We start from the raw sequence: 93666 nt of genomic DNA on the forward strand, positions 1-93666 counted from the left end.
CCCCAAATTTCCACCATGTATTTTAGCAGTTGAAAAGGAGTATTGTTGCTCATATAACTCTTATGTTCAAACAAAAAATAGAGGTAGCCTTTTTCTTCTGAGAACGTGCATTGAAATAATAAATCGGAAAATTTCTCTTGGAGGTCTGAATTGATGAAGCTGTCTTTTAGTGGCTCAATGGAGTTCAAATCGATGAGGTTGACAATCGCTTGCGGAACGTAATGAATAATGAAATCCTGTACCACTTCGACATGGGAAAACGTTTCTTTGAAAAACTTATCATGAGGTTTGGATATTTTAATAGAAAACACCTACTTTCTATTTTTAGGAACAAACGTTCTATTTAAAGATACCATAATTCTTATTGATAGGCAACTACATGTCGGAAAATAAATAGAAATAGATTTTTTTGAGGATTCAAGGATAGTTTATTGTTATTATAAAAATGGTTAACACGATTGGTGATGCGCTTCGGGGGGAAATGTGGTGCTGTTCACTGGAAAAGTAGTGCGCTTCACGGGAAATGTGCTGCTGTTCACTGGATAAGTTGCTCGCTTCACTGGAAATATCACTTTATCCAGTGAAGAAGAGGTTTTTTTCCGTGAAGAAGGGGACATTTCCCGTCAACAGAACAACATTTCCAGTGAAGCAGTCACTGATACTACTGATTCCGAAAATATCCCCCCCTAATTTAAAAAGAACAATGTACATAAAAGAATTACAATTGGATATCTCGTATCTTTGTGTAATAAGAATAGAATATGTAACGAATTGATGGTACTCTATAAATCATAGGTGCTGTCTTTTTTATAATGTTTAGAGGAGGTATACGAATGATCAATAATGATATATTAATTAGATTAAGATATGCGCTAGATATTAAGGACAAATATATGTTAAAGATTTTTGAGCTTGGTGGAATAAATTTAACGATAGAAGAGGTACAAAGCATACTCACGAAACCGAAAAGCATCTCTTATGATGATGAGTTAGATGAAACGGAAGACGATGGGGGGGAAGTACATATAAATAACCGAGAGATAGAACATTTCTTAAACGGATTAATTATTTACAAAAGAGGAAAACAGGAACAAAAGCCAGGACAACCTGAAAGACCACCGCTGACCTATGATCCAGTTAATAATAGCTTGCTCAAAAAAATAAAAATAGCATTACAATTGACTAGTGAGGATGTCATTGACATATTTGAAAATGCGGGAATAACAGTTACTAAAGGTGAACTAAGCGCTCTACTAAGAAAAAAAGATCATAAAAACTTTAAAGAGTGTGGAGATAAATATGCCAGGAACTTTCTGAAAGGCTTGACTGTTAGATACAGAGGATAAATTAGCATCTTTTTAACAAAAATAATATCTTAACAGCAGCTTATACGCATATAGGCTGCTGTTTTGAATGATTAAAAGAAAGCGAAGACGATTTCAATAGTAATTATTTGATTTTGCAAATATATGAAACTAAAATAAACTTTTAAAATGTGTTTGATAAAAACTACAGAAGCATGGTATAAATGTAGAAGTGAAAATAAGTATGACATGGTTACTTTTTAATTTTGGGATAAGGATTTGACTTGATATCCCATAGTGAGAGGATTTGGATTTAAATGAAAGATAATTTTTGGCGTGATTTACCACGACCGTTTTTTATATTAGCACCAATGGAAGATGTGACAGATGTTGTTTTTCGCCATGTAGTGAGCGAAGCAGGCAGACCTGATGTGTTTTTTACTGAGTTTACCAACACGGAAAGCTATTGTCACCCACAAGGGCAGCAAAGTGTGCGTGGACGCTTGACATATACAGAGGATGAACAACCGATCGTTGCTCATATCTGGGGAGATAAACCCGAATTATTCCGGCAGATGAGTATTGGCATGGCGGAAGAAGGTTTTCGCGGTGTGGATATCAATATGGGCTGTCCTGTCCACAATGTGGCAGCAAATGGCAAGGGATGCGGACTTATTCGTCGCCCAGAAGTGGCTGCAGAGCTCATTCAAGCAGCAAAAGCAGGGGGATTACCTGTTAGTGTGAAGACAAGACTTGGTTACACAGATGTAGACGAATGGCGTGACTGGCTTACACACTTATTGCAACAAGACATTGTTAACCTTTCTATTCATTTGCGTACGAAAAAGGAAATGAGTAAGGTGGACGCACATTGGGAACTGATTCCAGAAATTAAGAAGCTTCGTGATGAAGTTGCATCAGATACGCTTTTGACGATCAATGGGGATATTCCGGATCGTCAGACTGGTATGGAACTTGTTCAAAAGTACGGTGTGGATGGGGGGGTTATGATTGGTCGTGGAATCTTTACTAATCCATTTGCTTTTGAAAAAGAGCATAAAGAACCCAACAGTAAGGAAATGCTCGATCTTTTAAGACTGCATCTTGATCTTTTTGACCAATACTCAACAGAAGATGAACGACGTCCATTCAAGCCGCTTCGCCGTTTTTTAAGATCTATATCCGGGGGTTTCGAGGGGCAAGTGAATTGAGAAACCAATTGATGGAGACAGAGTCAACCGATGACGTTCGAACATTGTTAACTAAGTTTGAAGTGCAGAATGAGACATTAGTATAGTGCAGATAATTAGACATCCAATATTAGTCTGGTACTGACCAAAATATTCCTATGAAAAACAATCTCCACATAAGAGATTGTTTTTGTCATTATATATTCGCTTTATGGAAGATGAACTAAGCGCAAGGGAAGTACCGTAATTTATCACTGGTTATTTGTTATCTTTAAGTTGCAAAAGTTTATGCTTTAAATCATTTTCCATCGTGCTAATTTCCTGTTCTGCTTCCAGGCGTTTTCTTCGCCCGTCGTCCTGTATCTTTAGTACTTCTTCCAATGTTGAAACCAGACTATCTTGAGTCGTTTTTAATGTTTCAATATCGACAATGCCCTGCTCGTTTAGTTTTGCCGTTTCGACGGTATTTGTTTTTAACATTTCCGCATTTTTCAGTAACAGGTCATTCGTTGTTTTTGAAACCTGCTTTTGAGCGTTTACCGCACTTTGTTGCCTGAGCATCGTGAGAGCTATTGCAATCTGATTTTTCCATAATGGAATGGCTGTGAGAATAGAGGACTGAATCTTCTCTACCAGCACCTGATTCGTATTTTGAATTAATCGTATTTGCGGTGCGCTCTGTGTAGTGATTTGGCGACTCAGTTTGAGATCATGAAGCCGTTTTTCCAAACGATCAGCAAATTGAAGCATATCATTCACTTCCTGAAACTTCATTTGATCATCGGTAGCTTCGGCTGCTTTTCTTAGAGCAGGAAGTTCTTTCTCCTGAATCTCTTCAAGCTTGAGTTCACCAGCTGCAATGAAGACATTTAGCCCTTTGAAATATTCCTTATTGTGCTCATAGAGTTTTTCCAGCATGGCGATGTCAGATAACAGACCATCCTTATTACGCTCTAGCTTTACAGTGATCTTGTCAATTTGCGCACCGGTTTTTTGATACTTCGATAATGTCTCCTGTACCGAGCTGGACAGTTTTCCGAATAAGCGTTTTAGACCCTTTTGTTTTTCTGGGTTTAAGTCATCTGGGTTGATATCATTAAATTTCTTCATTAGATCACTGATCACTTGGCCGACTTCACCAACATCTTTATTTTGAACATGTTCAAGCATCGTATGGGAAAAATCCAATAACTTTGTCTGTGCTTGTGTACCATATGAAATGATCGCTTTGTGATTTTTTGGATCAATTTGAGTTGCAAGCGAACGTGCTCTTTCCTGATCTTCTTCCGGAATCACATCGATCAGCTTCTTATCCTTTTCCTCACTTATTTGTATATTATTTGAATTTTTTTGTTCATCAAATGGATTTGCCAGCAAGTCATCGACTAGATTACTATCATTGTTAGGATTCATTTATCTTCCAACCTTCCTTTTGGTTTTGTCTTGTATTTAGCAAAATCTACTTCAAACTGAAGCTCTTCCATATCATCAGAAAGAATATGATACAAGTCTTTTTCAATACTAGTTTTAATATCTTTCATGGTATGACGTGTCTGATGAAGCACTTGTTCCATTTCTTCATTTTTCTTAGGCTGAGTGGAAAGAAGGCGTATTTTTCAGTTAATTCAACCGCAGAATCCAAATGGGAAAAATAGAATCTCTCCCCCCCTTGAAAGAATCGCATTGGCTTCTTCTTTGTCACCCGATGTATCTTCTTAATCACACGTAATAACTCCATGTTCTCTTTTAGAAACAATAGGTGGCGAATGGAAAATAACGCTTTTTGCAAACGTCGAATTTTATGATTCGCTTCCGCTAAATTTTTACGGATATAGCGATAATCCTTCATGCTTAGCTGATGCTTTTTCAGGAAACGGACATAAATAGAAACAGATATCAGCGAGTAGGTTAGCCCGGCTCCTATCAATGATATTAATGATGATAGCAAAAAGGTTAGATCTATCGCGAAGAAACTAACCAGCCATATAGTTGACATCACAGGAATAGTGATGATGATTCCTGTGACTATTGATAGAAACTTATACATCTTAATCGACTCCTAACTTTATACCTATCTTTATTTACGATTTCAAAGGGATGGAAGTTTCAAAATATATGTAGAATCGGCATATTTTTTATTATTGCAAGGGCAAGATTACAAACTATCGATTTGACTATTATATCATTAAAATAATCGCTTCAGGTGGTCCGTTTATTGTTTATAAGAATTGGAGGGCGTATAATAATAGTTAAGAATAAATCTTTGTAAAAGACTAGCCTCTAGAAAAAGGAGTGATAGAATTTGGTTAATTATAAATTAAAGGCTCAATTGCTTGGAGTTGTAGATAACCAATTACGTGATAATGATCCTAAAACTACCAAAAAACCTTACATCGATTAATAGATCTTGGTTATGGAGAGATTGAATCAAAGGAAATGATTGCTGCTGTTTTAGTAGAAGAAATGTATGGTATTATGAAAAATAATGAAGTATTTAATGAAAAACGATACTGCAAAAAATTAGATAAACTTCCAGAGTACTATATAGAGAACTATACTGATTTAGAATCAGATGAGGATAAACAAGGTACGGTGGTAAATGAACAGAAAATCGGTAGAAACGATCCTTGTCCATGTGGTAGCGGAAAGAAATATAAGAAATGTTGCGGTTAAAGCAGCCAACTAATATGTTTTTTTGAGATACTAAATCCCGATAGACAATAAAGTAAGGTAGCGGTCAGCAAACCCACTACCTTATTTCATAATTATTATCTATTGTCGTCTGCATTTTCTTTTTTCTTTTCACCAATATTATCTTGAACTTTGCCTTTTGCTTTATCCAGCTTGCCTTCTGCTTGCATGCTGGAATTGTCTGTTGCATTTCCAACCTGGTCTTTTGTTTCACCCTTAACTTTATTTACCGCACCTTTTACCTTTTCACTCATACCTTTATTGTTACTCATCTGTAAGTCACTCCTTTTTTATACTCTTTGTCTGAAAAAGAATTCCCACCATCTGCTTCACAATCTGATCGATGAGGGTCTTGTGATTAGGGGGGGTGTTTATCTGTTATTAGAATCTCAATATCCCCCTACATTTCTCTTATTCCTTTCCCACACTTCATTAAACCTCTTTTTTTACTTAATTATGAAAAAGAGCGGGATTACATGAAATCAGTCGATATTCAGTTAAAGATTTTATGCTATTCGTTATAATAGGATGAAATCTTATCTGTTTTATTTGGAGATTTCATGCAATAATAACCTATTAGATGAAATCTGTGTTATACAACATGTCGATTTCATCTAATAAATAATTTAATTATACAATTAACACGATCAGGAATACCCCCCCAATAGTATATAGCTTTAAAATAAGATTATTTTTGACTAATTTTCCTCTCTAACATATAATTAATTTTCTGTGTTTAAATTGGTTCATTTCATCTTTCTTATTTTAATATAATCTATTTATGGATAATGGACATGACTAATACATGACATAAAAAAGTTATGTGGTTTACTATAGGAGGAAAATAATGGACGACCGTGCAAAAAAGAAGAAACAGGTGGATTGGGTGACGTTTATTATAAGTGGAGGACTGCTTGTTCTATTCGTCATCGCTTCTGTTTTTAATGAAAAATTAGTTGGAAAATGGATTAGTGAATCCTTTACTTTTACAGCCAAATATTTTGGCGCATTCTGGCAAGTCTTACTACTCGTAATGTTTGTCATCGGATTAATTTTAGCTTTTAGCAAGTATGGACAAGTTCGACTTGGCAAAATCGAGCGTCCAGAGAATGGTAATTTTCGATGGATAGCTATGATTTTGTGTACACTTTTAGCAAGTGGGGGGGGAGTTTTTTGGGCAGCTGCTGGACCAATGTATCATTATTTGACCACGCCGCCACTATTTACAGGAATTGAAGAGGGAACAATGGCAGCAGCATTTCCTGCAATGGCACAAAGTTATCTGCATTGGGGGCTTCACGGCGTGGGCTAGTTTGGGTACTTTAACTACAATTGTGTTAATGTATGCCCATTATCACAAGGGCTATCCACTTAAGCAAGAACCTTTTTATATCCGATGTTTGGTAAGAAAATATTTAAAAATAGTTTTATTGGCTCATTAGCTGATATAGTCTCAATCGTAGCAACAGCGGCTGGAACAATCGGACCAATCGGTTTTCTAGGACTTCAAGTTGGTTATGGATTGGAAGCCGTATGGGGGTGTTCCGAATACTTTTCTTACACAATCTTTGATCATTATCTTTTTAGTTGTTATTGCTTCGATTTCGGCGGCAACAGGTATTGAGCACGGGATCCAATGGCTCAGCAGAATAAATGTCAGTTTGGTCATTGTTTTAATGGGTGTAATGTTGATTCTTGGACCTACGTTGTTTATCATTGATTTATTTCTTGGGTCACAGGCTTTTTATCTTCAAAACTTTTTGTCTATGAGTTTATATCGTGTTGATCAGGCTTGGCTAGGGTCATGGACGATTTTTTTCTGGGGTTGGTTTATTGGTTATGGTCCGATGATGGCAATGTTTATCAGCAGAATATCTCGAGGAAGAACAATACGAGAATTGATTATCGCCGTTTCCATTATTGCACCGATTGTCAGTAACTTTTGGTTTACGGTTGTTGGTGGTACAGGAATCTTTTATGAAATGGAAAACCCGGGTGCCGTGTCAACCGCACTGAATGAAAGTGGCATGCCGGCTACTGTGATGGCCATCATGGACCAAATTCCATTGGGTCTGGCACTGGCGATTGGATTCATCATTGTATCTGTCGTATTTGTCGCGACAACAGCCGATTCTATGTCCTACACTGTTGCTGTGACATTAAGTGGTACCGACGAACCTAATCGTTTAAATCGGGTCTTTTGGGCACTGATGTTTGGGGGGGCTGTAGCTGTTTCCTTGTTAGCAATTGGTGAAGAGACAGTTGGTACACTGCAAAACTTTATTGTTGTAACTGCTGCTCCGGTTTCCTTACTCCTCCTTCCATCATTATGGGATGCACCAAGGATTGCGAAGAAAATGGCAAAGGAACAAAACATAATTGGAAAGAAATAATTTAAAGAAAGCTGCCTGTTTGATTTTGGGCAGTTTTTCTTATGAATTAAGATTTCTTCACTGGAATTAACTCTCTCTTGACGGGAAATCCTTTTCGCTTCACGGGAAAAGTTTCTCTGTTGACGGGAAAAGACAGTATTTCCAGTGAAGCCATATACATTTCCCGTGAAGAGCACAGTATTTCCAGTGAAGCCAACAACATTTCCCGTCAAGAGCACAGTATTTCCAGTGAAGCTAAATCCAATGATTCGTCAATTATAGTTTCACCGGTTTATTCAAGAATATTTTCAATCTTTTCTACAATCTGATCAGATAATTCAACGTCAATTGCTTTGACATTGTCTTCGATTTGGCTGGGTCTGCTGGCACCAACTAGTGTGCTGGAAATATTCGGCAGCCTTAAAATCCAGGCAAGCGCCAGACTAGGTAGCTTACATTTAATTCCTTCGCTATACTTCCTAATTGCTCTACTTTATTCAAAGTATCCTCTTGTAAAAATCCTTGAATATATTGATTAATAGAATCATTAGCTGCACGGCTGTCTTCTGGTATTTTGTTTCCTTTATATTTACCAGTCAAAACGCCTTGTGCTAATGGAGAAAATACTACTTGTCCCACCCCATATTTTTCGCTGACTGGTATGACTTCGTTCTCGATATAACGATGGAGCATATTGTATTGCGGTTGATTAACGACGATGCGGTCCAGTAAATATTGATCTGCAACGCGCATTGCTTCTTCGATTTGGGCAGCGCTCCATTCACTGACACCAGCATATAAAATTTTGCCTTGGCGTATTAAATCATCGATCGTTCTTAACGTTTCTTCAACAGGTGTTTCCGGATCGTAGCGATGACAGTAAAAAACATCGACATAATCTAAATTCATTCGTTTTAAGCTTGCTTCCACTTGCTCTGTGACGTGTTTTCTTGATAGTCCGCGATCATTTGGACCATCTCCCATTGGCCAAAATGCTTTGGTCGTGATTACGTAGGACTCACGTGGATATGCTTTTAACGCTTTTCCCATAACGCGTTCTGCTGCACCACGTCCATACATATTAGCAGAATCAAAGAAATTAATTCCTAATTCATAGGCTTTATGAATAATATCTTCTGCTGTTTTATCTTGTACCGACTCTCCATATGTTAACCAGCTGCCTAAGCTAATTTCACTAACCTTTAAACCACTTCTACCTAAATTCCTGTACTTCATACTAAAACCTCTCCTTTAAATGTTTATTAACGCTTAACTTTATCAAACAGAAACAGTTCGCATCATGGGTTTTAAAGCGATTCATTATTAGATCATAATCTGTTCTGTTTTCGCATCTTTTGTTAATGTGAAGTTTACTTTTTTATCATCATATTTTAAATCATAGTCACCGAGAATTCCTTCAAATGAAATAATTCCGTTGGTATCTGTCGTACCTGTTACCATCGTATGCCAGTCTTCTTTAATCAATTTTTTTAATGCCTGATACGAAGGTTTTGGACTATTGTCTTTTCTGATGAATCCGGCAGGAGCTCCAAGCCATGCACCATCATCACTAAAGGACCAGTTGGAAATTGCCTCAACCAGCGGGTGTTCAAATAATATCGTATACATTTCTTCGACTTCGTTTGCCTGTCTTTCTTCGAATTCTGGAGTAGATGGCCAGTCAGAAATCTGATAATCATTGAGATCTTCTATTTCTGGTGGCATAATATGACCCGATGTTAACGTGTTTTCGGTAAAATGAATCGGCAGACCAAACTGTGAGAAGCGCTCTAATACTTCTTCTAACTTCTCACGCCCCCCCAATAGCCCTGATGCTGATGAGATTGAATTCCGATCGCATCAATTGAGACACCTGCATGCAGACAGCCATCTATTAAAATTTCATAATTAATCGATGTATTAAAATCATTTAATAATAAGGTCGCGTCAGGATGGAATTCACGCGTCTTGGCAAACATTTCTTTGACGATGCCAATACGTCCGAGATCTTTACTGATTCTTGTAATGCCATTGTCGTACTTGTCAAAAATAGGCATGATCACCACTTCATTGATCACATCCCACATATCTATTACACCTTTGAAGTCGGATACTTCACGTTCAATTCTATTAAACTGAGCTTTTAAAATTTCATCATTACTCATCTCCAGCAGCCAGGGAGCGGTGACGGTATGCCAGCAAAGAGGATGCCCTTTCACTGTGACATTTCTATCCTTCAGCCACTTTGCCGCAGCCATTAATTTGTTTGTTTGTGGTTTTCCTTGTTCAGGCTCGAATCTTCCCCCCCAATAGAAGGGTAAGGTTCCAAAGTTAAATATATCCAAGAATCGGTCCAGTTTTTCTTCCAAAAACGCATGTTTATCCGCTGATGAATTTTGGTTGGCTACATCGATAGCGTCAAAAATTCCACTGCCAAATAAAAAGTGATGATTTGTCAGTTCCAGTATTACTTCTTTTCCTGTAACGGGATTTCCTGATGCATCAACAAGTCTGATTGTCTTATTGGCCTTACGGTGTGATATGGCATTTGTTTTCCCCCCCACTAAATTACCTCCATTTTTTAACGTATTTCTATAGAACTAATCGTGAATATCGGAAACACTTCAGGTTGAAAGCAATTAGCGAAGCTAGTAATAAAAAATCAAAAGACTCATCATTACAAGAAATCGCTTTCAATCTGCTCAATAAATCTTATCATAACTTTGTTCATTCGACAAACTAATTAGACTTATTCTATTAAAAAGGGGGGGTAAAGTTAATATCTATAAGTAAATATAAATAGCTCTACGTGCATCCAAAAATGTTATGATAAACATAGAAAAAAAGAATAGGATAGGTGAAACCAAACATGGAAAAAATTATGATTGTAGAAGATGATCGTAAAATCGCAGAATATTTAGGTTCTTTTGTTGAAAAGTATGGATATCGGGCCATCATTGCCGATGATTTTGGAAATATTTTAAAAACCTTCCGTGAGGCACAACCTAAACTACTTTTACTGGATATTAATCTCCCTAGTTTTGACGGATATTATTGGTGCAGACAGATTAGAAAAGAGTCGATTTGCCCAGTTATTTTCATTTCAGCACATACAGGTGAAATGGATCAGGTGATGGCATTGGAAAATGGTGGAGATGATTTCATTACCAAACCGTTTCATCCTGATATTGTTATGGCGAAAATAAGAAGTCAGTTGCGACGAGCATACGGAGAATATGCAGCAAAAGTTGAGGAACGAGTGCTTATTCAGGAAGGATTAAGCTTATACCCTGAACGATTAGAGCTACGGTTTAAAGACAGGACAACTGCATTAACTAAAAATGAAACGGATATTATGGAAAGTTTGTTGGAGCGTTATCCACGTGTTGCTGGCCGTCAGGATTTATTGGAGAAAATCTGGGATGATCAGGCATACGTTGATGAAAATACCTTGAATGTCAATATGGCCCGTGTGCGAAAAAGGTTCCAGGAATTAGGGTTAAAGGATGCGGTTGAAACAGTTAGAGGAGCAGGATATCGTCTACATATTACTTGGAAAGGGGGGGAAGAGATATGAAGTTATTTCTTCGAGAAAACGTATTGTATATTTTTACGTATCTCTTCTCTTGTATAGGCATTCCTGCACTGTTTTTCTTGGATGGCTATCGAAATCTGCATGTAATTACATATGCTATATTTTTATCGATCATAGTTCTTATTGTATTTCTCCTTTATCGTTACCTTAGCAGAAGAAAATTTTATCAAAAATTGCAGGATCCAATGGCAGCTCTTGATCAATCTCTTGAGACGACGGAGCAGGCACCAATATCTGAAGCACTGGACCAGTTACTTAGCAGTCAGTATCGACTGTACCACGAAGAGTTGCAAACAGCGGAAGACAGACAAGAGGAGCACTTGTTATTTATGGACAGGTGGGTACATCAAATGAAAACGCCACTTTCGGTGATCGAACTAACGGCACAATCACTCGATGAGCCTGAATCAACCAGTCTTAGAGAAGAAACCGAGCGAATGCGAAATGGGTTGAATACCGTTCTCTACATGGCAAGGCTCCGTGCAATTGTTGAAGATTTTCAGATTAAGCCTGTTATCCTTTCCAAGCTTTTTCATGAAGTAAATCGGGAAAATAAGCGCTTTTACATTCGTCATGATGTCTATCCACAATTACAGGAATCAAAACCTGAGATAACTGTGGAGACCGATGAGAAGTGGCTGTTCTTCTTAGTCACACAACTCGTACATAATGCTGTTAAATACTCTGCTGGACATGCAAAACAATTGGTGGTTTCGATATATCAAAAAGCTGGGGCAGCAGTAGTAGAAGTCAAAGACTTTGGAATTGGTATTCCCTTAGCAGACCAAAGACGCGTTTTTACTAAATTTTATACTGGAGAAAATGGACGTAAATTTCGTGAATCTACAGGTATGGGATTATATTTGGTGAATGAAGTCGCTGAAAGATTGGAGCATCGCATCGAACTCGAATCACAAGTTGGTGAAGGTACAACAGTCCGTATTATTTTCTCTAAAACACAAAACCTTACATCAATGTAAGATTCGTGAAAGCATAATCGATAGTTACGAGCTATAGTTGTTGGCTATACTTTTACTATAAGATATGAAAAGGAGAATGATGATGCTACCTCTGACTTTAGATGGTACCAGTGTGAAAGAAATGAAAGATAAGGCATATAAAATTGCGGTTAAACTGGGAATTACTGAGATCATGAGTAAACGGACATCTGAAATTTCTGGAGGCCAGACACAACGGGCAGCCATAGCTAGGGCGATGATTCATAACCCTAAGTTAATTCTGGCAGATGAACCAACAGGAAATCTCGATTCGAAGTCGGCAAAAGATGTCATGAATATGCTGGTAGAGATCAATCAGCAGGAGAAAGCGAGCTTGTTGATGGTAACTCATGACCCTCAGGCGGCAAGCTATTCAGATCGGGTAATCTTTATTCGCGATGGAAAGCTCCATTCCGAAATACACCGAGGGGGGGATAGTAAACAAGCCTTTTTCCAACAAATTATTGATATGCTTTCATTGATGGGAGGCAATGGTAATGACCTTTCGTCAGTTCGCGTTTAATAATGATCTTCGTAACAAACGAATGTATATTGCATATTTCCTAAGCAGTATGTTTTCGGTGATGGTATTCTTCACCTTTGCCATCTTTGCTTTTCATCCAACGTTTTCAAGTGGAACGATCAATCAGAATGCATTACATGGCATGGGTGTTTCTGGTGGAATCATTTATGTGTTTTCTTTCTTTTTTGTACTCTATTCCATGAGTTCTTTCTTACAATCAAGAAAGAAAGAGTTTGGTTTATTGATGATGATGGGTGCCTCCGATAAGCAAATTCGTCTGATGGTTTTTCTGGAAAATATCCTAATAGGATTTTTTGCAACGTTGGGGGGTATTTTATCTGGCCTATTGTTCACTAAAGTGATCCTTTTAATTGCAGAGAATGTTTTAATTATCAATGAATCTCTCAATTTCTACTTTCCTATACTAGCAATTATGGTCACATTCCTAAGCTTTATTTTTCTGTTTTTCTGTATATCAATTTTTGTTTCGTTTATATTGCGTACCAATAAACTAATTGATTTGATAAAAGGCGATAAACAATCTAAAGGAGAACCGAAAGCGTCTGTTTTCCTATCGATCTTTGCAGCGCTTTTACTTATTGCTGGCTATGGTACCGCACTTTATGTAAAGGGTACTACTGTTGTCTATGCGATGATTCCCGTTATTTTAGTGGTCACCCTTGGCACCTATCTTTTATTTACGCAACTAAGTGTCTTTATCATTCATCTGTTGAAGAAAAATAAATCTGTCTTTTGGCGGGAAACCAATATGCTTCTGTTTTCTGATCTATCCTTTCGAATGAAAGACAATGCAAGAACGTTTTTCCTAGTGGCTATTATCTCAACGGTTGCTTTTAGTGCGATTGGATCGTTATATGGGTTTCAATCCTATCTTACAAAAGCGTTAGAAGATTCCAGTCCATATACCATACATTATACGCCATGGCTTGATGATAGTGAGTCTGTGGTTGAGCAAGACATCAATAAAGTGAACGCTATTCTGAAAGAGGAAAATGTAGAAGCAGAAAGGGCAAAATTTGAATTGACCTATTTTGCTCATTCTGAATGGAAAAATGACGTTCTGATTGTACGGGAATCTGAGTACAACTGGCTTGCGGAAATGATAGGCGAAAAGAAAGTACAACCTGACCAGAAAGAAGCTATCGTTGTAGGCTTCATTCCTGGTGGTCTTGGAGAAAAACCGTCAGAAGATGATGTATTAATGGATTTTCCTCTATCATTAGAGAATGAAGAAGCCGTTCAGCCTGTAAAGGTCATACATAGCCAGGTTTATCCTGTATACCATAGTTTTTATGTTGTCGATGATCAGACGTATGAGAAGCTCGGTACACCGATAAGAACAGAGACGAACGCAGTATGGCAAGCACAAGAGGGACAGACAGACCAGGTACTTGAAGCAGGTAGAAAATTAAGTGAACAATTGGAACATAGAGCCTATGCGATTGATTATAACATGTACGAGATCAATAAAGCTTATGGGCCGATTTTATTCATTGGGTTATTTATTGGGATTGTTTTCTTTGTTTCGGCAGGAAGTTTCCTATACTTCCGTTTGTTTACTGATTTAGATGAAGAGAAGCAGAAATTCCGTTCCATTGCGAAAATCGGTTTGAAAGAATCAGAGTTGAAAAAAGTAGTGAACCGACAAGTTGCATTGCTGTTTTTCTCGCCAATCGTCGTCGCTTTAATACATGGAGCGGTTGCATTGACAGCTCTATCTCATTTTTTTGATTATAATTTAACAATAGAGGCATTGCTTGTTTTAGGAAGTTTTGCTGTGATACAACTCGTTTATTTCACAATTGTTCGCTTCTTCTATGTGAAACAAGTGAAAAGAGCCATATTGTGATTGGAATTTAGATGAACGGTCTCAATGGATTAAAAAGAGTTAGGCGCTAAACATTTAAGAAAAAAGCAGAACTTAAATTGTTCTGCTTTTTAGTATGTAATTAAACCAATTAGTTAATTTCAGTGGTTAGATTTTTAAAAAAAGTGTAACCACTTGGTAGAATCAAACGTATATGTATCACTTCAATAAAAAAATAACGAGATGGAGTGAACAAATAAACATGAAAGAAAACTATCGTGGCAGCTCATTAGAAAAAGAGCTGCCTTTACGTATGATATGCATCCTACATATAAGCTTTCAATAAAGTTTTCCCCTTGTAAGGACAAGATTGGATATGATAAAAAATATGGATTTATTTTTAAAAAATACGCTTAATATCCTTGAACTCCGATGAGAGTCAAACGTAAAAGGAGAAGAGAATGCATGAAAAATCAATCAGTTAAAGCCTTTTTATCACTCATTTTTTCATTAAATATATCGAAATCTGTATTAATTCTAGGTCTGACAGGTAGTATATTAACTACCTTAGTTGGTTTAATCATTCCATTGCTGACAAGGGAATTGGTAGATGGCTTCTCTATTGCCTCTATTAGTTTTGGATTTATAGCCCTTATTGTGGGGATCTTTGTGTTGCATGCATTAATAGATGGTTTTTCTGCCTACGCTCTGTCTTATGTTGGGCAAAAAGTGGTTGCTGGCTTACGAGAAGTTATCTGGTCGAAGCTGATTAGCTTGCCAGTCCGTTATTTTGATCAGCAGCCAAGTGGTGAATCAGTTAGTCGTGTAATTAATGATACCGGTATTGTCAAAAATCTGGTGGCACAGCATTTCCCCCAATTTATATCTGGGCTCATTTCGATTTTCGGTGCTGTCATTATTTTATTGATTATGGATTGGCGTATGACGCTGATGATGTTAATTGCAGTACCATTAACGGTGCTAGTGATGATTCCACTAGGTTCGCGCATGTCCAAGGTGTCCAGGAATTTGCAGGATCAGACTGCTACATTCCAAGGGGGGGAGATCCAGCAAACTGTCAGTGAAATTAAATTAATGAAATCTTCAACAGCTGAGAAGGTAGAGTTGAATAAAGGGAAGAAAGGCATCCATGCGTTATTGAACACAGGACTAAAGGAAGCCCGAATATTCTCCGTAGTTGGCCCTTTTATGTATATGATCGTAATGTTAGTTATTGTGGTTATCATTGCTTATGGAGGGATTCGAGTCGAGGAAGGAACGATGACAACAGGATCATTAGTAGCCTTTCTGCTTTATTTGTTTCAAATAGTCTTTCCGATTACAAGCTTTGCGATGTTCTTCACGGAGCTTCAAAAAGCAAAAGGTGCTACAGGCCGCATTATCGAAATTCTTGATGAAGAGGTAGAAGAGGAGCAGCAAGGTTTTGAACGGTCGATTGAAGACTTGCCAATTACCTTTGATCACGTAGATTTCTCATATGAGGAAGGTGATCCTATCATCAAAAACATGTCTTTTTCCGTGGCTTCAGGCGAAATGATTGCTTTTGCTGGACCGAGTGGTGGAGGAAAAACCACAGTGTTTGGTCTATTGGAGCGCTATTACAATCCGACAAATGGGCAAGTATTGATTGGCGAAGAGCCGATTAGTGATTTATCATTACGATCCTGGCGTTCACAGCTCGGTTATGTCTCACAGGAAAGTTCAATGATGTCTGGGACGATTCGTGAGAATTTAACCTATGGCCTGGTGAATGCTAATCAGGTATCAAATGAGCAGCTTTGGACTGTTGCCAAAATGGCATATGCTGAGCAGTTTATTCGGGAACTTCCCAAAGGATTAGATACAGAGGTTGGGGGGAAAGGGGGGGTACAAAGCTGTCAGGTGGACAACGTCAGCGCATCAATATTGCACGCGCCTTTCTGCGTAATCCCAAACTGTTATTATTGGACGAGGCAACGGCCAGTTTGGACAGTCAATCCGAGCAGGTCGTACAAAAAGCACTGCATCGATTAATGGAAGGAAGAACTACCTTCGTCATTGCCCATCGTCTGGCAACGATTGTCCATGCAGACCAAATAATTTTTATCGAGAATGGTGAAATTACGGGACAAGGAACACATCAAGAGCTCATTAAGAATCATGCATTGTACCGATCCTTTGCAGAACAGCAACTCACTTAAATGTGTTACTGTGAAATCACTTGTAGCATGTCAACGAAGAGAAAATACCAGAAAAACATATGATTAAATTATAGCCACCAATTAGGTTCTCAGAAGAAAACTATTTGGTGGTTTTTAACGTGAAAGCAGATAGCTTGCTCGAGTTATATAAATGAAATAGGATATGTGTGAAAGGAAATAAAAGACCATTTTAGGTTAATCATAAAAAAAATAATCGATCCAAAAGAGAAAGGATGATTCAAGATGGCAGATACATTTAAAGCATTAGTAGTCAATAAACAAAATGACGAGTTTTCTGTGAAAGTAAATGAACTAAACTTTGGAGATTTACAAGAGGGAGAAGTATTAATCCAAGTTCATTACTCAGGAGTAAACTATAAAGATAGTCTTGCTGCACATCCAGACGGCAAAATAATAAAAGAGTATCCAGCCGTTCCTGGCATTGATTTGGCAGGTGTTGTTGTTTCATCTGATGATTCACAGTTTAAGGAAGGCGACGAGGTGATTGCAACTAGCTATGATATTGGTGTGTCGCATTTTGGTGGATATAGTGAGTACGCACGTATACCTAGTAAGTGGATTGTTCGGCTCCCAGAAGGTTTATCGCTAAAAGAGGCGATGATCATTGGAACAGCTGGCTTTACGGCAGCTTTATCTGTTCAACGTCTGGAAGAAAACAATTTGACTCCTGAAAAAGGTAAGGTACTTGTGACAGGAGCAACGGGTGGTGTTGGCAGCTTTGCTGTATCCATACTTGCAAAACTAGGTTATCAGGTGGAAGCAAGTACGGGTAAAGAATCGGAACATGATTATTTAAGAAGGTTAGGAGCAGATACCATTATTTCTCGTGAAGAGGTATTTGACGGAGAAATAAAACCGATAAGACAACCAAAATGGGCTGCAGCTGTAGACCCTGTAGGTGGTGAACCACTGGCATCTCTATTAACACAAATTCAATATGGTGGCTCTGCTGCAATTAGTGGTTTAACTGCCGGAACAGACCTTCCAACAAGTGTCATTCCATTTATTTTAAGAAGTGTTAACCTGTTAGGAATTGATTCTGTCAATTGTCCGATGGAAACAAGGGTAAAAACATGGCACCGTCTAGCGACTGATATTAAACCAGCTAATATGGAAGAGTTTATAGCAGAAGAAGTTAGCTTGGAACAGCTTCCTGATGTGCTTCCAAAGTTATTAAAAGGGGGGGAAGTAAGAGGGAGAATGATCGTGAAATTAATATAAGGCATATCTGATTTTATAAAAACTTGTTATCTAAATATCACATAGATTGTTTAACTTCAATAAGCATTAATATGTTTAGGATTTGCAAGCAAATAAAAGCCGGTTTTCATTTATTTGAAAATCGGCTTTATTTTAATTTGTGGAAATATTTACATACTAAGTAGTGGAATTTGTTATATAATATACTTATGAAGTTTTCGGTTTCAGTTAATGAAGATGGAGGTTTTAAGCTGCTAATTCAAGGTAGTTTGTTTTAAAATTAGATTAGGTTGTCTAATTTATGAGAAGCCCGGAAAAATGGTTGTTTACAAAAAGTTATTTTAAAGCCTACAGCAAATAATAATAATAGGGTGTGTATGCATGAGATATATCATTGCTTTTTTGATCAGTTTAGTAGCATTTTTTGTGTTGGATTATTTTGATATAAACAATATTTTAATGATAGGTTTAATGTTTATTATTATATTAATAATTATCTTAGCCCCCCCAATACTCTATACGACTCTCCTGCAAACGGATGAGGATAAGCTGGAGCGTTTTCTGTTAAAAAATAAGAAAAATCCTCACTTTTACATCATATATGCCTTGGCAAATGAGTTGGATGAAGAAGTAAATGATATAACTGAAGCACTCTTACATAAGTATAAGCAAGCATCACGTCAGGCGACATATAGTGTAGTACGAGCTTTATATTTTAAAAATTTACAAGAAGCTAAAGTACATGTTAATCAAATTAAACCTTTGAAATATAAATTATATTATCAATCTATAATCTTAATTGAAGAAGATGATCTGGATGGTGCAGAAATTTTAATCGAGCAAATGAAGACAAATTGGATGAGATATGCCTTATTAGCTGAGATTGAACAAAAACGTAACCATTTATCGAACGCGAGAAACTATGCACATCAAGCAAGATCTAAATCACGAGGACTGCAAAGATATATACTACATAAAACATATGAGCGGGAATTTGGTTTCTAAACATTTTAATTTGTAAAATAAAAATATACGTTCATAGTACTGTTTGGATTTGGTACCTTCTTGATTGCATTACTCGCATTGATCATATCACTGATTAATAAAAAATAGACCTCCCTATTTGCCCAACAAGTAAACTAGGAGAGGTCTATCAACAACTTGATAGCCGAATACATTGAAGTATTTTTTTTAGTGATTTTGACAAACATTTTTAAATATTATTAATTGATGTTCTAACCGAATCCATAATTTTTAAAAAAGCTTCAGAGGCTTTAGCAGGATTTTTATCTTTGATTGCTTCTAACATATCTTCATGATATGGATAGCTCTGATCAAAGATATCCTCTATACCAAATGGCTCATTCCAAAATTGATGAAAGGTATCCCAAACGGAATCGATAATACTTTTTAGCATTTCATTATTGGCTGCTTCGTAAATAGTCTGATGGAATAAGGAGTCAGAAAGATTTGCTTTATCTCTTTCATTGTTTTTAATACATCTAGTATATTCTTTTAAGTGGTATTCCAATCTCTCAATATCAGATTTTGTAGCTTTTTTTGCAGCTAAATCTACCGCTTTTCCTTCTAAAGCAATTCTCACTTCTAAAGCCTCTAATAAGAAATTACGTTCATTTTCAATATCGAATGATGTCTGTATATGAAAAGGTTTAGCATCTTTTACGTAGGTGCCTTTTCCATTTAAAATTTCCAGATATCCCTGCGTCTCTAAGAGTTGCAACGCCTCTCTCAATGATGATCTTCCAATGCCTAACGTTTCAATCAGTGAGGAAATGGGAGGGAGCTTGTCGCCTTCTTTAAGATCTTGTTTCTTAATATAATTCTTTATTTCATCCGCAACTAATTCTGAAAGTCGTTTCTTTTTTAATATTTTCATACTATTCACCTCTAATAAATCCTATTTTAAGTGTATACTATCAACACTTATTTATCCAATAATTAAAATATCAGATAATTCTAACCTTTCATACAGGTTGAAAGTATGGTAGACTATAAAAAATTAAATAAATGTATAGCACAACAATGGAAAGAAGGCTGACAAACTTATGACATACACAGATGAAGAGATTTGTACACACTTTGGGGAAGATCCACAGATTTATAATGGGGCAATTTCTCCACCAATATATCAAACCAGTCTTTTTGCCTTTAGAAATTTTAAGGAATTTATAGATGCACAAAAACTGGAAAGAGAAAACTATGTTTATTCTAGAGGAGTTAATCCAACTGTAAACATTTTAGAAAAGAAATTAGCAGCTCTTGAAAAAGGGGAGAAGTGCAAATGCTTTAGCTCGGGGGGGATGGGAGCGATTAGTGCCGTATTTTTCACGCTTCTAAATAGCGGAGATCATGTTGTATTAATTAATAATATTTATGGGCCTACTACACAGTTAATAAATTATCTATCAAAGTTCAACATAACGTATAGTTTTGTAGATCATCATCTAACTGATATCCACGAGGTGATTAAAGACAATACCAAACTGATATATGTAGAAAGTCCGGGAACCATGTTAATGAAAGTGGTTGATCTTCAAGCAATTACGCAATTAGCCAAAACGAAAGGCATTATTACTGCAATTGATAATACGTGGTCCACTCCAATTTTTCAAAAACCGCTAACGTTAGGATTCGATTTGTCCATCCACTCGTTAACGAAGTATATAGGAGGTCATAGTGATGTAATAGGTGGTGCAGTTGTAGGAAATCATGCTTTAGTTGACGAAATTTTTGAATATGGATATCAACTTAATGGAGCTGTACTGGGAGCTCATGATGCATTTTTAATTAATCGAGGTTTACGTACTTTACCATTACGCCTTAAACAACATCAAAAGAATGCACTGAAAGTTATTGATTATTTAAGCTCTAAACAGGAAATTGCTAATATTTATCATCCTAGCTTAGTAAAAGAAGATTATCCATTTTTAGAGAAACAGATGAAAGGGTATTCAGGATTACTTAGTTTTGAATTAAGAAATGCTCATTTTGAAAGTGTGTCTCGATTTATCGATGCATTGTCTCTTTTTGAAATCGGTGTTAGCTGGGGGGGAGGATATGAAAGTTTAGTAACAGCCCCTGTGAAGGATGATAACGAAGAGCAACTCATAGAAAATGGAATATCTCCAGGACTGATTCGGCTGTCAATTGGACTAGAAGGAGCAGAATTACAGATAAATGATTTAGAACAAGCATTTCATCAAATAAAATAAAAAATATAAGGGAGAGTTGTTTTATGAAAAATGATACTACAAATAGACCTTCTGTTGGGAGTGCATTAGTACCGATAGCTATGGCATTAGCAATTTTAATAATAGGCATTGGTATATTAAAGTATCCAGCCGAATTGATGTTGTTATTTGCTGGGATTGTATTTGCGATTTTTTCAGTATTATATGGTCATAAATGGGAAAGTATTATTGAGACAATGGGATCTAAAATCAAAAAAGCATTACCAGCAATTTTAATATTATTTTGTATTGGTTTATTAATTGGAACTTGGATGATTTCAGGGACCATTCCTCTCTTTGTTTATTATGGTCTTGAGATCATTAATCCGAATTATCTATATCTAATTGCTTTTCTAGTAACTGCAATTGTATCCACTTGTGTGGGAACCTCGTGGGGATCAGCCGGAACCATAGGTGTAGCTATTATGAGTATTGCTCAAACAATGGATTTATCGTTAGCCATCACAGCTGGTGCAGTAGTATCTGGTGCGTATTTTGGTGATAAATTATCACCTTTATCAGATACGACTAATATGAGTTCAATAGCTGCAGGATCGAATTTGTATGAACACATAAAACATATGCTCTATACAGCGGTTCCATCTTCTATACTCGCAATCATTGTTTTTACGGTTGTAGGCTTTGGAATGGAGACTGATTCATCACAATTATCGAATATTCAGGAAATGAGTGCAGGACTTGATCAATTATTTAATTTGAACCTGTTACTTTTATTACCAGCAGTGGTGGTTATAGTTGGTTCATTAATGAAAAAGCCTCCATTAATCGTGTTATTTAGTTCTTCTGTTATTGCTATGATTCTTGGGTTAGTAACACAAGGTGCATCTTTTGCGAATATATTTGCGTCAGCTGTTTCTGGGTTTAACGTTGATATGTTAGGAGCGGGAGCAAATGTTATTAGTGAAGATTTGCAATCACTGTTAAATCGTGGTGGCCTCTATTCTATGTATAATGCAACGTTTTTTGTTTTTGTGGCCTTTTTCTTTGCATCAGCTTTAGAAATATCTCAAGCATTAAATATCATATTGGAAAGTATTTTAGCACATTTAAAAACAATTGGAAGTATTACACTTTCATCACTTATTACAGGATTTGCTGTAATCAATTGTACATCAAATGCTCTTGTATCATATTTTCTTGTTCAAGATATATATGGAAAGGTATACAAAAAGAAGAATTTACACCCTGTAAATCTATCACGAAACATGGAGGATTCTATCACAATTACTGAAGTATTAATGCCTTGGCAGTCTCAGGGGTTTTCATGGCAACTACACTGGGTGTTGGCAACTTCGAATTTTTACCATGGGCAATTTTTAACCTTGGCGGATTTCTATTTTCAGCTTTATATGGGTTTCTTGCTCCGCTTACTGGGGGGGGATTTGGAATTCGCAAATTGGAATCTGACCAGGTAGAAGATTCTAGAACAAAGAAAATAATATAGATGTAAATTGATTAAGGATAAAAATGATGGTTGAAAAGATTTCAATAATAAAGAAGAACCATTCTGATGTCACGAAAAATCACAGTGGCATTACTGTAAATAGCACGCTATTAATGAACTGGAATATAATTTCGTTTTAGCAGTTACAGTTCTATAAAACTTTTGAAATTTCATGAAGATTATCATGGAAAGGCAGATCGTGTGCGTTTGGATATTACTCCTGTTATTTTTAGGAAGAAGATACTTTTTTAAATAATAGGAGTGATAGGAATGACTATAAACAAGTAAATTCTCTTAGCAAAACGACCAGAAGGTACACCAGATAAAGATTGGACCACGTATTCAATCCACACTCATTAAGAAGAGTGCATTAATGCAAGGTTTTACAGTCGGAGATTTTGCCGATCGATTTGTGAAAGGATCAGAGGCACTTGCTAAATGGCTTCAAGAGGGCAAACTTAAATATGATGAAACAATAAAAGAAGGCTTTGATAATATACCTAATGCCTTTCTCAATCTATTTGAAGGCAATAACATTGGGAAGCTTTTAGTGAAAGTGAATGATTAACCTTAAAATATGGGGACAGAAGGTTCAATTGCTTCATTAATGCTGTACTGAATTCGTTATTTCTATTTCGTTAGTAAGTTTTAAATTATGTAAATTTATTAGGCATGAAGAAGATCTCCATCATATAAACAGATGGAGATCTTCTAATTTCTCTTTATTTTGTGAAATCTACTGCCACTGGAGTATCTATATTATTATCATTTAATACTTTGATTTCAGTTGGACGAATTTTCAGCACCGTTAAGTTCGGATCTTCTTTTGATTCAAAAAAGCTTTTGTCCTGCTTATTCCATAACCAGTCTATTGTTTCCGGGTCTTCTACGATTTCTGCCTTTCCTGCAAATTCAACATAACTTCGATTCTTTGTTTCTTCATATCCTAATAAAATATACACATGCGGATTTCTTTCAATTTCCTCAACTTTAAATGAATCCTTATTTGTCTTCGTGTATAAGATTTCTTCGTCATGGTAAAAGGTCATATAGCGACTTTTTGGAAGATTATTATGAGCAGTCGATAGCACTCCCACCATAGAAACATCTAAAATATTTTTAATCTCATCTATAACTTGTTCCTTATTCATCCAATCACCTCTCTACAGCATTTTCCCTTTAAAATCAAACTGAAACATGGGGGGGACGGAGCTAATGTTTCGTTTAATCAATGTATAGTACCAGTATTCCCATCATAACTATAACTATTTTCTTTTTTTTAAAATTAAGCACGTAAATCTTGCTCTCGAAAATAGGATGAGTTTTTAAATCATAAAATATTCGTATAACCTATATAAAAAGTATAATCTCACAAAAACTAGCTAAAATATAAAGAAATTTCATCAGTCATACACCAAATATAGAAATATCTATTCTATCTGAACCAATTATCAATTGTTTGGGATATGTTTAAAACTAGAAAAATAGGAAATATTACAATTCGCGTACCCTATAATGTTATAATGAACATGAACGTTCATGGTAGTCCAATGAGTTCTAAATTAATTGAAGGAGTGACAAGTAATGAATCAAATAGATGTTGAAAAAATGAGAAACGGTAAAGGTTTTATCGCAGCACTAGATCAAAGTGGTGGAAGTACTCCAAAAGCTCTTGCAGCATACGGTGTAACTGAAAGTGAATTTTCTAATGAAGCAGAAATGTATGATCTTGTCCATGAAATGAGAACACGGATTATTACTGCTCCAGCATTTAATTCGGAGCATATTCTTGGATCTATTTTATTTGAACAAACAATGGATCGTGAAATTGAAGGCAAGTATACCGGAGATTATTTAAGAGAAGTAAAAGGAGTTTTACCATTTCTTAAAATAGACAAAGGACTTGCAGATCTTTCTAATGGTGTTCAAAAGATGAAACCTAATGATGATCTTGATGAAACATTAAAAAGAGCTAACGAACGTAATATGTTTGGTACAAAAATGCGTTCTGTGATTCAAGAAGCAAATAAAGATGGTATTAAAGAAGTGGTTGATCAACAATTCGAAATCGGCAAAAAGATTATTGCAGCTGGACTAGTTCCAATTATTGAGCCAGAAGTAGATATTCATAGTACGGATAAAGAACAATCAGAAGAGATACTAAAACAGGAAATTAAACAGCATCTGGATCAGCTACAATCAAACGAACTTGTGATATTAAAGCTTACCATCCTACGGTTGCCAATCATTATAAAGAGTTTAACGATCATCCTAATGTTGTACGAGTAGTAGCCTTGTCAGGTGGGTACTCTAAAGTTGATGCCAATGCAAAACTTAAAAATAACGAAGGATTAATCGCCAGCTTCTCAAGAGCATTAAGCGAAAATTTAAATGTAAAACAATCTGACCAGGAATTAATGCAGCATTAAAAGAAGCAGTGGAATCCATTTATGATGCATCTGTAAATAAAGCCTGAAACATGGGGACGGAGCAAGTGTTTCAGTAATGATTCTATAGAAATCATTATTTTCGCTACATGCTTTAAAATATTATAATGTACACAAAAAACCTTCATCATATAATAGATGAAGGTTTTTTGTATGGTAAAACAGGAGGGACGGAGCATGCGTTTCATTTTTTTGCCAATTTAATTCTTTCTTAAGGCATGGTGAAGATTTCCATGCTAAACTAGAAGGGAAGTAAAAGTAGTTAAACAGTAAAAAAACAGCTGAAACAAGTTTGAGGAGGAAAATCCCTGTGAATTTCAAAAAAGTCCGGTGGGGGGGTATTATTGGATGTGGTGATGTAACAGAGGTAAAAAGTGGTCCTGCTTTTCAAAAAGTTGAAAATTCAGAACTCGTCGCTGTCATGCGGAGAACAGGGGGGGCATTAGCAAAAGATTATGCAGAAAGACATGCTGTTCCAACATGGTATGACGACGCAGATGCACTGATAAATGATCCAAATGTTGATGCAGTCTATATTGCGACACCACCAGATATGCATAAGGAATATACATTGAAGGTGGCAAAAGCAGGAAAACCTGTATACGTAGAAAAGCCGATGGCACTTAACTGGGCAGAATGTAATGAAATGATTTCTGCTTGTAACCATGCTGGTATTCCATTATATGTCGCCTACTATCGAAGAGCTCAACCTAAATTTGTTAAAATTAAGGAACTATTGGATAATAATGAAATTGGTGATGTTCGGTTTGTATCTACTACACAGTATCAACGACCAGGAAAGGATGTCACAAGTTCAGGTAATCTTCCTTGGCGACTAAATCCAGATATGTCAGGAGGAGGACTGTTTTTTGACCTGGCGAGCCATACTCTCGATATTTTAGACTACTTGTTAGGGCCAATGAAAGAAGTGCAAGGTTTGGCAGCTAATCAAGCAGGTAATTACCAGGCAGAAGATATTGTGACAGGTAATTATCGGTTTGAATCAGGTGTGCATGGGATAGGTAGTTGGTGTTTTTCTGCATATGATGATGTAGATATAAACGAAATTGTCGGAAGTAAAGGAAAAATCACATTCCCCACTTTCGGTAATGGTCTGGTTAGTCTCACGAGGATAAAAAGTAAAGAACAATGGAGCTTTAAGCCGCCAACACATGTACATCAGCCTCTCATTGAGACTATCGTGGCAGAATTAACAGGAAAAAAAGTCATCTGTCCCAGTATAGGGATGACCGGGGGGGCACGAACGAATTGGGTGATGGAAGAGATGACGAGATCATTTAAGTCTTATCTATAAAAAAGAAACAACGAATGCATCAAAAATTTGATGAAATAAAAGTAAAAAACCACAAATTATCAGGTAGAAGAGAGATAGGATATTGACTAAGATAATACTGACGACAGAAAGCGGAGCAGATATATCGAAAGATATTGCAGAGAGATTTTCAATTCAAGTTGTTCCGATGCACATTATTATGGATGGGAAAGATTATTTGGATGGTTCGTTGCCAGTGGAGGACATTTATGACTTTTATGAACGGACCAAAAAAATACCTTCTACAACGGCTACGAATATCCATGAGTATGAACAATTTTTTGCTCAGATTAAAGCAAATAATCCTCAAAGCGTGATTGTGCATATTGGCTATACGTCAAAAGCTTCATCTTCCTTCCAAAATGCTATAGTCGCGACGGAATAGATGGATAATATTTATCTGATTGATGCGTTAAATGTAACCGGGGGATTATTAGCGATAGTTTTGTATGCTGTAGATGTATTAGAAAAAGAACCTGCTATTGACCCGAAAGAACTAGTGGAAAAAATTCAAACTATGGTACCAAAATCGAGATTGGCTTTTGTTCCAGGCAGTTTAGAATTTTTAAAAGCGGGTGGAAGAGTTAGTAATATGGCCTATTTAGGAGGAGCTCTGTTAAAGATAAAGCCTGCATTGAATTAAAAGACGGGAAGCTTATTTCCACTAAAAAATATCGTGGCAAAATGAGAATGGTTACAGAGAAATTGATGCATGACTACTTTGATCAATATAATCTGGATAGAGGTCAACTCTATCTTATTTATTCGATTGGCTTGGATGAGAAAATCAAGGAGATGGCGACAAAGATTGCAAAAGAAAAAGGATTCACAAAAATTAAGTGGATTCAGGCTGGTGCGATGATTTCTACCCACGCTGGACCAGGTGGGTTTGGAGTTGCCGGGTTAGAAAGGGAGTAATGTCTTGTAGTTTTTAACCTTCAGCTTTTATATAATTCCTATCAACTAATAAAGATTACAGCCATTAGTCGATAGGAATTTTTCTCTCTACGAAGCTTTTCTGCTTAGATGTAAAAAGTATCCTATTATTCCCCCCTGCAATAGCTGGAATGATCCATCCCAATCCTACAGTGTATAAAGGAAGGATAGACTCAAACAGATTATCAATGATTTCCACGTTAATTCCTCCTGCGCGTAATCCATCAAATAAAGCTACTATAAAAGTAAATAAAATACTGGCTTGATAAACTTCTTTGCTCCCTCTGAAAAACGAATGTAAAAATGTTAAGATCATCAAGCACATTGCCATTGGATAAAGTATAGATAAGATAGGCACAGAAAATTCAATAATCGTCGCCAGACCAAAGTTTGAAATAACCGCACTAAATAAAGTGAAAATAATCGCCCATACCTTGTAGGATATGGATGGGATAATTTGCTGAAAATAAGCGGAACATGAGGTAACTAATCCGATACTAGTAGTTAAACATGCTGCTACCACAATTATTCCCAAGAAAAGTTTTCCATAGGATCCGAAGTAATAGTCAGAGGAAGCTGCCAGGATTGCTCCACCATTTTCCATATATCCAATGCCTTCTACACTGATGGCACCCAAATAGGCAAGAGAGGAATATACGATTGCTAACAGCCCTGCTGCAATAAGAGCAACTTTCATGGTTGAAATTACCAGCTGTTTTCTTGTGGTAAATCCACTGTCTTTCATCGCATTAATAATGATTATCCCAAAAACAAATGCAGCCAGTACATCCATTGTTAAATACCCTTCTTGAAATCCTTTAAAGAAACTGTTTATCATATAGGTATCAGTTGGCTCCTGGATAGCACCAATAGGACGAAAAATCGCAGCAGCAATTAATATACCAATAGCAATTAAGAGCAATGGTGTTAGTACTTTACCGATAATATCTATTAATTTTTTGCCTGCAAAGAGAAATAGAGAGTTAATCCGAAAAAAAGGACAGTAAAAATCAGTAATGTCCAATTAGATGAGAAGTTCTTAAAAAACGGTGCAATTCCTATTTCGTAAGCAACTGTATTTGTTCTTGGCAGTGCAAATAATGGACCAATTGTTAAATAGAGCACGATTGTAAAGATAAGGCCGTACACGGGGGGGCTAACTTGACTTGCTAATGATTGTAAATTGCTTTTTCCAGAAACGGCTAATGCTAAGACAGCAAGAACGGGCAATCCAACTCCAGTAAAAATAAAACCTAAATTAGCAAAGAGTAAATGATCTCCAGATGCTTGTCCAAGTAATGGTGGAAAAATTAAATTCCCTGCACCGAAAAACAGGGCAAATAACATAAAACCGACTGTTATTGTGCTGATGGATTTCTTAGATGACATAATAAACCTCCGATAATGTTGTGCGGAATGCTTGTTATACAAGCTATTCTGTATGTATCTTTTCAAAACATATACAGAATAGCACGCGGCATTTGGAAAAGCAATCATAGAATTTGGCATTGATGTGAAATTCATTTTCATATGCAGTCTTATAAATTTTGATAAAGTTCACAGAGAATCGGAATGGATTCCTAAATTATTATCTAGTAACAAAAAAATCAGATGGAAAGGGGAAAACTATGAGAATCAACCATATCTTATTTCTAAGTCCGATGAACAATGAATTACAACGATTAATAAAGAAGTTAAGTTTAGCAAAAGATATTCGTTTTTTGTCAGAAGAGCAACTGATTGACACAGACTTAGATTGGGCAGATGCATTTGTCACGTTCAAGACAAGAGCAGGCTATGATTACAGCAGAGTGAAATGGTTCATTCGTTAGGGGCGGGAGTTGATCATTTTTTGCATGATAATAAATGGCCCGAGGACGTAATACTAACGAGAATGATCTGTTCCTTTGGTGAAAGGATCAGTGAATATTGTTTAAGTTATATCTTGAAAGATCTGCAATCTCATGATCAGTTTCAGGCATTGCAATCTCATAAAGAATGGCAATCGATCACACCTAAAATGTTATCGGAAAGTAAGATATTAATTTATGGAACAGGAGAAATTGGACAAAAAATTGCCCAGGCAATATCATTTTTTGGGGGGGTAAATGTCTACGGTGTATCGTTAAGTGGCAAACAAAAGGATTTCTTTAAGAAGGTGTTTAGCTTAGATGACCATTATCCTCTTTTAGAAGAAATGGATTTTATTATCAATACCTTACCGTTAACTTCGGACACAGAGAATATGCTAAACAAAGATATTTTCAGTTATTTATCGGATGCCGTTTTGATCAATGTTGGCAGGGGGGGAAAGTCTCTATCTGAGGGAGATTTAATCCATGCAATCAAAAACGGGAAGATTAGATTGGCTGTTTTAGATGTTTTAGCGGAAGAACCTTTGCCGAAATATCACGAACTATGGAATCATCCTCAGGTAATAATCACACCTCACATATCTGCAGTTACTACAGCAGAGGAAGCAGTAGAATCTTTTGTGGACACATTAAGTAGGATTGAAAAGAATCAACCATTATATAATAGAGTAGATATTGAAAAAGGCTATTAATTTCTTTCAAAGGTAAGTTTTGTGTAACTCACTTCTTTTCAGGAGTAAGTATATACAAAGCTTTTTTATACTTAAAAAGAAATGATTTCCAAAAAAGTTCTTGACGATAACAAGATGTATCTATATAATTATAAAACGTAATGATTACGATTTGAAAAGGAGAGTTAAAGCGATAAAAAATGTAGTATTAAAAGGATTTATTGTATTAGTTTTTGGTTTATTGGTTGCAGGGTGTCAGGCTTCGGATTCTTCCCAGGAAAACATGAAAGTAAACGCAAATGAGACCAATACATCATCAGAAAACAGCTCGAACGAAGAGGAAGAAAGTGCTGAAAATAACACAGTTGAAGAGGAGCATGAACATGAAGAAGAACATGACCACGATCATGCGCATGATGAAGATACAGAAGACATATATGCTGGTTATTTTGAAGATAGTCAAATTAAGGATCGCGAGCTTTCTGATTGGAAAGGAGATTGGCAATCAGTCTATCCGTATTTGCAGGATGGTACACTTGACGAAGTATTTGAATACAAAGCAGAAAATAGTGAGGATATGAACGCGGAAGAGTACAAGGAATATTATCAAATAGGTTATCAGACAGATGTAGAAAGAGTCGTTATAGAAGAGAATACCGTTTCATTTTTTAAAGATGGTGAAGAAAGTACTGGGGAGTACAGCTATGATGGCTATGAGATCTTAACCTATGAAGCTGGTAATAGAGGTGTCAGATACATATTTAAACTGGCAGACGATGTGGAAGAATTGCCTCAATATATTCAATTTAGTGATCATAGTATTTACCCGACAGTCGCTGATCACTACCATCTTTATTGGGGGGGTGATGATCGTGAAGCCCTGCTAGAAGAGGTTACAAATTGGCCAACATACTATCCTTCCGAAATGGATGGTCACGATATTGCCCATGAGATGATGGCACATTAATAAAATAGAATAAAAGTAACATTAGTAAGGTCTTCAATGCAAAAAGAGCAATACTTTATATTTTTGAGAATTGCTCTTTTTGTATGGCTATAGTTACAGTGAACGATAAAAGAATATTTCTCAATCTTTTAAGGAAAAATAAAATTATAATTCATTATATTTTGTATCTTTAACAATCATTTCCTTCCTTTAAAAATTATAAATTCAACATTTACAGGTTACTCTTCATCTCCATGCAGCAATTCGTTTATCTGCATTTGGTGGTACTATACATGGTGTGCTAGATGAATAAGAACATCTCTCCTGCAAAAATAAGCTTATATTATACATAAAAATAGTGTACCAGCTTAAAATAATAAATAAGTATAGCTGATCAACTTACAAAAAATCCGGTCAGATTGTAAAAAATATTAAAGTCTATAAAGGTTGACACATTTTCATTATAAATATTAATTTTTTGTTACAAAATGATGAATTTTGTAAAATCTTTTTTAATATTTTTATTTATAAAATAAGCTTTTAATGGTACTATTGAGTTCAATCTTTCAAGTAAAATATGGATTTGAAAGAAGCATGTAAGGAGGGCACTTTTGAGTCATATGGGTTTTCTTACATAATATAGAAAAAAACAGGAGGGACACGATGAAAAATCGTAAATTTTTATTGTTCATGTTAGTTTTAACATTAGGTTTGTTGTTAGCCGCTTGTGGTACGCAAACAGATGAAGAAGGCGCTGAAGAAAATACAGAAAAAGAAACAAATGAAGGTGCTGCTGAGGAAAATACAGACGATGCAACAAATGAGGAAGCCGCTGCTGGTGATTATAAAGTAGCAATGGTTACAGATATCGGTGGAGTAGATGATAAATCATTTAACCAATCTGCATGGGAAGGTATTAAAGCATGGGGAGAAGAAAATGGTTTAGCTAAAGGTGAAGGATTCGATTATGCACAATCAAACGAAAAAGCAGATTATATGCCAAACATCACTCGTTTTGTACGGGATGAATATAACCTGATTTTTGGAATTGGTTTTGAACTGAAAGAAGATATTCAAACAGCATCAGATCAATACCCAGAAACTAATTTTGCTATTGTTGATGATGTAGTAGAAGCTCCGAATGCAGCTAGTATTACATTTAAAGAAAATCAAGGTAGCTTTTTAGTAGGTGTTGCAGCAGCAATGAAAACGAAGTCAAATAAAATTGGTTTCGTAGGTGGCGTTGATTCTCCACTAATCAAAAAATTCGAATCTGGTTTCATTGCTGGTGCTAAATCAGTCAATCCTGATATCGAAGTGGATGTTCAATATGCGGAATCTTTCGCAGATGCAGCAAAAGGTAAGCTGATTGCTACTAATATGTACGATAGTGGTGTAGATGTAATTTATCATGCATCTGGTGCGACTGGAAATGGTGTATTTAACCAGGCAAAAGATATGAAACAAAATAACCCTGAAAAAGAAATTTGGGTCATCGGTGTAGACCGTGACCAGCATGATGAAGGTCAAATCAATGATCATAATGTAACGTTAACGTCAATGGTGAAACGTGTAGATGTAGCGGTACAAGACGTTGCTACACGTGGTATGAATGGCGAATTTCCTGGTGGCGAATTGCTGCAATATGGTCTAGAGGAAGATGGTATTTCTTATGCTAAAACAAATGAAGAAGCAATGACAGAAGAAATTATTTCTGCTGTTGACGAATGGAAAGAGAAGCTTCTAAGCGGAGAAGTAAAAGCACCTCAAACGATTGAAGAATTAGAAACATACGAAAAATCTCTATAATATTAAGTAGAGAAGGCTTAGATTGAAGCCTTCTCTACAATTATGTGTAAGCTTCTATTTCGAAAAATCTTCAATGAAAGAGGACTTTTAAGGGACAAGTCCTTTTTCATTGCTTATTTTTCATAAGTAATTGTATTATGCTTGATTGGCAGTTTTATATAGAGGGGTGAAACGTGTGGATTATGCAATAGAAATGCTCAATATAAGGAAGGAATTCCCCCCCGGTATCGTAGCAAATGATGATATTACCATCCAACTTAGAAAAGGAGAAATACATGCCTTATTAGGTGAAAATGGGGCAGGGAAGTCAACCTTAATGAATGTACTGTTTGGTTTGTATCAGCCTGAAAAAGGGGGAAATTCGTGTTAATGGGAAGAAAGTTAATCTAACGAATCCTAACATCGCAAATGACCTTGGGATTGGAATGGTACACCAGCACTTTATGTTAGTGGAACCTTTCACGGTAACCCAAAACATTGTATTGGGAAGTGAGCCAAAAACTAAATTTGGTAAGATTGATCTTGCCAAAGCACGGAAAGAAATACAAGAACTATCTGATCGCTATGGATTACAAGTAAATCCTGACGCTAAAATAAGTGAAATTTCTGTTGGTATGCAGCAACGCGTGGAAATTCTGAAAACCCTTTACCGCGGAGCAGAAGTCCTTATATTTGATGAACCAACAGCTGTTTTAACACCACAGGAAATTGGAGAACTAATCGAAATTATGCGTTCTTTAATTAAAGAAGATAAATCGATTATATTAATTACGCATAAATTGAAGGAAATCATGCAGGTATGTGATCGTTGTACCGTGATACGTAAAGGTAAAGGGATAGGAACAGTTGATGTTGCAGACACGAATACAAATGAACTTGCATCTCTAATGGTGGGTCGGGAAGTTAACTTTAAAACAGAAAAAACAATCGCCCAGCCAAAAGACACGGTGCTTGAAATTAGGGATCTATTTGTAAGAGACCTGCGAAAAGTGGATTTAGTAAAGGGTCTCGATTTAGTAGTTCGGGCTGGAGAAATAGTAGGGGTTGCTGGAGTTGACGGCAATGGACAGTCAGAGTTAGTCGAAGCCATTACCGGATTAACGAAAGCAAGGTCAGGCTCGATTAAATTACTTAACAAGGAGATTTCAAACCTTTCTCCTCGTAAAATTACCGAAAGTGGGGGGGTAGGACATATCCCGCAAGATCGTCATAAACATGGACTTGTGTTAGATTATTCCGTTGGTGAAAATATTGTATTACAAACCTATTATCAGAAACCTTTCTCAAAAGCAAAAGTGTTAAGTTACAAAGAAATATTTGATAAAGCGAACAAAATCGTTAAAGAATATGATGTGAGAACACCTAATGTATATACAAAAGCACGCGCTTTATCGGGTGGAAATCAACAAAAGGCTATCATTGGTCGTGAAGTAGATCGTTCGCCTAAATTATTAATCGCTACCCAGCCGACAAGGGGATTAGATGTTGGCGCTATCGAGTTTATTCATAAAAAGCTGATTGAAGAACGAGATAAAGGCAGAGCCATTCTTCTTGTATCATTTGAGCTTGACGAAATTATGAATATAAGTGATCGAATTGCAGTGATGTTTGATGGTAAAATTGTGGCAGATTTAAAACCAGAGGAAACAAATGAACAGGAGCTTGGATTACTGATGGCAGGCAGCCAAGTGAATAAGGCGGGTGAAACAAGTCAATGACCTCTAACAACAAATTGTTTGGAATTTTAGTTCCTGTAATATCTGTTATCATTGGATTATTAGCTGGTGCTGTCATCATGCTGTTATCGGGCCATAACCCAATAGAAGGATATGCAGCGTTATGGGCAGGTGCATTTGGTGACGCGTACACGATAGGAGAGACAATAAGAAGATCGACACCGTTAATTTTAACCGGTCTTGCTGTTGCTTTTGCTTTTAAATCAGGGTTGTTTAATATTGGTGCCGAAGGTCAAGTGATTGTAGGGTGGCTTGCAGCTGTCTGGGTTGGCCTTGCAATGGATGCACCGATGATTATTCATCTTCCTCTCGCGATATTGGCAGGGGCAGTAGCTGGTGGTATTTGGGGGGGATTTTTACCTGGATTTCTGAAAGCAAAGCTAGGAGTACACGAAGTAATTATTACGATTATGATGAATTATATTGCCTTATTCGTCACAAATGAAATTATTCGAAGTGTCTTAACTGATCAGGCGACCTCAACGGAAGCAATCGCAGGAACCGCTTCATTAGCTTCTCCATGGTTACAGAGTATTACGTTTTATTCAAGAATGCACTATGGGATTCTAATCGCTTTGTTTGCAGCGTTTGTGATGTGGTTTATTATTGAAAGGACTACTTATGGTTATGAATTAAAAGCAGTTGGCTATAATCGTCATGCTTCGAATTATTCAGGTATGAATGTAAGTAAGAATATCATTTTGTCAATGGTGATTGGTGGCGCATTTGCTGGTCTTGCAGGAGCGATGGAAGGCCTTGGAACATACGGCTCCATTTCCGTTATGTCTGGCTTTACCAATCTTGGGTTTGACGGGATTGCCGTTGCACTGCTTGGCTCGAATAATGCTCTCGGAGTAGTCTTAGCAGGACTTCTTTTTGGGGTATTAAAAGAAGGTGCTGGGGGGGAAATGCCTACTGGTGCAGGTGTTCCTACTGAACTTGTTGATATTATTATTGCACTTATTATTTTCTTTGTAGCATCTAGTTATATTATTCGCTGGGTTCTACTTCGCTTTAAAAAGGAGGAAAAATAGATGTTTGAAGTTCTTCAATCCATTATTCCAACTGTATTATTCTATTCAGCACCTCTGATATTAACTGCTTTAGGCGGAGTATTTAGCGAAAGATCCGGCGTTGTAAACATTGGCTTAGAAGGTCTAATGGTAATGGGTGCGTTTGTTGGTATTGTATTTAATTTAACGTTTGCAGATGTTTTTGGTATGTGGACACCTTGGATATCTATTTTGGTTGCTACGGCAATTGGAGCCATTTTCTCGATCATTCATGCTGTTGCATCCGTTACCTTTTATGCGAATCAGGTAGTCAGTGGAGTGGCTATTAATATGCTTGCCTTAGGTATTGGCGTGTATTTAACAAAAGTCTGGTATGACAAAGGACAGACAGATATGGTGACTCAGCCTTTTTATACGACAAACATTCCAGTATTATCTGATATACCTTTTATTGGACCGATTTTCTTTCAAGGGGTCTATATTACTTCCTATCTAGCTATCGTCTTAGCTTTTGTCGCGTGGTATGTGTTATATAAGACACCATTTGGTCTCCGTTTACGAGCCGTTGGAGAACATCCAATGGCAGCAGATACGAACGGTATCAAGGTAGAAAAAATGCGCTACATTGCTGTGATCCTGTCAGGTGTATTGGGTGGATTAGGTGGTTCGGTTTTCGCGTTAACGATTGCTTCTAACTTTTCACATTCCACAATTGTCGGACAAGGGTTTATGGCACTGGCAGCTGTCATTTTTGGAAAGTGGCATCCACTTGGAGCGATGGGAGCAGCGTTATTCTTTGGTCTCGCGCAAAGTTTAAGTGTCGTAAGTGCTGGTATTCCGTTGTTATCGGATATTCCACAGGTGTTATTATTGATTGCACCTTATGTACTGACGATTCTGGCTTTAGCAGGCTTCATAGGACGCGCGGAAGCACCAAGGGCAAATGGTGTACCATATATTAAAGGTGGAAGATAATTAATTGAAGAAAACAGACTTGTGTAGGTTGCAAGTCTGTTTTTTTGTATTATTATTGTTCGGTGGTTCAGAATAGATATGATCCATTCTTTCTTTTTACACAATTATACGGACTTAATCTTTTTTGGCGTAAGCCTATCTAAAAAGGAGATATAAACTAAATTACAAGAAAGGAATCGGTATTGGGCTATTTTTAAAAAGTATTTCTCTTTCTATATTAATAAATAATACAACATAAATATAAAAAAATTGATATAATTAGCATAATACTGTACGTTTTATAAATATAATGTATAATATATATCAAGTATTACATCTGAAAGGGGGGGCTAATATTTGTGAAAAGTAAATTTTTGGAGCTGTTAAGTCAGAAATATGATTGTGAAGAAAAAGTCGTAACAGAAATTATTAATCTCGAAGCAATTCTAAATCTGCCGAAGGGGGGGACAGAACATTTTGTCAGCGATTTACACGGGGGGGAATATCAAGCCTTTCAGCATGTATTGCGCAATGGATCTGGTAACGTAAAAGAGAAAATAAGAGATGTTTTCAGTGAAGAGTTATCGAAAGAAGAGATAAATGACTTTGCAGCATTAGTATATTATCCAGAAGATAAACTAAAATTGATCAAAAATTCCTTTGATAATAAAGAGGATTTGAATAATTGGTATAAAGTAAAAATAGCACATATGATTAGACTTATTGCTTACGCTTCTTCAAAGTACACTCGGTCTAAGCTGCGGAAAGCATTGCCAGCGCAGTTTGTCTATGTGGTAGAAGAGCTGTTTTATAAAACAGATGAATTTACTAATAAAAAAACGTATTATCAAAAAATTGTCAATGAAATTATTTCACTTGGTCAAGCGGACAAGTTGATTACTGGTCTTGCATATACCACACAACAACTGGTGGTCGATCATCTGCATGTGGTGGGGGGGGATATATACGATCGGGGCCCAGAGCCGGATAAAATTATGGAAACATTAATTAACTATCATTCCCTTGATATTCAATGGGGGGGAAATCATGATGTATTATGGATTGGTGCATTTGCCGGTTCAAAAGTGTGTCTTGCCAATATTATTCGAATCTGTGCACGGTATGATAACTTGGATATATTTGAAGATGTATACGGAATCAATCTTCGACCACTTCTCAATCTGGCAGAAAAGTATTATGAGGATAATCCGGCTTTTAGACCGAAACTACATGCTGATAAACAATCGACAGCGGAAGAACAACTGCAAATCACCAAAATTCATCAGGCTATTGCAATGATTCAATTTAAATTAGAAAGTCCTATTATAAAAAAGACGACCATACTTTAATATGAAAGAGCGATTACTACTTGAAAAAGTAGATTATGCTCAAAATGTAGTACACATAAATGGAAAAGACTACCCACTAAATAACCCTTGTTTTGCAACCGTAAATCCGGAGCAGCCTGATCAAATGTTAGAAGAAGAAATACAAGTGATCAATAAATTATTGTTTTCTGTTCAGCATTCAGAGAAACTAGCCCGTCATATGAAGTTTCTTATGAAAAAAGGTAGTCTTTATCTGAGATATAACGGGAATTTGTTAATACATGGCTGTATGCCACTAGATAAGCAAGGTAATATGGAAACCATGAAAATTGAAGATAAAAGCTATGCAGGTCGTGACTTGCTTGATGTTTTCGAGAAATATTTACGCGAAGCATTTTCTAATCGCGATGTGACCGATGATCTGGCGACAGATATGATCTGGTATTTATGGACAGGTCAATACTCTTCCCTTTTCGGTAAAAGAGCGATGACAACTTTTGAAAGATATTTTGTTGAAGACAAGGAAACACATACGGAAAAAAAGAATCCTTATTATTATCTGCGGGAAGAAGAAGATACCTGCAGAAGAATTTTAGAAGAATTTGAATTGGATCCAGATCAGGGACATATTATTAACGGACACACGCCAGTGAAAGAAATTGACGGAGAAAATCCGATCAAAGCTAATAACAAGATGATCGTGATCGATGGTGGTTTTTCAAAACCTTATCAATCGACAACAGGGATTGCGGGTTATACGTTATTGTACAATTCTTATGGCATGCAACTCGTTGCCCATCAGCAGTTTAAATCAAAAGAAGATGTGTTACAAACTGGTACTGATGTACTATCAGTGAGAAGAGTAGTAGATAAAGAGCTGGAGAGGAAAAAGGTATTGGAAACAAATATCGGACAAGAACTACTAGAGGAAATAAATATGTTGAAAAGCTTGATGGAATATCGATATATGAATTGATTTAAAAAGATTAATGATTATTTCCTGTTAGAACGAGCAATAACTAATATGCAGCAATTAGAAAATAATGTATCTCCTTAAGGATTGATATGGTGATCCCCCCCTTGAATCTGTCCTAGAGGAGAAATATACAAAAAAAGTAACAGACCCAATCGCATATAATTGGTCTGTTATTTTTTGTAGGGTATTATTTTAAAGACATTTCTATTTTTGATGTTGATGGATCAGTTTCTCAAGTTTCTCTAAATGAAATGAATAATCAATAATCGAAGAAGCGATGATCATATGACGTAGTTGTTGCTCTTTATTCAGCTGATAAAATTCTAAAACTTGGTCATAGAATTTATTCTTTTCTTTTAAAATGTCGTTCTCTTTTTTTTCATGCTCCAGTTTTATCCTACCTGAGTGTTTTAATAACAAATATTCGTGATATTTAATTAGTTCTTCTAGTTGATGATCAAATATATTATTCTCATTTTTTACAGATTTATTTTGCATATAATGTTCCTTAATATTATCTATAAGCTGATTACCTTCCTGTAAGACCTTAAGCATTTGTCTGAATAAAACGACTTCTCTTGTATTCAATCGTTTTGTTTTTCCAAACTTTTCTCTTTCTTCATTAAATATTTTAAATTGGTCTTCTAATTTTATCAGATCCTTTTTAAACTTTTTGTCGATTTCCTGATAGGAAGTTTCTTTCAATTCATTTGAAATGCCAGTCCTCATGAGTAGTGACATATTCTGAAAAGCTGTGTTAACATCCTGAATAAATTTCTTTTTGTATTTGGGAGGAAATATTAATATATTTACCAATATTGCTGTGCATGTTCCAATAAAAATAGCGAGAAATCTTTCTAAAGCAAAATAATAGTTTTCGCTACCCGTAGCAGTCATAATCGCTAACACAGTAACAAGTGTTAAAGGTATTGTATTTTCCATCTTCAACTTAATATTCAAAGCAATCATTAACGAAATAACAAATCCGATACTGATAGGATTTACTCCAAAGAAATAAATGAAAAACAAAGCAATGGAAGCACCTAATGAATTTGTAATGATTTGATCTAATAATTGTTTCCATGTTCGATAAACGGATGGTTGAACCGTCAGGATAGCAGCAACGCCTGAAAAAAGAAAGTTTTCCATACTGAAAATCATACAAATATATATCGATATTGTAACGGCTAAGCCAGTTTTTAGAATTCTAGGGCCAAAAGTAATATGGATCTCCCCCTTCTGCATATGGTGAATGCTGTTGAATTTTTTACGGTGTTAACTGCCTGTACGATCCCCCCCACTGGTCATAGTCTCCCTTTTTTAAAAATAAGAAATTGATATAATTAAGATCGTATAAAGGATATCCAGTATGTATGAAAAATATAAATAGAGACATAACTTTATAGTACGTAACAATGTTAAAAATATCAAATACATTACTGGTTTTTCTTCTTTTATATAAGTAATACTTTTTACTTTTGACTTCGTTTTTTCTGCAATTCTCTATGTTTATCATTAGTACTTAAGGGAAAAATATCGGTAAATGACAAGGTAATGGAGGAATGTCCATGACAAAGCGTAGTATTGCCAAAGATAAAGGTATAGATCACACGATTCAGTTCTTAAAGAAGGATATTATTTCATCATGAATCGATCAGATAAATATAACTCGCGTATCTTTCAGACAAAGCTGTTAGGAGAAAAAGCGATCTGCTTAATAGGCAAGGAAGAAGCAACATTATTTTATGATAATGAAAAAATTTCTCGAAAGAACGCTGCACCTGGAAGGATTCAAAAAAACTTTTTGATCAAGGTGATGTACAAGGATTAGATGGTGAAGAGCATCATCAGCGAAAGACGATATTCATGACCTTAATGACAAAGGACAATTTGAAAGAGTTAATTAAAGACGTTCGAGATCAAAAATTAACGGTTAATGAAAATCGTGCATTATTTCAATTCGCATGGCAACAAAATAGAGGAGGAGAATTTTAATGAGTGATAAAAGAAAAAGTGAAGAGATAAAAAATAGGGAGCAGGTTGATAATCAACGAAAGACTGTGCATGATGAAAAACATCCAGAATTGTATTAATTTAAAGAAGAATAACTTGTGGATGACATTCCGTTAAAAGATTTAGAGATTGAAGAAAAGAACAATAAGAAAAAGAAAAATAGCCAAAGCACCTCTCAATCAGAGGAGAAATATAAAGGATAGTGGCTCAGGGCACTATCCTTTACTGTTTTATCTTGTTAACAGGTAAGGACACGATAATTCAACATACCTAAAAAACTATCAGCTATTCTTAAAACTCCTCATATACGGCTGGATCCTGATCATTTATCCTGCCATCTGGGCGAGTCAGTTTGTCTATTGACTCCATATCTTCATAATCTAAGGCAAAGTCAAATACAGATATATTTTCTAATTGGCGCGGTGGAGATGATGACCTGGGAATGCTTATTGCTCCCAGTTGATAATGCCAACGCAGAATCACTTGTGGAATCGTTTTTTTATATTTGTTAGCAATCGACTGAAGCACTTCATTTTTGAATATGTCACCAGCACGATATAGAGGACTCCAGGATTCTGTGATAATATCATGTTCTTCATGGTATTTTCGTTGCTCTTTCTGGTTGAAAAAAGGATGGAGTTCAACTTGGTTAACAGTTGGAAGTACTCCTGTATCCTTTTTCAGACGTTCCAAATATTCTGGTAAAAAGTTGCTCACACCTATTGAACGGATTAATCCCCCCCACTTCTGGGCGTCTATTAATGCTTGCCATGCCTCAACATACTGATCCTGTTTTGGATTGGGCTAGTGTATTAAATATAAATCATAATAGTCAAGATTTGCTCTGTATAATGACTCCTGAATTGTCTTAACCGCATTTTGGTACGTATGATAGCGACCAGGCAGTTTGGAAGTAATACGTAACGCTTGTCTTGAGATAGAAGTTTTGCGAATTGCCTCGCCTACCGCTCCTTCATTTTCATAATTGTAGGCTGAGTCAATTAGTCGGTAACCGTTTTCAATAGCGTTTGAAATAGCGGAAACACCGTCAATACCTCTAAGTGTTGCTGTACCAATGCCAATACTAGGAATGCGCAATCCGTCATGTAATGTCACTTCAGGGATTTGTTGATTCATAATGATCCTCCTTATTATTAACATATATCTATTTATTACCACTAAATAGATAGTTTATAAACATTCATTCAGGAAAATATAAAACTTTTACTTTCAAGATTTTTCAATATTTGGTAATCTGTAAATAAGTAATTATTTGGAGGTTATGGTATGAAAGGAAAGCTGCTGGGTATGGTTGGGTGGATTGTTGCGCTTGGATTAGGAGTGGCTGTGCTTGGATTAGCTATCTTTGTTGGATTTGCTCTGCTTTCAGAAAATGATGTGGAAGAAACTAGGCAAGCAGAATTAACAGAGACAGAGTCAGCAGCTGAGCAGGAGTCAAAAAAAACAGAGGAGGAAGCTAGTATCGAAGAAGAGGTTCAGGAAGTAAATGCTGAAAAGATTTTAAGTGAGTCTGCTTATATGGATACGCTTCATCAAATGACACATCAGAAAATTTATGCCGATCAAAAATGGGGAGCTGTTGAAATTACGGAAGAACGTATGGAACTGATGTTAAATATTGCGGAAGAATCTAACTTTACACATCGAGACTTCTATATCGAAACATTAACATCCTGGCAGAATGACAATTTTAGTAACGCTGTTGAAGTACACAATTATATATGGGAACAACAAAATGGAACAATTGGTCGCGCGACAAGAATGTTAACAGATGAAGAGCAGCAACAATATATTGAGAAATATTTTGAGTGAGATTTATCTGATTGCAAAATCGTATTACGAAAAGTATAGTTAAAAGGGAACAAACATAGTCACAAGTCTAACAAAAAGCAGGTGAAATCATGTTTTTAAAAGGAATAACGTTGCAAAAGGAAAAGATCTCCTCTTATCAGTCATATCCTTTTTCAATACCCGTCATAAAAAGTTTAGTTCAGCTGCATATAAATAGTAATGTTACCTTTTTTGTAGGGGGGGAAAATGGTTCAGGAAAATCAACGTTGCTGGAAGCTATTGCAGATAAATGCGGATTCCATACTGCTGGGGGTGGACGAAATAATGCCTATCATGTTGATGCTTCTGAATCGCCTTTAGCGGATTATATTAGATTATCATGGCTGCCTAAAGTAACAAATGGTTTCTTTCTGCGTGCTGAAACGTTTTACCAATTCGCTTCCCATATTGATCAAGTGGGGGGGGCAAATGCTGCTTATGGAGGAATGTCACTGCATCATCAATCGCATGGGGGGGAATCCTTTCTATCCTTATTTCAGCATCGTTTTCATAAAAAAGCCGTCTATCTGTTAGATGAACCAGAAGCAGCACTATCTCCGCAGCGTCAATTAGCATTTTTGCGAATATTACATAATTTAACAGAAGACGGCAACAGTCAATTCATCATTGCTACCCATTCACCAATATTGCTGGGCTTTCCTGAAGCAACGATTTTCAGCTTCGATAACAGTAACATTCACGAAGTGGCATATGAGGATACCGATCATTATCAAATTACAAGAGGCTTCCTTGAAAATCGAGAACGTTTTCTTTATGAAATATTTAAGGAAGATGATGAGTAACATAGATATTAATACTTTCTCATTATAATTAGGTCACTTTATTTAAGTTTTAGGTCACTTTTCAGCGTAATTAGGTCACTTTTTAGAACATTTAGGTCACTTTTTCAAATAATCAGGTCACTTTAAAGCATAATTAGGTCACTTTTCCATTTATGAAATATGTTACGCATGTGCATGTTTAAAGCTTACCGTTGCAATTGCTACAAATAAAATCGCAAAGCCTAAAATAAATAAAATCTCTTCAAGAACAGAAACCTGTCGACCGAATACAGTCAGATTCAGTCCCATTGTTTCACGAACTGTTGATGATAAGCTTTCGACATCAATCATTATTTTTTTCATCACATCGACACCGTATGTAACAGGGTTTAATTTAACAATCACATTTAACCAGCCTGGCATATTATTAATTGGAAATAAGGCACCAGATAAAAATATCATTGGCATGACAAGAATTTGGACAATTAATTGAAACCCCCCCTGTGTCGACTTAATCATACTCGCAAATAGCAGGCCCACACCTGATAAAGCTGCCCCCAGTAAAAACATAAATGGGATGACGAGTAGAAGTGATACTATACTGTAGGATAATCCTAAAAAGGGAATCAGCAGAAATAAAATAACACCTTGAATAGTCGAAACAGTTGCAGCACCTGACATTTTTCCAACCGCAATGCTAACTCTGGAAATAGGTGAAACGAGAATTTCCTTCATATAACCAAAGTTTTTATCCTCGATGATTGACATCGCAGAAAAAATAGCGGTCATTAATAAGGTCATCGATACAATTCCCGGAAATATAAATTCAACATAGTTAAAGTTTTCTGAACCTTCTCCTAAGTTTCCGGTCATCATTGATTCCATTGTACCACTTAAGCCACCACCAAAAATTAATAAGAATAAAATCGGCATGGTGAAGGAACCGAATAATCGTGCACGATCTCTAAAAAACTTTTTTAAGTCTCTTTGCCAAATGGCGAAAATACCCTCCATTTCAACAACACCTCCTATTCTTTAATTTTTCTTCCTGTAAATGCTAAAAATACATCGTTTAACGTCGGTTTTCTGATGTTTAATTTAGTAATAGGAATTTCTAATGTTTTAATAAAAGAAGAAATGAATGCATCGCTGCTGGCAACCTTTAAATGAATCGTATCGCCTTCAACTTTCACTTCTGCCCCCCCTTGAATTTTTTCTTCGATTTCTCGTAATGCTGTTTGATTATCCTCTGTAGACAGTTCGATAATATCTCCACCTAATTGATCCTTCAATGCTGTTGGTGAATCGATCGTGATGATTTCTCCCTGATCCATGATTGCCACACGATCACTGATTTCTGCTTCATCTAAATAATGTGTGGTGAGGAACATGGTAATCCCTTCTTTTTCTTTTAACTTCAAAATATATTCCCATAAATGTGCTCTTGTATTTGGATCCAGTCCCACAGTTGGTTCATCTAAAAATAATACCTTCGGATAATGTAGTAAGCCTCTGGCTATTTCCAAGCGCCTTTTCATTCCGCCTGAATACTCTTCGATGCGTTGGTTTTGTTCATCCACTAAATCGACAATTTCCAATACTTCCTGAATACGGGGTTCACGTTTTTGTTTCGGAACTTTATAAAATCGGCAGTGTAATTGCAGGTTTTCTTTAGCTGTTAGCTTTTCATCCAAAGTATTCTCTTGAAATATAATGCCAATACTTCCACGAACCTCGTCTTTTTGGTTGTTTGCATTATACCGTTAATCATAATCTCACCTGAGGTCGGTTTTAACATCGTACATATCATATTAATCGTTGTACTTTTACCAGCACCATTAGGACCTAAGAAGCCGAAAATTTCGCCTTCTTTTACGTCAAAACTAATGCCTTTCACAGCATCTACTTTTTTATAAGTCTTTGTTAAGTTTTTAACTGAAATAACAGATTCCAATATGTAACCTCCTTACCGTTATAAAAGTTATGTTATAATAACTATTATCCGTTGAAAAAAATATAAAGTCAATGTTAAGAAAGGAGCGAATTAAATGAAAGACGAAGAATTACTTACGAATGAACTGGTAGAACAGGTGCTGACGGTGCTGCCAATGCTTCCGAAAAAAATATTTGGAGCAACGCCATGGGTGAAAAATGAAGATCTTCATCCTTCTCATTTTCACGTTTTGCATATAGTAGAACATGGCAGTTCGATCCAAATGGCTGATATTTCGAATAAATTAGGGATCACTAAATCTAATTTAACCCCCCCATTAATCCAAAAACTTATCGAAAAGAATTATATATATAAAACAAAAGATGAAAGGGATCGTCGTGTTACGTACATTGATTTAACTGAGAAAGGTAAACAATTTTCCAAAGAAAACAAAGCGGTTTTGTATAAAAAAGTGAGAGATCGTTTTGCTGTTTTATCACCAGAAGATAAGAATGATCTTAACGATGCCTTTACTAAAATTAATTTGATTCTTTCTAATATAGAAGATTAAAAGAATGTTTAAATTTTCCATTTATTCCACTAAAATAGTCATATAGTATCTATTAAACTTGTTATAATGTAGATAAATGGATCGTGGAGAGGGTATTATGAATAAAAGAAAGCGCTTTATTATATTATTAGTTTTTATCTTCTATAAAACAAGTTAAAAAAGCAAAGATTCCAATCCTCTATTTTCATGGAAAGGCAGATACGTTTGTACCCACAGAAATGCCTTCCAGTTATATTCCGAAACACCGACGACCTCGGATATTATGCTGTTTGATAATGCAGGACATGGTGAAGGATATGTACTGCACAGTAAAAATATCAAGAAAAATCCAAAAAATTTTTAGACCAAATATTCCTTAAATAATAGATATCTCTAAAAAGTTGCAATTAGACATTAAGTTACGATCTCCCAATAATATATGCGCTTGGCTATCTTTTGAGTATAAAGGCTTATAGGAGAGTGAGGAATCGTTTGGTATTATAGTTTAAAGGGTATATTTTAAGTATAAATTATGAAGATAAATTGGGGGATGATCAATTTGAAAATGAAAATAACATTTTTTGCATTGTTCTTTTTACTTTTATTAGTTGCGTGCTCACAAAATGCTACAAATCAGCAGGAGACAGAAGAACCTGTTAAAGAGGCTGAAGAAACGGCTGAAACCGAAGAAGAATCAGACGAAAAATCAATGGAGGAAGAAACAACTCCAACATTAACAGATGACGAAGCTGTTAAAACTCTTAATGAATACCGAGATACTTTTATGAGAATGGTAGAAAATACAGAAGATGACGGGTCATTAAGAGATTATGCAACGAAAGAAGAAGTGAAAACAGAGCTGCAGATGATTATGTCAGAACAGTTAGCAGAATCTTATGTTTCTCATTATTTTGAAGAAGATAATGGTAAATTATATATCGTTCCGACAGAAGCACCGGTATGGTTTGAAGAAGAACAGGAATTTATGTTTGAAGAAGTAAGTGAAACGGAATATGAAGTATCACAGGAACAGTCAGACGAATTAATCGGTATTGTTCGTATGAACTATATGCTGACTTTAGATGGCGAAGGTTGGATTGTTTCTGAAATACGATCTGAGGAGATAGCTTCTGAAAACAATAACAGGGAAGAGCAGAATCAGAATTCCTCTGAAAATGACAGTAATACCAATGGTGAAATTACCGCTGCGAAGGCAGAAGCTATTGTACGTGAACAACAAAATATTGGAGATAATAGTCCCTTTAAAGTGGTGATGGATCACAAAAATGAAGATGGTAACTTTGTTGTGCATGTTTATGAAGTAGTTAAAAATGGTGACACAGGCCACACGGCCACAATGGTTGGTATGTTGTTGATAAAGAAGATGGTTCAGTGGAAGAAATGATGTAGAAAGGAAACATTTTCTTACAATTAGTTTGATTTAGAGTTTTGCTTGCACCATTTATGAGAAATACTATTGAAGTTAGTTAATATAGTAAGAGATTAAAGAGGCTGGGATAAAAGTAAAATCCGATCGATAATGCGAATTCTCAATTAGAATTTGCTATCGCTCGGATTTTTTAATTGCATAACAGGAGGATAATGGGTGTTTACCTACCTGATTTTCTATAGAAAATCATTTTTCTTTATATTAGAAAATACTTCTTCTAATGATTTGTGAAAGGAAATTGCCTCATGAATTTTATGTGTGATAAGTTGTTTCTGATCACTAGGATAGTGATCTAAATCCTCTTGTATCCCAGCTAGGTTGTTAATCTGGAGGTTAAGCGATTCCAACCAACGATTGACATACGTCTTCATGAATTTTTTATATAAATCTTGTCTTGCTTCATATAAATCTTTGCGAACCCCTTTCTGCCAAACACGTTCCACTAAGTTAAATTCCTGCAATCGTCTAATGGCATAGCTCATTGCTGTTTTACTCTTCCCCAATGCATCTTTCATTTGATCCAATGTCATCGGAGCTTCGTGTAAATATAGGGTAACGAATAATTGGGCCTCTGTTTTATTTAAGGAAAACATTTCCAATGTTTTTGAAAACTCTGAAACAATTTGATTATTCGTTTTTTCTAACTGTACTTTATCAGCTTCTGATGCCATAAAAGATCCAATCCCCCCTTCCAACCACTTTATGTTTATAACTTTACACCACATAATTATAAAATCAATGGAATAATAAAGTTATAGTAATGGAAAGGCGCACAATTTGTAAAGTTAAAACTTTATAAACAGATAAAACAGTGTATAACGCTTGAAATTTATAATTAAAACCGTTAGCATTGTAGAAGTGATAAAAAAACGAGCGAAAAAAAGTCGAAAAATGAGGTGATATGAATTCATGTCTGTTATAAAAGTGAATAACTTATCAAAGATATTTGGTAAGAAGACCAAGGAAGCATCCTCGTTATTAGATGAGGGTTATTCAAAAGAAGAAGTATTAGAAAAGACAGGGTGTACCGTTGGTGTTAATCGTGCCACATTTGAAGTGGAAGAAGGGGGGGAAGTTTTTGTAATTATGGGACTTTCTGGTAGTGGTAAATCAACACTAGTACGACTTTTAAATCGATTGATTGATCCAACAGATGGGGATATCGAAGTTGGAGGACAAAAGCTTGCAAAGGTTGGTAAAGAAAAGTTAAGAAAAGTCCGTCGTGAAAAAATGAGTATGGTTTTTCAAAAGTTTGGATTATTTCCTTTTCGTACGGTTCTTGAAAATGCAGAATTTGGACTTGAAATTCAAGGAATGAAAAAAGAGGAAAGAGCTAAAAAAGCCAAAGAAGCTTTAGAATTAGTTGGATTAGGAAGTTTTATACACCAGTATCCAGATCAATTGTCAGGTGGTATGCAACAGCGTGTTGGTTTAGCACGAGCGCTAGCAAATGATCCTGAAGTACTTTTAATGGATGAAGCTTTTTCTGCACTGGATCCTTTGATCAGAAAGGATATGCAGGATGAATTATTAGATCTTCAGGAAAAGATGAAAAAACGATTATTTTCATTACACACGATTTAGATGAAGCCTTAAGAATCGGAGATCGTATTGCCTTGATGAAGGATGGAATGATTGTCCAAATCGGCACACCTGAGGAAATATTAATGAATCCAGCTAATGACTATGTCGAACGCTTTGTGGAAGATGTTGATCGATCTAAAGTGTTAACAGCTAGTCACATTATGAAACGACCAGAAACAGTTGATATTGAAAAACATGGTCCACGAGTGGCATTAGAAAGAATGCGTGAACAAGGTTTATCAAGTCTTTATGTAGTGGACCGCGCGAGACAATTAAAAGGCTATGTGACTGCTGACGACGTTAAGAATGCTCGAGAAAATGATAAAAAAGATTTAAACGCCATCTTACGTACAGATATGCCAACCGCAAATATGGATACTTCTGTTCATGATATATTTGAAATTATCCATAATGCACCAGTTCCGGTAGCTGTTGTTGAGGACGGTAAATTGAAAGGTATTATTGTTCGTGGTGCTGTCATTGCTGCACTAGCGAATGGAAGTGGGGTGACTACAGATGCTTAATTTTATACCTGAGATACCATTAGCAGATTGGATAAATGCAGCTGTAGAATGGACCCAAAAAACGTTTGAATTTATATTTGATCCAATTAAAAATGATTTTGGAGATTTTGTGGAATCTACTGCTGAATGGTTAAGTCAGGTACCACCTCTAATTGTTATATTGATTGTTGCAATTATTGCATTCTTTGTATCTGGAAAAAGATTTGGATTAGTGGCATTTTCTGTAGTTGGTCTATGGTTTGTCTATAATCAAGTGCTATGGGAAGAGCTAATGTTTACATTCACATTAGTTGTTTTTGCTAGTGTGATATCGATTATTATAGGTATTCCTACTGGTATATGGATGTCAAAAAGTAAATGGGCACAAACAATTATTACGCCCATTTTGGATTTTATGCAAACCATGCCAGCGTTTGTTTATTTAATACCTGCTGTTGTATTTTTTGGTATTGGAATGGTTCCAGGTATCTTTGCTTCGGTTATATTTGCAACGCCACCTGTTGTTCGCTTTACTAATTTAGGTATCCGACAAGTTTCGGCCGAATTAGTGGAAGCTGCTGAAGCGTTTGGTACAACAGGCTCACAGAAACTTTTTAAAGTAGAGTTACCGATGGCTCGAAAAACGATTATGGCTGGGGTTAATCAAACCGTTATGCTTGCATTGTCCATGGTTGTTATTGCATCGATGATTGGTGCACCTGGATTAGGTAACGAGGTATTAACAGCATTGCAACGTTCACAAGAAGGACCTGGATTTGTAGCAGGTTTAGGTATAGTAATTTTAGCAATTATTATTGACCGAGTTTCACAAAACTTGAACAAAGGATAAGGATCTAAACTTTTCCAGTATTACTGGAAGGTTTAAATATAAATTATAAAGAAAAGGGGAGATCTATTCATGTTGAAAACATGGAAGTCTTTAGGATTAATAATGATACTAGCTCTTGTATTAGTACTAGCAGCATGTGGTGGTTCAGATAATGAAGACACTACAGAAGAAACCGATGGTGGAGAAACTGCAGCAGTTGGCGAAGATAAAGAAATTGAATTAGTGTATGTTAACTGGGATACAGAAATCGCCTCTACACATGTTGTTGGCGAAGTATTGAAAAATTTAGGTTATGACGTGAAACTTACTGCTATTGAAAATACAGCAATGTGGGAAGCAGTTGCGAATGAAGAAGCAGATGGTATGGTAGCAGCATGGTTACCAGCGACACACGAAGCACAATTTAGTGAATTTGGTGATCAATTAGAACAATTAGGACCAAATCTTGAAGGTGCAAAAATAGGTTTTGTAGTTCCATCGTATATGGATGCAAATTCAATTGAAGACTTAAAAGATCAAGCAGATCAAAAGATTACTGGTATTGAGCCTGGTGCAGGTGTTGTAGATGCAGCAGAAACTGCAGTTGAAAAATACGAAAACCTGGCTGATTGGAATGTGCAAACTTCTTCTAGTGGTGCAATGACAACTGCACTAGGTGAAGCCATCGATAATGAAGAACCAATTATTGTAACTGGTTGGTCTCCGCACTGGATGTTCTCTCAATACGATCTTAAGTATTTAGAAGATCCTAAAGGTGTATTTGGTGCAGAAGAAAATATTGAAACAATGGTTCGCCAAGGACTTGAAGAAGACCTTCCAAATGCTTATAAAGTTTTAGATCAATTTAATTGGACCCAAGAAGACATTAACTCCGTAATGGTTGACATAGTTGTTAATGAAGAAGATCCAGAAGCAGCAGCACAAGCTTGGATAGAAGAAAACCAAGATAAAGTGGATGAATGGACAGAAGGCGTAGAATAAGTTACTAGAAACTACCTCTCTTATGCGGAGAGGTAGTTTTTTATTTGTGAAATATAATTTTTTCGTATGCTTTTTTGTCCTTCATCGGTAATGGAAGCAGATGAATGATTAGAACCCCCGACGAGAGTGCAACTCATCGAGGTTTGAAGCAGATGTATGGATGAAAACCCCGACGATAGAGTATCTCATCGGGGGGGTTTAAAGCAGATATATGGATGAAAACCTCGACGATAGAGTATCTCATCGAGGTTTAAAGCAGATATATGGATGAAAACCCCCGACGATAGTGTATCTCATCGGTATTTCAAACAGAAGAATGGATAGAACCCCCCGACAAGAGTGCACATCGCTTACGAGAGACACACCTGAAGTGAATCCACTAATGAAAAATTTCTTATTTCGCTAATTAAATAACTCAACAATTAATGAAATTAAGCAATGCTACCAAGTTTTTCTTAAATAAAGAATTAAAAGTAAAATTATGTTAAGATATGGGTGGAGGTGACCATATGAATCAATTTGAAGAATCAGTGCTCTCTTTACGTAATGTTTCCAAGTCCTATGGCGCAACAGAAGTATTAAAATCTATTAATCTTGAAGTATATAAAGGACAAATAATTGGCTACATAGGTCCTAACGGGGGCTGGAAAGAGTACCACTGTTAAGATGATGTTAGGCCTTATTACAGATTTTAATGGAGAAATAGAAATATTTGGTCAGAATATTAAAAATGACAATATAGCATTTAAGAGAAAAATAGGATACGTTCCTGAAAATGGCGAAATTTATGATAGTTTAACACCGATGGAATACTTATCTTTTGTTGGTGGATTGTATGGAATGGAACAAAACGAGATCATCTATAAAGCGGAAGAATTAATGGATTTATTCGAATTAAGAGATGTACTGCATACCAGAATATCCTCTTTTTCCAAAGGGATGCGCCAAAAAGTATTACTGATTGCAAGTTTGATACATAATCCTGATTTACTTTTTTGGATGAGCCGCTTAGTGGGCTGGATGCTAATAGTATGATGATTGTTAAAGAGATTTTAGATCAGTTTGCAAAGCAAGGTAAAACGATTTTTTATTCCTCTCATATTATGGACACATAGTGGAGAAAATAAGTAATCGTATCATTCTACTGACAAATGGTGAAATTGTTGCAGATGGAAGTTTTGAGCAATTACAACAACAAAATAAGGAAGGATCTTTAGAGGAGATATTTAATCAATTAACCGGTTTTGATCAGCATGTACAAATTGCTAGTAAGTTTGTGTCGATTGTAGAAGATGGTGATATTAATGACTAATTTTATGTCATTAAAAATATTGGATAAGTTCCGTTTTTTATTTCAAAAAACGGGCGTGGATTATGTGATGATGAGACATATTTTGCAAGTGAAATTAACGATGGATGCCAGAAGAGTTCCTACCATTTTTAATGAGACACAATCTAAATCAGGCAATCAATTTCTGAAATCATTATGGGTTTATGCGCTAATGGGATTAATTTTGATCGCTTTTTTATTTGGAGAGCAATATATTTTTCAAATGAGTATTCTTTTTTCAATTGTAATGTTCATTATTATGACGTCGATGATTTCAGATTTTTCGAACGTTATGTTAGATGTAAGGGATAAAATGATTCTTGGCACTAAACCAATCGACGCCAGAACTATAAATGCAGCAAAAGTAGTGCACGTCACCATTTATTTAGTAATTTTAACGATTGCGTTTGTCGGATTACCGATGATTATTGGTCTGTTTATCCACGGTATAGTCTTTTTTTTATTGAGTCTTATCGTGCTTATCTTTATTAATCTGCTTGTTCTGATTATGACAGCAGTAGTATATATCACTATTCTTCGCTTTTTTGATGGCGAGAAATTAAAAGACATCATTAATTATATTCAAATTTTGTTAAGTATTTCAATGATTGTTGGCTATCAATTAGTAGCAAGATCGTTTCAAGTAGTTGATCTTAATATCAGTTTTTCCTTTGAATGGTGGCACCTTTTTATGCCTCCGTTCTGGTATGGTGCAATCTATGAAATCGTGATGAATGGCACCGTCAATTCAGAGAATATGATACTAGCAATCTTAGGGATTGTTGTACCATTTCTATCGATATGCTTGTATATAAAATTAATACCCTCCTTTGAACGGAATTTAGAAAAATTGTTAACTCATAGTGGAAAGCATAAGCAATCGAAGGAATGGTGGATGAATGGTTTTTCTAAGATACTAACCAGAAACAAGGAGGAAAAAGTATTCTTTACGTTTGCTAGTCGCATGATAAAAACAGAACGAGATTACAAATTAAAGGTTTATCCTTCGATTGGTATGGCTCTCGCTTTTCCGTTCATATTTATCATTAATAGCTTGGTTATAAGTAGTCTTGATCAGTTGAGAAATGGTAATACGTATTTTTTTATGTATGTTGGGTTTATGATGATACCTGCGGGTGTACAAATGCTGCAATTTTCCAATAGCGAAAAAGGCGCTTGGGTTTATCGGGCAGCTCCTATTAACGATATAAATGCTTGTCATCGAGCAACTTTAAAAGCTTTTCTGGCTAAATTGTTTGTACCTATTTATCTTATTCTGAGTGTGATTTTTATTATTATTTTCACAGAAAGAATCATACCGTTTTTGATTGGATTGCTGTTAGCTGCTTTTATATATGGACGGATATGTTATAAAGTCTTTTTTAAAGATCATTTACCTTTTTCCGAATCTTTCAAAATGATTCAAAATAAACAGACAGGTGAAACTCTTGGAATGCTGGCACTGCTTGTCTTATTTGGCCTTGTCCACTATGTAGCTCGTTTATTTCCCTATGGCATGTTTGTCTATATCGGTATCTTATTAGCTGTTAATATATTGATTTGGAGAAAATAAAAACCCCCCTATTCAGGGGGGGGTTCACTTAAATTAGTTGTTCAATTTCAGCATTTTCTCTTAATTCTTCAAATTTAGCCATAATTTCTTCTTGTTTTTCTTGTTGTTTTTGGGTAGTTAATTGTTGTTTGACTTGTGCTTCAACTTCTTCTAGTGGTGGTACCTCTTCTTCTGTTTGTTCCTTCATTTGATTATAATAGTCTTCTACTTCCTCTTCAGTTACTTTAATGCCAATAACAGTTTCCATATATTGATCTCTTAACAAACTCTTTTCCATTTGTGATTTATATTCTTCCTCTGTTAAACCTTGACTTTCTAGAGCGGCTGCATATTCATCACCATATTGATCTTTTAGGCCGTTAATTTGATTTTCCACTTCTTCTGAATCTACCTCTAATCCTTCATCACGGGCATCCTGGAGAATAAGTTCCTGTGTTATTAATTCATTCAGTACTTGCTCTTTTATAGCTTCTGTATCTGATACATCTTGACCAGTCTGTTGAATCATATTTTTAAGCTGTGGGTAGATACTATTATATTGAGCACCTAGAATTTCTTCACCATTTACAGTCGCAACTGTTTGATCTTCCTCTGCAAGTTCATCTTCACTCACTGCTTCCCCCCCTTGTGTTTCTTCTGCTGGAGCAGTCTCTTCTTCAGCATCCTCGTTATCAGCTTCCGTTTCTTCAGAAGCAGGTTCTTCTGTATTTTCCTCTTCAGCTGTATCATTATTGCTACAAGCAACTGTAACGATAGCTAAAGTCATTGTCATTAAAAGCATTACTATTTTTTTCATTGATTTACGACCTCCATATAAATTTGATTGTCTGTTCATTGAAACACAAAATAGTCAGCAAATGCAAATATGTATTTTTAAAATATTTAGTCTAAACCTTGTCTTACTAATGTTTATCGTGCAATATTACATTTAAATAACAAAAAAGCGTATCTTTCCACAATTTTTCCACAATATTGTTTTGGATTTTATGAATAGGGAAAACTGGTTACAGGAGTGAGGATAATGAGAATAAAAGATGTTTCAAAAGCTGCTTTAATCACTTTTATTATTGGATTTTTAACTATTATAACAATGATGACAGTATTTGTGGAATTAGCAGAAGATGTATTAGAAAAGGAAAAATTCGAGATGGATCACTATTTTCTAAACATTTTGGTGTTTGAACAAAATAGCTTGGTTTATCAAACGATGGAATTCTTAACGGAAGCGGGTTCTGTTTTGTTTTTAACGATTGCATCCGTATTGATTGTACTTTTTTTACTGATCACCAGGCAAAACAAATGGTACATTATCTTTTTTATAATAAATATGATAGGGATTAGTGCCTTCACTAAAGTATTAAAGTTAATTTTTGAACGGGATCGCCCGGAATTAATTGCCCAGTATGATGGAACTGGCTTTAGTTTTCCTAGTGGTCATTCCACTGGATCGATCGCCTTTTATGGTTTTCTCATCTATTTACTGTGGAAAAAAGTATCGCATGGATGGATGAGATCGACGATGATTATAATTGTTGGCTTATTTGCAGTTTTAATACCGTTCAGTCGTGTAGTATTAGGAGTACATTATTTCACAGATATTCTAGCAGGAATTTTATTAGGACTAACATGGCTTATAACTTGTATCATTTTGTTAGAATATTTGATTTGGAGAAGAAATATTAAGAAAGTAAGATAATCAGCTTAATATAAAATCTTATTTTAAATAATATATAGAAAAGTGACCTAAATAGTAGAAAAATGACCTAATAATATTTTGATAGGAGGATGCGCATATTTTTTACTTTGTTTCCTTCTTCGGTTCAATTATGTGCTCCCTGTTTTGTTTCTTGATATACTTATTTAGAAATAGAATTAAGGGGGGGGAAGTAATCAAATGAATCCATTATTTAGATCATTTAAAATAAAGAATTTAGAATTAAAAAATCGTGTAGTCATGCCGCCGATGTGTCAGTACTCCGTCACAAAAGAAGATGGGACACCAAATGATTGGCATTATACACATTATGTAAGTAGAGCAATTGGCGGTACAGGTCTAATTATCGTTGAGATGACAAATGTAGAACCGGATGGTCGCATTACTAATAACTGCTTAGGGTTATGGCTGATGATCAAATTCCTGCCTATAAACGGATAGTGGATAGTGTCCACGAACATGGTTCCAAAATAGCGATTCAGATTGCACATGCTGGTCGAAAGGCTGAAGATGCAGAGACACCTGTTGCTCCTTCGGCGATTCGTTTCAGTGAAAAATATAAAGAGCCACGTGCTTTAACAACGGAAGAAGTAAAAGAAATGGTCGATAAGTATCGATTAGCAGCTCGTCGCGCAGTCAACGCTGGATTTGATGCGATTGAATTACATGGCGCACATGGCTATTTAATTCATCAATTCCATTCTGAATACACAAATAAGCGTGAAGATGAATATAGCGAGCTAACGCGTTTCGGCAGTGAAGTAATTCAGGCTGTCAGAGAAGAAATGCCAAAAGAGATGCCATTAATCATGCGAATTTCTGCAACAGAGTTTGTTGAAGAAGGATACGTATTAGAGGATGGCATAGACTTAGCAAAAGCGTACAAACAAGCAGGAGTGGATATGTTTCATATTAGTGCTGGTGGCGAAGGGGCAATGGCGCCGAGTCGCAATCCTGGTGCACATGCAGGTTATATGGTTCCTTTTGCCAGAGCAATGCGTAAGGCATTAGATGTACCAGTAATCGCTGTAGGACGTTTGGAAGATCCTCATCTGGCAAACGCAACTGTTGGAAATCAGGATGCTGATTTAATAGCAGTTGGTCGTGGCATGCTTCGTGATCCTTACTGGGCAATTCATGCAGCCCATGAATTAGGTGATGAGATTTCCTTGCCAATACAATATCAGAGAGCATTTTAACTGGAAAAGAAAGACGTTGATGTGACGTCTTTCTTTTTTGTGTAAATTAATCTAAAATAAAACTATTAACCCAATAATCATCGAGAGGTATGTGATAAAATGGAATTTCGACCGTGTATTGATATACATCAAGGAAAAGTGAAGCAAATAGTTGGGGCCACATTAAATCAGGAAAATAAAGAAGTCATCGAAAATTATGTTTCTACATATGATAGCAGCTATTACGCAGACATGTTTAAAAAGGATGAATTACGTGGTGGGCATGTTATCATGCTTGGTGATGGTAATAGGGATGCAGCTATTAAGGCTTTACAAACCTATCCAGGTGGTTTGCAAGTAGGTGGAGGAATTAATGTCGATAATGCAGAGGAATTTTTAGCTGCTGGTGCTTCCCATGTTATTGTGACTTCCTATATTTTTCAAGATGGGGAGTTACATATGGATCGGTTGCGAGGCTTGGTCGACAAAATCGGAAAAGACCGACTTGTAATCGATTTAAGCTGTAAACAAAAAAATGGGAAATGGTATGTCGTCACAGATAAATGGACTAAGTTCAGTAATATTGAAATATCGCAATCAACCATTAGGGATATGGAACAATATTGTGATGAATTCCTGATCCATGCAGCAGATGTGGAAGGTAAGCGAGGTGGCATCGCTGGAAAATTAGTTGAATTGTTAGCTGATTATGTGATGATACCAACAACCTATGCTGGTGGTGTACGTTCAATGGAAGACCTTCAACTATTTGAACAGTTATCGGAAGGGAAGTTGAACGTCACCGTAGGAAGTGCCTTAGATATTTTTGGAGGAGATCTTTCTTATCAAAAGGTAGTAGAGTACTGTAAATGAGTTTCTATTATGTAAATATAGTGAAAAATTGGCTGGAACATATCAATTGTTCTCCACTATAAAGCTGAATGAATATAAGGAAGATAATGCGACATAATTTCGATATACGGAGTAGTAAAGTAATGTTCAAGAGGGTGATAAGTGTAACCACCGCTCCGGCTTGCCCGCTTTCCTTTCCGCGGGTTTCCTCTCAGCTAACTTTCGCAAGCCAAAGTGGATCTTCGAGGAAACATCCCGCAGGAGTGAAAGCGGACGCCTGCGCTATAGGAATATTCTACAACGCAAGCAAGAATGGGCATGAAGATATTTCAAACTGATAGAGCAGCATTTTATGAGAAGATACAAATTGATACGATCCTATTTCAGAAGAATGATCCTTGTTACTTAAAGGATCATTTTTATCAATTTCTTTTGTCTGAGCCACTTTTTGCTGTTCTGTAATAAATATTATTGGTACCGTTCACTGCTTGTTAGCTATTTGCCATGTGAAAATTATTTTTGCCATTATTTTTAGCGGCATACATTGCCTGATCAGCTGCTCTGATTAACGTTTCCATATCTAAGCCATCATCTGGATAAAGACTAACCCCCCCAATACTAAAACTAGAAGCAATGTTGTGACCATCTATTCTGATTGGTAACTGAAATTCCTCTCTAATTTCTTCTGCAAGTTGTAAGGCTGTTTGTTTATCTGTTTTCTTTGCTAAAACCACAAATTCATCACCACCATGTCGACAAATAATGGCTCTCTCTTCTAAAATCAATGTCAATGTTTCGGCAATCTGTTGTAAAAATAAATCGCCAATTTCATGGCCGTAAGAATCGTTTACATGTTTGAAATTATCAAGGTCTAAAAATAATACAGCAAACGTTTCCGTCTTTTCCTTGCTTTTTTGCAATGTTTTATGAAAATGATGATCTAATAAATAGCGATTAGGTAAGGCTGTTAAAGGATCATGAAAAGCCATTTCGTACATCTGATATTGAATGCGTTTATTTCTTAATGTGATCGTATAGGTTATGGTAAAAATAATAGCATAACTCACAATTAAAGAATTGATCATTAGATTTGAATCAATAGAAAATGTAAGGTCATAAAATATTGATGTATGTAGGTGTGGTTTATTATACAAGGTGTAAGAAGCCATAGCGACATAATGCATCGAACTTATTGTCATACCTAAAATAAGAGCAATCGGAAGTTGATAAATGTATAAATTTTTGTGACTCACTCTACTAAAAATAGTCAATGCAATGAGTGATCCTATGATAGCCATAAGAATAGATAATAGGAAAATGGACAAATGATGGTCCATATATAGGTTATATTCCACTGCATACATTCCAATATAATGCATGGAAGCAATACTTAAGCCCATGATAATACCGGCTAATAATAGAGAGGAAATTCTCACCTTATTATGAATAATAAAGCGAAAAGCTATAAGGGACCCTATAACTGCCACAATTAATGAGATAACGGTCGCAATCACATTAAGTTGTAGATCCATATCACCAATACCACTGGCTATCATTCCTGTGAAATGCATAGCCCATATGCCGATTCCCATCGTACCGGCTCCTGCAAACAGCCATTTAGATTTTTTTGTTTTAACGGCATTTCTAGCGATGCTGACTAGTTCTATTGTTGTATATGAGGCAAATATTGCGATTAAAATAGATAAAGCCACAATGGAATAGTTGTATTGAATTGGTATACTTGTCATAGTTTTCTCCTTGATTGATTTTTTTTGAAAATACGATACTTTATACCCTCTTTTAGGTAACTGTTAAACATCATAATACAATAACGAATCCAATAAAACTAGTATTATCAATTCATTATATGAAGATTTAACCTCCTAGGCAATAATTCCTTTGACCTGTTTATGTAGAAAGATTTATCTTTAGATTCTTAAATAAAATAGTAAAATTAAACTAATAAAGTGTGGCTATGTTCATTGGGTAAAAACCTTAATGATCATAGCCTCACATAATATGGATCAGATGAATGTTCCATACTTTTTATTACCTGTATTTTATCTTTCAAACGAAGGGTTATAATCAACATGAGGGTTTTTGAATTCTGTATTTTTCAATTTGTGAGTTTCCATATAACAAACGTCAGAGCACTTATTCGCTAATCTTAATGTTATGTTTTACAATGGGAGAAAGAGAATCTAGTAGAGGTGAGATATGTGAACTATTTGATTTATCAAATGGATGTTGTCGTAGCAAATCCGGAAGCAAACAGATTAAAAATAGAAAAATGGATGGAAAATGAAGTATCTGATACTAATATAGATACCGTTATCCTTCCGGAAATGTGGAATGCCGGTTATGCGCTTGATCGGTTAGAAGAACTAGCAGATCAGGATGGGAGAGACAGTCTTCCATTTCTCCGCGAGCTTGCGATGAAGTTTCAGGTTAATATAATTGCAGGTTCCATCGCCATTAAAAAAAAGGGAGCTATTTATAATACGAGCTACATTATTAATCGTCACGGAGATGTAGTTTACGTATATGATAAGATTCATCTTGTGCCGATGTTAGATGAACCAAAATTTTTAAATGGTGGAGAAGAAAGAGGGAAAATCTTCGAGTTAGATGGGATTAAAATGGGAGTCATTATTTGTTATGATTTACGTTTTCCAGAATTAATGCGATCCTTAGTATTACAGGGGGGGCGGAAGTGATTCATATCGTTGCACAATGGCCGACAGCACGTAAAGACCATTGGAAATATTTGCAGTATGCACGTGCTATTGAAAATCAATGCTATGTTCTATCGGCAAATAGCAGTGGAACCTGTAATGGTACCAATTTTGCTGGCGAATCACTTGTAATTGATCCCTTCGGAGAGCTTGTAAAAGCAGGACCAGCAGAGAAAGAAGCAACAATTACAGCGACCATAGATTTAATGAAAGTAAAAGAAATCCGCCAAAACATTCCTGTATTTACGAGTCGGGTACCACATTTATATGGAGAGTGATCAATCATGGAATTTGAATATTCACAGGCACTAAAACGTTTACCAGAACAATTTTTTGCGAAATTAGTCAAGAAGACTCAAGCACTTATGGAAGCAGGACATGATGTTATTAATCTGGGACAGGGTAATCCTGATCAACCAACCCCCCCAGCCTTTATTGTGGAAGAATTACAGGAAGCGAGTAATAATCCAAAGTTTCACAAATATCCACCATTTCAAGGATTTCCTTTTCTAAAAGAATCTATCGCGAATTTTTACCAAAGTCAATATCAGGTCGATCTAGATCCAAACTCTGAAGTTGCGATATTATTCGGAGCAAAAACAGGTCTTGTTGAAATAAGTCAGTGTCTATTGAACGAAAATGATAAAGTGTTACTCCCTGATCCTGGTTATCCGGACTATATGTCAGGAATTGCTCTAGCAAATGCTTCACCGATTCATATGCCATTATTAGAGGAAAATCTATTTTTACCAGACTATGATAATCTATCTCATGAGGATCTGAATGATGCAAAATTAATGTTTTTAAATTATCCTAACAATCCGACCGCAGCTACAGCGACGAAAGCGTTTTTTGATGAAACGGTTCAAGTGGCAAATGAACATCACATTTGTGTTGTCCATGATTTTGCATATGGAGCGATTGGAAATTCTGATGAACCGCCACAGAGCTTCTTACAGTCGAAAGGCGCTAAAGAGATAGGTATTGAGGTCTATACTCTTTCGAAGACCTTTAATATGGCGGGATGGCGTGTAGCTTTTGCAGTGGGAAACCCTTCGATTATTAAAGCATTAGAGTTAATACAGGATCATTATTATGTGAGTATTTTCGGAGCGATCCAAAAAGCTGCAAAGAAAGCTTTGGACGATGGGCAGGAATCGGTTGAACAATTAAATCAACTTTATCAGAAAAGAAGAGAGACCTTTCTACAACAGTCAGAAAAGATTGGCTGGCATGGTGGAACAGCAAGTGGCTCCTTTTTTGTTTGGATGCCAACTCCTGAAGGATATACGTCAGAGGAGTTTGCTAATCTATTATTAGAAAAAGCACACGTGGTAGTGGCACCTGGTAATGGGTTTGGTAAAGCAGGAGAAGGATTTGTTCGAATTGGATTATTAGACAGCGAGGAACGTTTACAAGAGGCGTGTGTACGAATTGAGAAACTCTCCCTCTTTTAGTAACAAATTTTTATCAATGCAGCTTAATCGAAAAAACCGGTTGAAAGCCATTCGGTCCTTGTTAGTAGATAAAGATTCATTTATTATACTTTAAGAAGATTATGCGACAGAACTTCGATTTACTGAGTAGTAATTTTGAAATTTATATCAGGTGTAACAACCGCTCTGGCTTGCCCACTTCGCTTTCGGGGGGGAAGTACTCTTCAACTAACTTTATAAAAAAAGAGACGGTTCATTTTAAAGAACCGTCTCTTTACTTTGAAACATTTTACCTTATTTTAAGATCGTGGAGGTTGCTTTAGTTCTTCACCATTCTTACCTTGAAAACGCAGTCCCCCCCATCCTGTCAGGGCGGCTACTAGCATAACAATGACCAGGAACCAGCCTTGGAATACAAATGGGAAAACAGCTGTAGGTGCTACAATTGGCAACCATTCGTATGTTTCCTGCATCATCGATATCGTCGACCAGCCGAGCAATACCGGTGCACCCCCCCAAGGAAAAATATAACCAAGTGCTGAGGTGATCGCGTCAAGCATATTTGCTCGTCGATAACTATGGATCTTATATTTTTCTCCAATTTCCTTCACAAAAGGTGCTGCTGCAATTTCTGCCGCTGTGTTAATGGTAATTGCACTATTTAATAGGGCAACAATCGCCCAAATAGCGAGTTCAGCTTTTCGAACAGAATTTTTAATCCATTTTACTAATGCATTAGTAATAGCTTGCATTGTCCCACCTAAACGCAACAGATGTGCTGATGCAACGATTAACAGAATCAGGATTGCCATATTCATATAACCGACAATACCATTGACCAAGGCACCTTCGACAATGCTATCAGAGTCGGGATTAAAGCGGATCACATCACTGAATGCTCCAATTGGAAAAATTATCAGCATCACAACTGCAGTGAGAATTCCCCATGTCAGAGAAGTAATAATATGATGACCTGAGATAGCAAGAATTAATACAATCACAAATGGGATTAACATTAAAAGGCCATTTGGACTTGTGGCTGTTTCAATGTTTGCTTGTTGATTAGCAGAACCGCCACCGCCAAAGACAATAAATAAAATAAGACTTGGAATCGCCGCCATAATAGCATATTTAAAACGACTGCGTACAACACCAGGAACATCTGCATCTTGTGTGGTAGCAGAAACAATGGTGGTATCTGACACAGGAGCTAAGTTATCACCAAATACTGCACCTGCCAGAATCGCTGCAAAGAGAATGGTAGGATCTGCTCCAGTTGCTACGCCGGCAGGGAACATTAATGTACAGAAAGCAACAGTTGTTCCATATCCGGTACCGACTGCTGTGGAAAAAGTAGCAGCTAATATAAAAGTCAGACCAACGAAAAGCCCGCCTGTAAATCCAGTTACGGTTCCAACCCATACGAGCCCTTCCACTAATCCGCCAACCTGTAAAACCTGTGCAAACATACCAGCATAAAACCATGCGACCATCGCAACGACACCGATCGGCTGAGCGAGGCCTTCGAACAACCCTTGTGCATAGTCTGCCCATTTACTTTTAGAGAAAAACAACCCTAAAGTAATACCAAAAATCGCACCTAACACAAGACCAATTTCAGAAGAAAGCTGCAATACACTCGTGGTAATTGCCCAGACCACAAAGAATAATAAAGGAATCATGCACCAAAAGCACCAAATCGAAATTCTAAGTTATTTATTTTTGCTTGACCAGTAGCGCGTGATAATTGTTTATCTTGTTGCATAAAAAATCCTCCTTTAAACTATTAAAAAGACCTTTCATATTGTATCATATTTTGTTCATATATAACGGGGGGGTAAAGTTTAGTAATATCTAAGATTTTGCTGACAATAATTCAAAAAATCAGTGCATTATCGAAAGACCCTTTTTATTTAAATAATTCTACAAGCTAGTGACTATGTTTTCGCAACGAAACTTCCTTTTTGAAATATCAGAAAATTAAATTATTGTGTAAAAGAATATGACATAGTGTGAGAAGGTCCTGTTCGATTATGCTAGTCTACTCCTATAAACAAAATAATATTGAGATGGGGGGTAAGGAAATGAGAATGCAAAATCTATTTTATTTATTGATTGTAGGATTGCTGACAAGCTTTATGGTGGCATGTTCAGCAGTAGATAATGCAGCGAATGCTGATCAACCAGAAGAAACAGAAGAAAATGCAGTGACGGATAACATTGAAGGTAGTTCAGAAGATGAGGGAGATACGATTAAAGTTGGTATCTTACATTCATTAAGTGGAACAATGGCCATTAGTGAGACATCTGTCCAGCAAGCAGAGTTACTTGCAATTAAAGAAATAAATGAAAATGGAGGGGTACTCGGCAAGCAACTAGAACCAGTAATAGAGGATGGAGCTTCTGATTGGCCGACATTTGCAGAAAAGGCTAAAAAATTATTACAACAGGATAACGTAGCTACCATTTTTGGTGGGTGGACCTCTGCAAGTCGTAAAGCAATGTTACCAGTAGTTGAAGAAAACAATGGCTTGTTATTTTATCCAGTTCAATATGAAGGAATGGAAGCTTCACCAAATATTTTTTATACAGGTGCAGCCCCAAATCAACAAATTGTGCCAGCAGTTAATTGGTTACTAGAGAATAGGGGGGATTCGTTCTTCCTTTTAGGATCTGACTATGTTTTCCCAAGAACAGCGAACGCAGCTATTAAAGCACAATTAAATGCAGAAGGTGCAGAGATAGTTGGAGAAGAATATACACCACTAGGACATACTGACTACAACACAGTGATTGCAAAAATCAAAAGTGAAAATCCAGATGTTATTTTCAATACATTAAATGGTGATAGTAATGTTGCATTCTTTAAACAGCTGAAGGATGCGGGTGTTTCATCAGAAAATATAATCGTATTATCTGTAAGTGTCGCTGAAGAGGAAATTAAAGGAATTGGTGCAGATGTTATTGAAGGACATTTAACTAGTTGGAATTATTACCAAACAACAGATACACCAGCGAACGAAGAATTTGTAGCTAATTATAAAGCAGAATACGGTGAAGATGCTGTAACAGCAGACCCAATTGAAGCAGGCTATTTTGGTGTCTATTTATGGGCGAAAGCAGTAGAAAAAGCAGGAACTACAGAGGTGGATAAAGTGAAAGAGGCTGCAAAAGGAATTACGTTCGAAGCACCTAATGGAACTGTGATAATAGATGGTGATAATCAACACGTATATAAAACAGTGAGAATTGGTGAAGTGCAAAGTGATGGAATGATTTCAGAATTGTGGCATTCAGACGAAGCAATAAAACCTGATCCATATTTAAAAGAATACGAGTGGGCTAAGGATTTAAGTGAATCTTTAGCGGAATAAAATTTAGCGGAATAAAATAAATGACGTGCAAGCGACCCACTAGAAACTTAGTGACTTTCACATCAAATGAGATTCAGGAGTCATTTTAAGCAGAATGATCACTTAATTTCACAAGATGTGTAAAGTCTCCAAGTTTCTAAGCGCTTGAACGTACTTATAAACTACTAAACTGACAAAATATAATAAAGTAGAAACATTTTTTTGATGTTTTATTCACATGAAATGTTAGTAAAATAAACATAAAATGATAAGTGATTTGAGTATAAAAAAAGAAAACATGGGCGCTGTCAACTTTCTACTTCATTCAGGAAAGAAAGGACTGATTGGATTGAATGAAATCATATTAACCTTATTTAATGGAATAAGTCTAGGTTCGATCCTGTTATTAATTGCTTTAGGACTTGCGATAACATTTGGTTTAATGAATGTAATTAATATGGCACATGGAGAATTAATAATGGCTGGAGCGTATATCACTTACGTAATTCAACATATTTTTATGGATTACGTCCCCCCCACCCAATACTATGATTTGTATTTTATTGTATCCATTCCAGTGGCACTAGTAGTTGCAGCAGGAATTGGTGTTTTATTAGAAATAACATTAATCCGACATTTATATAAGCGTCCACTTGATAGCTTATTAGCTACGTGGGGGGGAGTTGGTCTGATTTTACAACAAACGGCTAGATCTATTTTTGGTGCGCCAAATGTTGGTGTTATAAGTCCATCATTTTTATCTGGAGGACTGGAAGTAGGCTCTCTTATATTTCCGTATTCGCGACTGTTTATTTTAGGGCTGGCGATAGTTTGTCTTATCAGTATTTATTATTATTTTTACCGAACTGCAAGTGGGAGAAGAGTCCGTGCTGTCATGCAGAACCGTCAAATGGCAGAGTGTCTAGGTGTTTCAACTAGAAAAGTAGATATGATGACATTTGCAATAGGTTCAGGATTTACTGGTGTTGCCGGCTGCGCATTAACATTATTAGGAGCAATAGGCCCAACTATAGGAACAAGTTATATTATTGACGCCTTTATGGTGGTGGTTGTTGGTGGAGTTGGTGCACTATTTGGAGCAGTTGCTGGTGCATTTGGAATTGGTATATTTAATACCATTTTTGAATATGTGACTGATGCAACGATTGGAAAAGTATTAATATTCCTTTTAATCATCGCTTTTTTGCAATGGCGTCCATCAGGACTTGTTATGTTTCGTTCAAGATCACTAGATTAAAAATTAGGAGCGTTTAAATATGCAAAATACGATCTATCAAAAACTGTTGAGTAATAAAGTCATATTTAGTTTAATTTTCCTCATTTTATTAGTAGCTCCAATGTTATTGTCAGACTTTCGCTTGAATTTACTTGGAAAATTTTTAGCGTTTGCTATCTTAGCAATTGGTTTAGATTTATTGTGGGGGGGTTATACAGGGGGGGTGTTAAGTTTAGGACATGGGATTTACTTTGGATTAGGTGCCTACTGTATGGCGATGTATTTAAAATTAGAAGCAACTGGAGGAGCTATTCCTGACTTTATGGCATGGAGTGGAATGAGTGAACTACCACTTATTTGGATACCATTCCAATATCCGATACTTGCTATTTTACTTGGTGTCATTATTCCAGCGGTTGTTGCTTTTTTTCTAGGGTACTTGACTTTTCGTAATCGAATCAGTGGTGTTTATTTTACAATCCTCTCACAAGCTCTAGTGATAGTCGTTGTTACCTTATTTATCGGAAGTCAGAATTTAACAGGTGGTACTAGTGGATTAACTAATTTTGAAACATTATTTGGATTCCACATCAATGCTTCCTCTACACAGACAGCTTTTTACTGGATTACAGTTTTTATATTGGGTGCAGTGTTTTTCTTTAGTAGAATGCTAGTGAAAGGGAGATTTGGAAAAGTGTTGATCGGGATTCGTGATGGAGAAAACCGGATGCGATTTCTTGGTTATAATCCTTCAGCATATAAAACATTTATTTATACATTATCAGCTGCAATAGCCGGTCTTGCAGGTATGCTCTTTGTCTTACAAGTTGGGATTATTTCACCAACTATGATTGGCATTATTCCCTCTATAGAAATGGTATTATGGGTTGCATTAGGGGGGGGACGCGGAACATTAATTGGCCCAATCATTGGCGCAGTATTTGTTAATACAGCTAAAACGGGATTTAGCGAATCTTATCCTGAATATTGGACTTACTTTTTAGGTATATTGTTTGTCCTTGTTGTTGTTTTCTTACCAAATGGTTTAACGGGATTGTTTGAAAAATGGAACGAAAGGAGGAAGAATAAGAATGTCTCAAACAGTATTAGAGTTGAAAAAAGTGTTAGTTGACTTTAATGGATTCAAAGCAATTAATAAGTTGTATTTCACGGTAAATTCGAACTCTGTTCATTTTGTAATTGGACCTAATGGAGCAGGAAAAACAACATTATTAGACGTGATCTGTGGTAAAACAAAAGCTACTGATGGACAAATCACCTTACAAAAACAAAGGGAGTTAACTAAATTACGTGAAGATCAAATTGTACACCAAGGAATCTCAAGAAAGTTTCAGACACCATCTATTTTTCAAGAATTGACTGTCTTAGAAAATTTAGAAGTGGCGATGAAACAAAAGAAAAACCTTTTTTCGATGATCAAAGCAAAATGGACCAATGAGCAAGAATCAAGAATAAATGAAATGCTTCATTTGATTGGCTTGTATCTGGCGAAAGATCAACCAGCTGGATCACTTGCGCACGGACAAAAACAATGGTTAGAGATAGCGATGGTGTTAATGCAAGAACCGGATATAATCTTACTCGATGAACCAATAGCGGGTATGTCTAAAAAAGAACGAAACAAAACTGGAGAATTAATTACGAAAATAGCTAAGAATCGTGCCGTATTGATTGTTGAACACGATATGGACTTTGTCAAGAAATATGCTGATATTGTTTCAGTGATGCATGAAGGTCAATTACTTTTCGAAGGTACGATGGAACAGGTTCAAAGTGATCCAAAAGTAAGAGAAGTTTATCTAGGTAGAAAGGTTGATTGAAATGTTAACAATCAATGGACTCGAAGCTGGCTATGAAGAGAGTATGGTAATTCATAAAATAGAAATGGAGGTGAAAGATAATCAAGTTATCTGTGTAATGGGAAGAAATGGGGGGGTAGGTAAGACGACATTATTAAAGACGATTATTGGTATTCTCACTCCAAAGCAAGGCTCCATTCACTATCAATCAGAAGATATCACTAATACACGGCCTTCTCAGAGAGCGCGAAAGGGGATTGGTTATGTCCCGCAAGGAAGAGAGATCTTTCCTAAACTAACAGTCTATGAGAATTTACTAATTGGATTAGAGGCAGGAAAGCAAAAAAAATTGATGAAAAGGTTTATGATTATTTCCCAATATTAAAAGAATTCACCAAACGAAATGGAGGAGATTTAAGTGGGGGGGTCAGCAACAACAATTAGCAATTGCCCGAGCGCTTGTATCGAACCCGTCGTTTTTATTATTAGATGAACCAACTGAAGGAATTCAACCTAATATTGTAGAGGAAATTCAAAATGTTTTAATAGATATCAAACAAACCGCCTATACCTCCATGATTTTAGTGGAACAAAATTTAGATTTTGTCAAAAGTGTAGCCGACTATTTATATGTAATTGATCATGGCTCAATTGTTTATCAAAATGATATTGATCAAGTGAAGGATGAAGAAGTCTTTCGTTATTTAAGTGTATAAAAAGGAAAGATAGAATGAAATTATCAACAAAAGCACCAAATCGAAATTCTAGTTTATTTATTTTGACTGGACTAGCAGCGCGTGATCATTGTTTATCTTGTTGCATAAAAAATCATGTCAGAAAACCTGACAATGTAATCGCGTTCGTTTATATTGTTATGCTAGGGTTAACAATGAAGAGAAACAAATGAGACCATACTTAACTAGTAGATGTCCTTGAATGACATTGGATCTGGTTATCTATTACTTTATTGTAAGATTGGAGGAACGATTTTGAAATTATCACCAGTAGAACAAGAAAAATTGTTACTTCATGTAGCAGGTGAACTCGCAGAAAAAAGAAAAAATAAAGGAATCCTGCTTAATTATCCTGAGTCAATTGCTCTTATCAGCAGTTATTTATTAGAAGGAGCACGTGAAGGAAAAACCGTAGCCCAACTGATGCAGGAAGGTAAACACGTATTGACGGCAGATGAGGTAATGGAAGGTGTGCCTGAAATGGTTGAAAGTGTGCAGGTTGAAGCAACTTTTCCAGATGGTACGAAGCTAGTTACTGTTCATCAGCCGATTATGTAACGGGGGGGAGGTGGTTTGATGATTCCAGGTGAATATAAATTAGCAAAACAAGCAATTGAAATTAATAAAGGAAGAAATACGAAAAAGATAAACGTAGCTAATCTAGGAGATCGACCAATTCAAGTTGGCTCACATTTTCATTTTTTAGAGGTGAATCGTGAATTACAGTTTGATAGAGAAGCAACGATTGGATTTCGTTTGAACGTAGCTGCAGGTACAGCTGTACGTTTTGAACCTGGTGAAGAAAAAGAAGTGGAACTCGTGGAAATTGCCGGAAATCGTAAAGTCTATGGATTAAATAATCTTACAAATGGTGATGTTTCCGACCATCAGTCGATAGCCAAGAAACTAAAACAAGGTGGATTCTAGGAAGGGGGGGCGGTGTAAATGAAACTATCCAGACAGCAATATGCATCACTGTATGGACCCACAACGGGTGACCAAGTGCGATTAGCTGATACAGATCTATGGATCGAAGTCGAAAAAGATTATACGACATACGGTGATGAAAGTGTGTTCGGTGGTGGGAAAGTATTGCGTGATGGTATGGGTCAAAGCAGTACAAGAACAAGAGAGGAAAATGTTCTTGATTTAATTTTGACCAATGCCTTAATTTTAGATTATACAGGCATAGTAAAAGCGGATATTGGTGTGAAGGATGGAAGAATTGTAGCGATTGGAAAAGGCGGAAATCCGGATGTGATGGAAGGTGTTACTGAAAATATGGTGGTTGGTGCCTCGACGGAAGTGATCGCATGTGAAGGAAAGATCGTAACAACAGGCGCGATTGATGCTCATATCCATTTTGTCAGCCCACAACAAATTGAAGTGGCATTAGCGGCAGGTTATACAACGATGATTGGTGGTGGCACAGGGCCTGCAACAGGAACCAATGCGACTACATGTACACCAGGTAAATGGAATATTCAGCGCATGCTGGAAGCCGCAGAAGAGTATCCGATCAATGTAGGCTTTTTTGGTAAAGGAAATGCGTCATCAGCAGCACCCCCCCAACGTGAACAAGTAAAAGCAGGAGCAATTGGTTTGAAGCTACATGAAGATTGGGGGGACGACACCAGCAGCGATAAACCAATGTTTGGCCGTTGCAGATGAAATGGATGTGCAGGTAGCAATTCACACCGATACATTAAATGAAGCTGGTTTCGTAGAGGACACCATCCATGCAATCGGTGACCGTGTCATCCACACCTATCATACGGAAGGTGCTGGTGGTGGACATGCACCGGATATTATGAAGGTTGCTTCCTACCCAAATGTATTGCCTTCATCCACCAATCCGACACGACCATACACTGTGAATACTATTGATGAGCATTTGGATATGTTAATGGTATGTCATCATTTAGATCATAATGTGCCAGAGGATGTAGCGTTTGCCGATTCCAGGATTCGTCCAGAAACGATTGCGGCTGAAGATATACTGCATGACCTAGGTGTCATTAGCATGATTGCTTCTGATTCTCAAGCGATGGGACGTGTTGGCGAAAGTGTGACAAGAACATGGCAAACAGCAGATAAAATGAAAAAACAACGGGGGGGATTTTTACCTGAGGATCAACAAGCAGAGAATGATAATTTCCGTGCGAAGCGTTATGTTGCCAAATATACCATTAATCAAGCGATTACTCATGGCATTAGTGAAGAGGTCGGCTCATTGGAACCGGGTAAGTTAGCAGATATTGTTATTTGGGATCCGAAATTTTTTGGAACAAAACCTGAAACAGTAGTTAAAGGTGGAATGATTGCTTACGCACAAATGGGTGATCCGAATGCATCGATTCCAACACCACAGCCCGTCATGATGCGACCGATGTTTGGTGCCTTAGGACGTGCGAAGTATCGTACATCGATTACTTTCATCTCACAAATCGCCTTTCAAGAAAAGGTCCATGAACAACTGGGATTGCAAAAAATCATTGTGCCCGTCAAAAATTGTCGGAATATTAGCAAAATGGATCTGCCACTGAATGGAGCAACTCCGAAAATTGATGTGAATCCAGAAACATATGAGGTTAAAGTAGATGGAGAATTGATTACATGTGAGCCATTTAAAGAAGTCGCAATGGCACAGCGTTATTATTTATTTTAAGGGGGGGGAAGCGTCATTGTTAACTAAAGAAATAGTAAGGAATATTGAAGAACAGCCAAAAGACCATCCGAATCGAGAATGGATTGAACTAGATTGGGAGGAGCTAAATAAACGTATTTTAAGAAAGAAAACCGATAAAGGAACAGATGTAGCGATATCTTTAGAGGAAAAAGCTCCATTAAAGGTAGGCGATGTCGTGTTTGAAGATTCGGATCAGCAAATCGTGATTCGTACAAAAAAGGAAAAAGTATATGTGGCATATCCTGAGAATATTATCCAGATGGGAAAGACCGCATTTGAATTGGGTAACAGGCATACACCATGTCTGATATCAGAAACAGAAATTGTCGTTCGATATGATGAAACATTAGAACGTCTATTTAAAGAAGTAGGTGTACGATATGAAGCTACCGAAAGAAGATTCACAGAACCATTTAAATACAGAGGGCATCAGCACTAAATTTCTTTATTTAATGCATATTCATGATTCTGCGTTCCCGATTGGAACTTACACGCATTCATTCGGTATGGAGACATTTATTCAAGCTGATCTTATTGCAACAAAAGAAGACTTATTTTCCTTTTGTTGTATGTATCTACATGAAAACGTAGCGTATACAGATGGTATTTTTGTCAAAGAAGCTTTTATAACAGAACCCTTATCTGATTTAATGCGTTTGGATAAGATTTGTGATGCAAGTAAAAACGCATTAGAAACAAGGGAAGCGAGCAGTATGATTGGTAAGCAGTTTTTAAAAGCTGTCTTACCGGTAAGTGATACGGCTTCATTGGAAAATTGGCAACAACTTCTAGATCAGAAACAGGTCTACAGTCATTTTCCAATTGTCTATAGTTTATATGCAAAAGATATGGGATTCGATCTTTATACCACCGTGTTAACCTTTTTATATTCTTCGATTGTTGGGTTGGTTCATAATGCGGTTCGAGCCATTCCATTAGGACAAAAGGCGGGTATTGAAGTGATTCATTGCTTAATACCCGAAATGGAAAAAGCAACAAAGCACGTGCTAGATCGATCATTAATGGATGTTTCCAACCATGCTGTCGGTTTGGAATTAGCATCAATGAAGCATCAATATTTAACTTCGAGATTGTTATATCATAAGAAAGGGGGGGAAATCAAAATGAAACCAGTAATTGTAGGAGTAGGTGGACCTGTTGGGTCAGGGAAAACCTCTTTAGTTGAAAAACTATCAAAAGAAATGGTCAAGAATTATAGTGTCGCAGTAATCACTAACGATATTTACACGAAAGAAGATGCGCAATTTTTAATCAAGCAAGGTATTTTACCGGAAGATCGAATCATTGGGGGGGTGGAGACAGGAGGATGTCCGCATACCGCAATTCGTGAAGATGCATCGATGAATTTTGAAGCGATTGATGAATTGAAGCGTCGGTTTGACGATTTGGATATTATATTATTAGAAAGTGGTGGAGATAATCTATCAGCAACCTTCAGTCCTGAATTAGTTGATGGTTATATCTATGTGATTGATGTGGCAGAAGGTGGCGATATTCCGAGAAAAGGTGGACCAGGGGGGGTAACAAGGTCTGATCTATTATTAGTAAATAAAATTGATTTAGCACCATATGTGGAAGTAGATTTAGATTTAATGAAACAGGATGCCAAAAAAGCACGAAAAGAACGACCATTTTTATTTACTAATGTTAAAAAAGGGGGGGAAGGTATCCCAGAAGTAATCGAGTGGATTAAGCATGCGATGTTACTTGAAGGAAGCGAAGTTTCTTAAATGGAGGGGAAACTCGATCTTGTCTTTGGATTAAGAAATAATAGAACGATCATCAAAGATGTTTATTATCAACCACCTTTAAAAGCAAGCAGGGGCTTGTATGTGACGAATCCACATGATGTAACCGTTTATTTAATGGAATCTTCTGGAGGACTAGTTGCAGGGGATACGAATCGGTATGCGATGCAGCTGGAAGCGGGAACACATGTAACCCTTCATCCGCAAGCGGCAACTAAAGTCTATCCAGCGTTTAATGGTCATCCGAGTACACAACAGGTACAGGTTACGTTAGAAGAAGCTGCTTCGTTAATCTGGAAGCGGGAAGAAGTGATTCCCTTTGCAGAGAGTTCATTCCGAAGTCATACACGGGTCGACATGAAGGATAACAGCAGTTTTTATTGGGAAGAAATTTTATACCCGGGAAGAGAAAAACGTGGTGAAACCTTTACGTTTGATAACTGTCATACGATGTTAGAAGTTTGGGTGGAAGACGATTGTGTGGTATATGACGGATTACGGTTTGAGCCTGTTAAACAAACGTTAAAGCACATAGGCGTGATGGGTCATTACCACTATATTGCTAGTATCTGGATGATAGATCAAGCGAAGGAATTGGATCCGGAAAAATGGAATTACACGGAAAATGACCATCAGGTGAGTACAACGAGACTCCGTAATGCTGGCTATTTGGTACGGTTTCTTTCCAATGATTTACCGCGAACAAAAAATGAAATGGAAGCAATCTATCAAAGTATCTTTACTAAGCAGGAAGAGAATTTATAATGGTAAAAAATCCGAACGATACACATTCGTTCGGATTTTTAAAAAAGTTCAATAAATTTTTAGTGCATTCATCACTTATTATACCGTGTAACAAGAATATCGATGCATGCAGTTAATCTTCATTAACCACTACATAGTTTGATTTTCCTTTTTCTTTTGCTTGGTATAAAGCCTGATCCGCAACGTTTAGCAAGGTTGTGAGGGCTTCGTCTGTATATTGAACAATACCCAGACTAGCGGATAAAGTAATTGGCAGGGTATACTCAGACCAATTACCAAGAGACGCTAAGATTCTTTCTGCGATACCACGAATTTCCTGTTGATCTGCATGAGGAAGGATTAGTATAAATTCATCTCCTCCTAAACGGATTAGTGCATCTCCCTTACGAATGATATGTTTGATTCGATTGGTTGATTCCAGCAATACCTGATCCCCCCCGACAGAGTGCCCATACGTATCATTTACCTGCTTAAAGCCATCTAAGTCAATAGCCATTAGTATCCCATATTTTCCCCCCCAACCATAAAAATGATCAAATAAATAATTGCGATTGTATGTGTTGGTTAATTTGTCAATAGTAGCTTGCCGTTCCAATTCAATTACATATGAAAAAAGCCGCGAGAATTTTTTTAACAGTTCTACTGTCTGATACGAGAAATTATCTTTATTAGGATTAATAGCGCATAACGTACCATACATGTCGCCATCTTTATAAAAGACAGGAACCCCCCCAACGTAGGAACGGATATTTTGTTCAGAAGTAACTGCGAGTTCTTTTGTTAGACTATTTTCTAAAGCATCATTAATAATAACTGGTTTTTGCTGGTTTGAAAAAATTTGTTGGCAATAAGTTTCATTTAAATCAACTGTCTGGTTATTATGAAGTTCTATTCCTGTTTGCTCTTTATCAATTGTATGAATAATGGTAAACGTATTTTCTGTAGTTCGACCTAAAAATAACCGATTACCAGGTATCGCATTGTTCACCAATTCAAGTAGGTCATTTAATATAGCGCTATCCATAATTACCACCTCGTTGTTAAAAATTACAATAATGACTTATTTACTATTATATTAGATTAAAAACTCTACGACAAGTTATCAGAGCAATAAAAACCAGCTAGTTTCATAGAACGATTAACTCCTTTTTTAAAAACGATGTCAGCTTTTCTTACATGATAATTGTTTAGGAAGATAATCATAGGTAACCTAAGAGTTGTTAAATAATCTAACTATTCAAAAAGCTTTCCGGAGAGCTTCTATAACAAAAAAATGGAGGGGGGGAAGTTATGTTAACATCCACAACAGGTTATCTTATATTACTAATATTTGGCATATTTTTCACAGGTTTGACAATTGTCATGCAGCGCCGTCGTAAAGAGAAAATGACAGCAGAACAATTTAGTACTGCAGGCAGAAGTGTAGGAGTTGGATTAGCAAGTGCTCCATCATTGCAGCATGGACATGGGCCGCAACTTTGATGATGTCATCTTCGACAGGTTTCCAATACGGGATAAGTGGACCATACTGGTATGCGGCAGGTGCATGTATTCAAGTACTATTATTTGCAATTGTGGCAATACATTTAAAACGTAAAGCACCATTAGCACATACATTTCTTGAATTTGTGGGCAAACGATTTGATGAAAAAATCATAAATTAATGATGGGTTTTGGCTTAATGACAAACATTATTGTAACATCTATGGTTATTTTAGGTGGTGCGATTGCACTTCATTCATTAACAGGTATGAACGTTTATATTGCTGCATTTTTAATACCTTTAACCTTTACCATCTACACGATGATTGGCGGTCTAAAAGCTTCATTCATTGCAGATTATTTAAATACTGTCATGATTTTTGTTATATTAGCAATTTTTGCGACAGTGGTATATGTAAAATTTGGTGTGACTTCTATATACGAAGGATTACAGGCAATTCCCGAGCAAAGCCAGATGCTTACAATGGCCTCCATTCCAGGTTTATTCTTCGGAATGATCAATATAATAGGAAACTTTGGTACAGTATTCGTTGACCAATCCTATTGGCAGCGTGCAATCGCAAGTAAGGATAGTGCCGCATCCAAAGCATATATCTACGGTGGGATCGCCTGGTTTGCTATTCCATTTGCGATTGCAACGTTCCTAGGTGTGAGTGCAGCAGGGCTTGGGTTGAATATCGGTGACCCTGACGCGTCCGCTCCACTGATGGCACAATATTTATTAGGTTCTGTTGGTTCTATTCTATTTTTAGTCATGTTATTTATGGCAGTAATGTCAACAGGTGCTGCCGAGCTTACCGCAATCACAAATATTATTGTGACAGATATTTATCGAAAATCGATTAATCCTCATGCATCAGGGGAAAAAACATTAAAAGTATCGCGTATTGTTACACTAAGCTTCGGTTTAGCAATGGGATTATTCTCTATTTTACTATTCAAAGTGGGGATTGGTTTAAGTTTCGTTTATATGGCAATGGGGATTTTCGTTAGTGGGGCTGTTATTCCGTTAACGTTAGGTCTGATGTGGAAAAAAGCAACAAGCACAGGAAACTTTTATGGTGCCTTATAGATGATTACAGGTATTACCGTGTGGGTGATTACAGCTCAATTACGTTACGGCGAGATTTCTGTTTCTTCATTAGGTGAATTACATTCGATGTTATTTGGTAATGTAACAGTGTTCTTAGTAAGTGGTGTGATTGCTATCGGTCATGGGCTAATTAGTAATCAGGAATTTGATTTTAATTCATTAAAAGATAAATTCCGCAGCTTTGATTTTGATGATGAGAAAGTAGAAGCTGATAGAAAAGTCATAAAACAGAAAGTGGTGTAATCAATGGAAGATAAACAATTAATAAAAGATGGGAAGCTTTGTACACGCTGGGCATTCGGTTTAACCTTTGTATTTATCATTGTTTTCCCGGGTATTATGTTTATTACTGGTTATGAATATAGCTTAGCCTTTTTCAAAGGCTGGACCTATTTAGCATTTACATGGTTGATCGTTGCAGGTTTATATACTGCAATTCGCCCATGGGTCGAAATGTACTTAGAAAGAAAACAAACAAACTAGCGAAAGAGACTCGCCCAAAAATTAGTTGATATTTCTGATTAACTGAATAGTAATTTTGAAATTTATATTAGGTGTAACAGCCGCTGCGGCTTGTCCACTTCGCTTTCCGGGGGGGCGATGCTCTTCAGCTAACTTCGTAAAGAAGACCACTTTACAAAGTGGATCTTCAGATCACGCTGATCCCCCCAGGAGTCGAAGTGGACGCCTGCGCTGTATAACATCTACAATGGATGTAAATGGTAGAATTCCGTCATTTAGATTTCAGGAGAGAAATTCCCTACCTCTTCATACTTTAGAATGGCTTTGTAATCATAAGGAAAATTACAATTAATAATAATGTGTTTTCGAGATATTCTACACGTAATAATTTTTGAATATGCTCTTGATAGCCTGCAGGTACCTGAACCTTCTCTTCATCCCTGATCATTTCCTTAATCGGTGATGAGTATTTTTTTAAGAAAGTTGGTCCTAGCGATAGCGCGATAAAATATAAGATCATACTTGTGATATACCAGCCCTGTTGAAAAAGCATTGGCTGCAGAAGTCCCATACACACTCCTGTAATTAAGACGAGTATGCCACCAATCATTACAAAAATATGTATGTTACGTTTCATTGCAAAGGCTTGCCGAATTTCAGGCATTGTTTTGGCGGATTTTACAATGGTTGTCAGGATAAAGCCAGGACCAATTCCAACAATAGCAGAAAAGATATGGATAATAATCAGCCATGTATATAATGAGTGCATGCAATCACCTTTTTGTTTTAATCAAGTCACCTTTTATTATAACGTATTTACTCGAATGAAATAAGAACTATTTTGTAAAAAGGGAAATTGTCTAAGAAAATCAGCAATCTTTGTATGCATCAATGAAAATAAAAATTGTTATGACAGCAGAATAGTAATATTCATCAAATGTAACAGATTGCGTGAGCATTTTGATCGTTAATTCGTTCTGTTTTTAGTATAGTTAAAAAGAAGAGTAATGAAAGCGTTATTATAGATCGTTGGATTACAAACTTTATATAATAGTTTGTCCAAAGCGATTAATAATTTTGTGGAAGGAGAGATTGACATGTTAAAAAGAAAAATTGGCAGAATCGATTATCAAGGATCTGCCGTTATGTTTGGTGCGGCAAGCTTAGGAGATGTAACACAAGAGGAGGCTGATCAATCGATTAAACATGCCTTAGCACATGGTGTAAATCACTTTGATGTAGCAGCTGATTATGGTAATGCAGAACTTCGTCTAGCTCCCATCATTAGTGAAATTCAAAATGATATATTTTTAGCAACTAAAACAGGAAAAAGAACGAAGGACGAAGCAAAAACAGAGATTTATCGTTCTCTAGAAAGAATGAAAGTGGATTCAGTAGACTTGTTGCAATTGCATGCGGTAGGAACAATCGAAGAGCTTGATAAATGTACAGCTAAAGGTGGAGCATTAGAAGCGTTGATAGAGGCAAAAGAAGAAGGCGTAATTAGAGAAATTGGGATTACCGGCCATGGCCATCAAGCACCGGTTACTCATTTAGAAGCACTAAGAAGATTTCCATTCGCAACCGTTTTGTTACCTCTTAATTATTATATGTATTCGTTACCAGAATATAGACAAGCTTTTGATGCATTGATGGAGGAAGCAAATAAACAAGAAACGGCTGTACGTGTTATTAAAGCAGTTGCGAAGGCTCCTTGGATAGAGGGAGAAGAGCGCCCATATGCCACATGGTATAAGCCATTTGATCGACAGGAAATCATAGATGCCTGTGTTCATTTTGTTTTATCTTTTCCAGGGATTGCAGGTTTTGCAAGTGCTGGTGATATTCATCTCTTCCCAAAAATAGTTGACGCAGTGGAACGATATGGTTCTATGTCAGATGAAGAAGCAGAACGAATTCTCAGTTCCATTAGTGGCTATACCACTATTTTTGGTGCGCCAACCTCCATTGATTAATAACGCTACAATACATCTGGCATTTTTACGCTGACTGGCATCTTTTTTGTTGTTGAATGAGATTTATTGACGAACAAAAAATCAAAGCCTAATGCTGTAAAAACACCAAAAATTAGCGACCAGAATGCAAGACTGAAGGTAGACCAGATAAGTGTTGCTCTCTTGGTTGCGCCTAATGTCATACCAATAAAGGCAGCGATATGGGATCCGATGAAGATGGGCTAACATAACCATTCCGGGAAGGCCGTATTTATTCCACATTGTTCTTGCTCTTTCTTGTCTTTTTGATTTTTTGTTTTCTTGTCTATTAGCGAGCCATGTTTTGAATTTATCATAGCCAATTATCAATGCTAATATCGTTACCATGTTTCCGATAAAAGCGATCAAAGTGACGGCGATCGGATTTAAACCGGAGATAATACCAAGTGGTATAACCAGAGCGATTTCAAACCAGGGAATGGCAGCTCCTAAAAAGACAAGTGAATATTCGATAATCATATACATTCTCCTCACATTATTCATGAAAAAAGTTGATGTTTAAAGAACATCAACTTTTTCTATGAGACAACGGCTAGTTCCCTCACTAATCGATCGCAAAATTTATCACAGCGAGTTAAATCGTCATCTTGAGGCATTAACTCTACTTTTAACGTTACAGCTAAATGAGTATGGACAAAAAGCATATCCTTAAGTAAGTCAACAGCCCCCACAAAAATAAGGATAGAAGCTGTCCCCCAGTTCCAAAGACTCCTGTAGTAACATGATCTACATCTTCTGTTTCAAATTGTTCAAACAGCTCTTCCATTTCGAGTGGAAGATCTCCATTATCCCATGAATAGGTTCCCACTGCAATAATATCATAGTCTTTTAAGGAATGATTTTGAAACTGATCTATGGTAAATAAATCTGTTTTAATATCCCGTTGTTCCATTTTTTCATGAATTATTTCCGCAAGGGTAGAGGTATTACCAGTGACAGAACTATAAATAATAGCGGCTTTCATTGGATATCTCCTCCTTTTGAAGTTCCCTTTTATCACGGCGCTAACCGTCCGTAAAACCCCCCCCACTGATTGAAGTCTCACTTTATAACTCATCAAAACCGTTAGATGAAGATACTTTTGTATATGTTCGAGATTTTTGTTCAAAGAAATCGGATTTCGTTTCGTTCATCATTTCATCACTAAAGACATGAATCCATTCCATCGGATTATCCCGTTCTGAATAATAATTATCGAGACCAATTTGACGGAATCGTTTATTTGCCAAATACTCGACATAGCCATGGAACTCATCAAGATCAATGCCCTCGATATCTTTTAAAATGTAATCTGCCCACTCTTTTTCTAATTGAACGGCTTGATCGATTGTTTTATATGCGAATTCAATGTTTTCATCTGTATTTAGATCAGGATTTTCTGTTAAAAGAATTCGTACAAATTGGGATACGAAATAAGCATGTTGCATTTCATCGCGTTGGATATAGCTGATCATCGTACTAGTCTTTAACATTTTTTGCTGACGTGCTAAATGATAGAAGAAAGCAAAGCCGGCATAGAAATAGATGCCTTCGAGATTGATCGAATTAATGGCTAGTTCAAATAACTTTTGTGGCGTTGGATTGTCACGAAATGATTCATAACTATCTAAAATAAGCTGGTTGCGTTTGCGTACAATCGGATCTTCTTTCGCCTGAGTAAAACGCTCATTTTGTTCACGTAATGGAACTAATGAACTTAGAATGTAGGAATAAGATTCATTGTGTACTGCTTCTTGTTGTGCAATTACGGCGAATATTGCTTTAAAACTAGAATCTGTCACATAATCCATCACATGTGTCATCGTCGGTGTCTGCAGACTATCCAGTGATGCTAACTGAGTATTAATGCGTAAGAAGATATCCTTTTCCGTTTCGGATAAGTTATCCCATTGTTTGATATCGTCTTGCATATTAATCTCTTGAGCCTTCCAAAAATTAGCAAGTAATGTTTGATAAAAATCATACATTTGTGGATAGGCAATGTCGTTCCAATTAAGTAAACCAGAAGATTGTCCATTAATAATGCCTGTTGCTTTATTTGGATAAGTAGGATTTAATAGTTTAATTTTTTTTAAAGGTTGATCTACTTCTGTCATAATACTCGTCCTCCATCAGTAAAAGTTGAAAATTGCTGCGCATCAATAATAAATGTTTTTTAGCTATGGCATGCTTCACATTCTTCAATTTCGGTTTGAGATGTGCTGCGAACGTAATAGGTCGTTTTTAAACGGTTTTCCCATGCAGCAACATGTAAATTCAGTAAATCTTTTGCTTTGATATCGTGGCGTACATAAAAGTTAAAACTAATACCCTGATCAATATGACGTTGTCGTTTTGCATTTTGTTTAATACTCCATACTTGATCTAATTCGTGACGTGCACGGCGATAATAGTTGTATGTCACATGATCTAAGTCAGGTGCTGTTACCTTAAATTTAAAGTTTTTCTTTTCTTCCGCATATTCCACTGCATATAGTGGATCAATTCCATCTGTTGACCCGCCAATTTTAGCTGTGGAAGAGTTTGGTGCAACAGCCATTAACCAGCCATTTCGAATACCATATGTTGCAACATCTTGGCGCAACTGATTCCAGCGATCTGAGTGATAGTCCCGTCTGTCAAAATAAGTGCCTGTTTGCCATTCTGATCCTTCAAATTCGGAGTAGGATCCTTTTTCTTTTGAAAGTTTCATCGAAGCTTTAATGGTGTAATAAGCAATATCTTCATATACTTTGTCTGCAAATTCGACAGCTTCATCTGATTCCCAATGGATATTTTCTAAAGCAAGTAAGTGGTGCCAGCCAAATGTACCAAGGCCTACAGCACGATATTTTTTGTTGGTAACTTCAGCTTGTCCAACACTGATGGTATTTAAATCAATAACATTATCGAGCATCCTAACTTGGATAGAAATTAAACGATCTAATACCTCAGATCTTATGGCATTTGGTAAATTAACAGAGGATAAGTTACAAACTACAAAATCACCAGGTTTACGAACAATTACGATATTACCGTCCTCGTCTTGATATTCTTTCGTAATGGTAGTTGGTGACATGTTTTGTGCAATTTCCGTACACAGATTACTACAATAGATCGATGTTTTTCCAATGCCACGTTTATGTTTATTTGGATTTTGACGATTTACTTCATCACGGTAAAACATATATGGTGTACCTGTTTCTAATTGTGCAACCATCACACGAGCCATAATATCCATGGCACGATACGTTTTTCTTGGCAATAAGGGATGATGAACAGCTTCCCAATATTTTTCTGTGAAATATCTATGATCATTTTCATCATAAAAATCTTCTAAACCAAGAGGATTGCCATGTTCATCTTTCCAATCCATTATTTGTTTCACCTGATGAGGACAGAAAGTATGCCATTCACCGACACTTTTGCCATTCGCATCTTTTTCCTGTAATTGCTCCATAAATAAATCAGGAATCGATACACCTGTGAAAATATCATGTGCTTTGCGCCGTTCATCACCATTATTTGTTTTTAGATCTAAAAGCCATTCATAATATCTTTATGGAATACATCTAAATAAATAGCAACTGCACCCTGGCGCTGACCTAACTGATCCACGCTTACGGCAGTGTCATTCAATAAACGAATCCATGGCACAACACCTGAAGAATTACCTTTAAATTTCTTAATATCCGAGCCTAATGCACGAACTTTACCGTAATAGATGCCAATTCCACCGCCATCTTTACTTAGACGAGCGATATCCCAGTTATTTAAGTAGATCCCATCTAACGAATCGTCCACTGTATCGATAAAGCAGGAAGATAATTGTCCATAGCTTTTACCTGCATTAGAAAGCGTAGGTGTAGCGACTGTCATATATAAATGGCTCAAAGCCAGTATGCTTCTTTGACCAGTTCTTGTCTTTTTTCAGGTGCTTCATTTTGCATTAAGGTCATGGCGATCACCATAAATCGTTCTTGTGGTAACTCATATAGATTACGATCATGGTCTCTGGCTAAATATCTGTCAGCTAATAAAAATAATCCTATGTAGTTAAAAAGGTTATCCCGTTCTGGTTGGATCGCCAACTGAAGGTCGTCTATTTCATCTTTACTATAGTGTGTTAAAATGTCTTTGTTATAAATCCCTATATTAGTTAAGCTTTCAATCAGGTGGTAAAATTCGCCATACTGTTGATCAGCCTTATATCCTCTGTTTTGTGCAGCTGTTTCATAGAGTTGTTGAAGAAGAAACTGTGCTGCAACAAATGTCCAGTTGGGTTGATCCATCGCGATCCGATTTAAAGAATAAAACAGAGCTTCTTGTGTTGTGTCTTTGTCTAATTTCGTCGATGCTTCGATCCGTTTTTGGATATCTGTTGTATCTAGACCGTACTTTTCCTCCGCCTCTTGTAAAGCCTGTATGACCGATTGTTTAATAGATTTAACTTCTGTTGTCATCAAAATTCCTCCATTTACATAATAAAAGCGCTCAACAAGGAGCGGATTTCCATTTATAATAGATATTAACTTTTGTCTTTGATAGAAAGCCATACTTTAGAATGTTGGCCTTTGAATACAATATATTGTTGTTTGGATTTTCGTGATTACTATATGTTGTATTCTAAATCATATTCCTCTATTTTTCAATCAAAACATTCGACTTCCATTCTATCTTGAATCGAAGAAAAGTTGATTTATAAGCTTTTTGCTATATAGGACTTTTGAATTATTTTTATCAGTGATTTCAATTACTATAGCTGAATTGCAAAATTTTGTGGATAGAACTTAAGAAAACGTATAATTAAAAATTAATTTCTATAAGGAGTGAAATATTAAGAATGGCAACTTTTGATGATTTTTCAAAATTGGATCTCCGTATTGGAACGATTATTGATGCGGAGGATTTTCCTGAAGCTAGAAAGCCTGCAATAAAGTTAAAAATTGATTTTGGTGATTTAGGAGTCAAACAATCTTCTGCACAAATTACCAAAAGATATCATGCTGATGTTTTGTTAGGTAGACAAATTGCAGCAGTGGTCAATTTCCCTCCGATGCGAATAGCCGGATTTAAATCAGAAGTGCTCGTATTGGGGGGGATATCGGGTGAGGAGGATGTCGTGTTGTTACGACTGATGAAAAAGTGAAAAATGGAACGAAAATATCTTAAAATAAAAGTAGCAAGGGTGGAGCATGATTTGTCACAGGAAGAGCTTGCAAAGAAGGTAGGTGTGACAAGACAAACAATTGGATTAATAGAACAAGGCAAGTACAACCCAAGTTTACAGTTATGTATATCGATCTGTAAGACGTTGGATAAAACATTGGATGATTTATTTTGGGAAGATAAGTAGGAGTTTTTAACACGGCGTTAACCGATTAATTTTTTATAAATGTGGGGGAAGGACAAATAATAAAAATGTCCTCCACCACTATAAATCTTAATTCTGTTGATATTGTATGTTATGCAATCGGGCGAATACCCCCCCATCTTTAGCGAGTAATTCCTGATAACTTCCTTGTTCAGCAATGCCCTCTGTGGTAACTACAATAACTTGGTCTGCATCCCGAATAGTAGCTAAGCGGTGAGCGATCACCAGGGTGGTACGATTTTCAGCTAACTGGTCGAGTGAACTTTGGATCATTCGTTCCGTTTCTGTATCTAAAGCAGAAGTTGCTTCATCTAAAATTAAAATAGGTGGATTTTTCAAAAAGGTTCTAGCTATTGCCATTCGCTGTTTCTGCCCACCAGATAATTTCAAGCCTCGTTCACCGATTTGGGTATCATAGCCATCCGGTAAATCGGCTATTACATCATGTAAATGTGCTTTCTTAGCAGCTTCGATTATTTCTTTTTCTGATGCTTGATGATTACCATACGCAATGTTTTCGCGAACGGTTCCAGTAAAAAGAAATACATCTTGTTGAACAATTCCGATTTGGTCCCGAAGTGATTTTTTGGTCATGTCACGAATATCGATACCATCTATTGTAATGGCTCCACCGTTCACATCATAAAATCTTGGAATCAAGGAACATATGGTTGTTTTTCCTGCACCTGAAGGGCCTACAAAAGCGACCGTTTCACCAGGTGTTATTTCCAAATCAATATTTTTAAGTACTTGCATCTGATCATCATAAGAAAAATCGACCTTATCAAATTTAATGTTACCGTATAGTCTGTCCACATATTTAGCATTGGGATGATCTTTAATTTCAGGTTCTTTGGATAGAATTTCTCTGAACCGTCTGAACCCAGCCATCCCTTTAGGATATAGCTCAAGTAATGCACTGATTTTATCGATTGGTTTAATCAGTACATTGGTATATAAAACGAAACTGACTAATTCTCCATAAGTAAGTTTTCCATTAATACTTAACCATGCCCCCCCTACAATTAACACAATTAACGTAAGAAAGCGAGTCATCATGTAAATGATTGAATGGGTAGCTGCCATTACTTTATATGCCTTGATTTTTGCCTTGCGAAATCGCCCGTTGTCTCCTTTAAAACGACTTAATTCAAAATCCTCATTTGTAAAGGATTGGACAACTCTAACACCAGATACCGCATCTTCTACACGAGCATTGACGTCTGCGATATTATGATACATTTGATGCCAGGCTTTATTCATTGCCATATTACAGTAAGTCACTAATGCGACAAGAAGCGGCACCATCACTAAAGCGATTAAGGCAAGTGTTGGATTAATCGTGAACATGATCCAGAAGGCTCCGGTAAATGTCATGATCGCAATAAAAAAGTCTTCAGGACCATGATGGGCAAGTTCGCCAATGTCAAATAGATCATTAGTAATGCGGCTCATGATATGACCAGTTTTGGTATTGTCAAAGAAACGGAAGGATTGCCGTTGGACATGGGTAAACAATTCCTCCCGCATATCTGTCTCAATATTAATTCCTAGCTTATGTCCCAGATAACTAACGACATATTGTAAAAATGTACTTAATAAATACACTGCGAATAATAAAATAATGACGGTTACAATCAGGTTCCAATTTTCATCCCCCAGTAAGTCATCAATTAGCCATTGCACAGCGATCGGAAAAGCAAGCTCCAAAATGGCTACAATCACAGCACTTGTAAAGTCGATGATAAATAATCGTCTGTGTGGCTTATAATAAGAAAAAAATTGCTTTAACATGTTAGTCGGTGCTCCTTTGATAGTTTTAACTAACATATTATAACAGAATTCGGCTGATAAGCTTACAATATTACTTTATTTGTCATTAATTCGAAGAAGAAAAAATGATTGTTAAAATATGTAAAAATAAAAATGTATAATCCAGCATTATTACAGTAATTAAAAGAATCAACAATAAACGTGAGAATCCTTAGTCACTGTCAGAGAGATTTCCTTGTAAGGAGCGAATAACGAGGAAAACTAGGATCAGCGCAGGGAGATTTCCCTGTAAGAAGCAAATAACGGAATAAATAAAACTAACTAATATCCACTGATCATAGTTTCGCTTTATAAATTACCCCCATTATAAAAAGTTTTTCCTAATGCCCGATCTGCTCTCTGCTGTATAATACTGAGCAATACGACTGGTTTTCTCCAATTCCAAAGTAGTTTGAAACTCTGCTGCTTTAAAAACTCGGTATAATATCCATAATCCGAATAGTAGTTGTATGATAAACAAGTAAAGAAAGAAAACAGCAGGAATCAAATATATTGTTATTAAAGCAAAAGCAATTTGTGCTACCAGCAATCCTGCATGCATTAATAAAATGATGAGACTGGCTGTTAGGATTACGAGTATCCAAAATCCTTCCATTATATATTTCACCTCCTCTTCAACATAGGATAGTGATAGTCTGCCCAATTATATACGACTTATTAGACTAGAGCCGTTTTGTTTGGAGGAATTGGAGCATTTTGATAAAAACAAAAGATAAAGGATATATTAAGCTATTTCATTATGCTAAAATAAATTATGAAAATGAAACAAACGATTAAGGAAATTCGACTTAGAGACATGAATGACAATCCATTGTCATCACAAAAGATATGGGGAGGTTATTGCAATGAAACTTGGTGCAATTGAAGCGGGTGGAACAAAATTTGTTTTAGCGGTAGGCAACGATCAAGGAGAAATATTAGAAAAAGAAGTGATTCCTACAGAACATCCTGATATTACGGTTCCAAAAGTAATATCTTTCTTTAAGGATAAGGGTATCGAACGGTTAGGACTTGGTGGATTTGGCCCGATTGATATCAACGAAACAAGTAAAACATATGGGCAGTTACAAAAAACACCGAAAACAGATTGGGTAGATTATCCATTAGGTGCAGCCTTAAAGGAAGGATTAGGTGTTCCAGTAAAAATTGATACAGATGTCAATGTTGCAGCAATGTCTGAAGCGAAATGGGGGGGCAATGCTACAGATGTAGATACTTGTTTATATATTACAGTAGGAACAGGTATTGGAGCAGGTGCTTATTTTCACGGTCAAACATTAAAAGGATTGTCACATTCAGAAATGGGGCATATTAAAGTTCGTCGTCATCCAGATGATACATATGAAGGAACTTGCCCATATCACGGTGATTGCTTAGAAGGTATTGCAGCCGGTCCTTCACTGGAAAAACGTTGGGGGGGTAAAAAAGGCCATGAACTAGCAGAAGATGACCAGGTATGGGAAATGGAAGCTTTTTATTTGGCCCAAGCATTAACAAGTTATATCTATATCCTTTCTCCTGAACGTATTATTATGGGTGGAGGTGTCATGAAACAAAAGCAGCTGTTTCCTCTGATTCGACGCAAAGTCCTTGAAATGTTAAACGGTTATGTAAGTTCACCTTATTTAACAGAACAAGAAATTGATAATTATATCGTTTTCCCAGGATTAACAGATGAAGCAGGCGTTAAAGGTGCATTGTATTTAGCGATGAAAGAATAGTTTTGTTCCTACCTTATTTGGTAACGATGTGTGAGAAAAGCATAATATATGGACAAGCAATTTAATCGCTTACAAAAGCTCACTGTGCTAAAATGATGCTGAGGTGATAGAGATGAATAAACTAGAACTTGGTAAGAGCGGATTACATGTCAGTGAAATTGCACTAGGTTGTATGCGAATGAACAAGCTATCGAAACAGGATGCAAATCGAGTCATTGAGAATGCACTTGAATTAGGAATTGATATGTTCGATCATGCAGATATTTATGGTGGTGGGAAATCAGAAGAAATTTTCGCTGATGCCATCAATATGAAGCCCACAATTCGTGAAAAAATGGTTATTCAAACTAAATGTGGTATTCGGAATGGTTTTTTTGATTTCTCTAAAGAGCATATTCTTGCTTCTGTTGAAGGAAGTCTAAAAAGATTACATACAGATTACATTGACATTTTATTATTACACAGACCAGATACTTTAGTAGAGCCTGAAGAAGTAGCAGAGGCTTTCAATGAGTTAAAAAGAAGTGGGAAAGTTCGCCATTTTGGTGTAAGTAATCATAATCCAACGCAAATTGAGTTATTAAAGAAAAATGTTGAGCAAGAGTTAATTGCGAATCAATTACAATTGAGTATGATGTTTACCCCCCCAATGATTGATGCAGGACTTAACGTAAATATGGAGAACGACCCGGCAATTGTTCGTGCTGGTGGAATTTTAGACTATAGTCGCCTGCACGATATGACCATTCAGCATGGTCTCCATTCCAACATGGATTTTTTGAAGGGGGGGTTTTTGTAGATAATGAAGAGTTCCCTGTATTAAATGAAAAGCTACAAGAATTTGCTGATAAAAAGGCGCAAACAAATCCGCTATTGCCATCGCCTGGCTTCTGCGTCATCCTGCACGTATGCAACCCATTGTTGGGACAATGAATCCTGAACGCTTACAGGACATTGCAAAAGCATCCGAAGTGAAGTTGACTCGTGAAGAATGGTATGAGCTTTATCGAGTAGCGGGGGGGAATAAATTGCCATAAATGGTTGACAAAAGTACTGGAAAATGATAAATTGTAATTGTCTCAAATATAACCGACGGGTTGTATTACTACCAAAAAACGCAGAACCTACTAAAATAAGGCTTAATGCCGGAATTGACTCAGTAGGGTCTAAAAAGAACACTTACATATAATTGTAAGTGTTCTTTTTTGTATTTTTTTCAAAAAACATAGAAAAATTAATTAATTTTGGTTATAATGGACTAAATATATTTAGGAGGTTTGATCTATGAATCAACCATATGTGTTAGGTTTAGATATTGGAATTGGTTCGGTAGGATGGGGAGTAATTGACCCAAATCAAAATATTATAGATGCAGGAGTGCGTTTGTTTCCTGAAGCCGATAAAAGTTTTAATGAAAATAGACGTAGCTACCGAGGTACCAGACGATTATTAAGAAGAAGACATCATCGTTTGGAAAGAATGTATCAACTACTACATGAATTTGACATATGGAAGGAGGGTGAGCAAGTTAATTATGAAAACTATAAGATGACTCCATATCATATACGTGCAAAAGGCATAAAGAAAACGCTTACAAATGAGGAGTTAACCATAGCGTTAACCCATTTGATAAAAAGAAGAGGGATACATAATGTAGAAGTTGCAGATGATGATAGTACTACTAATAATGAACTTTCAACTTATGAACAAATTAAGCGTAATAAAAAACTTCTTGATAATAAATACGTTTGTGAAGTTCAAGTAGATAGGTTGAATGAAGATGGTCAAATACGTGGTCATCAAAATCGCTTTCAGACATCTGATTATATAAAAGAAGCAAATAAAATATTGGAAAATCAGCAATTACATAATCACAAGGTTACCAATCAATTTATTGAGAAGTATCTAGAACTATTGAGTAATAGACGTGAATATTATGACGGACCTGGTTACGGCAGTGAATACGGTTGGGATCAAGATATCAAAAAATGGTATGAAAATATGATGGGGGGGAAATGTAGTTATTTTCCGGATCAATTAAGAGCTGTGAAAGAATCTCATTCTGCACAACTTTTTAACTTATTAAATGATTTAAATAATCTGACACTAAATAGGGAAGAAAATACAAAAATAACTCAAATAGAAAAAGAACAAATAATAGATGAGTTATTTAAGGAAAATAAATCTATTTCATTAAAAAAGATTGCAAAAAATTAAACGTTGATGAGCATGATATCAAAGGATTTCGTGTCGATGCGAAAGGAAAACCTTTATTTACTACTTTAACTTCTTTTCACGATATAAAAAAAATCACTAGCAAACCCAGTATCTTAGATTCTCCTAAAGTCCTCGATAAAATAGCAGAAGTAGCAACTATTTATCAAACTAAAAAAGATATAAAAAAGGAATTGGCAAATATTGATCTTCCTTTAAATGAAGAGGAAATGGATCGAATCAGTGATCTTAGTTATACTGGAACGCATTCCTTAAGCTTAAAAATGATCCATCAAATATTACCTGATCTTTGGCATACTTCTAAGAATCAAATGCAATTAATAACAGAACGGGGGTTTTAAGCCAAAAGACGTTGATTATCAAAATAAAAAATACATTCCATATCAACAAATTGATGATTTTATCCTTTCACCAGTTGTGAAAAGGTCATTTAAGCAAACAGTGCGAATAATTAATGCGATCATCAAAAAATATGGAATGCCGAGTGAAATTGTCATAGAGTTAGCTCGTGAGAAAAATAGTGATGATAAAAAGAAGTTTCTAAGGGACATGAATAAAAGAAACGAGGCAATTAATAAACAGGTGCGTGACAAACTAGAATCAAAGGACTTAAATCCATCAAAAGGATTATTCAATAAGCTAAGATTATGGCATTTACAAGATGGTATGTGTATGTATTCTTTAAAATCTATTCCAATAGAAGATTTAATCAATCAACCGCAAAACTATGAAATTGATCATATTATCCCTAGATCGGTATCATTTGATGACTCACAAAGTAATAAGGTTTTAGTTAGAAATGAAGAGAACCAAAAGAAAGGTAATGTAACCCCTTTTCAATATTTTCAATCTAATAAAACTACTGTTAGTTATGACAAGTTTAAAGCTCATGTCTTACAGCTAGCTAAGTCATCACAAAAACTATCACGCAAAAAGAAAGAGTATTTACTAGAAGAACGTGATATTAATAAATTCACAGTTCAAAAAGATTTTATCAATCGGAATTTAGTGGATACAAGGTATGCAACCAGAGAAATATTGAATACACTACAACAATTTTTCGCAGCAAATGATCAAGTTGTGAAAGTGAAATCCATTAATGGTGCATTCACAAATTATCTTCGAAAATTATGGGATTTTAAAAAAGATCGAGGAGCCGACTATAAACACCATGCAGAAGATGCCCTTATAGTAGCAATGGCTAATCATATTTTTGAATATAAGAGAGCATTTAAAGCAGATCATCTTATCTATGCAAATGATAAGATGATTGATTCAGAAACAGGTGAAATATTGTCTGAAGATCAATTCAGTGCAGCCTTTACAGAAAAAATGAATAAAATTGTAGCTGTAAAAAATTATAACAACTACAAGTATTCTCATAAGATAGATATGAAACCGAATAGACAATTAATGAATGATACCTTATTCTCTACCCGAATAAAAGATGATCAGGAATATGTAATAAATAAAGTTAAAGATATCTATGACAAAGATAATGATAAGTTGGAAAAAATTATAAGTAAACATCCTGAAAATCTTTTAATGTATCATCATGATCCACAAACTTTTGAAAAGTTACGTCAGGTATTTGATCAATATAGTGAGGTAAAAAATCCTTTACATCAATTTTATAAAGAGACTGGTGATTATTTACGTAAATATAGTAAGAAAGGGAATGGACCTGTTATAAAATCCATAAAGTATTATGCCAAAAATTGAGCGAATATCATGATCTATCAGATAAGTTCAAAGTCAAGAATAAAAAAGTAGTAAATCTATCCATTAAACCATTTAGAATGGATGTTTATCTAGATAATAATGCATATAAATTTGTAACAGTACGTTATAACGACCTTAAAGAAGGGAAAAACGAATATTATTTCGGCAAAGAAGCATATGAAAAAAATTTAAATGAAAAGAATATTAGTTCTATAGCAACGTTTAAATTCAGCCTATATAAAAATGATTTATTGATTTTAAATAGTGAAAAATTCAGGCTGATTGGAGTAAATAATGACAAGCTTAATCGTATCGAATTAAATACAGTTGAATTCGATTATAAAGAATATTGCGATAAGCATAGTATTGCAAATAAACGAATTGTAAAAACAATTTCAAGAAATACCAATGATTTTAATAAATTATCAACCGATACATTAGGAAATCAGTATATTGTTAGTAATGAAAAATGGAAGAATACTTTTCAAAAATAAACTGAGAGGTGATTAAATGGGTTGGCGAATCATTCATATTACCAATGTTGATCAGTTATCGTTGCAATTAGATAATTTGAAGGTTAGAAAATCTGATGACGAATTAAAAATCCCCCCCTTACGTGATATTTTTGCTATTGTCATAGAGGATCTCACTTGTAAATTGACAAGTCGTCTGATGATTGAGTTGTCAAAACATAATATTCTAGTATTATTATGTAATCAGAAGTACTTGCCAGAATGTGTAATTCAACCTGTTACGGGTCACGTACTTCAGTATCGACAAATGTTAAAACAGTTGAATTGGACAAAAGAATACAAAGGTATATTATGGCAGAAAATTATTCAAGGAAAAATACGCAATCAGGCAGAAGTAATGAGACGAGACCATATTGAAAAACATCGAATTGCCAAAATGAACGAACTTGCTAGTCAAGTTAGGTCTGGAGATAAAAATAATATAGAAGGACAAGCTGCAAGAATCTACTTTAATAGTTTCTTTGACGAACATTACACTAGGAGCAATCAAAACTATATTGAAAATTCAGCGTTGGATTATGGATATGCCATTGCGCATTCGGCAATTGCGCGAACAGTGGTGGCAAAAGGTCTAATTTCCGGCTTAGGTATTTATCATAAAGGGGAAAGGAATCCTCATAATCTAGCATCTGATATTATTGAACCATTTCGTCAAGTTATTGACTATTTTGTCATTAACCATCCACCGGAAGGTTTTCTAACTAAAAATTATCGTATACAACTTATTAACTTACTGCATGCAAAGGTCTTGATCGACTATAAAATGCAAACTGTTATAAGAGCAATAGAAATTTCGATTGACTCCTTTATTGAATATTTTGAAACTGGTAAATCGGAGAAGATTAAGTTACC

At 36.1% G+C, this 93666-nt stretch carries 76 protein-coding genes and 25 pseudogenes; 72 read left to right on the forward strand and 29 right to left on the reverse strand.

The annotated features are described in order from the left end of the window. Positions 1-311: Rpn family recombination-promoting nuclease/putative transposase (locus tag JCM21714_RS08585; protein ID WP_148295002.1), on the reverse strand; the 311-nt coding region annotated here is incomplete at its 3' end. A 516-nt stretch (positions 312-827) separates the two neighbouring features. On the opposite strand from JCM21714_RS08585, the gene JCM21714_RS08590 reads away from it, so the two are divergent. Continuing rightward, positions 828-1346 carry a YehS family protein gene (locus JCM21714_RS08590; RefSeq protein WP_035723559.1) on the forward strand — a complete coding sequence of 173 codons (519 nt, stop codon included), beginning with the start codon at positions 828-830 and terminating at the stop codon, positions 1344-1346. A gap of 275 nt (positions 1347-1621) precedes the next feature. After that, positions 1622-2601 (forward strand): annotated as a pseudogene (locus JCM21714_RS08595) (tRNA dihydrouridine synthase). A gap of 151 nt (positions 2602-2752) precedes the next feature. On the opposite strand, the gene JCM21714_RS08600 reads toward JCM21714_RS08595, so the two are convergent. Then, on the reverse strand, positions 2753-3907 hold the full coding sequence (locus JCM21714_RS08600; RefSeq protein WP_035723458.1) for a toxic anion resistance protein: 1155 nt from the start codon (positions 3905-3907) through the stop codon (positions 2753-2755). Next, positions 3904-4541: pseudogene (locus JCM21714_RS08605) on the reverse strand (5-bromo-4-chloroindolyl phosphate hydrolysis family protein). The gene JCM21714_RS08600 and the pseudogene JCM21714_RS08605 overlap by 4 nt, the downstream one beginning before the upstream one ends. 554 nt (positions 4542-5095) lie before the next feature. Between JCM21714_RS08605 and JCM21714_RS19805 the strand changes: the two are divergent. Beyond that, positions 5096-5167 (forward strand): annotated as a pseudogene (locus tag JCM21714_RS19805) (SEC-C metal-binding domain-containing protein); the annotation flags it as partial. A gap of 95 nt (positions 5168-5262) precedes the next feature. Here the strand turns inward: JCM21714_RS19805 and JCM21714_RS08615 are convergent. Next, entirely contained in the window at positions 5263-5457 is a 195-nt protein-coding gene (locus tag JCM21714_RS08615; protein ID WP_035723459.1) for a CsbD family protein, read from the reverse strand. A 575-nt stretch (positions 5458-6032) separates the two neighbouring features. Between JCM21714_RS08615 and JCM21714_RS22950 the strand changes: the two are divergent. Both JCM21714_RS22950 and JCM21714_RS22955 read left to right on the forward strand, forming a co-directional pair. Then, positions 6033-6809: pseudogene (locus JCM21714_RS22950) on the forward strand (BCCT family transporter). After that, positions 6703-7578 (forward strand): BCCT family transporter, encoded by an 876-nt coding sequence (locus JCM21714_RS22955; RefSeq protein ID WP_268748325.1) that lies wholly within the window; start codon positions 6703-6705, stop codon positions 7576-7578. The pseudogene JCM21714_RS22950 and the gene JCM21714_RS22955 overlap by 107 nt, the downstream one beginning before the upstream one ends. A gap of 271 nt (positions 7579-7849) precedes the next feature. On the opposite strand, the pseudogene JCM21714_RS08625 reads toward JCM21714_RS22955, so the two are convergent. From JCM21714_RS08625 to JCM21714_RS22965, 3 genes and pseudogenes are all read right to left on the reverse strand, one after another. Beyond that, positions 7850-8793, reverse strand: a pseudogene (locus tag JCM21714_RS08625) (aldo/keto reductase family protein). Positions 8794-8880: 87 nt separating this feature from the next. Continuing rightward, positions 8881-9381 carry an endo-1,4-beta-xylanase gene (locus JCM21714_RS22960; protein ID WP_268748326.1) on the reverse strand — a complete coding sequence of 167 codons (501 nt, stop codon included), beginning with the start codon at positions 9379-9381 and terminating at the stop codon, positions 8881-8883. Then, positions 9360-10121: an endo-1,4-beta-xylanase gene (locus JCM21714_RS22965; protein ID WP_268748327.1), complete on the reverse strand. Its 762-nt coding sequence runs from the start codon at positions 10119-10121 to the stop codon at positions 9360-9362. Before JCM21714_RS22965 ends, JCM21714_RS22960 begins: the two co-directional genes overlap by 22 nt. A 305-nt stretch (positions 10122-10426) precedes the next feature. On the opposite strand from JCM21714_RS22965, the gene JCM21714_RS08635 reads away from it, so the two are divergent. The 8 genes and pseudogenes from JCM21714_RS08635 to JCM21714_RS21275 all read left to right on the forward strand — a co-directional run bounded on the left by JCM21714_RS08635 (position 10427) and on the right by JCM21714_RS21275 (position 19036). Then, positions 10427-11134, forward strand: a complete 708-nt coding sequence (locus JCM21714_RS08635; RefSeq protein ID WP_035723461.1) for a response regulator transcription factor — start codon at positions 10427-10429, stop codon at positions 11132-11134. Next, positions 11131-12132, forward strand: coding sequence for a sensor histidine kinase (locus tag JCM21714_RS08640; protein WP_035723464.1), 1002 nt, complete (start codon positions 11131-11133; stop codon positions 12130-12132). The genes JCM21714_RS08635 and JCM21714_RS08640 overlap by 4 nt, the downstream gene beginning before the upstream one ends. A gap of 79 nt (positions 12133-12211) precedes the next feature. Continuing rightward, positions 12212-12673 (forward strand): annotated as a pseudogene (locus tag JCM21714_RS08645) (ABC transporter ATP-binding protein); the annotation flags it as partial. Then, positions 12648-14543, forward strand: a complete 1896-nt coding sequence (locus JCM21714_RS08650) for an ABC transporter permease (protein ID WP_035723466.1) — start codon at positions 12648-12650, stop codon at positions 14541-14543. The pseudogene JCM21714_RS08645 and the gene JCM21714_RS08650, both read left to right, overlap by 26 nt. A gap of 423 nt (positions 14544-14966) precedes the next feature. Then, positions 14967-16702 (forward strand): annotated as a pseudogene (locus JCM21714_RS08655) (ABC transporter ATP-binding protein). Positions 16703-16945: 243 nt separating this feature from the next. After that, positions 16946-17944 (forward strand): acrylyl-CoA reductase family protein, encoded by a 999-nt coding sequence (locus JCM21714_RS08660; protein ID WP_035723468.1) that lies wholly within the window; start codon positions 16946-16948, stop codon positions 17942-17944. A 360-nt stretch (positions 17945-18304) separates the two neighbouring features. Continuing rightward, a complete protein-coding gene (locus JCM21714_RS08665; protein ID WP_035723470.1) occupies positions 18305-18928 on the forward strand; it encodes a hypothetical protein in 624 nt (207 codons plus the stop codon). 39 nt (positions 18929-18967) lie between these two features. Beyond that, on the forward strand, positions 18968-19036 hold the full coding sequence (locus JCM21714_RS21275) for a putative holin-like toxin (RefSeq protein WP_268748331.1): 69 nt from the start codon (positions 18968-18970) through the stop codon (positions 19034-19036). Positions 19037-19136: 100 nt separating this feature from the next. Here JCM21714_RS21275 and JCM21714_RS08670 read toward each other — a convergent pair whose 3' ends face one another. Next, positions 19137-19820, reverse strand: a complete 684-nt coding sequence (locus JCM21714_RS08670; protein WP_035723472.1) for a FadR/GntR family transcriptional regulator — start codon at positions 19818-19820, stop codon at positions 19137-19139. 169 nt (positions 19821-19989) lie between these two features. Here JCM21714_RS08670 and JCM21714_RS08675 point away from each other — a divergent pair, with 169 nt between their 5' ends. The 3 genes and pseudogenes from JCM21714_RS08675 to JCM21714_RS08685 all read left to right on the forward strand — a co-directional run. After that, complete coding sequence (locus JCM21714_RS08675; RefSeq protein ID WP_052000490.1) at positions 19990-21156, forward strand: trans-sulfuration enzyme family protein; 1167 nt, start codon at positions 19990-19992, stop codon at positions 21154-21156. A gap of 23 nt (positions 21157-21179) precedes the next feature. Then, positions 21180-22610 carry a Na+/H+ antiporter NhaC gene (gene nhaC, locus JCM21714_RS08680; protein WP_200868446.1) on the forward strand — a complete coding sequence of 477 codons (1431 nt, stop codon included), beginning with the start codon at positions 21180-21182 and terminating at the stop codon, positions 22608-22610. A 357-nt stretch (positions 22611-22967) separates the two neighbouring features. After that, positions 22968-23207, forward strand: a pseudogene (locus tag JCM21714_RS08685) (NADP-dependent oxidoreductase); the annotation flags it as partial. A gap of 154 nt (positions 23208-23361) precedes the next feature. Here the strand turns inward: JCM21714_RS08685 and JCM21714_RS08690 are convergent. After that, positions 23362-23790, reverse strand: a complete 429-nt coding sequence (locus JCM21714_RS08690) for a pyridoxamine 5'-phosphate oxidase family protein (protein ID WP_035723476.1) — start codon at positions 23788-23790, stop codon at positions 23362-23364. A gap of 433 nt (positions 23791-24223) precedes the next feature. Between JCM21714_RS08690 and JCM21714_RS08695 the strand changes: the two are divergent. The 3 genes and pseudogenes from JCM21714_RS08695 to JCM21714_RS08705 all read left to right on the forward strand — a co-directional run bounded on the left by JCM21714_RS08695 (position 24224) and on the right by JCM21714_RS08705 (position 27337). Continuing rightward, a pseudogene (locus JCM21714_RS08695) lies at positions 24224-25115 on the forward strand (fructose bisphosphate aldolase). A 281-nt stretch (positions 25116-25396) separates the two neighbouring features. Further along, positions 25397-26401: a Gfo/Idh/MocA family protein gene (locus tag JCM21714_RS08700; protein ID WP_035723478.1), complete on the forward strand. Its 1005-nt coding sequence runs from the start codon at positions 25397-25399 to the stop codon at positions 26399-26401. 82 nt (positions 26402-26483) lie between these two features. Further along, positions 26484-27337: pseudogene (locus JCM21714_RS08705) on the forward strand (DegV family protein). A 64-nt stretch (positions 27338-27401) separates the two neighbouring features. Here JCM21714_RS08705 and brnQ read toward each other — a convergent pair. Then, positions 27402-28885, reverse strand: a pseudogene (gene brnQ / locus JCM21714_RS08710) (branched-chain amino acid transport system II carrier protein). A 98-nt stretch (positions 28886-28983) separates the two neighbouring features. Between brnQ and JCM21714_RS21280 the strand changes: the two are divergent. The 8 genes and pseudogenes from JCM21714_RS21280 (at position 28984) to JCM21714_RS08745 (ending at position 38662) form a co-directional block, all read left to right on the forward strand. Next, positions 28984-29187, forward strand: coding sequence for a hypothetical protein (locus JCM21714_RS21280; protein WP_235182721.1), 204 nt, complete (start codon positions 28984-28986; stop codon positions 29185-29187). A 20-nt stretch (positions 29188-29207) separates the two neighbouring features. Continuing rightward, complete coding sequence (locus JCM21714_RS08715) at positions 29208-29921, forward strand: NAD(P)-dependent oxidoreductase (RefSeq protein WP_235182722.1); 714 nt, start codon at positions 29208-29210, stop codon at positions 29919-29921. A 172-nt stretch (positions 29922-30093) separates the two neighbouring features. Then, complete coding sequence (locus tag JCM21714_RS08720) at positions 30094-30867, forward strand: metal-binding protein ZinT (RefSeq protein ID WP_035723567.1); 774 nt, start codon at positions 30094-30096, stop codon at positions 30865-30867. Positions 30868-31509: 642 nt separating this feature from the next. After that, positions 31510-32655, forward strand: a complete 1146-nt coding sequence (locus tag JCM21714_RS08725; RefSeq protein ID WP_035723480.1) for a BMP family lipoprotein — start codon at positions 31510-31512, stop codon at positions 32653-32655. Positions 32656-32830: 175 nt separating this feature from the next. Next, positions 32831-34373, forward strand: a pseudogene (locus JCM21714_RS08730) (ABC transporter ATP-binding protein). Then, positions 34370-35425, forward strand: a complete 1056-nt coding sequence (locus JCM21714_RS08735) for an ABC transporter permease (RefSeq protein WP_035723482.1) — start codon at positions 34370-34372, stop codon at positions 35423-35425. Before JCM21714_RS08730 ends, JCM21714_RS08735 begins: the two are co-directional and overlap by 4 nt. Continuing rightward, on the forward strand, positions 35426-36379 hold the full coding sequence (locus tag JCM21714_RS08740) for an ABC transporter permease (protein WP_035723484.1): 954 nt from the start codon (positions 35426-35428) through the stop codon (positions 36377-36379). Positions 36380-36717: 338 nt separating this feature from the next. Continuing rightward, positions 36718-38662: pseudogene (locus JCM21714_RS08745) on the forward strand (fructose-1,6-bisphosphatase). A gap of 204 nt (positions 38663-38866) precedes the next feature. Here the strand turns inward: JCM21714_RS08745 and JCM21714_RS08750 are convergent. Next, positions 38867-39907 carry an FUSC family protein gene (locus tag JCM21714_RS08750; RefSeq protein WP_084040651.1) on the reverse strand — a complete coding sequence of 347 codons (1041 nt, stop codon included), beginning with the start codon at positions 39905-39907 and terminating at the stop codon, positions 38867-38869. Between the two features lie 400 nt (positions 39908-40307). On the opposite strand from JCM21714_RS08750, the gene JCM21714_RS08755 reads away from it, so the two are divergent. The 3 genes from JCM21714_RS08755 (at position 40308) to JCM21714_RS24990 (ending at position 40878) form a co-directional block, all read left to right on the forward strand. Further along, a complete protein-coding gene (locus tag JCM21714_RS08755; RefSeq protein WP_035723486.1) occupies positions 40308-40493 on the forward strand; it encodes a hypothetical protein in 186 nt (61 codons plus the stop codon). A gap of 35 nt (positions 40494-40528) precedes the next feature. After that, complete coding sequence (locus tag JCM21714_RS22970; RefSeq protein WP_268748328.1) at positions 40529-40657, forward strand: hypothetical protein; 129 nt, start codon at positions 40529-40531, stop codon at positions 40655-40657. A 116-nt stretch (positions 40658-40773) separates the two neighbouring features. Next, the gene (locus JCM21714_RS24990) at positions 40774-40878 is read left to right on the forward strand and encodes a YczO family protein (protein ID WP_500784395.1); all 105 of its coding nucleotides are present in this window, start codon (positions 40774-40776) and stop codon (positions 40876-40878) included. 88 nt (positions 40879-40966) lie between these two features. Here the strand turns inward: JCM21714_RS24990 and JCM21714_RS08760 are convergent. Then, a pseudogene (locus JCM21714_RS08760) lies at positions 40967-41812 on the reverse strand (aldo/keto reductase). Between the two features lie 150 nt (positions 41813-41962). On the opposite strand from JCM21714_RS08760, the gene JCM21714_RS08765 reads away from it, so the two are divergent. Together JCM21714_RS08765 and JCM21714_RS08770 are read left to right on the forward strand one after the other, a co-directional pair. Next, positions 41963-42508, forward strand: coding sequence for a DUF6241 domain-containing protein (locus tag JCM21714_RS08765; RefSeq protein ID WP_035723489.1), 546 nt, complete (start codon positions 41963-41965; stop codon positions 42506-42508). 89 nt (positions 42509-42597) lie between these two features. Continuing rightward, on the forward strand, positions 42598-43329 hold the full coding sequence (locus JCM21714_RS08770) for an AAA family ATPase (RefSeq protein ID WP_035723490.1): 732 nt from the start codon (positions 42598-42600) through the stop codon (positions 43327-43329). Positions 43330-43491: 162 nt separating this feature from the next. On the opposite strand, the gene JCM21714_RS08775 is transcribed toward JCM21714_RS08770, so the two are convergent. The 3 genes and pseudogenes from JCM21714_RS08775 to JCM21714_RS21290 all read right to left on the reverse strand — a co-directional run. Next, on the reverse strand, positions 43492-44322 hold the full coding sequence (locus JCM21714_RS08775) for an ABC transporter permease (RefSeq protein ID WP_035723491.1): 831 nt from the start codon (positions 44320-44322) through the stop codon (positions 43492-43494). 14 nt (positions 44323-44336) lie between these two features. Continuing rightward, on the reverse strand, positions 44337-44699 hold the full coding sequence (locus JCM21714_RS21285) for an ATP-binding protein DrrA1-3 family domain-containing protein (protein ID WP_500784396.1): 363 nt from the start codon (positions 44697-44699) through the stop codon (positions 44337-44339). A gap of 42 nt (positions 44700-44741) precedes the next feature. Continuing rightward, positions 44742-45205, reverse strand: a pseudogene (locus JCM21714_RS21290) (ABC transporter ATP-binding protein); the annotation flags it as partial. 151 nt (positions 45206-45356) lie between these two features. Here JCM21714_RS21290 and JCM21714_RS08785 point away from each other — a divergent pair. Together JCM21714_RS08785 and JCM21714_RS08790 are read left to right on the forward strand one after the other, a co-directional pair. Next, the gene (locus JCM21714_RS08785; RefSeq protein ID WP_035723492.1) at positions 45357-45812 is read left to right on the forward strand and encodes a MarR family winged helix-turn-helix transcriptional regulator; all 456 of its coding nucleotides are present in this window, start codon (positions 45357-45359) and stop codon (positions 45810-45812) included. A 538-nt stretch (positions 45813-46350) separates the two neighbouring features. After that, positions 46351-47196 carry a hypothetical protein gene (locus tag JCM21714_RS08790; RefSeq protein ID WP_035723493.1) on the forward strand — a complete coding sequence of 282 codons (846 nt, stop codon included), beginning with the start codon at positions 46351-46353 and terminating at the stop codon, positions 47194-47196. Between the two features lie 221 nt (positions 47197-47417). Here JCM21714_RS08790 and JCM21714_RS08795 read toward each other — a convergent pair whose 3' ends face one another. Beyond that, on the reverse strand, positions 47418-47912 hold the full coding sequence (locus JCM21714_RS08795) for a GbsR/MarR family transcriptional regulator (RefSeq protein WP_035723494.1): 495 nt from the start codon (positions 47910-47912) through the stop codon (positions 47418-47420). 238 nt (positions 47913-48150) lie between these two features. On the opposite strand from JCM21714_RS08795, the pseudogene JCM21714_RS08800 reads away from it, so the two are divergent. The 5 genes and pseudogenes from JCM21714_RS08800 to JCM21714_RS08820 all read left to right on the forward strand — a co-directional run bounded on the left by JCM21714_RS08800 (position 48151) and on the right by JCM21714_RS08820 (position 54062). Continuing rightward, positions 48151-49349: pseudogene (locus JCM21714_RS08800) on the forward strand (quaternary amine ABC transporter ATP-binding protein). Continuing rightward, complete coding sequence (locus tag JCM21714_RS08805) at positions 49342-50178, forward strand: ABC transporter permease (RefSeq protein ID WP_035723496.1); 837 nt, start codon at positions 49342-49344, stop codon at positions 50176-50178. Before JCM21714_RS08800 ends, JCM21714_RS08805 begins: the two are co-directional and overlap by 8 nt. Before the next feature lie 69 nt (positions 50179-50247). Then, positions 50248-51159 carry a glycine betaine ABC transporter substrate-binding protein gene (locus tag JCM21714_RS08810; protein WP_148295003.1) on the forward strand — a complete coding sequence of 304 codons (912 nt, stop codon included), beginning with the start codon at positions 50248-50250 and terminating at the stop codon, positions 51157-51159. A 509-nt stretch (positions 51160-51668) separates the two neighbouring features. Then, a pseudogene (locus JCM21714_RS08815) lies at positions 51669-52471 on the forward strand (ABC transporter ATP-binding protein). After that, positions 52464-54062, forward strand: a complete 1599-nt coding sequence (locus JCM21714_RS08820) for a hypothetical protein (RefSeq protein WP_035723498.1) — start codon at positions 52464-52466, stop codon at positions 54060-54062. Before JCM21714_RS08815 ends, JCM21714_RS08820 begins: the two are co-directional and overlap by 8 nt. Positions 54063-54090: 28 nt before the next feature. Here the strand turns inward: JCM21714_RS08820 and JCM21714_RS08825 are convergent, their stop codons facing one another. Further along, positions 54091-54858, reverse strand: a complete 768-nt coding sequence (locus JCM21714_RS08825; RefSeq protein WP_035723501.1) for a SurA N-terminal domain-containing protein — start codon at positions 54856-54858, stop codon at positions 54091-54093. 225 nt (positions 54859-55083) lie between these two features. Between JCM21714_RS08825 and JCM21714_RS08830 the strand changes: the two genes are divergently transcribed. The 3 genes and pseudogenes from JCM21714_RS08830 (at position 55084) to hisA (ending at position 57827) form a co-directional block, all read left to right on the forward strand. Further along, on the forward strand, positions 55084-55758 hold the full coding sequence (locus tag JCM21714_RS08830) for a phosphatase PAP2 family protein (protein ID WP_035723504.1): 675 nt from the start codon (positions 55084-55086) through the stop codon (positions 55756-55758). A 198-nt stretch (positions 55759-55956) separates the two neighbouring features. After that, positions 55957-56975 (forward strand): annotated as a pseudogene (locus tag JCM21714_RS08835) (NADH:flavin oxidoreductase/NADH oxidase). A gap of 99 nt (positions 56976-57074) precedes the next feature. Then, the gene (gene hisA / locus JCM21714_RS08840) at positions 57075-57827 is read left to right on the forward strand and encodes a phosphoribosylformimino-5-aminoimidazole carboxamide ribotide isomerase (protein ID WP_035723506.1); all 753 of its coding nucleotides are present in this window, start codon (positions 57075-57077) and stop codon (positions 57825-57827) included. 274 nt (positions 57828-58101) lie between these two features. Here hisA and JCM21714_RS21295 read toward each other — a convergent pair whose 3' ends face one another. Then, positions 58102-58251, reverse strand: a complete 150-nt coding sequence (locus JCM21714_RS21295; RefSeq protein WP_235182723.1) for a hypothetical protein — start codon at positions 58249-58251, stop codon at positions 58102-58104. Positions 58252-58297: 46 nt separating this feature from the next. Next, positions 58298-59554: a diguanylate cyclase domain-containing protein gene (locus JCM21714_RS08845; protein ID WP_035723509.1), complete on the reverse strand. Its 1257-nt coding sequence runs from the start codon at positions 59552-59554 to the stop codon at positions 58298-58300. Between the two features lie 471 nt (positions 59555-60025). Here JCM21714_RS08845 and JCM21714_RS23945 point away from each other — a divergent pair, with 471 nt between their 5' ends. From JCM21714_RS23945 to JCM21714_RS08855, 3 genes are read left to right on the forward strand one after another with little or no spacing between them, the layout of a single operon-like run. Continuing rightward, positions 60026-60523: a nitrilase-related carbon-nitrogen hydrolase gene (locus JCM21714_RS23945; RefSeq protein ID WP_369403512.1), complete on the forward strand. Its 498-nt coding sequence runs from the start codon at positions 60026-60028 to the stop codon at positions 60521-60523. After that, positions 60520-60819 (forward strand): nitrilase-related carbon-nitrogen hydrolase, encoded by a 300-nt coding sequence (locus tag JCM21714_RS23950; RefSeq protein ID WP_369403513.1) that lies wholly within the window; start codon positions 60520-60522, stop codon positions 60817-60819. Before JCM21714_RS23945 ends, JCM21714_RS23950 begins: the two co-directional genes overlap by 4 nt. A gap of 3 nt (positions 60820-60822) precedes the next feature. Beyond that, positions 60823-61998, forward strand: a complete 1176-nt coding sequence (locus JCM21714_RS08855) for a pyridoxal phosphate-dependent aminotransferase (protein WP_035723512.1) — start codon at positions 60823-60825, stop codon at positions 61996-61998. A gap of 278 nt (positions 61999-62276) precedes the next feature. On the opposite strand, the pseudogene JCM21714_RS08860 reads toward JCM21714_RS08855, so the two are convergent. Next, positions 62277-63742: pseudogene (locus tag JCM21714_RS08860) on the reverse strand (Na+/H+ antiporter NhaC family protein). Between the two features lie 319 nt (positions 63743-64061). On the opposite strand from JCM21714_RS08860, the gene urtA reads away from it, so the two are divergent. The 12 genes and pseudogenes from urtA to JCM21714_RS08920 all read left to right on the forward strand — a co-directional run bounded on the left by urtA (position 64062) and on the right by JCM21714_RS08920 (position 74344). After that, complete coding sequence (gene urtA / locus JCM21714_RS08865) at positions 64062-65351, forward strand: urea ABC transporter substrate-binding protein (RefSeq protein WP_035723575.1); 1290 nt, start codon at positions 64062-64064, stop codon at positions 65349-65351. A gap of 328 nt (positions 65352-65679) precedes the next feature. After that, positions 65680-66588, forward strand: a complete 909-nt coding sequence (urtB, locus tag JCM21714_RS08870; protein ID WP_035723577.1) for an urea ABC transporter permease subunit UrtB — start codon at positions 65680-65682, stop codon at positions 66586-66588. A 19-nt stretch (positions 66589-66607) separates the two neighbouring features. Then, positions 66608-67699: an urea ABC transporter permease subunit UrtC gene (gene urtC / locus JCM21714_RS08875; protein WP_035723514.1), complete on the forward strand. Its 1092-nt coding sequence runs from the start codon at positions 66608-66610 to the stop codon at positions 67697-67699. Beyond that, complete coding sequence (urtD, locus tag JCM21714_RS08880; protein WP_084040655.1) at positions 67659-68408, forward strand: urea ABC transporter ATP-binding protein UrtD; 750 nt, start codon at positions 67659-67661, stop codon at positions 68406-68408. Before urtC ends, urtD begins: the two co-directional genes overlap by 41 nt. A 1-nt stretch (position 68409) precedes the next feature. Beyond that, positions 68410-69103 (forward strand): annotated as a pseudogene (urtE, locus tag JCM21714_RS08885) (urea ABC transporter ATP-binding subunit UrtE). A gap of 273 nt (positions 69104-69376) precedes the next feature. Continuing rightward, on the forward strand, positions 69377-69679 hold the full coding sequence (gene ureA / locus JCM21714_RS08890; protein WP_035723517.1) for an urease subunit gamma: 303 nt from the start codon (positions 69377-69379) through the stop codon (positions 69677-69679). Positions 69680-69697: 18 nt separating this feature from the next. Next, positions 69698-70048, forward strand: a complete 351-nt coding sequence (locus JCM21714_RS08895) for an urease subunit beta (RefSeq protein ID WP_035723519.1) — start codon at positions 69698-69700, stop codon at positions 70046-70048. A gap of 18 nt (positions 70049-70066) precedes the next feature. Next, positions 70067-71789 (forward strand): annotated as a pseudogene (gene ureC / locus JCM21714_RS08900) (urease subunit alpha). A gap of 16 nt (positions 71790-71805) precedes the next feature. Further along, positions 71806-72249, forward strand: coding sequence for an urease accessory protein UreE (locus JCM21714_RS08905; RefSeq protein ID WP_035723521.1), 444 nt, complete (start codon positions 71806-71808; stop codon positions 72247-72249). A gap of 67 nt (positions 72250-72316) precedes the next feature. Then, positions 72317-72766, forward strand: a pseudogene (locus JCM21714_RS21300) (urease accessory protein UreF); the annotation flags it as partial. 168 nt (positions 72767-72934) lie between these two features. Next, entirely contained in the window at positions 72935-73561 is a 627-nt protein-coding gene (ureG, locus tag JCM21714_RS08915) for an urease accessory protein UreG (protein WP_035723585.1), read from the forward strand. After that, on the forward strand, positions 73562-74344 hold the full coding sequence (locus JCM21714_RS08920; RefSeq protein ID WP_052000491.1) for an urease accessory protein UreD: 783 nt from the start codon (positions 73562-73564) through the stop codon (positions 74342-74344). 112 nt (positions 74345-74456) lie between these two features. On the opposite strand, the gene JCM21714_RS08925 is transcribed toward JCM21714_RS08920, so the two are convergent. Continuing rightward, complete coding sequence (locus JCM21714_RS08925) at positions 74457-75368, reverse strand: sensor domain-containing diguanylate cyclase (protein ID WP_052000492.1); 912 nt, start codon at positions 75366-75368, stop codon at positions 74457-74459. 266 nt (positions 75369-75634) lie between these two features. On the opposite strand from JCM21714_RS08925, the gene JCM21714_RS21305 reads away from it, so the two are divergent. The 5 genes from JCM21714_RS21305 to JCM21714_RS08935 are packed head-to-tail and all read left to right on the forward strand — an operon-like array spanning position 75635 to position 77423. Next, positions 75635-75826 (forward strand): hypothetical protein, encoded by a 192-nt coding sequence (locus JCM21714_RS21305; protein ID WP_235182724.1) that lies wholly within the window; start codon positions 75635-75637, stop codon positions 75824-75826. Between the two features lie 2 nt (positions 75827-75828). Then, positions 75829-76008, forward strand: coding sequence for a hypothetical protein (locus JCM21714_RS21310; protein ID WP_235182725.1), 180 nt, complete (start codon positions 75829-75831; stop codon positions 76006-76008). After that, a complete protein-coding gene (locus JCM21714_RS21315) occupies positions 76008-76919 on the forward strand; it encodes a sodium:solute symporter family transporter (RefSeq protein ID WP_235182726.1) in 912 nt (303 codons plus the stop codon). Before JCM21714_RS21310 ends, JCM21714_RS21315 begins: the two co-directional genes overlap by 1 nt. Next, positions 76920-77183 (forward strand): hypothetical protein, encoded by a 264-nt coding sequence (locus tag JCM21714_RS21320; protein WP_235182727.1) that lies wholly within the window; start codon positions 76920-76922, stop codon positions 77181-77183. 3 nt (positions 77184-77186) lie between these two features. Then, the gene (locus JCM21714_RS08935; RefSeq protein ID WP_035723527.1) at positions 77187-77423 is read left to right on the forward strand and encodes a hypothetical protein; all 237 of its coding nucleotides are present in this window, start codon (positions 77187-77189) and stop codon (positions 77421-77423) included. A 21-nt stretch (positions 77424-77444) separates the two neighbouring features. On the opposite strand, the gene JCM21714_RS22975 is transcribed toward JCM21714_RS08935, so the two are convergent. Next, the gene (locus JCM21714_RS22975) at positions 77445-77573 is read right to left on the reverse strand and encodes a hypothetical protein (protein ID WP_268748329.1); all 129 of its coding nucleotides are present in this window, start codon (positions 77571-77573) and stop codon (positions 77445-77447) included. Between the two features lie 142 nt (positions 77574-77715). Next, positions 77716-78171 (reverse strand): DUF2269 family protein, encoded by a 456-nt coding sequence (locus tag JCM21714_RS08940; RefSeq protein ID WP_035723530.1) that lies wholly within the window; start codon positions 78169-78171, stop codon positions 77716-77718. Between the two features lie 328 nt (positions 78172-78499). On the opposite strand from JCM21714_RS08940, the gene JCM21714_RS08945 reads away from it, so the two are divergent. Beyond that, on the forward strand, positions 78500-79378 hold the full coding sequence (locus JCM21714_RS08945) for an aldo/keto reductase (protein WP_035723533.1): 879 nt from the start codon (positions 78500-78502) through the stop codon (positions 79376-79378). Positions 79379-79459: 81 nt separating this feature from the next. Here JCM21714_RS08945 and JCM21714_RS08950 read toward each other — a convergent pair whose 3' ends face one another. The 4 genes and pseudogenes from JCM21714_RS08950 to JCM21714_RS08965 all read right to left on the reverse strand — a co-directional run bounded on the left by JCM21714_RS08950 (position 79460) and on the right by JCM21714_RS08965 (position 83859). Further along, a complete protein-coding gene (locus JCM21714_RS08950; RefSeq protein ID WP_369403514.1) occupies positions 79460-79900 on the reverse strand; it encodes a small multi-drug export protein in 441 nt (146 codons plus the stop codon). A gap of 136 nt (positions 79901-80036) precedes the next feature. Beyond that, the gene (locus JCM21714_RS08955; protein ID WP_235182728.1) at positions 80037-80381 is read right to left on the reverse strand and encodes a flavodoxin domain-containing protein; all 345 of its coding nucleotides are present in this window, start codon (positions 80379-80381) and stop codon (positions 80037-80039) included. Positions 80382-80463: 82 nt separating this feature from the next. Beyond that, a complete protein-coding gene (locus tag JCM21714_RS08960; protein WP_035723538.1) occupies positions 80464-81513 on the reverse strand; it encodes a ribonucleotide-diphosphate reductase subunit beta in 1050 nt (349 codons plus the stop codon). A gap of 59 nt (positions 81514-81572) precedes the next feature. Then, positions 81573-83859, reverse strand: a pseudogene (locus JCM21714_RS08965) (ribonucleoside-diphosphate reductase subunit alpha). A gap of 380 nt (positions 83860-84239) precedes the next feature. On the opposite strand from JCM21714_RS08965, the pseudogene csaA reads away from it, so the two are divergent. Continuing rightward, positions 84240-84568 (forward strand): annotated as a pseudogene (gene csaA / locus JCM21714_RS08970) (chaperone CsaA). Beyond that, entirely contained in the window at positions 84549-84752 is a 204-nt protein-coding gene (locus JCM21714_RS08975) for a helix-turn-helix transcriptional regulator (RefSeq protein WP_035723541.1), read from the forward strand. The pseudogene csaA and the gene JCM21714_RS08975 overlap by 20 nt, the downstream one beginning before the upstream one ends. Positions 84753-84839: 87 nt before the next feature. On the opposite strand, the gene JCM21714_RS08980 is transcribed toward JCM21714_RS08975, so the two are convergent. Continuing rightward, positions 84840-86564, reverse strand: a complete 1725-nt coding sequence (locus tag JCM21714_RS08980; RefSeq protein WP_035723544.1) for an ABC transporter ATP-binding protein — start codon at positions 86562-86564, stop codon at positions 84840-84842. 343 nt (positions 86565-86907) lie between these two features. Further along, a complete protein-coding gene (locus tag JCM21714_RS08985; protein ID WP_035723547.1) occupies positions 86908-87198 on the reverse strand; it encodes a hypothetical protein in 291 nt (96 codons plus the stop codon). A gap of 250 nt (positions 87199-87448) precedes the next feature. Between JCM21714_RS08985 and JCM21714_RS08990 the strand changes: the two genes are divergently transcribed. From JCM21714_RS08990 to cas1, 7 genes and pseudogenes are all read left to right on the forward strand, one after another. Continuing rightward, positions 87449-88324, forward strand: a complete 876-nt coding sequence (locus tag JCM21714_RS08990; RefSeq protein ID WP_035723550.1) for an ROK family protein — start codon at positions 87449-87451, stop codon at positions 88322-88324. 112 nt (positions 88325-88436) lie between these two features. Then, positions 88437-89361 (forward strand): annotated as a pseudogene (locus JCM21714_RS08995) (aldo/keto reductase). Between the two features lie 247 nt (positions 89362-89608). Continuing rightward, positions 89609-90541, forward strand: coding sequence for a type II CRISPR RNA-guided endonuclease Cas9 (gene cas9, locus JCM21714_RS20135; RefSeq protein WP_035723552.1), 933 nt, complete (start codon positions 89609-89611; stop codon positions 90539-90541). A 17-nt stretch (positions 90542-90558) separates the two neighbouring features. Next, entirely contained in the window at positions 90559-90900 is a 342-nt protein-coding gene (locus JCM21714_RS20535; protein WP_235182733.1) for a CRISPR-associated endonuclease Cas9 REC1/REC2 domain-containing protein, read from the forward strand. 61 nt (positions 90901-90961) lie between these two features. After that, positions 90962-92281 carry a type II CRISPR RNA-guided endonuclease Cas9 gene (gene cas9 / locus JCM21714_RS20145; protein WP_369403515.1) on the forward strand — a complete coding sequence of 440 codons (1320 nt, stop codon included), beginning with the start codon at positions 90962-90964 and terminating at the stop codon, positions 92279-92281. A 77-nt stretch (positions 92282-92358) separates the two neighbouring features. Further along, on the forward strand, positions 92359-92775 hold the full coding sequence (locus tag JCM21714_RS20150) for a hypothetical protein (protein ID WP_235182730.1): 417 nt from the start codon (positions 92359-92361) through the stop codon (positions 92773-92775). A gap of 16 nt (positions 92776-92791) precedes the next feature. Then, positions 92792-93666: type II CRISPR-associated endonuclease Cas1 (gene cas1, locus JCM21714_RS09010; RefSeq protein WP_035723555.1), on the forward strand; the 875-nt coding region annotated here is incomplete at its 3' end.

The organism is Gracilibacillus boraciitolerans JCM 21714 (genome assembly GCF_000521485.1).
Taxonomy (GTDB): Bacteria; Bacillota; Bacilli; order Bacillales; family Amphibacillaceae; genus Gracilibacillus; species Gracilibacillus boraciitolerans.

Excerpts from the sequence above, each read along its gene's own strand:
- JCM21714_RS08675 (WP_052000490.1), top strand. The coding sequence starts at position 19,990 with ATGACATACACAGATGAAGAGATTTGTACACACTTTGGGGAAGATCCA.
- JCM21714_RS08775 (WP_035723491.1), bottom strand. The coding sequence starts at position 44,322 with ATGGAGGGTATTTTCGCCATTTGGCAAAGAGACTTAAAAAAGTTTTTT.
- JCM21714_RS08755 (WP_035723486.1), top strand. The coding sequence starts at position 40,308 with ATGAATCGATCAGATAAATATAACTCGCGTATCTTTCAGACAAAGCTG.
- JCM21714_RS08665 (WP_035723470.1), top strand. The coding sequence starts at position 18,305 with ATGAGATATATCATTGCTTTTTTGATCAGTTTAGTAGCATTTTTTGTG.
- JCM21714_RS08600 (WP_035723458.1), bottom strand. The coding sequence starts at position 3,907 with ATGAATCCTAACAATGATAGTAATCTAGTCGATGACTTGCTGGCAAAT.
- JCM21714_RS08660 (WP_035723468.1), top strand. The coding sequence starts at position 16,946 with ATGGCAGATACATTTAAAGCATTAGTAGTCAATAAACAAAATGACGAG.
- JCM21714_RS21285 (WP_500784396.1), bottom strand. The coding sequence starts at position 44,699 with ATGTTCCTCACCACACATTATTTAGATGAAGCAGAAATCAGTGATCGT.
- JCM21714_RS21320 (WP_235182727.1), top strand. The coding sequence starts at position 76,920 with ATGATTACAGGTATTACCGTGTGGGTGATTACAGCTCAATTACGTTAC.
- JCM21714_RS08635 (WP_035723461.1), top strand. The coding sequence starts at position 10,427 with ATGGAAAAAATTATGATTGTAGAAGATGATCGTAAAATCGCAGAATAT.
- JCM21714_RS08785 (WP_035723492.1), top strand. The coding sequence starts at position 45,357 with ATGAAAGACGAAGAATTACTTACGAATGAACTGGTAGAACAGGTGCTG.
- JCM21714_RS20150 (WP_235182730.1), top strand. The coding sequence starts at position 92,359 with ATGGATGTTTATCTAGATAATAATGCATATAAATTTGTAACAGTACGT.
- JCM21714_RS08830 (WP_035723504.1), top strand. The coding sequence starts at position 55,084 with ATGAGAATAAAAGATGTTTCAAAAGCTGCTTTAATCACTTTTATTATT.
- JCM21714_RS08950 (WP_369403514.1), bottom strand. The coding sequence starts at position 79,900 with ATGAATAATGTGAGGAGAATGTATATGATTATCGAATATTCACTTGTC.
- JCM21714_RS08975 (WP_035723541.1), top strand. The coding sequence starts at position 84,549 with ATGGAACGAAAATATCTTAAAATAAAAGTAGCAAGGGTGGAGCATGAT.
- JCM21714_RS08740 (WP_035723484.1), top strand. The coding sequence starts at position 35,426 with ATGTTTGAAGTTCTTCAATCCATTATTCCAACTGTATTATTCTATTCA.
- JCM21714_RS08670 (WP_035723472.1), bottom strand. The coding sequence starts at position 19,820 with ATGAAAATATTAAAAAAGAAACGACTTTCAGAATTAGTTGCGGATGAA.
- JCM21714_RS08795 (WP_035723494.1), bottom strand. The coding sequence starts at position 47,912 with ATGGCATCAGAAGCTGATAAAGTACAGTTAGAAAAAACGAATAATCAA.
- JCM21714_RS08945 (WP_035723533.1), top strand. The coding sequence starts at position 78,500 with ATGTTAAAAAGAAAAATTGGCAGAATCGATTATCAAGGATCTGCCGTT.
- JCM21714_RS22955 (WP_268748325.1), top strand. The coding sequence starts at position 6,703 with ATGGATTGGAAGCCGTATGGGGGTGTTCCGAATACTTTTCTTACACAA.
- JCM21714_RS08960 (WP_035723538.1), bottom strand. The coding sequence starts at position 81,513 with ATGACAGAAGTAGATCAACCTTTAAAAAAAATTAAACTATTAAATCCT.
- cas9 (WP_035723552.1), top strand. The coding sequence starts at position 89,609 with ATGAATCAACCATATGTGTTAGGTTTAGATATTGGAATTGGTTCGGTA.
- JCM21714_RS08990 (WP_035723550.1), top strand. The coding sequence starts at position 87,449 with ATGAAACTTGGTGCAATTGAAGCGGGTGGAACAAAATTTGTTTTAGCG.
- JCM21714_RS08895 (WP_035723519.1), top strand. The coding sequence starts at position 69,698 with ATGATTCCAGGTGAATATAAATTAGCAAAACAAGCAATTGAAATTAAT.
- JCM21714_RS08725 (WP_035723480.1), top strand. The coding sequence starts at position 31,510 with ATGAAAAATCGTAAATTTTTATTGTTCATGTTAGTTTTAACATTAGGT.
- hisA (WP_035723506.1), top strand. The coding sequence starts at position 57,075 with ATGGAATTTCGACCGTGTATTGATATACATCAAGGAAAAGTGAAGCAA.
- ureG (WP_035723585.1), top strand. The coding sequence starts at position 72,935 with ATGAAACCAGTAATTGTAGGAGTAGGTGGACCTGTTGGGTCAGGGAAA.
- JCM21714_RS08820 (WP_035723498.1), top strand. The coding sequence starts at position 52,464 with ATGACTAATTTTATGTCATTAAAAATATTGGATAAGTTCCGTTTTTTA.
- JCM21714_RS21310 (WP_235182725.1), top strand. The coding sequence starts at position 75,829 with ATGTCATCTTCGACAGGTTTCCAATACGGGATAAGTGGACCATACTGG.
- JCM21714_RS08615 (WP_035723459.1), bottom strand. The coding sequence starts at position 5,457 with ATGAGTAACAATAAAGGTATGAGTGAAAAGGTAAAAGGTGCGGTAAAT.
- JCM21714_RS21305 (WP_235182724.1), top strand. The coding sequence starts at position 75,635 with ATGTTAACATCCACAACAGGTTATCTTATATTACTAATATTTGGCATA.
- JCM21714_RS08845 (WP_035723509.1), bottom strand. The coding sequence starts at position 59,554 with ATGACAAGTATACCAATTCAATACAACTATTCCATTGTGGCTTTATCT.
- JCM21714_RS08980 (WP_035723544.1), bottom strand. The coding sequence starts at position 86,564 with ATGTTAAAGCAATTTTTTTCTTATTATAAGCCACACAGACGATTATTT.
- JCM21714_RS21315 (WP_235182726.1), top strand. The coding sequence starts at position 76,008 with ATGATGGGTTTTGGCTTAATGACAAACATTATTGTAACATCTATGGTT.
- JCM21714_RS08810 (WP_148295003.1), top strand. The coding sequence starts at position 50,248 with ATGTTGAAAACATGGAAGTCTTTAGGATTAATAATGATACTAGCTCTT.
- JCM21714_RS08735 (WP_035723482.1), top strand. The coding sequence starts at position 34,370 with ATGACCTCTAACAACAAATTGTTTGGAATTTTAGTTCCTGTAATATCT.
- JCM21714_RS08925 (WP_052000492.1), bottom strand. The coding sequence starts at position 75,368 with ATGGATAGCGCTATATTAAATGACCTACTTGAATTGGTGAACAATGCG.
- JCM21714_RS21280 (WP_235182721.1), top strand. The coding sequence starts at position 28,984 with ATGAGAATCAACCATATCTTATTTCTAAGTCCGATGAACAATGAATTA.
- urtC (WP_035723514.1), top strand. The coding sequence starts at position 66,608 with ATGCAAAATACGATCTATCAAAAACTGTTGAGTAATAAAGTCATATTT.
- JCM21714_RS22970 (WP_268748328.1), top strand. The coding sequence starts at position 40,529 with ATGACCTTAATGACAAAGGACAATTTGAAAGAGTTAATTAAAGACGTT.
- JCM21714_RS08985 (WP_035723547.1), bottom strand. The coding sequence starts at position 87,198 with ATGGAAGGATTTTGGATACTCGTAATCCTAACAGCCAGTCTCATCATT.
- JCM21714_RS08640 (WP_035723464.1), top strand. The coding sequence starts at position 11,131 with ATGAAGTTATTTCTTCGAGAAAACGTATTGTATATTTTTACGTATCTC.
- JCM21714_RS08750 (WP_084040651.1), bottom strand. The coding sequence starts at position 39,907 with ATGCAGAAGGGGGAGATCCATATTACTTTTGGCCCTAGAATTCTAAAA.
- JCM21714_RS08770 (WP_035723490.1), top strand. The coding sequence starts at position 42,598 with ATGTTTTTAAAAGGAATAACGTTGCAAAAGGAAAAGATCTCCTCTTAT.
- JCM21714_RS08955 (WP_235182728.1), bottom strand. The coding sequence starts at position 80,381 with ATGAAAGCCGCTATTATTTATAGTTCTGTCACTGGTAATACCTCTACC.
- JCM21714_RS08935 (WP_035723527.1), top strand. The coding sequence starts at position 77,187 with ATGGAAGATAAACAATTAATAAAAGATGGGAAGCTTTGTACACGCTGG.
- urtD (WP_084040655.1), top strand. The coding sequence starts at position 67,659 with ATGTCTCAAACAGTATTAGAGTTGAAAAAAGTGTTAGTTGACTTTAAT.
- JCM21714_RS08690 (WP_035723476.1), bottom strand. The coding sequence starts at position 23,790 with ATGAATAAGGAACAAGTTATAGATGAGATTAAAAATATTTTAGATGTT.
- JCM21714_RS08940 (WP_035723530.1), bottom strand. The coding sequence starts at position 78,171 with ATGCACTCATTATATACATGGCTGATTATTATCCATATCTTTTCTGCT.
- JCM21714_RS08920 (WP_052000491.1), top strand. The coding sequence starts at position 73,562 with ATGGAGGGGAAACTCGATCTTGTCTTTGGATTAAGAAATAATAGAACG.
- nhaC (WP_200868446.1), top strand. The coding sequence starts at position 21,180 with ATGAAAAATGATACTACAAATAGACCTTCTGTTGGGAGTGCATTAGTA.
- JCM21714_RS08805 (WP_035723496.1), top strand. The coding sequence starts at position 49,342 with ATGCTTAATTTTATACCTGAGATACCATTAGCAGATTGGATAAATGCA.
- JCM21714_RS08825 (WP_035723501.1), bottom strand. The coding sequence starts at position 54,858 with ATGAAAAAAATAGTAATGCTTTTAATGACAATGACTTTAGCTATCGTT.
- JCM21714_RS08765 (WP_035723489.1), top strand. The coding sequence starts at position 41,963 with ATGAAAGGAAAGCTGCTGGGTATGGTTGGGTGGATTGTTGCGCTTGGA.
- JCM21714_RS08650 (WP_035723466.1), top strand. The coding sequence starts at position 12,648 with ATGACCTTTCGTCAGTTCGCGTTTAATAATGATCTTCGTAACAAACGA.
- urtA (WP_035723575.1), top strand. The coding sequence starts at position 64,062 with ATGAGAATGCAAAATCTATTTTATTTATTGATTGTAGGATTGCTGACA.